The following is a 115,343-nucleotide window of genomic DNA, read 5'->3' as shown; positions in this document are numbered from 1 at the left end:
GATATTAAAATATACAATCAGTCTTTTTTTCAAAATGAATTAGATTATTTAGGTATACGGTCTTTAAAACTTATTTTTAAAAAAAATGCACTAGACAATATTGATAAGATCCTAAAATGGCTGGAAAATTCCAAAATACAATCAATTGTATTGTTTATGGAATATGAAAACAACATAGAAGAAAAATTAAATATTTTAAGAGCTGAACACGCAAGGTTAATGCAGGTTGTTTTTTATAATTGTAGTAAGAATTATGGTGCAGTTTATTCTCAGGAATCTTTCTATTTCTATGATATTTTACCACTTGATAAGATTTTTTATAAAGGAGTTCAAAAAATTGATGATTTTTTTATCAATATAAATAGCTATCTAGAAGCATTACACTATAATCTGAATTTTAATAGAACAATTTATATTGATCAGTATGGTAATGTAAAAAGGCACATTCTAGATGATAAGATGTTTGGCAATATTGGAGATAAAAAAATGGATGCTATTATTTTAGAGAACGAATCTATTTCCGAATTTTGGAAAATTTCAAAAGACAGGATTGCCGTATGCAAAGATTGTGAGTTTAGATACATCTGCACTGACGGGAGAGTCCCTGTTAAACTTGCATCTGAAGACTTTTTTTATACTCATTTGACAAAATGTAGTTATGATCCCTATAAGAACATTTGGAATGAATATGAAAACCTCAAAGAACCAGATATTCAGCTTATAACTTGATTCAAGAGCCCTAAAATAACAAAAGATGTTCTTTATCTTTTTTGATTATTAAGAGTTTAACTTGAAACGGAGAATAATAAAACTAAATTAAATGATTCTATTGTTGTTAAATGATTAGAAAATTCACCCATTACAAACAAGCCGATTACAAAGATTGTGGACCAACATGTTTAAAAATAATAGCAAAACATTATGGAAAAACAATCCATATACAACAGTTGAGAGATCGTAGCGAGACAACTCGCGAAGGAAGTAATTTGTTTTTTTTGAGCGATGCAGCCGAGAAAATAGGTTTTAGGACATTAGGTGTTAAATTAAGTGTAGATAGATTAGAAGAAGCACCATTACCATGTATTTTACATTGGAATAACGTACATTATGTAGTGATTTATAAAATTAAAAAAAATACCTACTATATATCCGATCCCGCTTTTGGATTGATAGAATACAATAAAGAGGATTTTATTAAATTTTGGATTGGAAATAATGCTAACGAATCAACAAAGGAAGGCATTGCATTATTAATTGAAGCTACTCCAAAATTCTTTCAGACTGATTTTGATAAAGAAGACGACAAAGGCTTGGGATTTGGACTTTTAGCTGGTTACGTCTTAAGATACAAATCATTTTTGATACAATTAAGCATAGGATTATTGGCCAGTAGTTTGTTACAGCTTATTTTTCCATTTTTAACCCAAAGTATTGTAGATGTTGGAATTCAAAATCAAAACATACATTTTGTATATTTAATTCTTTTTGCACAATTATTTCTTTTTGCAGGAAAAACTGGTTTAGAACTCATTCGCAGTTGGATATTACTTCATCTTTCTACCCGAATAAACATTTCGCTTATTTCAGATTTCTTTATAAAACTGATGAGTCTGCCCATTTCATTTTTTGATGTGCGAATGACAGGCGATATTATGCAGAGAATAAATGATCATCGCAGGATAGAGAAAATTCTAACCACATCATCACTTAATGTTCTGTTTTCGATTATAAATATGTTTGTTATGGGAGCTGTTTTAGCATACTATAACCTTCAGATATTTTTTGTGTTTTTTGCAGGAAGTCTTCTTTATTTTGGATGGATTACCTTATTCTTAAAAAGGCGAGAAGCCTTAGATTACAAACGTTTTGCTGAAATCTCTAATGAGCAAAGCAAGGTAATGGAACTTATAAACGGAATGCAGGAAATTAAACTCCATAACGCCGAAAAACAAAAACGCTGGGGGTGGGAATATGTGCAAGCAAGACTTTTTAGAGTTTCTATAAAAGGATTGGTTTTAGAACAGAGCCAAACCATCGGATCATCAGTAATAAACGAATTAAAAAATATACTCATTATTTTTCTTTCGGCTAAATTAGTTATAGACGGTTCGATTACATTAGGTATGATGCTGGCAATAAGCTCAATAGTTGGAAGTTTAAACGGACCAATAACGCAACTTATAGAATTTGTAAGAGAATTACAAGATGCTAAAATATCATTAGCAAGATTGTCAGAAATTCATCAAAAAGAAGATGAAACACAACAAGAAATACACCAGACAAACGAGATTCCTTACAACGCAGATCTAAATATAAAAAATCTTTCCTACCGTTATTTAGGATCTGATGTTCCTGTGTTAGACGATTTAAGCTTAGTAGTTCCGGCCAATAAAGTTACTGCAATAGTTGGTGTAAGCGGAAGCGGTAAAACCACGTTAATGAAATTATTGCTTAAATTTTATGAACCAAACGAAGGTGAAATTATTGTTGGAAATACAGCATTAAGAAATGTTTCGCAAAAAGCATGGCGCTCCAATATTGGAGCTGTAATGCAGGAAGGCTTTATTTTTAGCGACACGATTGCAAATAATATTGCTATCGGAGTTGATAAAATTGACAAAGAGCGACTAGTTTATGCTGCAGATGTTGCCAATATTAAAGAATATATTAGTGAATTACCACTTGGTTATAATACAAAAATTGGGGCTGAAGGAGTAGGAATGAGTACAGGCCAGAAACAGAGGTTATTAATTGCCAGGGCAGTTTATAAAAATCCTGAAATCTTGTTTTTTGACGAAGCAACCTCTGCATTAGATGCAAATAATGAAAAAGAAATCATGCGAAAATTAGATGTTTTCTTTAAAGATAAAACCGTTGTTGTTATCGCACATCGATTAAGTACTGTAATGAACGCAGATCAGATTGTAGTTTTAAGCAAAGGAAAAATCATAGAAATAGGAAGCCACTCTGCTCTAGTGGAACAAAAAGGAAATTATTTTGAATTGGTTCGAAATCAATTACAATTAGGAAATTAATCATGACTCAAGAGGATATTACATTCGAATTAAGAAGCGAAGAAGTTCAGGACATTCTTACCAAAGTACCACATTGGATGATTCGATGGGGCACAGTATTGATATTTGCCATAATTCTTATATTGTTTTTTATTTCCTGGTTTGTAAAATATCCAGACGTTGTCAACACCGAAATTGTAATTACGACCAATATTCCGCCAGAAAAAATAGTTTCAAAATCATCAGGTCGAATAGAGGCAATATTAGTTAGAGACAAAGCAATAATAGCAAAGAATGCAACACTGGCAATTATAGAAAATACAGCCAATTACAAAGACGTTTTTTTATTGAAAAATATCGTTGATGCTTATGATATCAATGCTTTGAAAAAAGATTTTCCGTTTGCAACCTTAAAAAATACGCAATTGGGGGAAATTGAGAGTGCTTATGCCATTTTCCAAAAGGATTATCAGACACAGGAACTAAATAAAGAACTCAAACCTTTTGCAGTAGAAAATAGTGCGAAGGTTTCAGAAAATATTCAAATCAAGGAAAGGTTGAATATTTTGCAGCAACAAAAAACAATAAACGAGAGTGAATTACAACTTCAAAAAAATGAGATGACTCGTTTTGAAACATTGTTCAATAAAGGAATTATTTCTGCTCAGGAAATAGAAGCTAAAAAGTTAAGTTATCTTCAGGCGCAAAAAAATTATAAGGGTTTATTGACTTCGATTTCTCAATTGAAATCTTCTTTGATAGATAATACCAAATCGGCAAAGAATTCTCAAATAAACGGTACCAAAGAAGAAGTTAACTTAGGACGCAACATGGCACAATCATTTTATCAACTAAAAAAAGCAATAAAAGATTGGGAACTTGCATATACATTAAAATCTTCTGTAAGCGGTGTAGTAACATTTCTTCAGGTTTGGACAGAAAATCAAACGATTAATGTCGGAGATAATGTTTTCTCAATTATTCCCGAGACTAGAAACGGATTTGTTGGAAAAGTAAAAGCACCCGCACTAAATTCAGGGAAAATAAAAGTAGGTCAGAAAGTACATATCAGGCTAGCTAATTTTCCAGACAGAGAATTTGGTGTTTTAAAAGGTAAAATTAAAAACATCTCTTTAGTGCCAGATAAAGACGGAAATCTACTTCTTGATGTTGCATTGCCAAATGGTTTAGAAACTTCTTATAAAAAGAAAATTGTTTTTCAGCAAGAAATGAAAGGAAGCGCCGAAATTGTAACCGAAGATTTGCGTTTAATAGAAAGAATCCTCTATCAATTCAAGAATATTTTTGAGCAGGTATAAAATATATAGGCTTTTGTATACTATTCTCTGTTTAATAGAATATGAACCCTCTATTTATCAGTAAATATTTTTAAAAATAAAAACAGATAAATTGTATCTTATTGATTTTCAATATATTGTTTTTATTGAAAAAGAATTCCTGAATTAAAAGTCGGAATTCCAGAATTTCCAGATGTAACATTTGGGAAATGTATCTTGTTTAATATAGTTTTGGTTTATGAAAATAAGATAATTTTTACAGTAAGACGTCACTGTAAAAATCTGATTATTTCTTAAATAGGTATTGGCCAATTACCGGGGATTGATTAAGCAGTAAAGTAACCCATTAAAAAACTAAGCTTATTTAGAATTGCAAAAATTCAATTAAAAGAACATTAACTATTAAATTTAAAAATCATGAAAGAATTAGAAGATTTCCAAATAGAGAAAACGGAAGTAAAATCAATTTATGGAGGATATGTTGCTGAACCAACCTATACTATCTCTAGAGATGGCAATGGCAATGAAGTTGGTTATAGTGACAGCCAGGATTAATAAATAAATGGAGGCTACATTTCCTCATCATGGGAAATTAGCCTCCTTTTAATTATTTTGTATTTTGCAATACATAAGATGCATCGTCAGTATCATTTATATGTGCCTTTATATATCCGCCAAGAATGATATAAAACTGATTGTGAATAGTATTTATTTCCAAATTTCTGATCGCTGACTGCAGCAAAATTCCGCAAAAATAATTTAAAGCTTTCCATTCTTATGAATTTTTAAAAACTTACAAACTGTCAGGGCGATTTGAATAGAACTTTTTTCTAAACCAAAATGCAAGATTTACCAAGGCTATAAGAGCAGGCACTTCTACCAGAGGACCTATAACACCTGCGAAGGCTTGTCCGCTGTTTATTCCAAAGACGCCGATTGCCACGGCAATGGCAAGTTCAAAATTATTCCCTGTTGCTGTAAATGCTATAGAGGTTGCCTTTGAGTAGTCTGCCCCAAAATATTTGCCGATAAAGAAACTGATGATAAACATCAAAGTAAAGTAAATCACAAGCGGTATTGCAATACGCACAACGTCCATAGGGATCTGAACAATAAGTTCCCCTTTCAGGCTGAACATTACAATGATTGTAAAGAGCAATGAAATAAGAGTAATAGGTGAGATGAATGGCACGTACTTATTCTCAAACCATTCAGAACCTTTTAAAGCTATCAAAGCATAACGGCTTATAATTCCAAGAGCAAAAGGAATTCCTAGATAGATGCCGACACTCTCGGCAATCTGAGCAATGCTGATATTAACTTCAAAGCCGTCATATCCAAAATAGGGAGGGAGGATGGTTATAAAAATGTAAGCGTATACACTGTAAAGCAGCACTTGAAAAATGCTGTTAAGGGCAATAAGACCTGCCGCATATTCACGGTTTCCGTCTGCCAGATCGTTCCATACCACAACCATTGCGATACATCTTGCCAGACCGATCAGGATTACCCCGATCATGTATTCAGGATATCCGTTCAAAAACAGCAATGCCAATAAAAACATCAAGACAGGGCCTACAATCCAGTTCAGGAATAAAGAAGCACCTAAGACTTTGGTATTTTTGAAAACCTGTCCCATCTGCTCATATTTTACTTTTGCCAGTGGCGGATACATCATGAGGATAAGACCTATTGCTAATGGAATATTTGTCGTTCCGCTGGAGAAAGAATTGATGAAATCTCCGCTTGAAGGAATAAAATAACCTATTGCCACTCCTATAGCCATGGCAAGGAAAATCCACAGGGTCAAGAACCGGTCAAGGAAGCCTAGTTTTTTGCGTCCGACGGCTGGCGCACAGTTATTTGGTGACATTTTATTTTTTTATTTGCGAGAATACGTAAAACATTTCAGTTCCTATCTGCAGGCTGCGCTCCAGATAAGTTTCCTTCTGCTGAGGCGTTCCGTCAGAAATTTTTGGATCTTCAAAAGTGATCGGGATTCTTTTCTCCGCACCTGCTATAAAAGGGCATCCGCCATCCGCTTGAGAGCAGGTCATTATTGCGGCGAATCCGCTTTCAGGATTGAAATCATCATCATAGGTTTTGGAAAAACCGATGACAGGTGGTTCATCAGCTGAATATTTTATGGAATAAACAGGGTTTGATCCCTCTGAAAGAGTTTTGATGTTGAATCCTGAATCCTTCAAAGTCTCCGCAGCCATCGGGAAAAGTGCAGTAGCCTCAGTTCCTCCTGAATAGCATGAAACATTTTTTACATCATAAAAGGCAGCCGCTGTCTGCGCCCATACCTGCGACAGATGGCTTCTTCTAGAATTGTGCGTGCAGATTAGGTTTAATCGAGTTTCCAGCTTACTGTCCACTTTAGTCTGAATGAAGTCGATTAATGGCTGTAAAACTGTTTTGCGATCTTCAGAAATCTGCTTAAAATCAAATGATTTAACGGTATTCTCAATTTGCGGATATAACATAGTTTTTTGGCTGTAAAGGTTTATTAATTATCTGTTTAATGATTAGCAACATCCTCCACCTGGAGTGCATGAATTAGCATTGTCAGTATTTAGCTGAGATAATTTTACTTTAGGTTTGTCAGATGGAATACCGCACTGTTCCTGAGCAAGGCAGGCTGTTTGTTTATTGAGTAGAGTGAAGTTTTTGCCATTAAAATCTAAATCATATTTACCGATTGTAGTATTCTGGTATTCTACTTCAATTTCATAATCTTCAATTCCCAGTACTTTTTCTGAAAGCTCAATGATGTGGATTAGTTTTTGAGGTTTAAGCCTGTGCTCGTAGTCGTTGGCATCCCAAAGCTGGAAATTTACAACCGTTTCTTTTCTTACTGTTCCTCCGCAGTCGATGAAGTTTTTGGTAACCAGACCTACTTCAGTTACATGAAAATATTCCGGTACAAATGTTCCGTTTGGCAATTCAAAATTTACAGCCTCAACTGTTTTAAGCACTTCTTTAATTTCTGAAAGTTTCATAATTTTTTATATTTAGTTAAACTATATTTTTTATTAATTAATAAGACTGCTTCTTCTTTCAAGAAGTGCAGTATCTCTCCAGATGCCATTTTGTTTTCCGATTTTTTCCCTTGTTCCAAGTATTCTGAATCCTGCTTTTTCATGAATGCGGAGGCTTGCCGTGTTCTCAGGAAAGATTCCTGCCTGAAGCGTCCAGATTCCTTCTGCTTCGCTCAGACGGACAAGTTCATTTAAAAGGATAAGTCCGATTCCCTTTCCTGAATGTGCAGGATCTACATATACGCTTACTTCTGCAACTCCAGCGTAGACACAGCGGGAAGAAACAGGGGTAAGGGCAGCCCATCCAATTACTTTGTTATTTTCTTCCATCACAATTCGGCAAGATGTAAGATGAGACTGATCCCAGTCTTCCCATGACGGGGCGCTGGTTTGGAATGTGGCGTTGCCAGTATCAATTCCTTTTTGATAGATTGATTTTACTTGATTCCAGTCTTCGACTAAAAGTTTTCTGATTTCCATACTTCTTAGATTAACAGCATTCGTTTTTCTTTTTTGCCAAATGATCAGATATGTGCTCAAAAAAGCCTTTTATCTTTTCAAGACCAGGCTCATTGATACAGTAGCAGATAGAATTTCCTTCGATGCTTCCTTTAATCAAACCTGCATTTTTCAATTCTTTCAAATGCTGTGAAACCGTAGGCTGTGAAAGGGGAAGTTCGTTTACAATATCCCCGCAGATACAGGTATCTACTTTTAATAAATATTCCATAATAGCAATACGCGCAGGATGGCCTAGTGCTTTGGCTAAAACAGCAAGCTCATTCTGGCTTTCTGTAAAGTGATCTGTTTTTGTTGCTCCCATCGTCTTATTTTTATATTGCAATATTACGATATAAAATTTAATAGACAATGATTTTATGTATTTGTTTTTAAGTTTTAGGTTTTTTTTAGAATTAATTTTATTTGAAGAGTCTCTTAAGATATTGTTAAAGCACTATTTCGATCTCTCTATTTATTTGATATGTGGTGGTTTGAGTCCTGAATAGCTAACTTGACAGGATTTGCAAATCAGCTATTTTTTTGAAGCTAGTTAAATAGCTATCAAAAAGCAAAAAAAACGCTAAAACCAAAGTTTTAACGTTTTTTAATAAGTGACGTTGAGTTCACAATTCACAAATCATTTCATGAATGATTTGAAGAAATTGGCTTATTTTCAATTGAATTTGTAAGATAATTATTTTAATTTTTTATAACGAAGCGGTTTGTATGTATCGTAAGGGTTAAATGTTAAAAAGCATTAAGACTGAATTTTTGATATTTATTAAAAGAAAAATTTAATCAATATTCATAATTGCTAAAAAAGAAATTATAGTCAATATTGATTTAAAGTTAAAGAATAATTTTAATATTATTCTTGTCAAAATTTGTTGACTAAAATTGATTGAGGATGAATGTAATTATAAAATTGACTTTTTAATTATTGCTTCTTTGCACGTAATTTGGAGTAACTATATATTTTGATGTTGCAGATTATAATATGCAACCACTTTTCTTGAGTTTGTAAAACATGGAGTTGTAAATTTATTCTTCAACATAAACTGTAAGTATAAAACGATAATTTAATCAAATCGTATCATGAAAAAGAAATCATTACAAATAGCCGTTTTATTTTTATTAGCAATAGGAATAGTAGCTTCTTGCAAAAAAAAATCCGAAGAGGAAACAGTTAAAACAGAAGAAGCAACACCGGTTGCAGGGACTTTAGAAATAAAAAATACAGAATCAGGTAGTGACTTTTCTCTTGTGCTTCCAAAAAGGGAGAAAATGAGTCCTGAATACGCACAAAAACTAGGAGAGTTTGCATACGTATGGGGATGGCCATTGGTAAATATGCTAAATCGAAGAACAGCAATAACACAAGCACCTAAACCAGCCTATTTAAATGGCGTTTTGCCAGTATCTCCTCAAGGTCAATTAGCTATGCTTAATGATTATATTACGCCAGACGAAACGTTTGTTACCTGTCCCAATCAGGACGTTGTTTATGGGCTTGGATTTTTCGATTTAGATTCACAGCCAGTAGTTATTCAGGTTCCAGATTTTGGAGATCGATTCTGGGTATATGCCATGTACGATCATAGAACAAATCAATTTGGACAATTGGGTAAACCTTACGGCACTAAACCAGGATTTTATTTGTTAACCGGCCCAAATTGGAAAGGTGAAACACCAAAAGGAATTACTGATATTGTCAAATGCCCAACGACATTGGCTAATATTATACCAAGAGTATTTCAAAATGACAATAAAGAAGACAAGCAAGCCATTCAGTCTGCCATCAATCAGATTGTTGCTTATCCTTTTACTGAGTTCGACGGTAAAATAAAAACCGTAGTATATAAAAACTTGCCTTCTTTAAAAGGACCAGCTTCTGATGGTAAAGAAACAAAATGGGTCGTTCCTGAAAAGTTTTTTGATGAAAACGAATTGGGTAAAGTACTGGAAATTTTGCCTCCGCTTAAAGGTGAGGAAGAATTATATGTACAGCTGAAAGAATTAATTGCAGCAGCCAAATCAGATCCTGCAATAAAAGAAGTCCTGATCAAAACAGCCCAAAAAACAGAAGAAAATACGATACACAGTTTCTTTCTTTGGAAAAATAACGGAGTAGCAGCAGGAAATGGATGGAATCGTTCCTATTATAGTGCAGACTGGGAAGGTTCAGGAAGTTATGATTACTATAACAGAGCAGCAACTGCCAAATCAAACATGTTTGATAACAGACCAAACGAAACACAATATTACTATACAGATTCGGCTTCAGATAAATCGCAGTTAGATGGCAAGAATAATTACACGGTAACTTTTGCAAAAGGGGAAGAGCCTCCAGTACAAGGATTTTGGTCACTGACTTTGTACAATGAACATCATTTATTCTCTAAAAACAAAATAAACCGATATTCATTGGGAACAAAAAATAAAGGTCTTAAAAAGAATGCAGATGGGTCTTTGACCATTTACGTAAGCGCTGTGTCTCCTGGAGCTGATAAAGAAAGTAATTGGCTTCCATCGCCTAATGGCACTTTTTCTTTATATATCCGAGCGTATTGGGGCAAAGAAGGGATTACCAAAGGTACATGGACGCCACCAGTTATTACAAAAGTATAACTTCTTAAGTTTTTTCAATATTTGATTAAGGATTACGAATGCTTTAAAATGAGTTGTTTAAGAATAAAGAACTAATAGTTAAAACGTAAATCATGAAAAACAAAATTGTAATTGCAGTAATATCCATAGCACTACTTGTAGCCTGCAAACAAAATAAAACAACAGAAACGCAAACAGTTTCATCAGATGGAAGTTCAAAATTTGATGATTTGGCCAATATGGCTTTTGAAGAAAATCGGCCAACAGACGAACAAGCCAAAACACTGGCAGATGAATTATTATTTCAACGAGCTTGCCAAACTTATCTTTGGGCTTTGCCTTTAATTAATACGCTTAGTATGAAAGAAGGCTCTGAAAAAACCTTTGGTGCGGGTTATAATGTTTTGCCTATCTGGAAAAAAAGATTGGATGCCAATACACTAGTAACAACACCAAATTCAGATGTTATTTATGCAATGAGTTATGTTGATCTGGGTAAAGATGGACCAATAGTTTTTGAAGCACCACCTATGTTGCAGGGAATTTTATTAGATTTTTGGCAGCGCCCAATTCCTGTAGATGGTGGTAAATATTTTGGAGACCTTGGTTTTTTTGGTCCTGATGCCGGGAAAGGAGGTAAATTTTTGATATTGCCTCCAAACTACAAAGGTAAAGTACCAAGCGGTTATTTTGTTTATCGTTCAGGAACAAATAATGTATTTATTTTTCTTCGTGCATTTTATCAGGATCCTTCAAACTTGGCTCCAGCTGTTTCCTTAATGGAAAATTCTAAAGTATATCCGCTGGGTAAAGAAGCTTCAGCGCTGCCAATGAAATATCCGGATGCTTCAGGTGTCGCTGCAGACATGCTGCCAGCAAGGAATTTTAGTGCTTTCGAACAATTGAAACGTCTGGTTGATACTGAAGAACCGGAAAATATTGGAAGTCCTGACTGGCTTGGTATGTTGGCATCAATTGGTATTGTTAAAGGTAAACCTTTCAACCCAGATGCTCATACAAAAGATATATTAGATAAAGCAGCAAAAGCTGCCTACAAAATGAGTCGAGTAATTGGTTTTAAACAGGAGGTAAGCGGACGCTCTTTTATCGTATATCCAAATCATCAATGGGTAAATCCTTTGGCTGGAGCAACTCCTGATAATATTGGAGGTCCTTTTGCAGATTTAGGATGGAAACGAAAAGATGGTGGTTTCACAGATATTGATCTTCGTACTTGGTTTTTTACTGATTATTATTCTATTAGTCCGGGAATGATTTCTCAAACTCCGGGAAAAGGAGCCAAATATGTAATTGCTTTCAGAGATAAAGAAGGTAAATATCTTGATCCTTCAGCAACATATAAAGTATCACTTCCTGCCAATGTACCGGCTGCTAATTTTTGGTCACTTACTTTGTATGAATCTGAAAATGCTTCCGGTTATGCTAACGGGCAACCGTTCCCATCTCTGGGTTCAAGAGATAAACCTGTTCAAAATGCTGATGGTTCAACGGATTTATATATAGGCCCAAAAGCTCCTGACGGGAAAACTGCAAACTGGTTGAAAACCATTCCGGGAAAAGGCTACTTCGCTATATTACGTTTATACGGACCTACAGAAAAAGCTATAGATAATTCCTGGATTCCAAGTGATTTTGAGAAGATAAATTAAATTTAAAATAATCTTATGAAAAAAATATTATTATGTACAGCGCTTGCATTGAGCATCAGTTTATCTTCCTGCAAGAAAAATGAGCCAAAACAAGATGAATCAAAAGACCAAATAGAAACCGATACAACGACTGCTGTCGTAGAGAAAAAAGTAGATACAGGAGTTGACAAAAATGGAGAAGCCTCAGCGGTAAATCCAGCATTTACTGATAAAGGCGGCGAGATTGTAACCTGGGATAATATTGTCAGAGCCGAAACTATTAAATACATGGCTGCGGAGCAAATAGAAAACGGAATAAATAAATTTCGTCATGAGCGCAATGGAATTGATTTGAAAAATCAAACCGTTATTCGTTCTAACTTTGATTTAATTTATTCTTATGCCGTTTACGATGTTTCTGGAGGATTAAAAATTACAGTACCTCCTTATGATCTGTACCAGATTGTGCAGGTTTTAGATGAGAATTCTGTAACCGTTGGAGTTTGCTATCCGGGACAGACGCTTAATATTGCTGCAAAAGATCTTAGTTACGGAACACACGCTTATTTGTTCATGCGTACTCAGCCAAAAAGTTATGATGAGAAAGGCATGGAAGAAATGCGCAAACGTCAAGATATTGTTACTGTTGAAGCTGGCTCAGCTAAACCGTTTGTACCTGAAGTAAAGTACGATGTTGCTTCTTTTAATAAATTAAGAGCTGAAATTATTAAAAGGGCGGTACATGAAGCCGTAATCGAAAAAGGTTTTATTGATAATATTAAGAATATTTCTAAGCCACAATATCAGATGATTAATTTGGCTGGTTGGGCAGGTTTACCAGCCAAACATGCTTACTATTTTGTTGTACTTCCGGGTGATGAAGGTTCGAAAAATGGAGAACATAGTTCTGTTACTTTTAAAAAACCAGATTTGCAGTATGCCAAAGCAGGTTATTGGTCGCTGACAATTTATGATGAAAAAGGTTGGGTAGTTACAGATCCGTTTCATCTCAACAGCAATTTGGTAAAACTTAATAAAGATGGTTCCATTACATTAAACTTTAACGGGGGAGCTGATGCAATCAATAATATCAAAGTCCCTAAAAATTGGAACGGTTTATTTAGATGTTACTTACCAACATCAGTACCATCCATAATAGCATATAAAGAAGATTTTACAAAGAATCATAAGGTTTTGAGTGTAAAACATTAAACATTATTTTATGAATGCTAAACAGGGTATCTTAGGTATTTTATTTTGTTGTATTTCACTTTCGGTTTTTGGTCAAACTGATGAACCCGAGAAAACCTCTATAGAAGAAATGAGCAAAAAAAGACAAGATCCCGTAAGCGGTTTACGAAGTGTTTTTCTTCAGGAAGTTTTGCTGCCCGTTGCAGATGGCACAGCAAGTTCTTTTTCGATACAGCCTGTTTATCCTTTTAAACTAGGAAGCAATCTAAAATTGATTACATATACTATTATTCCTTTTCAATCTGTACCGCCACTTACTCCCGGCGGTACACATGAAGGGGGAATGGGAAATATATTGTTCAACGGCTATTTTTCGAGTATTCAAAAAAAAGGAAAATTCAGTTGGGGTGTTGGGCCTGCAATGCAGATACCAACGCGAACAAATGCAGCTTTAGGAAGTAATCAATTAAGTATTGGACCAACTGCTTTATTGTATTTAGCCGGAGATAAATTTTCAGGCGGAATTGTAGCTCAAAATTATTGGTCGCTAGGAGGAGATGAAGTAAACAAAGTAAACTCCGGAAGCATTCAATACATTGCTTACTATAATTTTTCTAAAGGATGGTTTATTGAAAGTAATGCTACTGTCGAAGTCAATTGGTTGGCATCAAATGAAAATAAATGGTTGGTTCCCATTGGGGGAGGCCCAGGAAAAACATTTCAAATAGGAACAAAAAGTAAACTTTTTTATTCTGCGGGTGCTCAAGCTTTCTATAATATAGTTCGACCTGACTTGATTGGAAATTGGCAGGCAATCCTTCAGTTTCAGGTCATTTTTTAATTCCACAAAAAATAAATTTCTTTAGATTATACTATTAATTTCTGATTTAATGGTATTGATCTTTAGTTCATCATTAAAGATTTTTAAAGCTTTTTGAGGTGTGTTTTTTCCTTTGTATTTTTCTTGTTCGACTTCCATAATCTTAAATTATTGTTAATATAAAGATAACTGGAATCTTTTTAGGCTAATGTTTACGGTATTCTGTGAGTGGTTTGTATTCTGTAGAGTTAACTGTACAGGATTTAAAAACCATCCATATTTATAGGTTATAGTAGGTTAAATTGTATAAAAAAGGCATAAAAAAAACGCTAAAACCGATGTTTTAACGTTTTTTTAAGAGTGACCTCGACTGGATTCAAACCAGTAACCTTCTGAGCCGTAATCAGATGCGCTATTCAGTTGCGCCACGAGGCCTTTTTTGTTATCAATTAGCTAATTTTTTGTAGCTTTGTTGATTGCTTATTGCGGGTGCAAAGATAGACATAAAAGTGACATATACAAGCGAAAAATAACAGAAAATTAAAAAAAAATGATGATTGAAAATTATATACGTGATATTCAGGGTTTTCCAAAAGAAGGAATTTTGTTTAAAGATATCACACCTTTGCTAATTACCCCTGAAGCCCGAACAAATTGCTTAAGAATTTTGGTAAACTCTTTAGAAAACCAAAAAATAGATAAGGTTGTCGGTGCAGAATCACGCGGTTTTTTCTTCGGAATGTTATTGGCTCAAGAATTAAACGCTGGATTTGTTCCAGTAAGGAAACCAAAAAAGCTTCCCTTTGATACAATTTCAGCTTCTTATGAGTTAGAATATGGAACTGATAGCTTAGAAATGCACATAGATGCCATTAAAAAAGGAGATCGTGTTTTGATTCATGATGATGTATTGGCTACTGGAGGAACTGCAAAAGCAGTTTGCGAATTGGTAGAGAAATTAGGAGGCGAAATTGTACAATGTAACTTCTTAATGGAACTGACTTTCCTTAACGGAAGAGAAAAAATAAAGGAATACCCTGTTTTTGCGGCACTAACCTATTAGACTAAACAAAAACAATTTTATGCTTTATGGCATAAAGCACTAGTCCGATTCGAGTTTTTATTTCCAGTTTGTCAAAAAGCGATTCTCTGTAACCGTCAATGGTTTTGGGGCTTAAACACATTTCTGATGCGATTTCTTTATATGTCATTTCAGTGCAGGCATGTTTAATAAAAACAATCTCTTTTTCTTTTAGACATATCTTTTTGTTATCGCTGTTCACTTTATTAATCAACATTCCAGAAACAAGTTCAGTAAAATAAAAACCCTTTTCGATGACGCATTCAATAGCTTCTTTAAAAATCTCAGGAGAAGTATCTTTCAGCAGATAACCTTTTGCTCCGTTTGTAATCATCTTAATGATGATTTCTTCGTCGTCATTTACAGACAAAGCAATTACTTTTATATCAGATCTGTTGTCTTTGAGCCATTGCATGGTACTTAATCCGTCAAGAACAGGCATATTGACATCCAATAAAATAAGATCGATTTCAGTAGAATTATTTTCTTCCAGATAATCTATAAAAACTTTTCCGTTTTCAAAACGTTCTATAACTTCATAATCGCCAAAACTTTTAATCAGCAGTTCAAGAGACTGAGAAAAAAGCAAATGATCGTCAACAATTATTATTTTTCTTTTAGAGTTAGTCTTCATGGCTTTGGGTTAAAGGATATTCGATGGTTACACTGGTTCCGGTGCTGTCTGAATTTAGAATTAATTCAGCGCCAATAAGTTTGGCTCTTAATTTCATATTATTTAATCCGATTCCTGAATTTGACTTTTCGAGGTCATATCCAATTCCGAAGTCTTTTAGTTTCAATATAAAAAGAGAATCAGTGGTTTCGATATGTACGTCAAACAAATCGCTTCTGGAATGTTTTAAACTGTTGTGAAGCGCTTCTTGGAAAATTCTATAAATAATGAGTTCGTGCTCTTTATTTATTGTTGGAACTATTCCAATTTGGTTAAAATTAAATTTAATCTTTTTGAGTTTTTTAATCCTTTCTAAATCTTGCTGAATAGCTTCTAGAAAGTTGTTTTGAAGAAGATTGTCTTTGTTTATAATTCTCGAAAGAATTCTTAGTTCATCTAAAGATTTTGCTAGAAGTGTTTTTAAATCTTTAAGTTCATTCATTTGAACATCCTTGCTGCTAATACAGATATTAAGCTGCATAATAGCAACAGAAATAATTTGTCCAATATTGTCATGCAGTTCCTTACTGATTTCAGATAAAGTCTGGTCTTTTATTTCAATCCTTGTTTTGACCAATTCGGACTGGAAATACAAATCGGCTTCCATTTTTTCTACTAAAAATTTATTTTTCTTTTTTAGAAAATAGAAGAAAATAACAAGCAAAATAACGATCAAGGTAAAGAAAACAATACCCAAGGAAATAACTAATAATTGTATTTCTTTTCGCTCCATATAAATCCAATTATAAAACAGCTATGCGCCAGAAAATTTAGAATAAACACGACCAAACTAAAAACAGAATCGTCTTGTTTGATTAGGAACCAATTGATAGCTAGCATAAAAGGTGTAAAAGGAACATGAAAAACGAGTATGCCGAGTATATACCAGAAAAACACAGATTTCTTAAAATTCAGTATTTTTTCCGAATTAAAAATTTCAACCAAATACAGGCAAGATAATATTAAAACTAATAATACACCAATTGCAAAACTATAGGTATAAGAACGGTTTATGTCTTCTTTGAAATATAAAATATTTAAAAAAAAGGAAACAATAAACAGAATTAAAAAAAGAACAGCCGAAATTCTGTGATCTTTTTTAGTAAGTAGGGCTCTTAAAAGTAAAATATAGGCAGAGAGGCTGGCAAACATGTAGAAATTATAAACGTGAAAATTCAGCAAACCCGTCCATTGGGTAAAATAATAGCCTACAATTTCGATAACAATAGAAAACCAGATTAAAAGTACTAAAAATTTAGCTTTATTGCTAGGAAGTTTTGGCAGTGCAAACAAACCAATCGTTCCTGACAATAAAGCCATATAAATGATATAAGATCTTAAAAATTCGAACATAGTTTTTTTAGTATATTAAACTTGGCGGTCTTCCTATGTTTCCATAATTCATTGGCTCTAGACTTTCTATGTCTGAAGAAGCTTCTCTCATTAAAGCAAAACTTTGAGTTTGTGCATTGTTTTCAGCTTTTTTGCCTGTAGGAACTAGAAATAAGGTAGTCAACCCTGCTTTTTCTCCGTGCTTTTCATCATCTGGATAAACTCCAAAATAAAAACGGATTCCGTCAACATTGTAACCGTCTTTTGCGCCATTGGTTTTTATGTAATGAATGTAATTTTCTAATTCTTCTAGAGAATACCAAATAGCATTAGCATCTTCTTTTTCTTCTTTCCCAGCTCTAAGAGAAGCTTTTTTAGTATTGTAATTTACATTTAATTGTCTGGCAAATTCTTTTGAAATTAATTGACTTGGTTTTGCGGGTGGATTTTTCATAGTTTTTATTGTTAATTGGTTTAAATGTTTAGTTAACAGGTTTTTGAGTTATTTACAGGGCAAAATTATTCGAAACAGAAAATTCTGACAAGGGGAAATATACCCTTTTTTGTTTAGGTAAAATTATTTAAAAAAATGAGTTAAAATACTGTTGTGTAGTGTTTTATGAAAAAGTAATTTTATATCGCCAGTTTTAAGATAAAACAGGCATTCAAAAATATAGGTTATTTAATACTTGTTTTTTGAGATTGTATCGCACTATGCGTTTTTAAGTTTAGTTAGATTGTTTTGCAATTAATATCTAAATTCACGATCCTTATATTGTTCAGTTTTATTATGAACGAATAATAATACTCTTATTTTACGCTAAGTTAATTATTTTGAAAAAATGGTGTCTTTTATTTCTTCAAGCATCAATTATCACCAAAAACAAACATAATGAGAACTATTAAAGCAGGAACAAAATCTCCCGAAGTTTATTACTTAAACGAGCTTTTGTCTAAGTTAAAATACAGTATAATAGTTTCCGATTATTTCGGAAAAGAAACAGACAAAGCAATCAAAGATTTTCAGTTAAAAAATAATCTTGTGGTTGATGGAGTAGTGGGACTTAAAACATGGTCGACACTTTTAGAAAAAAGCAAAAATGGTTTGTCGACAAATAATAAATTATTGTCTGAACAGGATTTAATTGATTTTTCGAATCAGTTTAAATTAGAACTTGCTGTTGTAAAAGCGGTAAACGAAGTCGAAAGCAACGGAAAAGGTTTTTTAATTGATGGACGTCCGAAGATCTTGTTTGAAGGTCATATTTTTTGGAATGAATTGAAGAAAAGAAATATCGATCCGAAGACTTTAGTTAATGCAAATACAAAGGATATTTTGTTTGAAAATTATACGAAGAAATATTACGTTGGTGGAACAGCTGAATATGTACGCTTAGAAAAGGCAAAAAAGCTCGGCTCAGACAAAAAAATAGCCGACGCAGCAAGTTGTTCGGCTTCTTGGGGACTTTTTCAAATTATGGGCTTTAATGCGGTTTCTATAGGGTATAGCAGTATTGATGAATTTGTAGACAAAATGAATCAGAACGAAGGCGAACATCTTAAAGCTTTCGGACGATTTTTGGAGAAAAACAATTTAATCGGATTACTGCGAAATAAAAACTGGGCATCGTTTGCTTTAAAATACAACGGACCAGCGTATAAAACCAATAAATATGATGAAAAGTTAATGAGAGCGTATCAGAAATATGCTTAAAAATTAAAAATTGATTAATTATTGTTAAGAATAAAACCTTTGCGAATCTTTGCGGTACAACTATATTCAAAGTATATCAACTTGAAACTTGAAACCTGAAACAAAAAAGATACAAAAAAACAAACCCGGCAAATCTTAGACTTGTCGGGTTTTTTATTCTAAAATTAGAAAGATTTTATCTTAAACTTGCTCCAAGCTCAGTTTCAAATGTCTGCTGTAATTTAGACATGATTTTGTCGATTTGAGCGTCAGTTAAAGTTTTCGTATTGTCTTGAATAGTAAAACTCAAAGCATACGATTTTTTTCCTTCAGGCAATTTATCGCCTTCATAGACATCAAATAAATTAACGTCTTTTAAAAGCGTTTTTTCTGTTTGTTTAGCCAAATTGAAAATGCTTTCATAAGTTGTTTTCTCATCAATCAATAAAGCCAAATCTCTGCGAACTTCTGGATATTTAGGGATTTCAGTATATTTAATTTTTCCTGTAATGATTTTTAAAACTAAATCCCAGTTGAAATCTGCATAATAAACATCTTGCTTAATACCAAAATGCTTCAAAATAGGCTTCTTGATAACGCCCATTTCAACCAAAATGTCATTATTATAAATAATTGCAGTTCCTTCAGAATAAATATCTGATTGAACAGGCGCGTTTGAAATTTTTTCAATTCCTAAACGAGATAAAATCGCTTTTACATATCCTTTCAACAAGAAGAAATCTGTTGTTTTCTGTGGGTTTGTCCAACTTTCTTTGTTTCTGTTTCCAGAAACTAATAAAGAAAGATGTTTGTGCTCTTCGTATCCGTTTAAATACTTATGATAAGTTTTCCCAAATTCGAATAATTTTAAATCCGAATTTTTTCTATTAATATTGTATGAAACCGCTTCTAAGCCAGAAAACAATAAAGACTGGCGAAGTGTTGCTAAATCACTGCTCAACGGGTTCAACATTGAAACATTATGTTCTTCTTTCAATGAAGTCGATAATTTCGCGTAAGCTGCAGTTGTTAACGAATTGGCCATCATTTCGTGAAATCCTTGAGAATTTAGCTGAGAAGCAATTACGTTTTGCACTTTGTAATCTTCTGTTCTTGGTGAATTTGCGACAGTAGCATTGAACTTCTTAGAGAAATTGATGTTGTTATAGCCGTAAACTCTAAGGATTTCTTCGATTACATCAATTTCACGCTGAACGTCTACACGATATGCAGGAATTGTTAAACCTAAACCTGTATCAGAAACGCTGTTTACTTTAATGTCTAAAGAAACCAAGATTTTTTTGATAGTATCTTTCGAAATTTCTTGTCCGATGATTTTAGATACGTGGCTAAAATTCAATAAAACAGAGAAATCTTCTACTTTTTTAGGATATACCTCTACAACATCAGAAGTGATTTTTCCACCGGCAACTTCTTGAATTAAAAGTGCTGCACGTTTTAGAGCATATTCTGTAATTGTTGGGTCAATTCCTCTTTCAAATCTGAAAGAAGCATCTGTACTTAATTGATGTCTTTTTGCTGTTTTACGAATGCTTACTGGATCAAAATAAGCACTTTCTAAGAAAATTGAGGTTGTTCCTTCAGAAACTCCAGATTTTTTACCTCCAAAAACTCCAGCAATGCAAAGCGGACCTTTCTCGTCGCAAATCATTAAATCTTCTTTGTGAAGTGTTCTTTCAACATCGTCAAGAGTAACAAATTTAGTTCCCTCTTCAACTGTTTTTACAATAATTTTTCCGTTGATTTTGGCAGCATCAAAAGCATGTAATGGCTGTCCTAATTCATGAAGCACATAATTAGTAACGTCAACAATATTGTTTTTTGGAGTTAATCCAATAGCTTTTAAACGGTCTTGCAACCAACTTGGAGATTCATGAACAGAAATTCCAGAAATAGTAACACCGCAATATCTTGGAGCTAAATGAGAATCTTCAACATTTACATCAATTTTAAGCGTACGCATGTCCACTCTAAAATTGCTTACAGAAGGCGTAATCAATTCTACGTTAACACCACGTTGCAGCATTCCCGCTCTCAAATCACGAGCAGTTCCAAAATGGCTCATTGCATCAGCACGGTTTGGAGTCAATCCGATTTCGAAAACCTCGTCGTTTGCAATTTGGAAAACTTCAGATGCAGGAGTTCCAGGAACCAGATCTTCAGCTAAGACCATAATTCCGTCATGGCTAGTTCCTAAACCTAATTCATCTTCAGCACAGATCATTCCGTGACTTTCCTGTCCGCGAATTTTTCCTTTTTTAATGGTGAATTCTACACCTTCTTTATCGTATAAAACGGTTCCAATTGTAGCAACTGGCACTTTTTGCCCTGCCGCCACATTTGCAGCACCGCATACAATTTGTACAGGAGCTTCTAAACCAATATTAACTGTAGTAACTTTCAATCTATCAGCATCAGGATGTTTTTCGCAAGTTAGAACGTGTCCAACAACAACGCCCGCTAAACCTCCTTTTATTGATTCGTATTTTTCGACAACTTCAACCTCTAAACCTAAATCTGTTAGTAATTCAGAAGTCTGTTCAGATGTCCAATCTGTTTTAATAAATTGTTTTAACCAGTTGTAAGATATTTTCATTGTAGTTCTTTAATTCTTTGTATGAGGTTACAAATATAAGGATTGCGCGTTGGAGTAGGAAAAAATTGAGCAGTTTTTTCTACTTGTTTTTAATTGACCGAAAAATGCTGCTTGCTAATTATTTAGCAATTTATAGATTAAAATTTTGCTAAATGATTATTATAAAAGTCTAAAAAAATTGAATGTGTAATTTTTGTGCTACACGTTGAATGAAAAGTGCTATTCTTTTTCTTTTTATGAAACTAAATTTGGAGTAAATCAAAAAAAGAATATTATGAGTACCGCAGTAAAAAGACCTGAATTTAAGGCAAAATACGATAACTATATTGGTGGAAAATTTGTAGCACCAATTACAGGAGAATACTTTGATGTAGTTTCTCCTATTGATGGAAAAGTATTTACAAAAGCAGCACATTCTGGAAAAGAAGATCTAGAATTGGCTGTAGATACTGCTTATGAAGCATTTAAGACTTGGGGAAAAACTTCTGTAACCGAAAGGAGTATTTTATTAAATAAGATTGCACAAAAAATTGAAGATAATTTAGAATATATCGCAGCAGTAGAAACAGTAGACAACGGAAAACCAATCCGCGAAACGATTGCTGCTGATATTCCGTTGGCAATTGACCATTTTAGATATTTTGCAGGTGTAATTCGTGCAGAAGAAAGTGCAATTTCAGAACTAGATTCGCAAACAGTTTCTATCGCTTTAAGTGAGCCTCTTGGGGTTGTGGCACAGATTATTCCCTGGAATTTCCCGATTTTAATGGCAGTCTGGAAAATTGCTCCAGCTCTTGCAGCAGGAAATACAATTGTCTTAAAACCAGCTGAAAGCACACCAATTTCTATTATGGTTTTAATGGAATTGATTGGAGATATTCTTCCTCCTGGAGTTCTAAATATTGTAAACGGATTTGGAGCCGAATTGGGACGTCCGTTAGTAACCAATAAAAAAGTATCAAAAGCTGCATTTACAGGTTCTACTACTACAGGGCGTTTAGTAATGCAGTATGCAACAGAAAATATTATTCCGGTAACATTAGAATTGGGGGGTAAATCTCCAAATATTTTCTTCCCTTCTGTAGCAGATCACGATGATGATTTCTTTGACAAAGCTGTAGAAGGTGCTGTATTATTTGCTTTAAATCAAGGGGAAATCTGTACTTGTCCTTCCAGATTATTAATTCACGAAGATATTTACGACAAGTTCATCAAAAAAGTAATTGAAAGAACTGAAGCCATTATAGCTGGAAATCCATTAGATAAATCAACTATGATTGGTGCTCAGACTTCGATTGTTCAGAAAGAAAAAATCATGTCTTATATCAAATTGGGTAAAGAAGAAGGGGCAGAATTGCTGACTGGAGGTGATGAAAATAAACTTGGAGGCGAGCTAGAAGGCGGTTATTACATTAAACCAACATTGTTTAAAGGGCATAACAAAATGAGAATTTTCCAAGAAGAGATTTTCGGGCCTGTTTTAGCCGTTACGACTTTCAAAACTACAGAAGAAGCTATCGAAATTGCAAATGATACCATGTATGGCTTAGGCGCAGGAGTTTGGACACGTGATGCGCATGAAATTTATCAAGTTCCGAGAGCGATCCAATCAGGTCGTGTTTGGATTAATCAATACCATTCTTATCCTGCGGGTGCTCCGTTTGGAGGTTACAAACAATCTGGAATTGGTCGTGAAAACCATAAAATGATGTTGAGCCAATATCGTCAAACCAAAAACATGCTGATTTCTTATGATAAAAAGAAATTAGGATTCTTCTAAAGAGAATATAAACTTGAGAGTAGAAAGCTAAATAAGTTTTCTATTCTCTAAAAACCATAGAATTATGCTTCCAAAAACAATGAAAGCTGCGGTCGTTAGAGAATTTGGTTCTCTTCTGAAAATTGAAGAAGTCGAAGTAAAACGCCCAGGCAGAAATGAAATTCTTGTAAAAGTAATTGCAAGCGGAGTGTGCCACACCGATTTACATGCTGTAGAAGGTGATTGGCCTGTTAAACCTAAAATGCCTTTAATTCCAGGACACGAAGCTGTTGGCTATGTTGCAGCAGTAGGGCCAGATGTAAAAAACGTAAAAGAAGGAGATGCTGTTGGTGTGCCTTGGCTGTATAGCGCTTGCGGAGGCTGCGATCATTGCATTACAGGCTGGGAAACTTTATGCGAAAGCCAGCAGAATGGAGGTTACAGTGTAGATGGCGGATTTGCAGAATTTGTTATTGCAGATGCCAGATATGTTGGAATTTTACCTTCTAATGTAAATTTTATAGAAATGGCTCCAATTTTATGCGCTGGCGTTACGGTTTACAAAGGATTGAAAGAAACTGAGGTGAAACCTGGCGAATGGGTAGCAATTTCTGGTATTGGAGGTTTAGGGCACGTTGCTGTGCAATATGCAAAAGCTATGGGAATGAACGTGGCTGCAATTGATATTGGAGACGATAAATTGGAACTGGCAAAAAAATTAGGCGCCGATTTGGTCGTCAATGCTAAGAATCAAAATCCTGGAGAATTCTTAAAGAAAGAAGTCGGTGGAATGCATGGGGCATTGGTTACCGCAGTTTCTCCAATTGCTTTCAAACAAGGGCTTGAAACATTGAGAAGAAAAGGTACAATGGCATTAAACGGACTTCCTCCAGGCAATTTTGATTTGTCTATTTTCGATACCGTTTTAAATAGAATCACCATTAGAGGTTCTATTGTTGGAACGAGAAAAGATATGAAAGAAGCGATTGAATTTGCCGTTGACGGTAAAGTCAAAGCTACTGTAACACCTACAAAATTGGAAGACATCAACAATGTTTTTGACAAGATGAAAAAAGGTGAAATAGAAGGTAGAGTTGTGCTTGACATAGCGCAATCATAAATAGTTGGTTTATGTTGAAGCAGTAAATTCTTAATTGAATTTGCTGCTTTTTTTAATTTTGAAAGTGATGATTAAACGAATTGATGCCACAGAAAAAGCAGTTGAACTGATTAAAGTTCTAAAAGAAAAGCACGGTGATTTGATGTTTTATCAAGCAGGCGGATGTTGCGAAGGCACACAACCACAATGTTTTGAAAAAGGCGGTTATTACCAGCGAACAGGCGATGTTTGTATCGGTACGATTGAAGATACAGAATTTTGGGTAGACAAAGATTTATTCGAATACTGGAAACATGCGCATTTTACTTTAACTGTAATTGATGCATTTGGAGTAGGAGGCTTTTCATTAGAAACGCCCTTAAAAAAGACATTTCAAATCGAATACAGAATTTTCACACCAGAAGAAGAGTTGGATTTAGAACCAGTAACCTTTTTTTAGGTTCAAAGAGGCAAAGTTACAAAGGGGCAAAGATTTTAAAACTTTGAACCTATGTACCTCTGAACCTTTGTGCCTAATTTATAAAAAGTAACTGATACTGTTTCGGTGTAATTCCTTCATGTTTTTTAAATAGTCTGATAAAGTAATTGGCGTCTTCAAAACCAGCCAAATAACAGACTTCATTAATTTGAAGTGTTGGATTTTTCAAAAGATTTTTGGCACATTTTATTTTCTCATTCAAAATGTACTCGATCGGACTCATTCCGAGTTCGCGTTTAAAGAAACGGTAGAAAGAAGTGGTGCTCATACAGGCTTTTTCGCTTAGTGATTTTAAGCTCATATTCTCTTTCAAATTCTGTTTGATATATTCTGTGACTTCTTTTATGGGATTATTGGCATCTAGAAATTTTCCTTCGTCTATAGATTTAACTGTTTGCGTCTGAATAATTCTAATCAATAATTCTTTTAAAGTCAAATCTGCAAAAATATCTTTGGCCACAGAAGTACTCATGCATTCTTTTATGAGTTTATTGATTGTTGCCGCCATTTCTACATTATTGTAAAAGAAGTAGTTTTGGTAGTTCAACTGCCAATACATATTTGTTCCTTCTTTCGGATATTGTTCATTTAAGAAGTTTAATATTTCAACAATTTTATCCTGATCAATCGCTAATGCCAAACATTGTGTAGGATTGTTTTTTGAAGCTTCAGGAAAATCAATTTTCATTTCTACATTTGAAGGTACAATAACTGTTTCTCCTGGAAGGTAAACAAATTCAGGATCATCAAAAAGATGCATGATTTTCTTGCCTCTCAGCATACTGGTCACCACCAAGTCATTAAATTTTAACGGTACTTTTTGAGTCGATTCGTAAGTCTCAAATAGATTTAATTCACAATGATTCAAATTGTAAATAGTTCTGTTTTCTACAAGAGTTTTTAATGATTTTTCTTGCGATAATTGGAGCGGATTGACTAAAAATCGTTGATTGTTCATTAAATTTAATTTTTGGTGAAGACTTTAAATTTAATGAAAATAAAAATATAAACGGCAGATTTAACGTTTTATTAAATCAGTTCTTCAACGTGTTTTTTGATGTTTTCAGAGATTTTTCTCGTTGGAAGATCATTTTCATCATTTCCAAACGGATCTTCAATTTCTTCTGCAATAAGCTCTAAACTTGCCAAAACATAAAAGATAAAAACGACAACAGGCGCAACTAAATATCCTAAACTAACGGAATATCCAAACGGAAGCGTCATGGTATAAAAGAAGATGAATTTCTTTATAAAAGCACTGTAAGAATAGGGAATAGGTGTGTTTTTGATACGCTCGCATGCGCCGCATATGTCTGTAAAAGCAACTAATTCGTCATTTAGAATTATTAATTGTTCTCCAGTTATCTTTCCAGAATCATACAAATCATTGATTTTATGATACATTATTCTTTTTAATTGGTTCGGTTTGTGTTTGTGATGATCAATTTCTAAGTCAACATCTTCAAAAAGTTGTTTACTCGTTTCTTCATCTTTTAAATGGATATTCAGGATATCAGCATACATTGGAATGTATTTTCTAAAAAACTTTCTGTCATTTTCGTCTTTTAAAATTGCCGAAAGCTTTATTGCCAGATTACGACTGTTATTTACAAGTCCGCCCCAAAGTTTACGGCCTTCCCACCATCTATCATAAGCGGTATTAGTTCTAAAAACAAGTAAAAGTGAAATAACGAATCCAAGCATTCCGTGCATCATTGGAATGTTGTGGATATAATCGTTTTTGGTTACTTTAAAATATTGAAGCTCAAGATAACATACAATGGTAGCATATATTCCAATTGCGATCATAATCGTAAACAGTTTTCGAACGGTATCCGATTTATGAAAATGAAAAATAAAGGTGAACCAGTCTTTGGTGTTGTATGTGATCATTGAAGCTTGTTTTGAAACAAATTTAAATTAAAAAAATATTCTGCTGGGTGTAAAATAAAAAAATATTCGACGCCGAGAGATATAGATCTTTTGAGATTCTACAAACAGATTTTTTTCTTAAAAAACTATATATCCTTTACTTACATTAAAAAAAAATCTGCTAAATCTGCGGGAGAAAAATAGCTCGCAGATTTAGCAGATTCGACAGATAATATTTGATTTTTAAAAGGAAAATTAAAAATTAATATTTCCCGCTAATTCTTTTAAGGCAATTTCAGATAGTTTTGCTTCGTATTGCGCATTGCTATAGCGTACTTTTGCGTTTACATAATTTAGCTGAGCAGTTCTAAAATCGAGTGTTGTAATGGTTCCGATTTTAAATTTATCTAATGTAATTTCTAAATTCTGTCTTGCAATAGTTTCATTGTTTTCTTCTAAATCAATTAATTCTAGATTGGTTAAATACGTTTGAAAAGCGGTGCTTAACTGTGTATTTAAAACAGTGTTTTGCTGTTCTATAGCAATCTGAGAATTTTCGATCTGTAATTTGGCTACTTTTTCATTACGATGCTGATTGAAACCATCAAATATGTTCATTGAGGCATTAAAACCATAGTTTAAACCTCTATTCGAAGTTTCGCTTGTAAAACCTAAACTAGATTGGCTTTCAGAAAAATTATATCCAGAAGTTAATCTTAAAATAGGGTAACGGTCTGCTTTTACCTGTTTCAGTTGTAATTCGGCAATGCGTTTATTGATGATTTGCGCTTCTAAACCAGGATTTTGTTTTTGAGCTAAATCCATTAAATCAGCTAAAACTAATTTATTATCAACCTTTACTTCGTCCGTAACTTTGAAGTCAATTTTTGGGTCGCGTGCTAAATGTTGATTCAATAAAATTTTACCATTTGCATACGCTTCTTTTTGTCTCAATAAAGCCACTTGATCTGAATTCAAATCGACTTGTGCGTTTAAAACCTCCAATTTTGATGCTTTTCCAATGCTGAAACGATTTTTCGCTAAAGTTAAACGTTGGTTCGAAATTACAATTGTAGTGTCTAGTGCCGCTAATTGCTGCTGCATTTGTACTAGATCGTAATAAGCAGAATTTACTTGAGCAATTTTGACTAAAATAGTTCTTTTAAGTTCTGCGTCACCCAATTTCTGAAGTTCTTTCAGCTGATCCAGTTTTGCGAACATTTTCATTCCGTCAAAGACAGTCCACCCTAAACTTACGCCATAAGTTAAACTGTTGTTTTTTGCATTGTCTAATGAAGTCGATGTTCCATCCTGTCTTACTTGTGTAGAATTTGTAATGCTGTTGTTGTCGGTAACATTTGCCGTTGCTGTAGGCAGCATTCCCGCATTTCCAATTGTAACGTTTGTTTCGTTTATTTTGGAATTATTTTTAGCAATTTTAATTTCAAAATTATTCTCCAGAGCTATAGTCATAGCCTGTTCAATAGTAAGAACTTCCTGTGCCTTTGACTGGAAAGTGCAAAGGAAAAGAATAAGTGCTGTACAGTATATTTTTTTGATATTCATATTCGTTTTCTTTAACCAAAAATCGATTTTCGGTTTCTATTTAATGCTGTCTCTTTCGTATTCGTCAATATGGTCAAACTCAGGATAATGTTTTCTTGCTTTAGACCACATAAAATAAATGGCAGGAATTACAAAAAGCGTTAAAGCCAATGAAAAGATAGTTCCACCCACAATTACAACTCCCATACCAATTCTACTCGTAGATGCAGCTCCAAGTGACATCGCAATAGGAAGCGCTCCTAATGCAATGGCTAAGCTCGTCATTAAAATTGGACGTAAACGTGCTTCTGAAGCTTCTAAAATAGCTTCCATTTTCGGTTTGCCTTGTTCTCGTAATTGATTGGCAAATTCTACAATCAAAATACCGTTTTTAGTTACCAGACCAATTAGCATTACTGTACCAATTTGGCTGAAAATATTCCATGTTTGATTGAATAGCCACAATGAGAATAAAGCTCCAGCAACCGCCATTGGAACCGTTAAAATGATGATAAACGGATCAATAAAACTTTCAAACTGTGCAGCAAGAATTAAAAAGATTAATAATAAAGCCAATCCGAATGCGAAAGAAGTATTAGAACTACTCTCTACGAAATCTCGTGATTCACCAGCTAAATCTGTTGTAAAACTTTCATCTAAAACTTTTGCTTTAATTCTATCCATTTCCTGAATACCATCGCTGATACTTTTTCCTGGAGCTAAACCAGCAGAAACTGTTGCCGACATATAACGGTTGTTGTGGAATAATTGAGGAGGATTACTTTGCTCGTAAACTTTCACAACATTATCCATCTGAATCAATTCGCCTTTTCTGTTCTTTACAAACATAGAAGTCAAATCCAGAGGTTTAGATCTGTCTTTTTGGTCAAACTGTCCAATTACTTGATATTGCTTCCCATTTTTAATGAAATATCCAAAACGTTGTCCGCTTAAAGAAAGCTGTAAAGTTTGCGCAATATCTAAAATAGAAATTCCTAAACTTTCTGCTTTTTCACGGTCAATTGTAACATTGATTTCAGGTTTATTGAATTTCAAGTTTACATCTGTCGTAGAAAAAACATCACTTTTATTTACTTCATTCATAAAAACAGGAATTTTTTCTCTCAACTTATCAAAGTTTGGGGCCTGAATAATGTATTGTATAGGTAAACCTCCACGTCTGTTAACGGCAATTGTAGGTTGTTGAATTACAGCGGTTTTAGCGTCTGGATAGTTTTTTGTCCATTTTGTTAATTTATCAGCGATTTCTTTTTGAGAGACAGTTCTTTCATCCGGCTCTTTTAACGAAAGCCTTATAAAACCTGTATTGGTTGCCGAAGCTCCAAAACCAGGCGCTGTAATTACCAAACTTACTTTTTTCTCAGGAATTGAATCATCAACTAATTTTGAAATTTCTTGCATAAAACGGTCTGTATATTCGTATGAAGATCCTTCGGGAGTGGTCATACGCATTGTTACAGAACTTCTATCGTCATAAGGAGCTGTTTCTTTTGGAAGAATATTGAAAAACAAATAAATCAATCCGAAACAAGCAATAAGAATAGGGAAGCTGATCCATTTTCTTTCCATAAATTTTGAAAGTGCTTCAGCATAACTGCTGTTCATTTTTTCAAAAAATGGCTCTGTTTTAATATAGAATTTTGATTTTTTCTGTTCTCCGCCTTTCATTAAATAAGCGTTCAGCATTGGGGTTAAAGTCAACGAAACGAATGCTGAGATTAATACCGCGGCACCAATTACAACTCCAAATTCCCTAAATAATCGTCCAACGAAACCTTCAAGGAAGATTACTGGTAAAAATACCGCTGCCAATGTTACCGAAATCGAAATTACGGCATAAAATATCTCGTTAGAACCTTTAATAGCGGCTTCAATTGGCGACATTCCTTCTTCTACTTTTTTGAAGATATTTTCGGTTACAACAATACCATCATCTACTACAAGTCCTGTTGCCAGTACGATTGCTAATAAAGTTAATACGTTGATCGAGAATCCAAATAACCACATAATAAAGAATGTAGCAATTAAGGAAACAGGAATATCAATTAATGGTCTAAAAGCAATCGCCCAGTCTCTAAAGAATAAATAGATAATAATGATTACCAGTATTACCGAAATTCCTAATGTTTCAGCAACCTCTAATACCGATTTCTTTACGAAAATCGTATTGTCGAGCGCAATATTTAATTTAATATCTTTTGGAAGATCCTTTTTTAAAGCTTCATATTTTTTATAAAACTCTTTCGAAATATCCAGATAATTTGCTCCAGGCATTGGCACAATAGCCAAACCAATCATTGGTAACCCAGACTGACTTAATTTTGTTTCAATATTTTCTGGACCTAGTTCAGCGCCTCCGACATCACTCAAACGAACAATCTTATCTCCGTCTGTTCGAATGATAATGTTGTTGAACTCTTCTGCCTTAGAAAGGTTTCCGATAGTTTTTACAGTAAGTTCAGTATTGTTGCCTGTTAATTTTCCTGATGGAAGCTCAACATTTTGTGCATTTAACGCAGTACGAACATCAGAAACTGTACAGCCGTACGCCGTAAGTTTTACAGGATCTATCCATAAACGCATTGCGTAACGTTTCTGTCCCCAAATCTGCACGCCACTAACACCCGGAATAGTTTCTAGACGTTGAGAAATAACATTTTCTGCGTAATCGCTTAATTCTAAAGAGTTCCTAGTATCACTCTGAACAGTCATCGAAATAATAGCATCACTATCAGCATCTGCTTTTGATACCACTGGCGGTGCATCGATATCTTGAGGAAGATTTCTAATCGCTTGCGAAACTTTGTCACGAACGTCGTTTGCAGCTTCTTCAAGATCTTTATCCAGATTAAATTCTATGGTAATGTTGCTGCTTCCTTGATTACTAGATGATGTAATATTTCTAATTCCGTCAATTGCATTTACAGCTTTTTCAAGAGGTTCGGTGATTTGCGATTCAATAATATCAGCATTGGCACCAGTATAGTTGGTACGAATAGATACCTGTGCAGGGTCAATAGAAGGGAACTCCCTAACGCCTAAAAATGTATAACCAATAAAACCGAATAATATAATTAATAGATTCAGTACTATGGTTAAAACAGGTCTTCTAATACTTGTGGTTGATAAACTCATGTGTGATTTTAGATTTTAGATTGTCGATTTTAGATTTCAGATTTATTGCTAAATCTTGACTACTATCTTTAAATCTATATTCAAGTCTTTCGACTTTTAACTTTTGGCTTTAGAACTATTTTATTTTAACTTTAATAGGAGCTTCATCTTTTAAAGACATAACACCGCTTGTAATTAAAGTGTCTCCAGGTTTTAATCCTGCTAAAATTAAAATTGAAGAGTCTGTTCTTGTTGTTGCATCAACCATTACTTCTTTAGCTTGGCCATTATTTGCAACATATACTTTTTTACCATCTTGAATTGGTACAATAGCTTGAGAAGGAACAACTATAGCATCTTTAATAATATTTAAAGGCAATTTGATGTCTGCAAATGTTCCCGGGAAAAGTTTACCATCAATATTATCTGCAAGAGCACGAATCTGAAGTGTACGAGTTGCAACAGCAACTTCTGGTTCAATTGCATAAATTTTTGCATTATATGTTTTGTCTGATCCGGAAACTTTAAAATCGATTACAGATCCCGATTTTACCTCAGAAGCATATTTTTCTGGAATCGAAAAAGTGATTTTTAATTTACTTGTATTGACCAATTTTGCTACTAAAACAGTTGGTGTGATATAAGTTCCAGGAGAAATATTACGTAAACCAATTTTTCCTGAAAAAGGCGCTCTAACAGAAGTTTTTGAAATTTGCGCTCTAATTAATTGACTTTGAGCCTGAGCAGAAGCAAGGTCGGCTTTTGCTACATCTGCTTCTTCTTGGCTGATTGCTTCTTTCTGTAACAATAATTTAGCTCTTCTTGCATTCTCAGCAGCCAAATCTTCTCTGGTTACAGCTTGTCTTAATTGAGCTTTTAGTTCAATGTCATTTACTTTAAGAAGTACTTGTCCTTTTGTTACATTACTACCTTCATTAAAAAATATTCCTTCAACAATTCCAGAAACCTCACTATGAATTTCGACTTGTTCATTAGCTTCGATAGATCCAGATAATGCCAAATTATTGTCAAAAGTGGCCGTTTTTATTACAAGTCCGTTAACAGTTGTTGGAGATTTTTTGTCATTAAATTTTTTAGAGTCCTCGTTTTTACCCTTGTTAGAAATAATTCTGTAGGTAATAAAGCCTCCAATTGTAATAATTAAAAGGGTGTAAATGAGATGTTTTACTTTCATAAAATTGAGGTGAATATAGATTTTTGGTTTGTGTTTTTAGTATGCTTACAAATTTAACTTTTTGCTATGAAATCGGAAGCTGTTAGCTTTTATTTAACATTTGTATGTACAAAGGTTTGCATTTAGACTGTTGGCGGGCAAAAAGGTTTAATTAAAGATTAAATTTTTTGAAGAAAATAAATGAACTTCATCAAAAGTATGTTTTGTAAAATTCTACAAACGCAGGCTGTCTCTGCTTTGAAAGAAAATTTTATGCAATTTGTCTGATTTTTTTTGCACTTTATCGATTTTATTTGTAACATTGATATGTTAAACAAAATGAAAATTTTTTACACAAAAGCTAACGGTTGCGTTTGATTTTTGTGTTAAAATACGTATGTGGAAATTGTTTTTTTTGGTTTTTGATTATATATAATGAATAATTATATTAACAAGTGTTTATTGTTTGTTGTTAAATAATATAAAAAAAAATGATTTATGAAGAAAAAAATACTTCTAAGCTTATGGTTTACATTTTTGCTTCTTTCAATTGGTTATCTGTTTTGGCAGAATGAATTCCAGTACAGTCTTCCAACACCAATTCCTAAAAATTATCATGCGATTGCAATGGGTTCAAAAATAGAACTCGGTCCTTGCTGTGCATTTGATAATAAACCCATTTTTATACATTTTTTTAATCCCGAATGCCCTTGTTCGCGGTTTAATGTCCCACATGTTAGCGATTTAATCAAAAAGTACGGTGACAAAGTCAATTTTAAAATCGTAGTCTTAAACAAACAGAAAAGTTTTACTATTGACGAAATCCAGGAAAAGTTTCATGCTGAAATTCCTGTTTATTTTGATGAATCAATCGCTAAGAAATGTGGTGTTATCTCAACACCTCAGGCGGTTTTACTAGATCAATCGCATAATTTGTATTATCGAGGCAATTACAATAAAACAAGATATTGTACAGATGCCGCAAGCAATTATGCCCAAATGGCGATCGATTCTCTTCTTAGCAGAAAAGATAATCCGTCTTTTAATGCTTTAGCTCTTAGAGCTTACGGATGTTCATTACCAAAATGTACTAAATAACTATTTCCAAAACCCAAAAACTAAAACCTATGAGAACAAAAGCTAGCTTAAACGAACAAGATTATCTGCACAGTTTTATGTCTACTATGACACAAAAATCAGATACAATTATTAATTATGTACTTGCAGTATATTTCCTTTTGGGGATCGGACTGTCTTTTAAATATGATACTTTCGAAATTGGTGTAGGCGTCGGAACGTTAAATCTTTTGTTGTATTACTCGGCGAAATTTTTCATGAAAAACTCCAAATTTTATCAGTATGTCCTGTCGGTTGTTCTGGCTATTTTTATGGCACAGTATATTTATCAGATGCATGGTATGTTCGAAATGCACTTTACAGTATTTATTGCCAGTACAATTTTGATCATTTATCAGAACTGGAAACTTCAAATTCCACTTACTTTATTGGTTGTGCTTCATCACGCAGGATTGGCTTATCTGCAAAATTATATTTACAATGATGCTAACGGACTTCAGGTTTATTTTTCGCAAGTAAATTTTGATTTAGAAACCTTAATTATTCATACCGTTTTGGCTGCCGTAGTATTTTTCATGAACGGTTATTGGGCGTATTATTTTAAAGAGCATAGTGAAAATCATATCTCAAAAATTTCAGATGAATATGAATTAGAAAACATGAAATTGGCTTCTGCAAAATATAGCTCAATGTCGGCTACAAAAGATTACAATGATTTTATTCATAGAACAACTTTAGACTTGAAACTTCCTGTAAATTCAGTTTTAAAGCTTATTGATGTTTCAAAAGGACATACAGACAACGATAAACTGCTTAGTTACCTTGAAATGATGAGAGAAAGTGCCAAAAAAATTGATGATTTAGTTAATGATATTCATGTAAAGTCGACAACAAATAGGAACTAGCTTTTAAAACTAGAATTAAAACCCAAATCCAAAAAACAATATTAATATTTTTTAAACCAGTTGTATGTTTAAGCATGATTTACCAACTGCAGTACCTACGCTGCATAATCTTAAGAAAATAATTGAAGATTTTTTGAATGAAAGCATAACATTAGATTCGATTGAAAAAATGGGGATTCAATCTGATTTTGAAATAGAGGTAAAAGAAATTTTTAAAAATTACCGAACGAGTTCACATGTTTACGATCTTGATTTTCAATATAAAAAGCTAATTCAGATTATGAATGATATTCGACAGCTTAATCTTGCTGTTAATAATGAAATTCCAGAATGGCTTGAAAATGAATTAGAAACAGTTTTTCGTAAAATCAGAAACATTCTGCTTGTCTTGGAAATCGAGTCAAATTAAGGTTTAAGGATTCATTTTATACGAATTGAATTATAAATTAATTTAAATGTAAAAGTTATGGATACCAGATTACACCGTCCAACACCTTCGGATAGAGAAGTGGACTGGAATAAGAATAAAGTACTGCTAAGTAAAACTGATAAAAAAGGAACCATTTTATATGCCAACGAAGACTTTATAGATGTTTCTGGTTATGATGAATTTGAGCTTGTCGGCCAGCCTCACAATATAGTTCGCCATCCGGATATGCCTAAGGTTATTTTTAAATTTTTATGGGACAGTATTAAATCAAGTGAAAATATTCATGTTATTATAAAAAACATGGCTAAAACTGGACGTTACTACTGGGTTGTAACCGATTTTAAAATAGTCGCAGATACAGATGGTGAAATTGTAGGTTTCTTTGGCACGAGAAAGTCTGTTCCGAATGAGATTATTGTAAAATTTATTGAGCCTTTGTACAAGAAACTTTTGCAGATTGAAGAAACCAGCGGTATGCACGCTTCTGAAGAATATTTGGTTGGTTTTCTAGAAGAAAGAAAGAAAACGTACATGGAATATATCGATCATCTGATTGCAACGGGTAAAGACGATAAAAACAAAATTAGCAAAGGTTTATTCGGTGGCCTTTTTGAAAAAAAGAATGATGTGAAAAAGAAATAATTAACGATATACTTCATTGTGTCCGGCAAAATATTCATCCCCTTTAAATTTGTCCCCCAACAAAACTAAATCACCTGAATGATAAATAGGACGCAATGGAGTTTTTTTTAAGTTTCTAAGATGCTAAGCTACTAAGTTGCTAAGTTTTTAAAGCTCAAAGATTTTAAACTTAAAATCTTTGAGCTTTTTTAGTATTGGGCATAAGACACTAAGATATAAACCTTAGTATCTTAGCAACTTAGAAGCTTAGAATCTTAGTTAACTAATATAATTCCAGATATTCTTTTTCTTAGTCAGCTCTATGAAGATGTTTCTTAAAATGGCATGTTCTGGTTTTTGAAGAGCTGAATCTTCTTTTAAGATTTTCATGGCGTAATTTCTTGCTAGAGATAAAATCTCTCTATCTTTTACGATATCTGCAATCTGCAGGTTCAAAACACCGCTTTGCTGAGTTCCCATTAAATCGCCTGGACCGCGGAGCTTCAAATCTACTTCGGCAATTTCGAAACCATCGTTGGTTTGTACCATAGTTTCCATTCTGGTTTTGCTGTCGGAGCTTAATTTATGTCCCGTCATTAAGATGCAATAACTTTGTTCGGCGCCACGACCTACACGTCCACGAAGCTGATGCAATTGCGAAAGTCCAAATCTTTCGGCACTTTCTATAATCATTACGCTGGCGTTTGGTACGTTTACACCAACTTCAATTACAGTTGTGGCAACCATAATATTGGTTTTTCCTTCAGAGAAACGCTTCATTTCAGAATCTTTATCAGCTGGTTTCATTTTTCCGTGAAGAATTGAAATTGAATATTGAGGCAACGGAAAATCACGAGAAATACTTTCGTAACCATCCATCAAATCCTTATAATCCATTTTTTCAGATTCCTGAATCAGCGGATAAACTATGTAAATCTGTCTACCTTTTGCAATTTCGTCACGAAGAAATTTCCATACTTTCAAACGATTTGTATCATAACGATGTACAGTCTGAATTGGTTTTCTTCCTGGCGGTAATTCATCAATCACTGAAATATCCAAATCTCCATATAAACTCATTGCCAAAGTTCTCGGGATAGGAGTGGCGGTCATCACTAAAACGTGTGGCGGAATATCATTTTTCTTCCACAATTTAGATCTTTGCTCCACACCAAAACGATGTTGTTCATCAATTACCGCCAAACCTAAATTCTGAAACTGCACTTTATCTTCCAGCAAAGCATGAGTTCCAATTAAAATTTTAAGTTCTCCGCTTTCTAGTTCTTCATGAATAATTTTTCTTTCAGAAGTTTTGGTAGAACCTGTTAATATTCGAATATTGATATTTAATGTTTTAGCAAATTCAGATAAACCTAAAAAATGCTGATTGGCCAAGATTTCCGTCGGCGCCATCAAACAAGCTTGGAAGCCATTGTCGATTGCCAAAAGCATGCTCATAAAAGCCACAATCGTTTTTCCAGAACCCACATCACCTTGAAGCAAACGGTTCATTTGCGCATTGCTTCCCATATCGGTTCTGATTTCTTTAATTACTCTTTTTTGAGCATTCGTTAAATCAAAAGGAAGGTGATTTTTATAAAATTCATTAAAAAGTTCGCCAACTTTATCAAATGGATGTCCTTTTATTTTATGTTTTCGAATGAGATTTTTAGTAATTAATTGTAGCTGAATAAAGAACAATTCTTCAAATTTCAAACGGAATTGCGCTTTCGCTAAAATTTCGGCACTTTTCGGAAAATGAATATTAAATAAGGCTGCACGTTTGGGAATCAACTTTAATTCTTCAATTAAAAATGGCGGAAAAGTTTCAGTAAACAACGCTTGTGTTTCCAAAAAAAGCTGTTCCATTAATTTATTAATCGTTCGATTTGAAATGCCTTTATTAGCCAAAGCTTCTGTTGAAGGATAAACAGGTTGCATAGCTGAACGCAAACTTCTTTCGTGTTCGCTTAATAATTCGATTTCCGGATGCGCCATACTGAATTGGCTTCCATAAAGAGAACATTTTCCAAAAATGACTAAAGGTTCATTGATTTTTAAACTTTCACGGATCCATTTATGGCCTTGAAACCAATTTAAATCAATTTGTCCCGTGTCATCAACAAAAGAAGCCACAAGACGCTTTTTGTTTTTAGCAAATTCAACGGTTTTAATGTTAATTATTTTGCCTATAATCTGAACTTCAGAACCCGTATTCTGCAATTCGTTAATCTTATAATAACGCGTCCTGTCAATATATCGATTTGGAAAAAGATTGACTAAATCTCCATATTTATGAATGCCCAATTCCTTGCGAAGTAGTTGTCCACGGCTCGGACCAACACCTTTTAAGTATTCAATTGGAGTTTCAAAAAGATTATTAGACATTCGAAGATTAGATTTTGTAGAAGCAAGAATATAGAAGAAAGAGAAAAACATTGTCTTTTTTCTTTCTTCTATATTCTTTTCTCTTTGAAAAGCGAAGATAGATTTTAATTAGGAATTTTGAAAATGAATTATCGTTTTCAAGTGTTTGAATATTAATTTATCGTTAAGTTGTAAAGTTTAGACGCAACCATTTTAAGGAAGTAAAATCTTAATAATAATTAACCATCAAAAACTATAAAAATGAAGAAAATTGGACTTTTAATTGTATTGTTTATTTCGCTTGTTTCTTGCTCTAATGACGACAATGACAATAAACCAACCGAAAGTTATCACGGAAAGTGGATACTTACAGCAATGGGTAACAGTAATCCCGCAGTAAATTCGATTGATATTTTAGAATGGGAGGAATCGTATACTTTTAATTCTAACAATACATTCTCTAAAACAAGAAAGAAAGATGGTAAAATTACAACCATTTCAGGAACTTATTCTGTAGTAAAAACGACAGATCAAACTCAGTTTGAACTAAATTATACTGCAGAGAGTGATATAGTAGCATCTTGTACTTCCAAGTCAAAAGAAAATTTATATATCATTAATAGTTTCGGAAATTTGTATGGAACGTGGAGCATATGCGATGGTCCAAGACTAGTATATGAGAAAAAGAAATAATTGCTTACTAATTCAGATTATTTTAAGGCTCCGTTTCTAACGGAGTTTTTTATTTTACCGTCAGTATTATTTTATTAAATAAAGATAATTGTTAGATTTGTTTTACTGTTTAATATAAGCCTCGTTATGATTAAAGAAGAAAAAGTTCCTTTTGAAACAATGGTATTTTCTGGAATTACTTTTAAAGTAATTAACCGACATGAAGCGCATAATATCATTGGAGATCTTACAGATTTCAACAATCAGAAAATCTATAATGTTTTTGAAGACACTTGGCGTTTTCCTGATTACGAAGAAAATCCGATATTTCTGTTAGCAGAAAATGATGTCGAAATGGATTTGTTCGAGATGGATTTCAGTACCGAAGAACATCCTGATATTTTTATTTTAGGTTTTATTTTTAAAGGAAATCTAACGGTGACAAAACTTATCAGTTCTTATGATACCGATAATTCTCCCGCATTAATCGTTTTAGGAAAAACTACGACTGTTAATATTAATCTGTTCGGAAGTGTTCATTATTTAGGCGGTGGTCTGCAATGCGACACACTTGCTGGAGAATACAATCACGGTGAACTTTTTGTAAAAGAAGATCTTACCGCGTGGTTGATTTTCAGTGACGATATGCTGTTTCATTTTGAGCGCTTTACAGATGTTCAGGCAATTATCAGTGCCAATAGACCCGATATTTTGATTTGCAGTAATGTACAAGATACTGACGGATCTATTATTACTGTTGAAAATTATCTACCTTCAACGCATAAACTATCCGATATTGTAGAAGATTCTTTTTTAGAAAATTCAGAATATAACGAAGAAATATTAGGCAATAACTATCTGGAAATATTCAAAGAAGGACTTTCAATCTTAGATTACGATAAAAAAGATAGATATATGTATGCTGATTTCCGAAATCAGTTTATTAATATGGTCGAAGTTTTGTCTGAAACCGAAGAACAGAAAGAAAACGGAAAAATCGTTAGACATATTTCAGGAACAACTTATTTGTTTATCCCTTTTGATTATGAAGGGAAAAAATACAGTCAGATTTCAGAAGAAATTTCGAATGGGTTTAATATCAGAATGCGTGCTTTATGGTGCCATGAAGATCAAGAAATTATGATTATTCTGGAATATCTTAATGAAGAGGGAGATCCAAAATATCAGTGGATGAATGATGAAAATGCTCCAGGAATTGAATTTTTCTGCGTAAAAAATGCTGTAATGAAAACTTTTGAAATATTAACAGCAGAAGTTGTTGACGGTGATGAAGAAGAAAATGAAACAGAGTATTCAGATTATGGTAATAGATTTTCATTAGAAGAATATGCTTCTCAATTTTACGATTATATATTACCTGAAGATTTAGTAAAACTGTATGAATTTGAGCAGGAGCATGGAGTAGAAACTTATTCGGAATGTTTTGGACTAACTATAACAGAAGAGAAAACAGGAATAAAAACATGGTCTGAAGAGGAAGAATTTTATAATAGTTTTATCGAATTTGCTGGCGCAAATGGTTCAGGAAGCTCTTACGCATACTGGATTATCGATAAAGATTTGAACAATTGCCCAATTGTTGTTTTCGGAGACGAAGGCGGAGTTCACGTTGTAGCAGAAAATACTCAAAAATTAATTCAGCTTTTGACTTTGGACACCGAAATTTCTGTTGATTTTGATAAAGCTTATTTTTATCAAGACGAAGAATATTATGAAGAAAGCGAAAATAAGGAAGAATTTTGTGAATGGGTAAAAGAAGAATTTAGTCTCAATGCAATAGAAACCAACGAAGAAGCCGATGAAATTGTAGAAGAGGCGCAAAGAAAATATAAACAAAAGTTTAACGACTTTTTAGTAAAGTTTGGTATTGAAATCAGTGAAGAAGATGAATAGTGTTTTTTATCTTTGAAAAAAAATCAGAAAAAATGAAAACACATTTAGCGCTTTTACGCGGAATCAATGTTTCTGGGCATAATATGATGAAAATGGAAGCTTTGAAAGCAATGCTGGAGAATCTTGGTTTTCAAAATGTAAGAACGTATCTGCAATCTGGGAATGTTTTTGTGGATAGTGAAGAAGATGCTTCGAAAGTAGGTTTTATGATCAAACAGGAAATCTTTAGAGTTTTTGGCCACGAAGTTCCTGTCGTGATGATTACCAAAGAAAATTTGGAATCGTGTTTTGCTAATAATTCATTTTTGAAAGAAAAAGACATTGATATGAAAAAGCTATACGTTGCTTTTGTTTCAATGAATTTGAAAAAAGAGAACATAAACGATTTGAAAATAAGCCAATTCAAACCGGACGAAGCGAGCATTGACGAAAATAGAATTTTCATTAAATATGCGGTAGGTGCTGGAAAAACTCGTTTTGACCAAAAATATATCGAGAAAAAATTGAATGTAACAGCAACAATTCGAAACTGGAATACCGTTACGAACTTGCTAAAAATGTATGAAGAATAATGAAAAAGTTTTTCTTATTAGTTTTTGTTCTAACAATGACTTTAAATACTGCTTTTTTTGCTCAGAGCACAAAAACAGCTCCCGAAGATTTCAATACTTTTTTTAGTAAATTCAATGCTGATTCGAAATTTCAAGTGAGCAGAGTGATTTTTCCTCTAAAGTACAGGGCAAATAATGACGATCTTGAATTGGTAGATTATACGCAGACAAAAGAGAACTATAAAGTGCTTACTTTGAATAGAAAAGCAGACGAAAAATATTTAAAAAGAACTTTATCAATAAAGAAAAGCAAAGTCACTCTTGAAGAACGCGGGTTAGATAATGGAATTTATATAGATTATATCTTCGAGTTAAAAGACGGTAAGTGGTTCCTAAAAACTTGGGTTGATCAATCAACTTAATCTTAATCTCGAATCCATTTTTTGCATAGCTGGAAAAGACATTTTCTGTTCTTTTTCGGCTTTTTTGTTTTGAAGACACAATCCCTATGATTTTCTGATTTAAAACTGGAAACACCTATCAATTCGTTTTTAAAACAGTTTTCTTGATATAAATAGTATCTGCATTATGAAAAGCTCCTTTTTTCATTCCACCGCCGAAAGGTTGCATGTATTGAATTTTTTGTAAGTCGTAACCGTCTTTTTTTACAGGTTCGTTGACCATTAAAGTCGGCGCTTCAAAACCAAAAAAAGTAAATTGGCGGTATCTTTTTTCTTTTAATAAAAAATAACCGTTCGACTGGCTTAAAACTTCTCCAACTTGACAATTATCAATTGGTTTTTTGGTTTCTGAATCGTAAATATATCCTGCAATTTCTGGTCTTTTGCATCTGCTGACCAAACAACTTTGAAAGGACAATGAGATAAACAAGAGAAAGATGATTTTAAAGAAAAACTTCATTCTATTTTTTTATTAAATCACAATACCAAAAGCCAAAATCGAAAGCAGTTTCATCATTAGTATCGCAGGCTGTATTTGATGAATCTTGTTTTGCTGGCTTTTCATATTTTCTATAAACAATTTCTCCAATTTCAAAATCTATCGGTTTTGAGAATATTGGTCCATCAAAAGTAAAGGTGTGAAATTCACCATTTTCTCCACAGACATCAACATTTTCAGGTAAATCATTTATAAAATCCTGATCGATAATTCTACCAACAAAACTTTTGTTTAAATATTTTTCGTTGACGCAAACTACAATTGTTTTGAATCCCAATGAAATAAATTCCTGAATTAGATCTTGAGTTGGGATTTTCCAAATCGGAAAGACACTTGTTAATCCAATTTTTGCCAATTGATTTTCGCGGTATTGGCGTAAATCTTCCAGAAAAATATCTCCAAAAATAGAATGTGTTATGCCTTTTTGCTTTAGTTCCGATAAAGTTTCAGTCATCACTTTTTCATAAACTTCCATTGTTGGCATTTCGGGCACTTCCAGAATTTTTAGCAGAATTCCGATGCTTTCAGCTTGTTCTTGTAATAATTCAACACGGATTCCGTGCATAGAAATGCGCTGATATTGCTGGTTTACGCTAGTCAGCAAACATTCAATTTGAAGATCATTATTTTGTAATGTTTTATATAAGGCAAGAGCAGAATCTTTTCCGCTGCTCCAGTTAAATAAGGCTTTTTGAGTTGTAGACACGATTTGGTTGTTTTATATGGTAAACTTACAAAATTCGTTCTATTTGTAAAGAAAACCTTTGTAACTTTGGGAATTTACATGCCAATTGAGATGTTATTTAGAGATAAATTTAAAATTAATTCAAATAGATTGCAAAACTGGGATTATTCTAGTGAGGCTGTTTATTTTATTACTATCGTTACTAAAAATAGGCAACCAATTTTTGGTAGTATTGAAGAGGAAAAAATGATTTTAAATGAAAATGGAAAAATTATTGAAAGAGAGCTTTTAAAATCGATTAAGATTCGCAAAAATTGGTTTTTTCATAATTGGATTGTTATGCCAAATCATGTTCATTTGCTAATCGAAATTCAAGACATCCCGCATATCGTAGAGACGCACTGCAGTGCGTCTACGCCTAGCATATCCACAACAGAAAATAATATTACGGAAAAATCTTTGTCGACATACGGACGTGAGACGCACTGCAGTGCGCCTCTACAAAACCAATCGGAATCTAAATTTTCTAGAAAATCCAATTCTATTTCATCATTTGTTGCTACTTTTAAATCAATCACAACTAAACAGATAAATGGAGTCGAATCGATTTGGCAGGCGAACTACCACGATCATATTGTTAGAAATTACAAAACGTTCGAAAAGATTTATGATTACATAAAACATAATCCGATATCTTGGGAAACAGATTCTTTAAAATAAAATTTTCAATGAAATACATTTTTCTATTATTCACCACTTTTCTATTCGCACAGCAAATTCAATATGTTGATTTTAAATCTGTTTCCGGACAATTGTCATTAAACCCAAAAGAAAAAATGATTTCTGGAACTGTTGATTTTCAATTTGAGGTGTTGAAAGATATTGATACGATTTCGCTTGATGCTAAAAACATGGAATTTTCGAATGTAAAAATCAATGAAAATGAAATCATGTTTATCAATACTAACAAAGAATTAAAATTGGTTTTTCCTTTCCAAAAAGGACAGAATCATTTGACATTCAATTATACAGCAAAACCAAAACAGGCATTGTATTTTGTTGATATGGATAATGACGAAATACAAATTTGGACGCAAGGGCAGGGAAGATACACCAGCAATTGGTTTCCGAGTTTTGATGATGTAAATGAAAAATTGATTTTCAATTTAGGAATTTCTTATGATAGAGATTATCAGGTAGTTTCAAACGGAATCATAAAAGAAAAGACAATAAACGGAAATCTAAATCATTGGCAATATCAAATGGAAAAACCAATGAGTTCGTATTTATTAATGCTGGCTATTGGAAAATATGAAAAAAAAGAATTTAAATCTAAAACTAGAATACCTTTAGAATATTATTACGAACCTAAAGATGTAGACCGTTTTGAGCCAACATATCGTTACTCGAAACGCATTTTTGATTTCTTTGAAAAAGAGATAGGTGTAAAATATCCTTGGAAAATCAACAGACAGATTCCAGTAAGAGACTTTTTATACGCTGGAATGGAAAATACTACTTCGACTATTTTTGCGACCCGTTATGTAGTAGATTCAACTGGTTTTTGCGATCGAAATTATACCAATGTAGATGCGCATGAGTTAGCACATCATTGGTTTGGAGATCTTATTACCGCTGAAAGCAGTACACATCACTGGCTTCAGGAAGGATTTGCCACATACTTTGCCTTGCTTGCAGAAAAAGATATTTATGGAGAAGATTATTTTTACTCTAAATTATACGACACAGCACAACAAATTAAGTTTGCATCTCGAACTGACACGATTCCTGTTTTAAACGCAAAAGCGAGTTCGCTTACATTTTACGAAAAAGGAGCTTGGACATTGTTTGTTTTGCATGAATCGATTGGCGATAAAGCATTCAAAAAAGCAATAAAAAGTTATTTGAATAAATATGCTTATCAAACGGTAAATACACAAAACTTCTTTGATGAGATTAAAAAAGTTTCCGATTTTGATCTGGATAAGTTTCAGAAAACTTGGTTAGAATCGACTGCTTTTGATACGCCAACTGCAAATGCATTATTGAGCAAAAACAAAGCAATCCAAAAAAGACTGGAAATCGATAAATTGAAAAAAACACCTTTAATCGAAAAAGCAGATGTTTTAAAAAACACTTTGGAATCTAATGTATATCAATCGGTTAAGGAAACCATTGTTGATCAATTAGAAAATGAGAAATACGAAGACAAAAAAGCTCTTTTGCTTCTAGCGATGCAGACTAATAACATCAAAGTACGCCAAAATCTAGCTGGTTCTTTAACCCAAATTCCAGAAGATTTTAGAATAAATTACGAAACGCTTTTAAATGATAAATCTTATCAGACGCAAGAAATTGCCCTTTATTGGCTATGGAGAAATTTTCCGGATCATAGAACAGAATACTTGGATAAATCTAAAAGTTGGATTGGCTTCAATGATTATAATTTAAGGACTTTGTGGCTTTCTCTTGCCTTGTCAACATCAAACTACACTAATGAAAAAGATGCTCTTGTAAATGAACTGATTGCATTTTCATCTGCAAAATATGAAGCCACAACAAGGCAAAATGCTTTAGAAAAACTAATTGCGTTTAAGATTATTAACGATCAGGTTTTGAGTAATTTAGTTGGTGCTACGACACATCATATGTGGCAATTTTCGAAGTTTGGTAGAGATACAGTTAGATTTCTGTTAAAAAATCCTGAAATGCGTGCTTCTTTTAATAGAATTTTACCTAATTTGACACCCGATGAACAGTTTCAATTGAATCGTTTGTTGAAAGAGTAAATATTAGTGGATAGATAAAAGAAGCAAGAACCAAGAGTCAAAATCTCAGAATATTTTCCTTCTTGCTTCTTTCCTCTCTTATTAAGTCTCAAAAAAAATATCCCAAAAAATAAAAACCTACATTACAATTTATGAGAGCATTGGTTATTTCAGGTGGTGGCAGTAAAGGCGCATTTGCTGGCGGTGTTGCCCAATATTTGATAGAAGAAAAAAAACACGAATACGATTTGTTTTTAGGTACTTCTACAGGAAGTTTATTGATTCCGCATTTAGCTCTCGGTCATATTAAGAAAATCCATTCTGTTTATACCAATGTTACCATGTCGAGCATTTTTAATATTTGCCCATTTGTGGTGAAAAGTAAAGATGGAGTAGATATTGTGACCATTAATCACTTTAATGTACTACGCCAATTTTTTAAAGGAAAAAGAACTTTTGGTGAAAGTAAAGGTTTGAAGAAATACATTCAGAATAATTTTTCTCTCTCTGATTTTAATAAACTCAAAAAGCTAAAAACCGATGTTATCGTTACTGTGACGAATTTTACTAAAAACGAATCAGAGTATAAATCGGTAAAAGATTGTACGTACGAGGAATTTTGTGAATGGTCTTGGATATCGAGTAATTATGTTCCTTTTATGAGTCTAGTTGAAAAGAACAATTGTGAATATGGCGATGGTGGATTTTCAAGCTTGGTTCCAATTCGCGAAGCAATTAATAGAGGAGCAACAGAAATTGATGTAATCGTACTTGAAACAGAGGTGAATACAACGAAAACAGTAATTGGAAAAAATCCGTTTTCATTAATGATCGATTTGTTCCGAATTGCTTTAGATCAAGTAGAAAAACATGATATTGCTATAGGAAAACTTATGGCAAATAATAAGAATGTAAAATTAAATTTATATTACACTCCCATAAAATTAACCGATAATGCTTTGATTTTTAATAAAGAGGTAATGAAAGAATGGTGGAAGCAAGGTTATGAATATGCTCAGAATAAATCTGAGGTAATGAGTGATAATAAGATATTGATTTAATATTTGAAATTGCAGATTTTAGATTTTAGATTGGATTTTCTAAATCTAAAATCTGCAATATTATTTAATACCAAAGTTCTGCAACTTCACTTTTAATGAAACTCAAAGCAGCATTGCTTGGCGATTGTTTTTCTAATAAATCATTTAAGATTACTTCGCGAAGTTTGTCAGCATTTTCTACTTTGTCGCTCATAGCAGCTTTACGAATCATTTGGATTGTTGCATTTTTTGCAGTTGTAATGATTGTCCAACATTCTTCAGACATGTAAATCTGCTGAGTTAAATTATGTTCGAATTCCTGCTCAATTAAATCAATTAAGTAATTTTCGTAATCATTTTTGTTTTGCGAAATAGGAGCAATTCTAATTAACAATTTTGTCAAATTAATACGTTCTAGAAACAATGTCATACGCTCATATGCTTGTAAACGTACTGGGAGCGATTCTTTATGAGCTTGTTTGTTTAACAAAAAAGCACGTTTTCTGTCGTTGTTTTTAATGTGTAGCTCAAAGAAACGATACGCTACAACTCCTGTAACTAAGGCTGGTAAAGTATAACTCGCAAGTTCTATTATTTTATTGAAATCCATTGGAATAATTTTTAAGCAAAAATATACTTTTTGATTAAAAATCAACTTTAAATTTATGGCAATAAACAAAAAGGAAGATGTATTTTTGCAACTTGTTTTTTACTGATACCGAAATATCTTTTTAATGGATTCATACATAATACTTTTTCTTTGTTTGGCGGCTTTTGCTGCTGGTTTTATTGATGCAATTGTTGGCGGCGGCGGATTAATCCAAACTCCTATGGGATTGATTTTATTGCCAAATCTTCCCGTTTCTACAGTAGTTGGAACTTTAAAAATTCCTGCTTTTAGCGGAACTGCTTTTGCGGCATTTCAATATTTGAAGAAAGTTGTTATTCAGTGGAAATTGTTAATTATAATGATGTGTCTGGCTGTTCCTTCTGCATTTTTGGGATCTACAATTTTGACTCTGGTAAGCAATGATTTTATGAAACCGCTTTTGTTAGTGGTTTTATCTCTGCTGTTTGTATATACTTATGCCAAGAAAAATTTCGGACAGCATGTTGCCAAAGATCATTCGGCAGCGACACAAATTATGTATGCAGTAGTTATTAGTGTGATTGTAGGGTTTTATGATGGATTTATAGGCCCAGGAACCGGAAGTTTCTTTGTTGTTGCTTTTATTGCGCTGCTCGGCTTTGATTTTCTTCACGCTTCCGCGAATGCTAAAATGGTAAATCTGGCAACCAATTTCGGTTCGATTTGTTTATTTATGATAAAAGGAAAAATCATTTGGGCAATTGCAATTCCGATGGCAATCAGCAACGGATTGGGCGGATGGCTTGGCGCAAAATTAGCCATAAACAAAGGCAACGGATTTATTAGAATTTTCTTTTTAATCGTTGTTGTCGGAACTTTAATCCGATTTGCTTATGATGTGTTTTTTAAGTAAGGTTCTGAGTTGCTAAGATTCTAAGGTTCTAAGTTTTCTCTCTTTTGTCTGAGGAAAAACTTAGTATCTCACAACCTTAGTAGCTTAGCATCTCAAAAAAACTGTTTGTTTTCTAGCCCCGATTGAGGCGGTATCCTCGAAGCGGAGCGGAGAGATATAGCCGAAAGCGGGAAACCATGCCTGAAAAAAAGCCAATTGTTTGGCTTCAGAAAAAACTTAGAACCTTAGCGCCTCAGCATCTTAGGAACTTTCTTTTTTAATTCTTATTTTTGCCTAAAAGGAGAAAATTACATGCAGAAATATATTGACCAGCTCAACGAAGCGCAGAGAGCGCCTGTTTTACAAAAAGACGGGCCAATGATTATTATTGCTGGTGCAGGTTCGGGAAAAACCCGTGTTTTAACAATTAGAATTGCTTATTTGATGCATCAGGGAATTGATGCGTTTAATATTTTGTCGTTGACTTTTACCAATAAAGCGGCAAGAGAAATGAAACACAGGATTTCGGATATTGTGGGAGCATCTGAAGCTAAAAATCTTTGGATGGGAACTTTTCACTCGATATTTGCACGTATTCTTCGTGCGGAATCTGAACTTTTAGGATATCCTTCCAATTTTACTATTTACGATTCTCAGGATTCGGCGCGTTTAATTTCTTCGATTATTAAAGAAATGCAGCTGGATCGTGATATTTATAAACCAAAACAGGTTTTAGGACGTATATCTAGTTATAAGAACAGTTTGATTACGGTAAAAGCGTATTTTAACAATCCTGAATTGCAGGAAGCCGATGCGATGGCTAAAAAGCCTAGATTAGGTGAAATCTATCAGCAATATGTGGAGCGCTGTTTTAAAGCCGGAGCAATGGATTTTGATGATTTGTTGTTGAAAACCAACGAATTATTGACGCGTTTCCCAGAGGTTTTGGCAAAATACCAAAATCGTTTCCGCTACATTCTGGTTGATGAGTACCAAGATACGAACCATTCTCAGTATTTGATTGTTAGGGCTTTGTCTGATAAATTTCAGAATATTTGTGTGGTTGGAGATGATGCGCAGAGTATTTATGCTTTCCGTGGGGCGAATATCAATAATATCTTGAATTTCCAGAAGGATTATGAAGGAGTTGTGATGTATCGTTTAGAGCAGAATTACCGTTCGACGCGTAATATTGTAGAAGCGGCAAATACGGTTATGGAGCATAATAAAACCAAACTGGATAAAGTGGTTTGGACGGCCAATGACTTTGGTCCGAGAATAAAAGTGCACCGGAGTTTGACAGATGCCGAAGAAGGCCGTTTTGTAGCGAGTACAATTTTTGAACAGAAAATGCAAAATCAGCTTCATAATGGATCTTTTGCGATTTTATATAGGACCAATGCGCAATCGCGTGCGATGGAGGATGCGTTGAGAAAACGTGATATTCCGTATAGGATTTATGGCGGATTGTCATTCTATCAGCGTAAAGAAATTAAAGACGTTTTATGTTATTTGCGTTTGGTTCTGAATCCAAAAGATGAGGAAGCTTTGATTCGTGTAATCAATTATCCGGCTCGTGGAATTGGTGATACAACCGTTGAAAAATTAACTATTGCGGCAAATCATTACAAACGTTCGATTTGGGAAGTAATGGTGAATATTGATAAAATCGATTTGAAACTGAATGCTGGTACTAAAAATAAACTGAAAGATTTTGTAACGATGATTCAAAGTTTTCAGGTCATAGATCAGAATCAAGATGCTTTTTATTTAACCGATCACGTTGCAAAAAAAACAGGATTAGTTCAGGAATTGAAAAAAGATGCTACTCCTGAAGGAATGGCGAAAATTCAGAATATCGAAGAACTTTTAAACGGTATTAAAGATTTTACTGAAGGACAGCGAGAAATTGACGGAGCAAGAGGAGCACTTTCTGAATTTATGGAAGATGTGGCTTTGGCAACCGATTTGGATAAAGATACTAACGATGAAGATCGTGTTGCTTTGATGACTATTCACTTAGCAAAAGGATTAGAATTTCCTCATGTATTTGTGGTAGGTATGGAAGAAGATCTGTTTCCGAGCGCCATGAGTATGAGTACTAGAAGTGAACTAGAAGAAGAACGTCGATTGTTCTATGTAGCATTGACTCGTGCAGAACATCAAGCGTATTTGACATATGCTCAGTCTCGTTACCGTTGGGGAAAATTGACAGACAGTGAACCATCCCGTTTTATTGAAGAAATTGAGGATCAATATCTAGATTATTTAACACCTGCAGAAACCAATTATCGCTATAAATCTCCAATTGATGGTGATATTTTTGGAGACGTTGATAAGTCTAAGTTAAGATTAGCAAAACCAATAGGCGGAACTCCTCCAAAGCATATTACAGACAACAGTCCTAAGCCTGATTTAAATATTAGAAAATTAAAGCCGGTTTCTGGAAATGCCCCAAGCGGTGGAAATTCGAATTTGTTTGACAGTAAACTTACGGTTGGAAATGTGGTCATGCACGAGCGTTTCGGAAAAGGTGAAGTGATTAATCTTGAAGGTGTTGGAGCAGATCGAAAAGCAGAAATTAAATTTGAAGTAGGCGGAATTAAGAAATTGTTGCTAAGATTTGCTAAATTAGATGTTGTAGGATAGAAAGTGTTTCAAGTTTCGAAACATTTGTCACTCTGAGCGGAGGCGAAGAGCTTTTCAACTTATGACGGCTTCGACTCCGCTCAGCCTGACAAAATTGAAACCTGAAACAAACAAAACTTTAAACAAAAACATAATGGCAGAATTTATAAAAATATACCCAGACAAACCTAGTGAAGCTGCAATTGCTAAAGTTGTAAAAGTGCTTCAGAATGGAGGTTTGGTAATTTATCCGACTGATACTGTTTATGGTTTAGGTTGTGATATTACCAATTCTAGAGCTTTAGAAAAGATTGCTAAAATAAAAGGAGTAAAATTAGATAAAGCTAAATTTTCATTTATTTGTCACGACTTGAGTAATTTATCAGATTATGTACGTCAGATAGATACTTCAACTTTTAAAATATTAAAAAGAGCGCTTCCTGGACCTTATACATTTATTTTACCAGGAAATAATAATTTACCAAAAGAGTTTAAAAAGAAAACAACTGTTGGTATTCGTGTGCCAGATAATAATATTATTTTGGAGATTGTTCGCCAGTTAGGAAATCCTGTTGTTTCAACTTCTATTCGTGATGAAGACGATGTAATAGAATATACCACAGATCCAGAATTGATTTTTGAAAAATGGCAGCATCTTGTTGATATGGTAATCGATGGTGGCTACGGAGATAATGTTGGGTCGACAATTATAGATCTTTCTGAGCATGAGCCAGTTATAGTCAGAGAAGGTAAGGGTGATATTGATATTTTGTAAAAAAATACACTAAAAGTTTAAAAGTATAAAAAATATGAGTAACTTTATTATGTTAAAATTTAGTTAGTTACTTAAAAATAATGCTATTCTTAATTATATTTAATTGGTTATTAAAAAAAGATTAAGGATACATAAAAGCAGGTCGATTGACCTGCTTTTTCTGTTTTTATAGTATGTGAAAACAAGGATTATTTTGCTTGTTTTTTCATTTCTTTTTCAATCATATCATAGAATTGATCGATTTTTGGCATAACTACGATACGAGTTCTTCTGTTGCGAGCTTTGTTCTCAGCAGAATCGTTAGCAACTAATGGTACGTAAGAGCTTCTACCGGCAGCAATTAATTTAGCTGGGTTAACTCCAAGATCGTTTGTTAATACACGTACGATAGAAGTAGAACGTTTAACACTTAAATCCCAGTTGTCTAAGATAATTCCGTTGCTTTTGTAAGGAACGTCATCTGTGTGTCCTTCAACCATACACTCAAAATCAGGTTTATCATTTACAACTTTAGCAACTTTAGCTAAAACAGATTTAGCTTTATCACTTACGTCATAGCTACCGCTTTTGAATAATAATTTATCAGCGATAGAGATAAATACAACTCCTTTTTCAACATTGATTTCGATGTCTGGATCGTTGATTCCAACAGCGCCTTTCAAGCTTGTAACTAACGCTAAAGTTACACTGTCTTTTTTAGTTAAAGCGTCTTGAAGTCTAGAAATTTTCAAATCTTTTTCTTTTAAACTTTCAAGAGATTTTTCAAGGTTTTCAGCACCTTTAGTTGTTAAGATAGTTAAATCCTTAGAACTATTGATTAAATCTTGATTATGTTGTTTGTAGCTTTCAGCTGTAGCAGCTAATCCAGCTTTTTCTTCTAAGCACGTATTTAATTTTACAGTACATGAGTTTAACAAATCTTGAGTCTCTTTGTTTTTAGCTTCCAACTCAGCATATTTCTTTTTAGAAACACATGATGTTAGGGCCATTAATACTGATAGTGCGATAACTATTTTTCTCATAAATTTAATTTTAATTAGACTTGATTACAAATTTAGTTTTTAATATTTTGAATACTGTTAAAGATTTCTTTAAATAAGGTCAATTTTCGTATATAGTAAAGGAAAACGACGCTTTTCACCATATAGTATTGCTGAATCTGGAAATCTTTTCGTTTTCTGAGATATTTTAAAGATAAGCAATAAAATGAAAAATGTGCCTTTATAATGGCAAAAGTGTGTTCAATTTTACCTTGTGTAAGAAAACGGATACCGGCAACACCATCTAGAACCATGCGGAAGAAAATCACAAAAAACAATCCTCTTTTTGGTAGATTTTTGATCATCATTAATAGTGAATTTCTAAAATTCAAATAGGTTTTCTTAGGGTTTCCTTGCTGTAATGTTGCGCCGCCAACATGGTAAACAACGGATTGGGAATTGTATTTTATAATATGTCCTTCGTTCGCAGCTCTCCAGCATAAATCAATTTCTTCTTGATGTGCAAAGAAGCTTTCGTCAAATCCGTTTAACTCGTGATAAACATTTTTTCTTATAAAGAAGCAAGCGCCCGAAGCCCAAAACAATTCAATGTTATCATCATATTGTCCATTATCTTTTTCAATGGTATCAAATATTCTTCCTCGACAGAAAGGAAAACCGTATTTGTCAATAAAACCACCAGCTGCACCAGCATATTCAAAATATTCCTTATTCTTAAAATCAAGAATTTTAGGTTGAATAATAGCGGTATGTTTTTCTTTATCGAAAGTGTCAAGAATTGGTCTGAGCCAGTTTTCTGAAACTTCTATATCTGAATTTACTAAGGCATAAATTTCTGCATCAATATGCTGTAAGGCATCATTATAGCCTTTTGCAAAACCATGATTGCCTGAGTTTTTTACAATTTTTACAGTAGGGAAGTTCTCTGTAACAAATGCAACAGAATTGTCTGTAGAGTCATTGTCAGCTATATATATTGTTGCGCCTTCTGAAAACTGAATGACAGATGGTAAAAATTGCTCTAGCAATTTTACACCGTTCCAATTTAAAATGACAACTGCTATCTTATCCAAAAGTATTCTAGTTATTTATTTGTTTAATGGTTTTCTTTATAATCAGGCAGATTTCTTAAAAATTCATATTTCTCGTTTTCAAAATCCATTTGACAATAAAAGTGGTTTAGTCCGTTTGTGACGTTCAAAAACCGTGCCTGCATTGTCATATTGTAACGAGCAATTTGATCAAAAGTTGCTTGAGATATTTTAACTTCTGGTGCTTTACACTCTACTAATATATGTATAGAACCATCTGGATTAAATACAACAATATCGTATCGTTTTCGTAATCCGTTGACAGTTAAAACTTTCTCTACATTGATAAGTGATTTGGGGTATTTTTTTTCATGCATCAGAAAATGAACAACGTGCTGGCGAACCCATTCTTCTGGTGTGAGAATTATAAATTTTTTCCTGATTTCATCAAAAATAGACACTTTATTTTCGCTATTTTTGAATCGGAAAGTGTAAGCTGGGAAATTAAGTTTAAGCATAAAGCAAAAATATAAAATAGTTTCAGGTTTCAAGTTTAAAGTTTCAAGTTTTGAAACAGAGCTTGAAACTTTAAACTTGAAACTTGAAACAAAAGATTGAATGGACGAAGTAGTAAAAATTGTTAACGATATAAAAGCTGGAGATATTAAACCGATTTATTTTTTAATGGGTGAAGAACCTTATTATATAGATAAGTTATCGGAATATATCGAAGAAAATGTTTTGGCTGAAGAAGAAAAAGGCTTTAATCAGACAGTTTTGTACGGAAGAGATGTATCAGTCGAAGATATTGTTGCAACGGCCAAGCGCTATCCTATGATGGCTGAACGTCAAGTTGTTATAGTTAAAGAGGCTCAAGATTTGTCTAGAAATATTGATAAATTAGAAGCGTATGCCAATAATCCAATGGAAACGACAGTTTTGGTTTTTTGCTACAAATACAAAACTTTAGACAAACGTAAAAAAGTTACTAAAGTATTGGCGCAAAATGGTCTAGTTTATGAAAGTAAAAAGCTTTATGAAAATCAGGTTGGAGATTGGATTAAGCGTGTTTTGGCCGGCAAAAAATATACTATTGACCCTAAAGCCAATGCTATGCTTGTAGAATTTTTGGGTACAGATTTGAGTAAAATCAATAATGAACTTGAAAAACTGCAGATTATTTTGCCAAAAGGAACCATGATCACAGCAGAGCATATTGAAGAGAATATTGGTTTTAGTAAAGATTATAATGTTTTTGAACTAAGGAAAGCAATTGGAGAACGTAATCAGTTGAAAGCATATAAGATTGCAGAGAATTTTGCTCATAATCCTAAGGAATATCCTCTAGTAATGACTACTGGTTTAGTATTCGGATTTTTTGTTCAGCTTCTAAAATATCATGGATTAAAAGACAAAAGCGCTAAAAATGTGGCAACAGCGCTTGGTGTTAACCCATATTTCTTAAAAGAATATGATTTGGCAGTAAAAAATTATCCAATGCGAAAAGTAAGTCAGATTGTTGGAGCTTTACGAGATATTGATATTAAGAGTAAAGGTGTGGGGGCTAATGCTTTACCGCAATCTGACCTGCTAAAAGAAATGCTGTATAAAATTTTTAATTAAGCCGTTAAAATTCACGATATTTGCCTTTCTAAAATTTTGCATTAAATATTTATAAAACTATGGGAATGAATAAAAATACCATTTTAGGATGGGCTACTTTAATAATGGTACTTATGGGATTGTTACTTATAGGTCTTGGAATCTTTAGGTACAGTGATGTTTCAGGCTGGGGATTTGCTGCTGTTGGAGTTGGTTTTTTTGCAAATGCCTGGGTGTTCAATGCGTTGAAAGGCAGGGTTTAATATTTCATTGTAAAGTGAAATATCAATCTCAAATCTAATTAAATAATTAAAATAAAATATAAAAAATGTCAGACGATAAGAAAGTAATTTTCTCAATGCAGAAATTGAGTAAGACCTATCAAGGAGCAGACAAACCAGTACTTAAAAATATTTATTTGAGTTTCTTTTACGGAGCAAAAATTGGTATTTTAGGACTTAACGGTTCTGGAAAATCTTCACTTTTAAAAATTATTGCAGGGGTTGATAAAAATTATCAGGGAGATGTAGTTTTTCAGCCAGGTTATACAGTGGGATACTTGGAGCAAGAACCAATTCTTGATGATTCTAAAACAGTTATCGAAATTGTTCGTGAAGGAGCAGCTGAGACTATGGCGGTTTTAGAAGAGTACAATCAAATCAATGATTTGTTTGGTCTTCCAGAATACTATGAAGATCAGGACAAAATGGATAAATTGATGGACCGTCAGGCAGCATTGCAAGATAAAATTGATGCGCTTGGTGCTTGGGAAATTGATACAAAATTAGAAATTGCAATGGATGCATTGCGTACTCCAGAAGGAGACACACCTATTAAAAACCTTTCAGGAGGAGAGCGTCGTCGTGTAGCTTTATGTCGTTTGTTATTACAACAGCCAGATGTATTGTTATTAGATGAGCCTACCAACCACCTTGATGCCGAGTCAGTTTTATGGTTGGAACAGCACTTAGCACAATATTCTGGAACTGTAATTGCTGTAACGCACGACCGTTATTTTCTTGATAATGTGGCTGGATGGATTTTAGAGTTGGATAGAGGAGAAGGTATTCCATGGAAAGGGAACTATTCTTCTTGGTTAGATCAAAAATCAAACCGTTTGGCTCAAGAAGAAAAAGTGGCTTCTAAACGTAGAAAAACTTTAGAGCGTGAGTTGGAGTGGGTTCGTCAAGGTGCAAAAGGTCGTCAAACAAAACAGAAAGCGCGTTTACAGAACTACGACAAATTATTGAATGAAGATCAAAAACAACTAGACGAAAAACTAGAAATCTATATTCCGAATGGTCCTCGTTTAGGAACAAATGTTATTGAAGCTAAAAATGTTGCAAAAGCATTTGGTGATAAATTATTGTATGATAATTTGAATTTTACTTTGCCACAAGCTGGTATTGTTGGAATTATCGGACCGAATGGTGCTGGTAAATCGACTATTTTCAAAATGATTATGGGAGAGCAAGCTACTGATAGTGGAGAATTTTCTGTTGGAGACACAGTGAAAATTGCTTATGTAGATCAGTCGCACTCTAATATCGATCCGAACAAATCAATCTGGGAAAACTTTGCTGATGGTCAGGAATTGATTATGATGGGAGGAAAGCAAGTTAACTCAAGAGCATATTTATCTCGTTTTAACTTTGGTGGTGGCGAGCAGAACAAGAAAGTCTCAATGCTTTCTGGTGGAGAACGTAACCGTCTACACTTGGCTATGACTTTGAAAGAAGAAGGAAATGTACTTTTACTAGATGAGCCGACAAACGACCTTGACGTAAATACACTTCGAGCACTTGAAGAAGGTTTGGAGAATTTTGCTGGTTGTGCTGTAATTATTTCTCACGACAGATGGTTCTTAGATAGAATTTGTACTCACATTCTAGCTTTTGAAGGAGATTCTGAAGTTTATTTCTTCGAAGGAAGTTTCTCTGATTATGAAGAAAACAAAAAGAAACGTCTTGGTGGTGACTTAACTCCGAAACGTTTGAAATACAGAAAATTGATCAGATAAGAATCTGAAAATTTCTATAAAAAAATCCCAAATTCCAATTATTGTGAATTTGGGATTTTTGCTTTTATTTGGGCTATTCCGCTTAGTTTTGTCATTTCGAGGAACGAGAAATCTTCGCGTGAAGCTCGACAAAGTTTTTCCAATTGGAGTATAGTTACTTGCGAAGATTTCTCGTTCCTCGAAATGACAATATTGTGGAAAATTGGAAATTAGAGTTTAAAGAAACTTCGCTTTCAATTCCGGAGTTGGAATCATACAGCTTTCTTTCTTACCATACCAATTGTATCTGTTTTTTGCAACATAATCATAAATTTTGTCACTTATGAAAATAGGTACAATTCTAAAAACAGGAGTTAGCTTCCAAATGCCTCCAAAATTTTTAGCAATTTCAATAATCGCTGAAGATTTATAAAAATAAGCCGTTTTTGGATCGTATAAAATAATGCTATCCATTTTAGAAAAACTGATTCCTAAATGTTTACAAATCGAAATTCCTAGATCAGATTGTAATGCAACAAATCTAAAAATGTCTTTTCGGTCATGTTTTATAATAAACTGGACAGCAGAACTGCAGAGATTACAAACTCCATCAAAAAGAACTATTTTTTTATTTTCTGGAAGACTTTCCATTCTTTATGTTTGTTTCAAGTTTTATATATAAATCGTATAAAACGTGGATTTTACTATTATTTATTTTATCTATTAAAAAAATGAAATTAATAAATTTTACAAATTAAAAATGACCTTCATAAATTGTTTTAAATGGATTTTTTTAAATTATAAATCTACTTTTGTCTAAAATTAAAAATCGTCGTTTAAATCGCTTTATTTTTATTTTGTAAGTTTTTAGTGATGTTTCAATACTAAAAACTTATTTTTTTACAGCTTCTACCAATTCCAATTCATCTAAACTTACTTTCGAAGTAAAAATACCATAATTTACTGTCGCTTTATTTTTTTCGATTAAGTCTATACTTCCAACAGATCTTCCATCAAGCATTCTTACTCGATCACCAACTTTTAAAATTGGTTTTGGTTTTTCAACAACTGGTTTAAGTTTTTTCTCTTTTTTCTCTTGACGAATTTCTTCAACTTTTACCTGAACTTCGGCAATAATTTCTTTTTGTTTTTCAACTTTTGCTTTTACTTCTTTTGGAGTTGCTTTTTTTCGTTTAGAATTTTCAATCTCAACAATTTTCAAAAATTCACCAATCAGTTCTTTTTTGTTTTTGTTGTTAAAATACTTCTCTGCAATATCATCAATTTTTTGTCCTATGTAAATTATCTTTTGATTACTATCATATAATTCCTGATAACTTTCTAATTTTTGCTGAATTCTGGTATTGATGTTTTCCATCTTTTTACTTTCTTCACGGGCACGAGTTTCTTCTTCTTTTAAATTCAAAGAAGTCTTTTCCAACTTCGAACGCTCTTTTTGAAGAGTAGCAATTGTTTTGTCAAAACGAACTTTTCCAACTTCAATTTTCTTTTTCGCACGATTGATCAATCCAAACGGAATTCCATTTTTCTGAGCTACTTCAAAAGTAAACGAACTTCCTGCTTGTCCCAAAGCTAATTTGTACATTGGTTCAAGAGATTTTTCGTCGAACATCATATTCGCATTTGTGGCATATGGTAATTCGTTTGCCAAAATTTTTAAATTGGAATAATGTGTTGTGATAATTCCGAAAGCTTCACGATGATAAAATTCTTCCAAGAAAATTTCAGCCAAAGCTCCTCCTAATTCAGGATCAGAACCTGTACCAAATTCGTCAATTAAAAACATAGTTTTTCTATTACATTTCTTTAAAAAGTAATTCATGTTTTTTAAACGATATGAATAGGTACTTAAGTGATTTTCAATAGATTGATTATCTCCTATGTCAGTTAGAATTCTATCAAACAAGAAAGTTTCACTCCTTTCGTGAACCGGAATCAAAATTCCAGATTGTAACATTAGCTGTAATAATCCAACCGTTTTTAAGGAAATCGTTTTTCCTCCAGCATTTGGTCCCGAAATTACAATAATACGATTTTCTTGTTTTAGCTCAATTGTTTGCGGATGCGTGACTTCTTTTTTCTGTTTATTGTTTAAATACAAAATTGGATGATACGCTTCTCTAAAGAATAATCTTCTTTCTTCTGTAATTGTGGGAAGAATTCCGTTAATTCGATTTGCGTATTTAGCTTTACCCGCAACAACATCAATATCACTTAAAAAGTCTTGGTATTCAATTAATAAAGGAAGATATGGACGAATTACATTCGATAAATTTTTTAAAATTCTTGTAATTTCTTCTTTTTCTTCATATTCTAAATTGGCTAATTCTCGTGAATATTTCAAAGTAGCTTCAGGTTCGATGTAAGCAATGCTTCCAGTTTTAGAACTTCCTAAAATAGAACCTTTTACTTTACGACGATACATTGCTAAAACCGCTAAAACTCTACGGTTTTGTACGAAACTTTCTTTAATATCGTCCAAATAACCTAGACTGTTATACTGAGTCAAAGCTACACCAAAACTTTGGTTTACTTTTCCGCGAACCAGGTTCATATTTTGTCTGATTCCGGCTAAAGCAGGAGAGGCATTGTCCTTAATTTCTCCATATTTATCTACGATAGCATCAATTGCCGAGATAATATCTTTAGTTAATTCTACTCTTGAAGCCCTAGCATTTAAGTTTGGATAATAGTCGTCAAACTTTTTAAGGAAATTCAATAAGACATTTGTTGTAGCAGAAAGATTCGCGATTTTTCTAAAACTCCCTACTTCAAGAAAACTGTCTTCAATGGCTAGAAACTTAATTTCATGCGTTATGGCGTCAAATCCGTGATTCGGAATGGCGTTGTTATTTTGGAAAGAAGATACATACTCTGATGTCTGCATCAAAGCTTGCATTAATTCTTCTTTATCTCTAAAGGGTTTTATTTGTAAAGCCTTTTCTTTTCCAATATCAGTATTGCAACCATCAGAAATGGTTTCGAGTACGGTTGGAAATTGTAAGTCTTGTAATGTTTTTTCGGTAATACTGATCATTTAATTTCTTTATGAAAGCAAAGACAAAAGTACGAAAACATTATGATTGAAATCGAAATTTATATTCGCATAAATATGATTTGTAGTATTAATTTCTGAAATTCGCATAAAAAAAATTATGGACGTAAAAATGCATTCTTCTTGGAAGCCTGTTTTGAATGAAGAATTCGAAAAACCATATTTCAACGATTTAATAGAATTTGTAAAAACTGAATACGCGACAAAAGTTTGTTATCCAAAAGGAAATCAGATTTTTTCTGCATTTGATCATTGTCATTTTGATGAAGTAAAAGTTGTTATAATTGGACAAGATCCTTATCATGGACCTAATCAGGCAAATGGTTTGTGTTTTTCTGTAAATGACGGAATTACATTTCCGCCATCACTTCAAAATATATTTAAAGAAATTCAAGATGATTTTAATATTCCGATTCCAAATACAGGTAATTTAGAACGTTGGGCAGATCAAGGTGTTTTTCTTTTAAATGCTACTTTAACTGTAAGACAATCCGAAGCTGGAAGCCATCAGGGAAAAGGTTGGGAAAAGTTTACGGATGCAGTTATAAAACAGATTTCTGCTGAAAAAGAGAATGTTGTTTTTTTACTTTGGGGAGGATTTGCTCAAAAGAAAGCGGCTTTGATTGATGCGTCAAAACATCATATTTTAAAATCAGGACATCCTTCGCCCTTGAGTGCAAATAGAGGATTTTGGTTTGGAAATAAACATTTTAGTCAAACAAATAAATTCTTGAAGTCTAAAGGATTGAAAGAAATCGAATGGTGATTTTTTTAAGTTACAAAGTTACAAAGAGACAAAGAATAAAATGTGAGAAATATTGCTCGTTCCTCGAAATAACAAAAAAACCTTTGAATCTGTTAGAAACAAAGGTTTTTTTGTGTTATTTTTTTATGATTTCTTCTAAAACAGCTTTGTTTTCGTAATTAACCACTTTTAGAATAATTTCCTGATTCTTTACTGTTTTCCCTTCAATAATATAAAGTTTTCCTTTATTAAAAGGGACATTGCTTTGGTCAAAATCTACATCTCCGTAAGTTAAGGTGTTTTTGACATCTGCAGTGTCAACCCATTTTTCACTTAAAGTCTGAACTGCTTTTGGAGAATATTGGAATGGCTTTGTTCTAAGATTGTTTAAAACTCGAGCATTTGGAAAATAATTGCAACGAGTGTCTTTTCCAATAAAAAATCCTGATACAATAAAACATCCCATTACGAGACCAATCAAATAATATGCAAAGCGGTATGCGAACTTCATGAAATAATTTTTTTTGCAAAGGTACACTAAAGTTCCCTTAAAATACAAGTAAATTAATGTCGTTATCTGGAAGATCAAACCAGTCGCCAATAGCTTTATTGGTTAGAATTCCGTGATAAAGATAAATGCCATTTTTAAGGCCTTTGTTGCACCGAATTGCGCTTTCAATACCACCATCTTCGGCTATCTGATGTAGGTAAGGTGTTAAGATGTTACTGATTGATAATGAGGCAGTTTTGGAATAACGTGATGGGATATTAGGTACGCAATAGTGTAAAACGTTATTTTTTATGAATGTTGGCTTTTCGTGAGTTGTTACTTCAGATGTTTCAAAACAACCTCCAGTATCAATACTAACGTCAACAATTACAGCGCCTTTTTTCATATGTTCAACCATTGTTTCGTTAACTACAATCGGGCAACGTTCTTTACCGCGCATCGCACCAATTGCAACATCACAACGTCTTAAAGCTTTTAATAAACCTTTTTGCTGTATGGTTGAAGTGAAAATTCTTTGATTTAAATTGTTCTGTAAACGACGTAGTTTAGTAATAGAATTATCGAAAACTTTTACGTTTGCTCCTAATCCAATTGCTGTTTTTGCGGCAAATTCGCCCACAGTTCCAGCGCCCAGAATTACAACTTCAGTAGGAGGAACGCCTGTTATGTTTCCAAACAAAAGTCCTTTTCCGAATTCGTTAGTAATCATTAATTCCGCTGCAATTAAGATTGAAGCAGTTCCTGCAATTTCGCTTAAAGATTTTACTGCTGGATACGAACCGTCTTCATCTTTTATGTATTCAAAAGCTAAGGCAGTGATTTTCTTTTTTGCTAAGGCTTCGAAGTATTCTTTCTTTTTAGTTTTAAGCTGAATAGCCGAAATGATAACCGTTTCAGGATTAATCATTTCTATTTCAGTTAAAGTTGGCGGTTCTACTTTTAATAGAAACGGACAGCCAAAAACTCTCTTAGTATCTTTTGTAATTTCTGCACCAGCATCGGCGTATTCCTTGTCTGTATAACTCGAACTTTCTCCAGCGCCAGATTCTATCATAACGCGATGCCCTTCATAAGTTAAGGAAGCGACTGCATCAGGCGTAAGACAGATACGACGTTCTTGATAACTTGTTTCTTTAGGGATTCCTATAAAAAGTTCTCTTTTAAAACGACCAACCTCAAGTTTTTCTTCCTGCGGTATTAATTGTTGTTTTGTAAATGGAGTTAACGTGATTGACATGGATAGTGCAAAAAATTAAGAGTACAAATTACGTAAAAAGTTTTAAAATTAGTGTAAAAATTCTGCTAATACTCAAAGCGAAAAGTTAAGAAATATAATAACTCTCAATAATAAGTATTGATTGAATGTTTTAAACCAATTCTAATTCTCTTTTTCCGTCTGAAAGTAATTTGATGTTTATTGTAGAATGTTCTTCAGGAATTAAACTTGCAATTTTTTCAGACCATTCAATAAAACACCAGTTTCCAGAGTATAGATAATCGTCAACTCCCATATCTAGCGCTTCGGTTTCTTGTTTTATTCTGTAAAAGTCAAAATGATAGACTTTTTTTCCGTTTGGAATTTGATATTCGTTTACTAAAGAAAAAGTAGGGCTACTAGTTGCATCAGTAATTCCAAGACTTTTGCATAGTTGTTTGATAAAAGTAGTTTTTCCAACTCCCATTTCTCCATTAAAAAGGATAATTTTATTAGGATTTGAAGCTATAATCTGCTCTGCAACTTCTTGAATTTGATCTAATGAAAAAACGATGTTCATTGTTATTTAATTTTTGCCACGAATTTCGCAAATTTTCGCGAATTATTTTTTAATGCCACAGATTAAAAGATTAAAAAGGATTTTTTAATCAGTGATAATCTGTGAAATCTGTGGCAAAAATTATTTTTATTTAATTGTATTCACTGCTGAAAACTGAAAACCGCGACTGAAAACTTTTTTACTTCGGGTTAAATACCAAGAACGGAATAATCATTTCTTCTAATGAAATTCCCCCGTGCTGATACGTGTTTTTGTAATAACTTACATAATGATTATAATTGTTTACATAAGCCAAAAAGAAATCATTTTTGGCAAAAATAAACGAACTACTCATATTTATAGCTGGCAAACCAATTGTTTTGGGCTCTTTAACTACATAAACGTCTTTTTGTTCGTATGTTAAACTACGGCCAGTTTTGTAGCGCAAATTTAGGCTTGTGTTTTTATCTCCCACAACTTTCGACGGATTTTTCACATTAATTGTTCCGTGGTCTGTAGTTAAAATCAATTTGAAACCTAAAAGTTGGGCTTGCTGAATAATTTCTAATAAGGGAGAATTTTTAAACCAGCTTAGCGTTAAAGAACGGTATGCTTTATCGTCTGAAGCCAATTCTTTTACCACTTCCATTTCTGTTTTTGCGTGGGAAAGCATATCAACAAAGTTATAAACCACAGTTACTAAATCATTTCCTTTTAAAGCTTTAAAGTTTTCTGCTAACTTTTTTCCGCCTGAGTAGTTGGTGATTTTAAAATAATCTTCTTTAATATTCAAGCCTAAACGTTTTAGTTGAGCCGATAAAAATTCTGCTTCATAAAGGTTTTTTCCCCCGTCTTCTACATCATTTTTCCAATATTCGGGAAATTGCTTTTCCATTTCTAAAGGCATTAAACCAGAGAAAATCGAATTTCTAGCATATTGTGTAGCAGTTGGAAGAATAGAGTAGTAAGGAACTTCTTTTTCAAGTTTATAATAATTTGATATGACGCTTTCAAAAGATTTCCATTGGTCGTAACGAAGATTATCAATTACAACAAAAAGAATCGGTTTGTCTTTCTTTTTTATTTCTGGGACAACTAATTCCTTAAATAAAGTATTAGATTGTATAGGTTTATCTGCTTTTGGAGCAAACCAGTCTTCGTAATTTCTTTCGATAAATTTTCCGAATTGTGAGTTGGCTTCCACTTTTTGAGATTCTAGAATTTCAATCATCGCTGTGTCGTTGATGTCTTCCAGTTTTAGTTCCCAAAAAAGCAACTTTTTATACAATTCAATCCAATCTTCGTACGAATTAACCATTGCTAATTCCATCGAAATTTTTCTGAATTCTTTTTGATAATCTAAAGTTGTTTTTTCTGTGATTAATCTCGAATCATCCAGATTTTTCTTCAAACTCAACAGAATCTGATTCGGATTTACAGGTTTAATCAAATAATCAGCGATTTTAGAACCAATGGCTTCTTCCATAATATATTCTTCTTCGCTTTTTGTGATCATAATCATTGGGATGGCAGATTTTTTCTCTTTCATTTCAGAAAGTGTTTCTAATCCGCTCATTCCTGGCATGTTTTCGTCTAAAAAAACAATATCAAAATTATCTTCTTCAAATAACGCGATTGCATCGAGTCCGTTATTACAAGTTGTAACTTCATAATTCTTTTTTTCTAGAAATAATATGTGAGGCTTTAGAAGATCGATTTCATCATCGACCCAAAGTATTTTTATCTTATCCATAAATCAATTTAATTTTACTGCAATTTAAAGTTATAGAACTTAAAAAGTATTAAAAATAGTATAAAATTACCAAAGATGAAGCGTGATTTTATTTTTAAATTTAACATTTTTTAATGTATTTTATTGATAATCATTACAATTTCAATTGTGATTTTTAAATAAAAAACACCAAGCTCTTTATACTTATTTACTTATATTTGTTGACCTAAAAAATGACCACACTGTGACTCAGATCAATAAATTAAAAATATTCAACGATCCTATATATGGCTTCATTACGATTCCGAATGAGCTAGTTTACGACTTAATTCAGCATCCTTATTTTCAGCGTTTACGCCGTATTTCACAGATGGGGCTGTCATATTTGGTATATCCAGGAGCCAATCATACGCGTTTTCATCATGCATTAGGATGTATGCATTTGATGAAGAAGGCTATTGATACGCTTCGTTTTAAAGATGTTGTTATTTCTGAAGAAGAAGAAAATGCGCTATTGATAGCAATTTTACTTCATGATATAGGACACGGGCCGTTTTCGCATGCAATGGAAAAAAGTATTGTTGAAGATGTGCATCACGAAGCTATTTCGTTACTGTTTATGAATCAGTTGAATGAAGAATTTGATGGAAGATTAAGTTTGGCAATTCAGGTTTTTAAAGGAGAATATCATAGAAAATTCATGCTACAATTGATATCTAGTCAGTTGGATATGGATCGAATGGATTATTTAAAACGAGATAGTTTTTATACGGGTGTTGCAGAAGGAAACGTAAATTCTGAACGATTGATTCAGATGATGAACGTAGAAAACGATGTTTTGGTAATTGAAGAAAAAGGAATTTATTCAGTAGAAAAATTTCTGCTTTCTAGAAGATTGATGTACTGGCAAGCCTATTTGCATAAAACAAGTTTAGTAGCCGAATTAATTTTAATGAAGGTGCTGAAGAGAGCAAAAGAATTGACTTTAAAAGGAGTTAAATTGCCTTGCAGTGAACCTCTGATGTATTTCATGCAAAATAAGATTACGCTGGAAGATTTTGACGCGGAGAAATTGGATTTATTCTCTCAGTTAGACGATTTTGATATTATAAGTGCTCTAAAAGCTTGGCAGAAACATAATGATTTTATACTTTCTACTTTAAGCAAAATGATCATCAACAGAGATTTGTTGAAAATTAAGCTTAGTGCAGAAAAAATTCCGATGGAAGAATCTCAGTCTTTAAAAGAAGAGTTTGCTGAAGCACATCAAATTTCGGCTGTAGATGCTGGATACTTTATTTTTAGAGGTAAAATAAAAAATCAGGCATATAGTAAGGAAGCAGAACCTATTCGTATTTTGAAAAAAGATAAGACAATTGAAGATGTTGTTGAGGCTTCTGACCAGCTGAATTTGAAATCGTTATCTAAATTGGTAACAAAATATTATATCTGTTTTCCAAAACAACTTATATAAAATTAACATTTAAAATCTATTTTTTATATTTTTGTCGCGATGAAATTTACAGCAGAACAAATAGCAGGAATTTTAGAAGGAGAAGTTGTTGGGAATCCCAATGCAGAAGTTTCTAAGCTTTCTAAAATCGAAGAAGGAGAGGAAGGATCTCTTACTTTTTTGGCTAACCCAAAGTATATCAATTATATATATACCACAAAAGCGACAGTAACAATTGTTAATGATAGCTTTGTTCCAGAACAGGAAATTAGTACTACACTTATAAAGGTGGAAGATGCTTATGCGGCATTTTCTAAACTTTTACATTTTTATAATCAGGTAAAATTAAACAAAAACGGTATCGAGCCTCAGTCATTTATGTCTGAAGGAACTAAACATGGAGAGAATCTATATTTAGGCAGTTTTAGTTATGTTGGCCAAAATGTAGTTTTAGGTAATAATGTAAAAATTTATCCGAATAGTTTTATTGGCGATAATGTTGTTATTGGCGATAACGTGTTCATTTTTGCTGGTGCTAAAATTTATTCTGAAACTATAATTGGTAATAATTGCACGGTTCATTCTGGCGTGATTATAGGTGCAGATGGTTTTGGTTTTGCTCCAAATGAAAATGGAGAATATAGTAAAGTTCCTCAGATCGGAAATGTTATTATTGAAGATAATGTAGATATTGGTGCTAATACTACAATTGACAGAGCAACTCTAGGTTCTACGATAATTAGAAAAGGAGTTAAATTAGACAATCAAATTCAGATTGCCCATAATGTAGAAATAGGAAAAAATACAGTAATAGCGGCTCAAAGCGGTGTTGCGGGTTCTACAAAAATTGGCGAAAACTGTATGATTGGTGGACAGGTAGGTATTGCAGGTCATTTAATAATAGGAAATAATGTTAGGCTTCAAGCTCAATCGGGTGTAGCCAGAAACATTAAAGATGATGAAGTTTTGCAAGGGACACCATCACTTGGATATACGGATTTTAATAAATCATATGTTCATTTTAAGAATCTACCCAAAATTGTGGCCGAAGTTGAAGAATTAAAGAAACAAATAATAAACCCAAAAAATGGAAATAATGGTTAAACAGAAGACCATCAAAAATGAAATTTCGCTAACAGGAGTTGGTTTACACACTGGAAAAGAAGTTACAATGACTTTTAAACCTGCACCCGTTAATAATGGTTTCACTTTTGTAAGAGTAGATTTGCAAGGTCAACCAGTCATTGAGGCTGATGCTAATTATGTTGTTAATACTCAAAGAGGAACAAATCTTGAGAAACTTGGTGTTAAAATTCAGACACCAGAGCACGTATTGGCTGCAGTAGTTGGATGCGATTTGGATAATATTATTATTGAATTGAATGCCTCTGAACTTCCAATTATGGATGGTTCATCAAAATATTTTGTTGAAGCTATTGAAAAAGCTGGCATCGAAGAGCAAGACGCGCAACGTAATGTTTACGTAGTAAAAGAAGTAATTTCTTTTACAGATGAAGCAACAGGAAGCGAAATTCTTGTTATGCCAAGCGATGAGTATCAGGTCACAACAATGGTAGATTTTGGTACTAAAGTTTTAGGTACTCAAAATGCTACTCTTAAAAGTTTAGCAGATTTTAAATCTGAAATTGCAAGTTCTAGAACTTTTAGTTTCTTACACGAATTAGAGTCATTGTTAGAGCACGGACTTATTAAAGGTGGGGATTTAAACAATGCAATTGTTTATGTGGATAAAGAAATCTCTGAATCTACAATGGAGAATTTAAAGAAAGCATTTGGTAAAGACGAGATTTCTGTAAAACCAAACGGAGTTTTAGATAACCTTACTTTACATTATCCAAACGAAGCAGCAAGACACAAACTGCTTGATGTAATTGGAGATTTATCTTTAATTGGAGTTCGTATTCAAGGAAAAATTATTGCTAATAAACCAGGACACTTTGTAAATACTCAATTTGCAAAGAAATTGGCAAAAATCATCAAAATAGAGCAAAGAAATCATGTTCCTACATATGATTTACATCAAGAACCATTGATGGATATTCATAAGATCATGTCTATGCTGCCTCACAGACCACCATTCTTGTTGATTGACAGAATTATTGAAATGTCTGATCGTCATGTAGTAGGATTGAAAAATGTTACTATGAATGAGAATTTCTTTGTTGGTCACTTCCCAGAGGCTCCAGTTATGCCAGGTGTATTAATTGTAGAGGCAATGGCACAAACAGGAGGGATTTTAGTATTAAGCACTGTTCCAGATCCTGAAAATTATTTGACATATTTCATGAAAATTGATAATGTTAAATTTAAACACAAAGTATTGCCGGGTGATACTTTAATCTTTAAATGTGAGTTAATATCTCCTATCAGAAGAGGAATTTGTCATATGCAGGCAAACGCTTATGCAAATGGTAAATTAGTAACTGAAGCAGAATTGATGGCACAAATAGCAAGAAAACAATAATAAATTATCAAATTTATTGTTTAGGTTTGTTGCTTCAAATTAGAATATTTTAATTAAAAATATAAAACATACAGATGAATCAACCATTAGCATATGTTCATCCAGGCGCGAAAATCGCTAAAAACGTTGTAATAGAGCCATTTACAACAATTCACAATAATGTTGTTATTGGTGATGGTACTTGGATTGGTTCAAACGTGACCATTATGGAAGGTGCTCGAATTGGAAAAAATTGTAATATTTTTCCGGGAGCTGTAATTTCTGCAGTGCCACAAGATTTAAAATTTGGAGGTGAAGATTCTCTTGCGATTATTGGTGATAATTGTACAATTAGAGAATGTGTAACTATAAATAGAGGAACAATTGCTTCTGGTCAGACTGTAATTGGTAACAATTGTTTAGTAATGGCTTATGCACATATTGCACACGACTGTGAGATCGGAAACAATGCAATTATTGTAAACGGCGTTGCTTTAGCAGGTCACGTAGTAGTTGGTAATCATGCTGTTATTGGAGGCTTAGCTGCGATTCACCAATTTATCCATATTGGAGATCATGCTATGATTTCTGGAGGTTCTTTGGTTAGAAAAGACGTTCCTCCATTTACAAAAGCGGCAAAAGAACCTTTGTCTTATGTTGGAATTAATTCTGTAGGTTTAAGAAGAAGAGGATTTACAACTGAAAAAATTAGAGAAATTCAGGAAATTTATAGGATTTTATACCAAAAGAATTATAACACAACTCAAGCCTTAAGTATTATTGAGGCTGAAATGGAAGCGACTCCAGAAAGGGATGAAATTCTAGATTTTATTAGAAATTCTTCTCGAGGAATTATGAAAGGTTACTCAGGAAATTATTAAAAAATAAAGTTTAATTGTTTATTTGTTTAATCGTTAGTCGAAAAAAACAGTTAAACGATTAAACGGTTAAACAAAAAATAAAACAAATACAAATGGCATCTACATCAGATATTAGAAACGGATTGTGTATTAAATTTAATCACGATATCTATAAAATCATCGAATTTCTTCACGTAAAACCTGGAAAAGGCCCAGCTTTCGTGAGAACAAAATTGAAAAGTTTAACTTCTGGTAAAGTATTAGACAATACTTTTTCAGCAGGTCACAAGATTGACGTTATTCGTGTTGAAACACATACATTTCAATATTTATATCCAGAAGGTGATGAGTTTCACTTTATGAATGCTGAAACGTTTGAGCAAATTTCTTTGAATAAAAACATTTTGGACGCTCCAGATTTGTTAAAAGAAGGAACGAACGTAATGGTACAGATCAATACAGAAACAGATTTGCCATTATCAGTAGATATGCCAGCATCTGTAATTCTTGAAGTTACTTACGCTGAACCAGGTGTAAAAGGAAATACAGCTACAAACGCTACTAAAAATGCAACAGTAGAAACTGGTGCAAATATCAACGTTCCTTTGTTTATCAACGAAGGCGATAAAATTAAAATTGATACAGCTTCAGGATCTTACATGGAGCGTGTAAAAGAGTAGTTTTTTTAATTAAGATAATTTGACAATGAGTCAATTAGATGCTAAGTGAGTCGACATAATTTTGTATATTCACATTCTAATTGACTCATTTTCTAATTGACAGATTTTCTAATTATACTATATGAAATTTCCAAAGAGTCATTCTTTACAAGAAATTGCCAATTTGCTTAACTGCAAATTTATTGGAGACAAAGACTTTCAAGTCTTAGGTATGAACGAGATACACGTTGTGGAGCCTGGAGATATTGTTTTTGTTGACCACCCAAAATACTATGATAAAGCTTTACAATCGGCGGCGACCATTGTTTTGATAAACAAAGAAGTAGAATGCCCAGAGGGTAAAGCGCTTTTAATCTCAGACGACCCTTTTAGAGATTTTAATATTCTTACCAAACATTTTAAACCGTTTCAATTGGCAAATGTTGCTATCGCACCATCTGCAGAGATAGGAGAGGGAACTGTTATTCAGCCAAATACTTTTGTAGGTAATCATGTTAAAATTGGTAAAAACTGCCTAATTCATTCAAATGTTTCTATTTACGATCATACCATAATTGGAGATAACGTAATTATTCATGCAGGAACTATTTTAGGAGCCGATGCTTTTTACTATAAAAAACGTCCTGAAGGTTTTGATCAATTGGTTTCTGGAGGAAGAGTAGTTATTGAAGATAATGTTGGTATTGGTGCTTTGTGCACGATAGACAAAGGTGTTACTGGAGATACTACAATTGGAGCGGGAACAAAACTGGATAATCAAGTGCATGTAGGGCATGATACCGTAATAGGTAAGAAATGTTTAATTGCTTCTCAAACTGGTATTGCAGGTTGTGTGATTATCGAAGATGAAGTTACGATGTGGGGTCAAGTAGGAACTACAAGTGGCATTACAATTGGGGCAAAAGCAGTTGTAATGGGACAAACAGGCGTTACTAAATCAGTTGAGGGAGGAAAATCATATTTTGGTACTCCAATTGAAGAATCTAGAGAAAAATTGAAACAATTAGCCAATATCAAGAAGATTCCTGAAATTTTAAGTAAATTGAAGTAATATGTCTATTAAAGAATTTGTTCAGAAATTTTATAAGTCAGATGCATTAATTGATAGCGAAATTCTAAAAACATATCTGCATCCAGATGTTATGCTTGAATGGAACAGTAGCAAAGGTTTTATTCAAATGGATTATGATTCGATAATTGAAATGGCCAATGACCTTAGCCGTGCCTATGTGCGCTCTAAGGTTAGAATTAGCCATATTATTAGCGAAGATGATTTAGTATCAGTGCGTTATTCTCATTTTGTAAAAACAATAGAAAATCCGAGAGAAGAAATGCTTTTAGCACATTTTGCAACCATTTGGCAGATAAAAGATGATAAACTTTATAGAGGTTATCAAATGAGTCAATTTTCTTAATATTTTTTTGACAATAAAAGAGGCAAAATACATTACAAAACCTTATTTTTGCAACACAAATTTAAAAACTACATAAAATATATATCATGAGTGTTTTAGTTAATAAAGATTCCAAAATAATTGTTCAGGGATTTACAGGAAGCGAAGGTACTTTCCATGCTTCTCAAATGATTGAGTACGGTACTAATGTTGTTGGAGGTGTTACTCCAGGAAAAGGTGGTACTAGCCATTTAGATCGTCCAGTTTTTAACACAGTAAAAGACGCTGTTGATCAAGCTGGTGCTGATACTTCTATCATTTTTGTTCCGCCAGCTTTTGCTGCTGATGCAATTATGGAAGCTGCTGATGCTGGAATTAAAGTAATTATTGCTATTACAGAAGGAATTCCTGTAGCAGATATGATTAAAGCAAATAATTATGTTAAAGAAAGAAATTCTAGATTAATTGGACCAAACTGTCCAGGTGTAATTACTCCAGGTGAAGCTAAAGTTGGTATTATGCCAGGTTTCGTTTTCAAAAAAGGAACAGTTGGTATCGTTTCTAAATCTGGAACTTTAACTTACGAAGCTGCTGATCAAGTTGTAAAACAAGGTTTAGGCATCACAACTGCAATTGGTATTGGTGGAGATCCAATTATTGGAACTACAACTAAAGAAGCTGTTGAATTATTAATGAACGATCCAGAAACTGAAGCTATCATCATGATTGGTGAAATCGGTGGTCAACTTGAAGCAGACGCTGCAAGATGGGTAAAAGCTGATGGAAACCGTAAACCAGTTATTGGATTTATCGCTGGAGAAACTGCTCCTGCTGGTAGAACAATGGGTCACGCAGGTGCAATTGTTGGTGGTTCTGATGATACAGCTGCTGCTAAAAAACAAATCATGAGAGATAACGGAATTCACGTTGTTGATTCACCAGCTGAAATTGGTAAAAAAGTAAAAGAAGTACTTGGATAATCTTCAAGTCTCAAAATAATAAATTCCAAAAAAGTCTCAATTATCCTGTTGAGACTTTTTTACATTTTAAAGGCTGAGGCGTAAATGAAAAAAACTTAGCATCTCAGAACCTCAGTATCTTAGAAGCTTAAAAAGAAAATATGTATAAAGAATTAGAAAAATTTAAAGCAACAAACAGTTTTACTTTTACTGTAAATGATAGTTTAGAAGAAGCTTGCAACGCGCCAGAAGGAAGCGCTGGAATCTTTGTTGTGTATGCTGTTGAAGATGATGCAAAAGAACTAATTATGGTTGGTTCTACAGGAACTGTTCAAAATGACGGAACTTTAAAAAGTAAAAATGGTGGGCTTTACGACAAAATTGTAAACGGGCATCAATTTGCTAAAACAGGAAGAAAATATTCTTGGCCAGCACAAATGAAACTTGAGAACATTGAAGCATTAGAAGTAGTTTGGTACGAAACTTTTGCTGGAGATATAAAAGCAATTCCGACAGCTGTTGAAGGGCAGGTTTTACAAAATTTCTTAGATGAAAATGGTAAATTGCCAAGATGGAATGTTGCTTTTTAAGTAAAAAAAATCTAAAATATAAAAGCCTTACTGATAAAACAGTGAGGCTTTTTTGTTTTTAGATAATGAAAAACATCATCAAAAAAAGCTTTGATTTTGTTTAAGAAAAAAAATAACTTCTTAATATTTGAGAAATGAAATAGTTTAGTCTAATTCTGTTAATTAAAATTTAAATTATAGTAAATTTTAGGTTTAATCAAAAAAACGGTATAAATACTGATAAATTTGAAAAAAAAAGTAAATTTTAGCGAATTATTGGGTTTTAATCTTTTGCTTTTATATATTTATCACACAAAAACAAAAAATAATGTTAAAATTTGAGTTTTTTTAAAGATAAAAAGAGTTCTGTAAAATGTAAAATACTTGTTTAATTTTTGTTAAATTATAGTTTATTGCAGATCAAATATAATCTTAAAAAAAGAATCAAATTTTAAAAGCAATATTAACCCTTTGCAATTAATCCTCCTTTTACGATTGATTTAGATTGATTCGATTTTTTGCGCCCCAAAGTATTTTTGTATGAGCCAAATTTTAAAGAACAAGGTTTTAGACGATTTTATTCTATGGAACAATTTGAAAAATGGTAATGAGAAATCCTTCTCTTTGCTTTTTGAAAAGTATTATGGAGACTTAATTAGTTATGGCAATTCACTTTGTCCGTATGCTGAAAAAGTGCAAGATTGTATTCAAGATGTTTTTGCAGATATTTGGCTTTATCGAGACTCTTTGCAAGATAATGTTATAGTAAAAGCGTATTTGCTTTCTAGTGTCAGAAAAAGAATTGCCCGACTGCATGAAAGAGATCATGTCTTTAGAAAAACAACTACAACAGATGTTTTAGAATTCCTTTTTGACTTTTCCATAGAAAATGATTTAGTAGAAGATGAAGTTACTGCCGAACGAGTTCTGCTTTTGAATAAATTATTAAATGATTTGCCTGAACGCCAGAAAGAGGCATTGTATTTACGCTATCACCAAGGTTTAAGTGTAGATCAAATAGCAGATTTGTTAGATGTAAATTATCAGTCTGCGAGTAATCTTCTTCATCGAGGTTTGTTGAGTCTTCGTAAGGAATGGAAGGGGAGTATTCCGCTTTTAGTCCTTATATCTTCAGGGGTTTTTTAAATATTTAAGAAAAAATCAAAAAAAAATCTTAAATCGGTGAGTATATAATAAAAAAACTGTCCTCTATGTTTTTGTAACCTTTATAGTAAGATGCAAAAACGTAACAATTATACCGAAATAGAAGACTTTTTGGCTGATGAATCTTTTCAATTATGGATTTTATCTAAAATTGATGAACAAGGCTGGGAAGAATGGACTTTAGAAAATCTTCAAAGAGCCAAACTTGTCGAAGATGCTAGACTTGTGTTACTGGCAATGAGAGTTCCAAAATCTAATTTATCTTCTAACGAAATTCATGAAGCCTTACAGCAAACTTGGCGTAAAATTGAACATAGAGAAGAACTTTCTCAAGAAACTTCAAAACTTCAAAAATTAAAAATACAGAGATATTGGATTAGCGGTATTGCTGCAGCTATTCTAGTTAGTATTTTTTCTGTATGGTTATTTAGAAACGAATTAACTGCAAATGATAGTGTAGTTACTTATAACGAACTGGTTCAGGATAATGATGAAGGTTTGGTAGAACAAACCAACAATTCTGAAAAATCACAGATCATTACTTTATCTGATGGAAGTTCGGTCTTATTACAGCCCAATAGTAAATTAAGTTACCCTAAAATCTTTACCGGGAACGAAAGAAAGGTGTATTTATCCGGCGAAGGTTTCTTTGAAATTAGTAAAAATCCTAAAAAGCCTTTTTTTGTTTACGCTAACGAAATTGTCACTCGCGTTGTAGGTACAAGCTTTAGAATAAAGGCTTATCCAGATCAGCAGAATGTTGAAGTTCTTGTTCGCACCGGTAAAGTTAAGGTAAAATCTAATGATTTGGTTCGCATCGCAGAAAAAGAGGAAATTGTTTTGCTTCCTAATCAAGCGTTGCGTTTTGCTCGTAAGGAATTAGTTTTTAATAAAATAACTAATATTACTCAAGACCCTATTTTAGTAAGCAGTGTTAGGAATATTGAGCAACTAAGCTTTGAATTTACAGATATACCTGTAGCACAAATTCTTGAAACTATCGAACAGGCTTATTTGGTAGATATAGATTTTCCTCACGACAAATTAAAAGATTGCAGATTAACTACTTCATTAAGCGATCAGCCGCTGGCGGAAAAGCTGAAAATAATTTGTAAAAGTATTGGGAATGATACGAATTACGAAATGAATGGAAATCAGATTGTAATTACGACTTCTGGCTGTAACTAGAATTCTTAATTCAATTAAAATAACCGAAGAAAAATCCGAAATTAAACTAATTAATAAACTGAAAAAATAATTTATAACTGCCTATGTAAAAATGAATACATAAAAAAAGTGCCGAGAATGCTGTAACATTAACGACACTTAAATCTGAATAAATCACTCTCTGTAAAGGGTAATTTATGATGTTTCTTAAAATACACTCGAATAGTATTAATCAAAACAAACCAAAATTATGAAAAAACCTGTTGTCAAGCAACGATTACTTCACCAAATCATGAAAATAACGCTGTTTCAGTTTGTGTTAGCGCTTGTGTTTTCAAGCGTTACTCTCGCAAATAATGTAAATGGGCAGAAAAAATTAGATACTAAAGTAACTATTACAGTTGATAACCTAACTTTAGATAATGCTTTATCGAAAATCGAGAAGTCTGCTCATGTAAAATTTTCCTATAACTCAAGACTTCCTCAGCTTGGAGAGAAAGTTAGTATAGAAGCAAATCAAGAAACGCTGTCTAGTATTTTAAGCAGAATATTGGTTCCTTTTAATATTACTTTTTCAGAAGTTAGCAATCAAATTATACTGCAAAAGAATTCTGCAAATTCGTTTTCTTATGCAAATAATCATGATTCTTTATTTGAAATTTTAACTTTTGGACCAATTATTAAAGGAAAGGTTACAGATCAAAGCGGATCTCCTCTTCCTGGTGCTACTGTAATGGCAAAAGGAACAAAAACTGCTGTACTCACAGATTTCGATGGAAACTTTTCGATTGAAATGCCTGCTAATGTCAACCGTTTGGTTATTTCTTATGTTGGTATGGAAACAAAAGAAATTGGTATTGAAAACACTTCTCCCACTATTGTTTTAACAGAAGCAGGTCAGAATCTTAAAGAAGTTGTAGTTACAACGGGTTACGAAAAAACTTCAAAAAGAACATTTACTGGGGCAATTAGTAAAATTTCTGGTACTGAATTAAAAGTTGATGGAGTAGTTGACGTAAGCCGAATGATTGAAGGAAAAGCAGCAGGGGTTACAGTGCAAAACGTTACAGGAACTTTTGGTACAGCACCTAAAATCACAGTTCGTGGTTCTTCTTCAATTTTTGGAGACACAAAGCCATTATGGGTTATTGATGGTGTTGTTCAGGAGGATATAATTAATATGTCATTTGCAGATTTAGCGTCTGGAAATTCTGAGACTTTATTAAGTTCATCTGTAGCTGGTTTAAACGCTAACGATATTCAAAGCATTGAAATTCTTAAAGATGCATCTGCTACTTCAATTTATGGTTCAAGATCATTAAACGGAGTTGTGGTTGTAACAACCAAACAAGGACGTAGAGATTCGCCATTAAAAATTAGTTACGGATTAGAGCAAACTGTTAGAACGGTTCCAAATTATAGCCAATACGACATCTTGAATTCTCAAGAATCTATGAGTATTTTTAAAGAAATGGAAGCTAAAGGTTATTTAGATTTACCTTCTACAGTAAATGGCAGATACGGTGGAGCATACAATATTTTAGGAAGAGCAATAAATACATATAATCCTGAAACAGGAACTTATTTAGTTAATAATGACCCAGTAAGCCGTAACAATTTCTTGAAAAAGTACGAGCAGGCAAATACAGATTGGTTTAATGTATTGTTTAGGCCTTCAATTACACAAAATCACTCTTTAAGTTTTTCTGGAGGAGGAAAAAATAATACGTTTTATGCTTCATTAGGTTATTATACAGATCCAGGATGGACTATTGCTGACGATGTAAAACAGATTTCTAGTAACATAAAAGGGACTTTTTATGTAAATGATAAATTAAATATTACATTATCTACATTGGCATCTATCAGGGATCAAGGTGCACCAGGAAGTTATGAAAGCGAAAAAGATGTTGTTTTTGGTAAAGTAACACGTGATTTTGATATCAATCCGTTTAATTATGTATTAAATACAAGTAGAACTTTACGTCCTTATGATGAAAATGGCAATTTAGAATACTACAGAAATAACTGGGCTAAAATGAATATTGTAAACGAATTGGCTAACAATTTCATGGAAATTGAGGTGAAAGATATTCGTTTTCAATTGGATTTAGATTATAAAATTAACCCACATTTGACTTATAATTTAACGGGTTCTGCTCGTTATGCAAACACAAGTCGTGAGCATAAAATCTTAGAAGGTTCAAATGTTGTTGGTGCTTATAGAGCAGGAACAGCAATTGGTGAAGATGGAGTAAATACTCTTGTAAGAGATCAAAACATCTTTTTATATCAAGATCCTAATGATTTAACTGCTCCAAAAGAATCTGTATTGCCAAACGGAGGATTTTTGAGAAAGTTTACAAACGACATGACATCTTACAATTTAAGAAATAGTGTTAGCTATAGAAATATTTTCAGCGATAAACACGAAGTAGAAGGTTTATTTGGAACTGAAATGAGAGTTGTAGACAGAACTAGTGATCAATTTACTGCAGCTGGTCTACAATACGACAGAGGTTTAACTGCTTTTACAGATCCAAGAATTATTGAAAAAATAATTAATGCGGGTGACTCATATTATGGCTTTAATGAAGAAAAAGAAAGAACGGTAGGTTTCTTTGGTAAAGTAGGTTATACTTATGATCGTCGTTATACAGCTTCTGTTACAGGACGTTATGACGGGTCTAACAGACAAGGAGACAGTGATTCTTCTCGATGGTTGCCAACTTACACTTTTAGTGGAAAATGGAATGTGGCTGAGGAAAGCTTCATGAAAGATGTACAGTCAATTAACACTTTGGCATTAAGAGCATCGTACGGTTTAACAGCTACTGCGGGTCCAGCTACAAACTCTTTGGCAATTTACAAAAGTGCTATTACAGACCGTTTTGGACTTGATGACAGAGAGTCTGCTATTAGAATTGAAGAACTTCAAAACGGAAACCTAACTTGGGAAAAACAGTTTGAAACTAACATTGGACTTGATTTAGGAATGTTTAATAATAGAGTTCAATTTACAACAGATGTTTACCGTCGTAAAGCTTTTGATTTGGTGGATTATGTAATTACATCTGGAATTGGAGGTCAAAGAATCAGACAGGGTAACAATGCTGATATGGAGACTAAAGGTTTGGAGGTTGCAATAACAACTAAAAATATTAATTCTAAAGATTTTAAATGGTCTACGAATCTTAATTTTTCTATTTATAATCAAGAAATTACAAAACTACAAAATACGCCAACAGCATTTGATTTAATTGATGCAAACGGAGGTAATGCAGTGGGACATCCTAGAAACTCATTGTATTCTTACCAGTTCACAGGTTTAAATAATCAAGGTCTTCCAACATTCCTCTTGCAGGATGGAGCTGAAAATAACATTACTGATGCCAATTTTCAGGATAATTTAAATGTTACAAAATATTTGAAGTATGAAGGATCAATTGAACCAAATAAATCAATTGGTTTGGCCAATACATTTACATACAAAAATTGGTCTTTATATGTATTCTTTGTGGGTTCAGGAGGAAATAAGGTTCGTTTAAACCCTGTTTATGACAGTACTTACGACGACTTAACAGTATTTACAAAAGATTTTACAAACCGTTGGATTAATCCAGGAGATGAAAACTATACAAATGTACCTGTGATTGCAGATAAACGTATGAATGCTAACTATGGCGGCGAGCGTACTTTGGCAAGAGCTTACAATACATATAACTATTCAGATGTTCGTATTGCTGATGGAGATTTTATCAGATTGAAAAATATATCATTGAGCTGGGAATTTCCTAGTGATTTCAAGAAAAAAATAGGAGTGAGCACTTTTACATTAAAAGGTTCAGCAGTAAATCCTTGGCTAATTTATTCTGATAAAAGATTAAACGGACAAGATCCTGAGTTTCGTAATTCTGGAGGAGTTGCTTTACCGGTAACATCTCAATACACTTTTACTTTAAACCTTTCATTATAATAGTCTAGATCATGAAAAACTTAAAAATAGCATTGTCCCTATTAATACTTATTTGTATTACTAGCTGTGATGATTTCTTATCGGAGAAACCAGATAATAGAACAGAAATTGATACCCCAGAAAAAATAAAAGAATTATTAGTTGAAGCATATCCTCAAATGAGTTATTTCGAGATTGCAGAAACTATGTCTGATAATGTTTTTGATAGTGGATTGGCTACAACATTAGTTAGAAACGAACAAAACTACAATTGGGAAATTAATACAGAAGCAACTGATATTGATACTCAAGCTTATTATTGGGATGCTTGTTATAAAGCAATCGCGCACGCAAACAAAGCACTAGAAGCAATTGAAGAGTTAGGTAGTCCTGCGAGTTTAAATCCGCAAAGAGGAGAAGCATTGATTGCTAGAGCTTATTCTCACTATATGTTAGTTTCATTGTGGTCAAAGCGTTATAATCCAGCAACTGCTGCTACTGATTTAGGAGTTCCGTACGTGACAAAACCAGAAACCGAACTAATAACAAAATATAAAAGAAATACAGTTGCTGAAGTTTTCGATTTTATCGAAAAAGACATTGTAGAAGGTTTGAAATATGTAACAAACGATTATAAAGAACCAAGATTCCACTTTAATGTATCGGCTTCAAAAGCTTTTGCTAGCAGATTTTATTTAGTAAAAGGAAACTGGGATAAAGTAATTGAGCTGTCTAATGATTTAGGATCAAGACCAATAGGAAAATTAAGAGATTTTTCTACTTACGAATCTATTGGTGTAGAAGACCAACAATTAAAATACGGAGCAAGTGATGTTGAGACCAATTTATTAATCGTTTCAGCAAACACTATTGTAGGAAGATTATATTCTTTAAACCGATTTAATTTATCAGGTTTACGCCGTCCAGAAATTTTTGGAGGTACAACAAATCTTTTTAACAAAGCTTACTATTATAACTTCTATTCTTCAAACGGTAGTATTACATTGTTTCTTCCTAAGTTTTATGAATACTTTAAATATTCTAACGTAACAGCTGGAATTGGAGATCCTTATGTTGCTGAAGTTTTACTAAGTAACGATGAATTTTTCTTAAACAGAATCGAGGCTCACGTTATGAAAGGAGAAATAGATACAGCTACTGAGGAATTAGAATATTTCTTGGCAACAAGAACTCCAACATATAATCCGACAACAGATAAATTGACAGAAGCAAGAGTAGTAGCTAAATTCCCTGTAATTGCAGATGAATATACTCCATTCTACAGCATGACACCTGTACAGACGTCTTATATAAAAGCGATTGCAGAAACAAGAAGAAGAGATTTTATACATGAAGGACTTAGATGGTTTGATATTAAACGTTTCAATATTGTAGTAAAACACGAAACATCAAACAAGCCAGCCAATATACTAGAAAAAGACGACAACAGAAGAGCTTTACAGATTCCGTTGCACGCTTCAAGTACAGGTTTAGAATTAAATCCTAGATAATCTTAAAAATGAAAATTATGAAATTATTAAAATATAATAAAATTGCGGTTTTAGCACTCGTTTCGATAACTCTATTTTCATGTGGCAGTGATGATCTTCCTGGAGAAAGCCAGTTAGATTTTACACAGCCTGAAAAAACAAGCTTAGACACCTGGATTGATGGTACGTATCTAAATCCATACAATATTAATGTACAATATAAATGGAATCAAAACACTGTAGATAATAGCCGTTTTTTATTTCCGCCAGCAGTCGATAAAGTAAAACCGGCACTTGAAATTGTAGAAACAATATGGCTAAAAAGTTATGCAGCAATTGGAGGCCCTGACTTTGTAAAGAAAATTGCCCCAAGAGAGATTGTTTTGGTTGGAGGAGTTAATTTAAATAGTGTAGGAACAAGGACTTTAGGTTTGGCCGAAGGCGGACAGAGAGTTACTTTGTTTGAAACAGATTATATTGATAAAACAGATCGTGCAAATGTATCAGAGTTTATACATACAATTCAGCACGAGTACATCCATATTCTAAATCAGAATAAACCTTTTGACGAAAAAACTTGGAAAACATTAACGCCAGGAGGTTATACTGCAGATTGGTATAATTATGAAATTCCAGAATCGAATGAACTTGGGTTTATTACAAGTTATGCAAGATCAAATATTAATGAAGATTTTGCCGAAACAGCTTCAATGATCCTAATTTATTCAAAAGATGAATATGCGGCGTTTTTAGCAGGTATTCAAAGCCCATTTGCTCTTCAGGCTTTAAAAGCAAAAGAAGCGATTGTGGTAAAATATTTCAAAGAAGCATTTAACATGGATTTTTATGCTTTAAGAGATGAAGCAGAAAAAAATACAACATCTGTACTAAATTAAAATTAGCATTATGAAAATGAAACAACTATATAAGTATTTATTTGCAGCTGTTTTAATACTGCAATTAATCGCCTGTAATAACAATACAGATGCGGAACAACTTTTTGAAGATACGCCAACAGCACGTTTAAATAAACAAAAATCTGAGTTAAACGATGTGCTACTTTCGTCACAGTACGGATGGAAAGCAGTTTATTTTACAGATAATACAGTTTTAGGAGGATACACGCACTTATTTAAATTCGCAGATGATGGAACTGTACAAATGGCTTCAGATTTTGACGCTGATACAAAGACCTATAAAAGTGAATATGCAATTCAAGTAGGAAGTACAGTAAGTTTAACTTTTACAACAAAGAACAGAATTCACCTTTTGTCAGATTCAAATAATTATCCAATTCCAGCTTTAAGAGCAAAAGGATATTTAGGAGATTTTCAATTTTTGTACTACGGACAAGAAAACGGAGAGATTATTTTTAAAACCAATAGAAATAATCAAGAACTACGTTTTGTAAAAGCAACTGCAGACGATTGGATAGACTTGCCAAAAAATCTAGAAATGGAGCAAAATGTTATTGGAGGAGAAGAAAGACCACTTTTTAGATTGCTAGAAACTAATGATGGTACAACCACTCATAAATTTGATTTTTCATTTACGCCTGCTACCCGTTTTGCTAACTCAAATTCTATTGAAAGCGGATACTCAGTTAGCTATGATATGGGAGTTGGTTACACTCCAACGGGAATCATTGTAAGTCCAGCAGTTGAAGTAGGTGGACAAAAATTATCAAATTTCACATATAACGATACGGACGGAAGTTTTACAGCAACGGGAACAGGCGGTGTTTCTGCTGTAATCAAATATACAACTAAGCCTTTGGTTCTTACAGATGATTATAAATTTTTGCTTCCTGGAAAACCATTGTCGTGGTTTGGATTCTTTGTAGATGATTATACTATAGATTCTCCTGCAAACTCTTCATTGTTTTATGCCGAGTTAGAAAAAGTTAATGCAGCGTTACCGTCAGGACAACGTATTGCCTCAATAGAGATATATGCAAATCATTCTCTTGGAACTTTTATTTATTACACTTTTGCAGGAAGAGGTGCTTTATTCCATTACGTGACAGTTGAAGAAGACGCAGTAGGTAAAAAAGCAATCTTAAAACACAAGTCATGGAATGGAAATACTACGGTTGCAACACCTCCTTTCTTGGCAAGTATTGATAAATATTTCATGGATCCTCAAGGAATTTATGTAAAAGCAGAAAGTTTTAGATTATTCTATTCTGATCCGGTTTACACCTTTACAAGTGCCACAAGTCCGTTTAGAATGACAACTTGGAAGCTTCAATAGTATAAAAAAAGCAGCTCAATTTTTGAGCTGCCTTTTATGAAACATAATTTCTGAGTCAAAATTAATAACTCCTTAATATATAGTTTTATGATAAAAAAAGTCTTAACACCAGCTTTTATTGCAATTTTCTTTTGGGGTATAGGGCTTTTGATAATTAACGAATGCTATTATGAATATTTAAGACCTTATCTATATCTGTCTATAATAATTGCGATTGGATCTATAGTCTTAGATAAGATTAAGGAAGATAAAGAAGAATAGTCCAAAGAAATGCATTTTTAAGAATGTCAAGTGAGCATTCTTATTAACGAAACAAAATCATATTTAAACTTTTTTAGTTTTGTTTTTTTATTTTGGGGGAAAACAGCTCATTTAATGAGCTGTTTTTTTTGTTTTAACAGCATTCAAAATTCTTAAGGCAATTTTTGGATTACAAATTTCATTAAATGCTCAAATAATCTATATTTGTAATTCAAAAAATAAAACGAATACCTTAATATGAAATTACTAGAAGGAAAAGTTGCAATTATTACTGGTGCAAGCCGTGGAATTGGAAAAGGAATTGCTGAAGTTTTTGCTAAACATGGAGCAAACGTTGCTTTTACATACAGCTCATCTGCAGCATCTGCAGAAGCTTTAGAAGCAGAATTAAATAGTTTAGGAGTAAAAGCGAAAGGATACCAATCTAACGCAGCAGATTTTAACGAAGCTCAAACCTTTGTTGACGCTGTTTTAGCAGATTTTGGAACTGTAGATATCTTAATCAATAATGCTGGAATTACAAAAGACAACCTATTAATGCGTATGTCTGAAGCAGATTTTGACCAAGTAATTGATGTAAACTTGAAATCGGTTTTCAATATGACAAAAGCGATTCAGAAAACTTTCTTGAAACAAAGAGCAGGATCTATCATCAACATTAGCTCTGTTGTTGGAGTTTCTGGAAACGCAGGTCAGACAAACTACGCAGCTTCTAAAGCTGGAGCTATCGGATTTACTAAATCTGTAGCGCTTGAATTAGGTTCTCGTAACATTCGTTGCAATGCAATCGCTCCAGGTTTCATCGAAACTGAAATGACTGCAAAATTATCAGAAGATGTAGTAAAAGGATGGAGAGAAGGTATTCCGTTGAAACGCGGAGGAACTCCAGAAGACGTTGCAAATGCTTGTCTTTTCCTTGCTTCAGATATGAGCGGCTACATTACAGGACAAGTTCTTAATGTTTGCGGAGGAATGCTAACATAAGGTACTGAGGTGCTAAGTTGCAAAGGTTCAAAGGTTTTGAAATCTTTGAATTATTAATCTTCCAATTACGAAATAAATTATGACGACAAACACGATTCTTTTATTATTGCTTTCTTTAGTAATCGCTGGTGGTTTATCGTACTTTCAATATTTTTTCAAAGCCAAAAGTAAATCCAATGTGATTGTACTTTTGGCTTTTTTACGTTTTTTGGCCATTTTCGGATTGTTGGTTTTATTGATTAATCCGATAATTTCTAAAAATTCTTTGGAGATTACCAAAACGCCTTTGGCAATTGTAGTCGATAATTCAAGTTCTATTGTAGCTTTAAAATCAGATAAAAAAGCAATTGAATTATATCAAAAACTAGTTTCAAACCCAGCTTTAAAGGAAAAGTTTGAAATTCAGTCTTATCAGTTTGACAACGATTTTAAAATTTCAGATAAATTTGATTTTAAAGGGAATCAAACTAATTTGGATGAAGCGGCAAAGAATTTAAAAAGCATCAACAAAAATCTGATTTTCCCAACCGTAATTATTACAGACGGAAATCAAACTACAGGAAACGACTATGTCTATAGATTCGATCCTGTCAATAAAGTTTATCCTTTGGTTGTGGGAGATACAACCACTTTTTTCGATTTAAAAATCAATCAGCTCAACGTAAACAAATACGCTTTTCATAAAAATAAATTCCCTGTCGAAGTTTTTCTGCAATATGCTGGTACCAAAACTGCCAATGCAGAATTTACCATTTCGGAAGGAAATACAGTCGTAGCAAAAGAAAAACTTTCGTTTTCGCCTTCTAAAAAAACAGCTTCTTTGAATTTGCTTCTTCCTGCAGATAAAGTAGGATTGCAGATTTATAAAGCTAGCATCCAATCTTCGGCCAAAGAAAAAAACAGCTATAATAACATCAAAAATTTCGCAGTTGAAATTATTGACCAGAAGTCGACAATTGCTATTGTTTCTGCAATAAATCATCCAGATATTGCTTCTTTAAAACGTTCGATAGAAGTTAATGCACAGCGTAAAGTGATATTGGCTAAGCCAAATCAAATTAACGACTTACAAGATGTTTCTGTTTTAGTTTTATATCAGCCAACAACAGCTTTCAAACCAATATTTGACAACAATAAATTAAAAGGAACAAATACCTTTATTATAACAGGAAACAATACCGATTTCAATTTTTTAAATCAGCAGCAAAACAATCTGATTTTTAAAATGAGCAATCAGCGAGAAGATTTCCTTAACGAATTCCATTCCGATTTTAATCTTTTTGCTATTGATGATATCGGTTTTGAAAATTTCCCGCCTTTGCAAAATCCGTTCGGAAATATCAGCACAAACGGAAATGTTTCTATTTTACTTTCGTCAAAAATTAGGAACGTTTCTACAAACGCTCCATTATTGGCTTTCGCCGAAAATCAAGGAAAAAGAACCGCTTTTCTTCTTGGAGAAAACAGTTGGAAATGGCGTTTGCAAAGTCATGTCGACAATCAGTCTTTTGAAAAGTATGACGTTTTTGTTGATAAAATAGTTCAATATTTAGCAACATCAGCCTCAAAAAAATCTTTGGTAGTAACTCACGAAAGCTTCTATAATTCTGGAGAAGAAATTATCATCAATGCGCAATATTTCAACAAAAATTATGAGTTTGATGAAAAAGCTAGACTTACAATCAGTGTTGCAAATGCAGCAACTAAGCAAACCAAAAATTACGATTTACTAAAAGGAAGTAATTCTTTCTCGGCTAATTTGGAAGGACTTCCTGCTGGAAAATATAACTTTACAGTAAAAGAATTAAATTCAAATACGTCATACGCAAGCCATTTTGAAATTTTAGATTTCGATATCGAAAAGCAATTCGTAAATCCAGATGTCACAAAATTACAGCAGTTAGCGCAGCAAACAGGAGGCAGAGCATTTTTTGAAGATCAAGCCGATCAATTGATTAACACACTTTTGGAGAACAAAGAATACAAATCAATTGAGAAAAATATTTCAAGTAAAACTCCAATTATTGATTGGGTTTGGTTGTTGATTTTAATTGTTGCTTTACTGACTACAGAATGGTTTGTTAGGAAGTATAATGGATTACTTTAAAAGGCACAAAGGTTCAGAGGGGCAAAGGTTCAAAGTTTTTGCATAACTTGAAACTTTAAACACGAAACAAAACAAATAATAGTTATGGACTTCAGGCTAAAAGTTTTCTACACTGTTGCACTCCGCCTTAATTTTACTAAAGCGGCAACAGAATTGTATATTACGCAGCCGGCAGTTTCTAAACATATTCAGGAATTAGAAGAAACTTATAAAACCAAACTTTTTGAACGAAACGGTTCTAAAATTGCTTTAACTCCGGCAGGAAAAATTCTTCTAAAATATACTAAAAGTATTTTTGATATATACCGTGAAATAGACTTTGAAATGAGTTCGTTTAATGCAGAACGTCAAGGTTTGTTGAGATTAGGAGCAAGTACAACTATTTCACAATATATTATTTCTCCAGTTTTGGCTAGTTTTCATCAGAAACAAAAAGACATAAAAGTCAATTTGCTGAATGGAAATACAGAACAGATCGAAAATGCCTTAATCAATAAAGAAATCGAGATCGGAATTGTAGAAGGGCATTCTAAAAATCAATCCATAAAATATATTCCGTTTTTAAAAGACGAATTGGTTTTGGTTTGCAATAGCAATAATCCTTTTGTTAAACAAAATGAAATTTCGGTAAGCGATTTAAAATCAATGAAATTTATAACCCGAGAACGCGGATCTGGAACACTTGAAGTTATAGAATTTGCCTTGAAAAAAGCTGGTTTAAAATTCTCAGATTTACAAATCGAAATGCAGTTGGGAAGTACAGAAAGTATAAAATCATATTTATTGAATTCAGATTGTTTTGCATTTATGTCTATTCATGCCGTAAGTAAAGAGCTGAAAAATAAAGAATTGATTGTTTTAGATGTGGAGAAATTGTCAATTGAGCGATATTTTTATATTGCCACTTTACAGGGAAAATCAGATTCTTTATCAGAACTATTCATTCAAAATTTAGCATTTCATTATAACTTGAAGTTATAGCCAATCGCAATTTACGATTGGTGTTTTCAATATAAACGGCGGAACTTTGCAACATAATATCAATACCCATTTATTTTGAAAACAAAAGAACAAAGCACAGCACAATTATTTGAAATTAATCAATCCTTACAGCAAGTACTCTTTCTTGCTGTAATCCTTTTATGTTTATTTTCGATCATTTCACCTCCAATTGCACTTTTATTGGGCGTTTTAATTGTGAATCTTTTCGGAAATCCATTTGTAGAATTCAATCATAAAGCCATTACATTTTTATTGCAGTTTTCGGTTGTTGGTTTGGGATTTGGAATGAACGCCAACAGCGCAGTTTCAGCAGGAAAAGAAGGATTTGTTTTGACTGTTTTCTCAATCTTTAGCACTTTACTTTTTGGATTATTGTTAGGGAAATGGCTTAAAACTGAAAGAAAAACTTCTCATTTAATTTCTTGCGGAACAGCAATTTGTGGAGGAAGCGCCATTGCGGCCATTTCTCCCGTAATCAAATCAAATGAAAATCAGACTTCAATCGCTTTAGGAGTTATTTTTATACTTAATTCGATAGCTTTATTTGTATTTCCGTTTATCGGGCATCAATTAGATTTATCCCAAAAAGATTTTGGTTTATGGTGTGCTATTGCAATTCATGATACCAGTTCTGTAGTTGGTGCGGCAAATAAATATGGTGCAGAAGCATTGCAAGTTGCTACAACAGTAAAACTGGCGAGAGCATTATGGATTATTCCAATTTCAATCTTAACTGCTTTTCTTTTTAAAAGCAAGAACTCAAAAATCAAAATTCCTTACTTTATTGGTTTATTTGTTTTAGCAATGTTGGTAAATACCTATGTACCTTCTACAGCCATTTTTACCGGACATCTTGTTGGTATTGCAAAAATCGGTTTAACCATAACTTTGTTTTTGATTGGAGCAACTTTAAATTTTGCAACTTTAAAAACAGTAGGAGTAAAGCCTTTATTACAAGGTGTTTTTCTTTGGATTTTTATTGCCGTTTTAGCTTTAGTGTCAATTCTTTATTTGGGCTAGTTTTTTTTAACCGCAAAGAGCGCAAAGAATTACGCAAAGTTCGCAAAGTTTTTGTACAAAGCTTTGCGAACTTTGCGTTTTATTCAAAATTTAAGGTAAAAAAACTTTGCGCTCTTTGCGGTAAAACTATACTCAAAGTTTTTTAACTATTACTTTACATTAGAGAATTTTACAATTGGTTTGTCAATCATTTTGTAAAACTTTCCTTTGAAAGCAAAACGTCGTTCAATTTCAAAATTGAATGACTTTTTTGTTTTGGCCATTGCCGCAATTTCTTCAGGAACATTAGTTTCAAATTCATCTTGAGCTTTTAATGCTTTATTGAAAACCCCCTTTGTTTTGATGATAATATCTCTAAAATGCTTTTTTGTATTATCATTTACAACGGTGTAAGTTCCAGACCATTCTATGCTTTGAACATTGGTAAGCTGATAATCGTTCACTTCCATTATAGGCTGATATTTTCCATCAAAACCAGCAACTAAATACAGCCATCCCTCAAAAGGACCGCCTGCGCCGCCGTTAACATGCAATAATGTAAATGCAAACTGATCTTCTCCAATTTCGACCAATTTTGGAGTTGGGCATTGTGCAAAAGAACCGAAAGCAGCAACTGCAGGCTGGAAAGATCGCATATCCCAAGAATTGCCATTCTTTGCAAATTTTGCCAAACCAAGCAATCCTCCAGAAAAACGTCCTGTCTGTAATCCGTCTTCATCATGAACGGAATGATTAAAAGCTAGTATTTTGAATTGATTTCCTTTTGAATCTGAATAGTCAATGTTTGCTAGAAGTCTCGTTGCAACACCTTCTGTATATGGAAATAACTGATCTCCTTCAACGCCGTTTACATCGGTATAAGGTGAAGGTGTACAAGTTTTACAGATCCAACTAATGAAACCGCTTCCGTCGCGTTTGCCATATTCTGTGCCAGGAAAAAGCGCCCACATTACCTTTTTTGCTTTAAAAGGTTCGGCTATTTTTAAAGTTCTCTTCGGATTTAGAACGGTGTCTTTTATATTCCCTGGTCTTAATTCAATTTCTTGAGCAAAGCAAATGCTAGATAATAAACTAGCAGCAATAAGAAAAGTATGGCGCATATGTAAGATTTAATACTGAAACAAACTTACAAAGAAAAATATTGTTAATATAAACTTCTGTTGCTTTTAGAGCGTAAAATCTCAAAAATCTAAATTTAGTAAATCTTAATTACAGTATTTTTTGCGTATTCTTTAATTAAAACTAAATTTGCTCCCTCTAATAAAAAAACAAATGAAGAAAATCCAAATGAGACCAAAACTAATCGCTTTCGGGGCTTTAGTTATTGGGTTTATTATGCTGTCATGGGGAAATGTAGGCCATGAGCGCATTAACAAAGCAGCTGTAATGGCTTTACCAAAACAATTACAGATCTTTTTTTACAATCACATTGATTTTATTACACAAGAAGCATCGGTTCCAGATATCCGTAAGTATGCTTTAAATTATAAGGAAGAAGGCCCAAGGCATTATTTTGACATGGAAAACTTTGGAGCCGCTGACACTTATCCACAAACATTAGAAGAGGCAAAACAAAAATATGATGCTAAATTTTTAAGCGATAATGGAATTTTGCCTTGGTATATCGAAGATATGATGGCAAAATTGACTAAAGCTTTTAAAGAAAAAAATAGAGCTGAAATCTTATTTCTTGCCGCAGACTTAGGTCATTATATTGGTGATGCACACATGCCTTTGCATACTTCAAAAAATCATGACGGACAATTAACTGACCAAAAAGGTATTCACTCTTTATGGGAAAGCAGATTGCCAGAGTTATTTGTTAAAAATTATAAATTAAATGTTCCTGAAGCACAGTATTATGCAGATGTTCACAAAGCAATTTGGGATATGATTAATGATACTCACACGCTAGCACAACCTTTATTAGATATTGACAAAAAGTTAAGAGTAGCAACTCCAGAGAATAAAGTTTTTGAAATGGACGCAGAAGGTAAAATTGCAAAAACGAAATACAATACTTCTAAGTTTTCTGATGAATATGCTACAAAATTGCATGCAGAATTAAACGGAATGGTTGAAAGCCAAATGAGAAAAGCAATTACTGCTACGGCAAGTTTTTGGTATACTGCTTGGGTAAATGCCGGAAAACCTGATTTAAGCGATTTAGATGCGCCAGCTGTTACTCAAAGAAACTACCAGTTCTTGCAAGATGATTTAAAATTATACCAGAAAGGAAATTTATTCGGAATGAAAAATCAAAATGATTAATTTTTGTTTCAACTTGAAGTAAAATCTAAAAAGCCTCAAATTAAAGAATTTGAGGCTTTTTTAATTGATAATATTAACGAACGTTGGCGTATAATTTTTTATTCTTATCAGCCAGATCTTTAAACTGATATTCTTTCTCTTTCAAAACATAAGACGCTGATTGATAATACGAAATTGTTTCATCAACTAAGTTTTTATTCTCAGATTTCAATGGAATTTCATCATAATGAATTTGAAATTCTGGAGAGATTCCTGTTTTTTCATTAAGTTTTAGCTGAAACTGTTTTATCTGTTGTTTTGGAGACAAAATTGTCAAAACATTGTCTTTTATTAAACCTAAATCCTGATAAGTGGCTATAAAAGCTCGGGGCTGATAATCTGGTTTAAATACATCTTGTCCAAAGAATTTACTTTCGTAGTCAAAATTTAAAAGTCCAAATAATGTTGGCATAATATCTATCTGTGACATTAACTTGTTGTATTTTTCAGGCTTCATTTCTGGCGTATAAATCAAAGCTGGAATTCTATATTTATCTAACGGAAGTTCTGTTTTTCCTGCACTCGAAGCACAATGATCAGCTACAATTACAAATACTGTATTCTTAAACCAAGGTTGTTTCGATGCTTGATTAAAGAACTGTCTAAGCGCATAATCGGTATATTTTACACCACCATCACGAGATTTGATGTTTCCAGGGATATCAATTTTATTGTTAGGATACGTAAAAGGTCTATGATTGCTCACCGTCATAATATGATTAAAGAAAGGCTTGTTTTGTTTAGCCTCAGCATTCATAACTTTGATTGCTTTTTTATACATGTCTTCATCACAAACTCCCCAAACGTTAGAAAAAGTAACTTCATTTTCAGCAAAACTCGATTTATCAATAATCTGATAACCGTTTCCTGAATAAAAGTCCTGCATGTTGTCAAAAAAAGCATCTCCGCCATACATAAATTTCACATTATAACCTTTTTTAAGAAAAACCGATCCTGTAGAGAATTTGTTTTTATTGTCTTCTCTCTTTACAACACTTTCACCTGCTGTTGGAGGAAGACATAAAGTTACGGCTTCAAGTCCGCGAACTGTGCGGTTTCCTGCCGCGTAAACATTCGTAAAGAGCAAGCTTTTTTGTGCAAGACTATCTAGGAACGGCGTAATATTCTGTTCGTTGCCATACATTTTCATGAAGTCGGCACTTAAACTTTCAATTGTAATTAACACCACGTTTTTGCGCTGTTCCAGAGAATCTTCTTTTATTTCGCGCAATGTGTTTTTACCTGAAATAGAAGGCAAATCTTGTTTTAGCAAAGCAAATGCTTTTTCGTTTGGAATTGTTTTGTAGAACTTGAAATAATCCAATTTATTATTCTGGAAAGCCAGATAGAATTTATAGATTCCGTTCGATTGCAGTTCGTTAACAAAGACGTTTTTAGAATTTTCTGTTTTGGCTAATCCTGGAACAGCCAACAATGACGCAACAAATAAAACTGCATAAAGAGCTGTAATTTTCAATTTTTCATTAAAACTTGGAATTTCATCAATATAATTTCTAGAATTTTTAATAATGAAATAAGTAATGGTTCCTGTAACGATAAATAAAGCAGAAAATATAGGAATTACTGGATAAGACTGCATAATATTTCCTATGACTTCATTAGTGTATATCAGATAATTAACTGCGATGAAATTATATTTTACTCCAAATTCATTCCAGAAGAAGAATTCGCTTATCGCATTTTGAAGAATCAATAAAACGTACAAAAAGATCACAAAAGCAAAAAGCCAAAACCTGATTTTATCTCTATGTTTTGGAAGGAAAAGGAAAAGCGCAAACAAAAGTGTTTTTAAGGAAACAAAAATCAAAACGATTCTGGGTAAAGCACCGCCGTATTCGTCAAAAATGCTTTTTCCTGATGCGATATAAAGCAAAAGCGCTACAAAACCTGCTAGAATAATATACCCGTAAGGCTTGTTGTATTTTGAATTGGAAATAAAAATAAGGTAAAGCAACAAAAAGCCCGAAGCTAATGCAAATACGAAAGTGTCTGACAATAAGCCAAGTGAGAATATTTTTAAGCTCTCTGTAAAAGTAAACGAACTTTGAGTAATGGGATGGAAAAGCAATACTATTCTAAGTGTAAAACTCACAATAAAATACAGTAAAGCAAGATTGTAAAAAGTCGAAAGTTTTTTGTAAAAATTCATCAGTCTTATTTTTTTACAAAATTAATTTCGAATGATTAATGCCAGATTAAGTTCAACTTTTACCTTACTTAACGTTAACTTAAAGTTTGCTTAAGATACTGATTTTCTTTATTTCTTGGCGTGTTGGACTATTTCTGAGAGGTAAATTATCTATCTTTGAATTGAAAAAATGAAATTCAAATTTAATCAGATACGATAAATGCATATTTTAATAGTTGAAGACGAAGTAGGAATTGTTCAATTTCTAAAACAAGGTTTGCAAGAAGAAGGCTATCAAATTACAACTGCAGCCGACGGTTCCAAAGGTTTTGAACTGGTTCAGGAGCAAAAATTTGACTTAATTCTTTTAGATTGGATGTTGCCAAAGATTAATGGTCTTGATTTGTGTAAAGCTATTCGAATTAAAGATCACGAGACTCCGATCATTTTTTTGACGGCAAAAGATACGGTTCAGGAAACTATTGAAGGGCTGAAAGCCGGAGCAAACGATTATATCAAAAAGCCTTTTAGTTTTGAAGAATTGGTGGAGCGAATTAAAGTCCACTTTAGAAATAAAAAACAAACCGAAAGCTTGACTCTTGGTAATATTACGATGGACTTGTCCAGACATATCGTATTGAAAGGAGACGAAGAAATTTCGCTAACTCAACGAGAATTTGAATTATTGGCTTATTTAATTCAGCATAAAGGAAAAGTCTGCACAAGAAATCAGATTTTAAGAGACGTTTGGGAAATTAATTTTGAATATGATACAGGCGTTATAGATGTTTTTATGAATGCAATTCGAAAAAAACTCAACCTTAAAATTGAAGAAGATTATATCAAAACCATCCGAGGCATTGGATATATTGCCAATGATTAACAAATGACATTATTATCTTTTAAAAACAGAATAGCATTAAATTATATTGTAGGAACAGGACTGTTGGTTTTAGCGGTCTTTTCTGCTATTTATTTTATTGTAAAGCTCACGGTTTATAACCATATTGATGAGAACTTGAATATAGAAATTCAGGATCATTTAAAAGAGTTAAAAACAGAAAAAGGTGTTGTAATCTTTATGGATGCCGAAGAATGGGAGGAAAGAGAACATAACTCTGTCGACGTGAATCCTATTTTTGTACAGTTTTTAGATTTAAACAAACAAATAATCGAAAAATCTCCTAATTTGAAGAATGAAAAACTTGTCTTTCATCAAAGTAAAGAGCACTTTCATCCTTTTGATACTAAATTATTAGGAAATAAGATTCGTCAGATTCAGGTTCCGCTTCATGTAGAATCTAAGAAAGTTGGCTATCTGATTATTGCAATGTCACTTTCTGATTCTTCAAAAGTTTTAGATAATCTGATGGATACTCTATTGATAACTTTCCCCATCATTTTGCTGATTCTGTTTTTCCTAGCTAGATTTTATGCAGGAAGAAGTATCAAGCCAATAAATAATATCATTCAGACCTCGAAAGTTATTACTAAAGATAATCTTAAAGCGCGAATTCCGTTGCCAAAAACAAGAGACGAATTGTTTACGCTTTCTAAAACTATTAATAATTTATTGAATCGAATTGAAGATGCAATAGAGCGTGAAAAACAGTTTACATCTGATGCTTCACATGAGCTAAGAACGCCTCTTACAGTTATTAAAGGGACACTTGAAGTGCTTATACGTAAACCTAGAGATAACAAGGAGTACGAAGAAAAAATAAACTATTGCATTAACGAAGTCGACCACTTAAATTCTCTAGTAGATCAGTTGCTTATGATGGCTCGTTTTGAGAATCAAAAACAGAACATTCTTAAAGAAAATGTCTACTTAAATGCTGTAATTTTAGATGTACTGAAATTGAATACAGAGAAAATTAAATCAGGCAAAATAAATGTAATTTTAGATGCACCAGAAGAATTTTATATTTATTCAGATAATTATTTAACAGTAACAATTCTTCGAAATATCATTTCAAATGCAGTGAAATATTCAAAACCGGACAGTGAAGTTAGAATTTCATTATCAAGAGAAAATCAGAAAATCATTTGCAATATTTTAGATCACGGAATAGGAATTGCCAAAAAAGATCTTGAGTCAATTTTGAATCCTTTTTTCAGATCAGATTCACTCAATCATTCAGAAATTAAAGGAACTGGTCTTGGATTGTTTATTGTAAAACGAATGACAGATCTGCTTAAAATTAAGTTTAAAATTGAAAGTGAAATTGGGGTAGGCACCAAAGTTTTATTGGTTTTTGATGAATATGACAATTCGTTAAAGTAATTTTAAAATTATTAGTCATATTGCGGTCTACAACGTTTTTTAACAATAAACTGTCGTTAAGTTAAAATAAAAATTGCTTTTTAATTATTTTATCTAGTATATTTGCAACCGAATCAAAGAAGTAAAAAACAAAACAAATCATGATTTCAACTCAATTACATCATCATCATTTACATTATTGCTCTCAAGCGATGTGTTAATGGTATGCGTGTAAATCATCATATTTTAAAACCCGTTTGAGTACATCAAACGGGTTTTTTATTTCAAGCTCTCTTTGTACTCAAACTATTAATCCAACAAACAACTAAAAAAAATGAGTACTTTAAAAATTGCAATTCAAAAATCTGGACGTTTAAACGAAGACAGCATTCAAATTCTAAAAGACTGCGGTATTTCAATCAACAACGGAATCGATCAGTTAAAAGCCGAAGCTTCAAATTTTCCTCTTGAAGTTTTATACCTAAGAAATTCAGATATTCCACAATATCTAATCGATGGAGTGGTAGACTTAGCTATCGTTGGCGATAATCTTTTAGTGGAAAAAGGAAAAGGAATCGAAGTAGTTCAAAAATTAGGTTTTTCAAAATGCAAAGTTTCTGTTGCTGTTCCTAAAACATTCGAGTACAATTCAGTACAAGATCTAGCGAATCTTCGAATTGCTACCTCTTATCCAAATACAGTGACAGAATATTTTAATAAATTTGGTCTAACTGTAGATATTCACCAAATCTCTGGTTCTGTGGAAATTGCGCCAAATATTGGTCTTGCTGACGCAATTGTTGATATTGTTTCAAGCGGAAGCACTTTATTCAAAAACAACTTAAAAGAAGTTGAAGTTATTTTGAAAAGTGAGGCAGTTTTAGCAGTTTCTCCAAAAGTTTCTCCAGAAATTCAAAAACACATTGATACTTTAAAATTCAGAATTCAAGCTGTTTTAAGAGCTAGAAATTCAAAATATATCCTAATGAACGTTCCAAATGACAAAATTGAAGCAGTTGGAAAAATTCTTCCAGTTTTAAGAAGTTTAACAGTTCTTCCGTTAGCTCAAGAAGGTTGGAGTAGTGTTCACTCAGTAATCGATAAAGATACTTTTTGGGATGTAATAGACCAGCTAAAAGAAGTAGGAGCAGAAGGAATTTTAGTTTGCCCAATTGAGAAAATGGTTCTATAGGGCTGAGCCTGCTTTAGGCAGTAAGCTTTAAGCTTTAGGCTTTTGAAAAGCTTGCTCCTTATGCAAAAAATAAACACAACGTTAATAAAGCCTAAAGCCTACAGCTTAAAGCTTAAAGCTAAAAAAAAGAATGAATAAAATAGATAGTCCAAAACCAGAAATCTGGTCAGAAATATTAAAAAGACCAACCAAAACGGTTGACGATATTGAAGTTACGGTAAAAGAAATTTTTAAAGAAGTTCAAAGAAAAGGAGATGAAGCTGTTGCTAAATATACTTCGATTTTTGACGGAATTTCTCAAGACAACTATGAAGTTTCTAAAGCGGAAATTGAAGAAGCAATTGGTTTGATTCCAAACGAACTGAAAGAAGCTGTTGAATTGGCTAAAGACAATATTTATAAATTTCACAACGCTCAAAAAACAGATCGCGTTTCTGTTGAGACTATTGAAGGGGTAAATTGTTGGCAGGAGAAAAGACCGATTCAGAAAATCGGTTTATACATTCCAGGCGGAACAGCACCTTTGTTTTCGACTGTTTTGATGCTGGCTGTTCCGGCTGAGATTGCGGGTTGTAAAGAAATTGTACTGTGTTCGCCACCAGACAAAAAAGGAAAAATTAATCCAGCGATTTTATATGCAGCAAATTTATGCGGTGTAACTAAAATTCTAAAAGTTGGCGGAATCCAAGCGATTGCGGGAATGACATTTGGAACACAATCAATTCCGAAAGTATATAAGATTTTTGGACCAGGAAACCAGTTTGTAACAGTAGCAAAACAATTGGCAACTCAGTTTGGCGTTGCAATCGATATGCCTGCTGGGCCTTCAGAATTATTAATTGTAGCTGATGATACTGCAGTTCCAGCGTTTGTAGCTTCAGATTTATTATCTCAGGCAGAACATGGAACAGACAGTCAGGTAATTTTAGTTTCGACTTCAAGAAAGCTTATTGATGAAGTAGAAAAAGAAATTCAATCGCAGTTAGAAGTGCTTCCTAGAAAAGTGATAGCAGAAAAAGCAATTGAAAATTCAAAATTGATTTATGTCGAAAATGATCAGATTGCTTTGGACTTAATCAATGAATATGGTCCTGAACACTTTATAATTTGTTCAGAATATGATGATTTCTATTGCAACGGAATTGTAAATGCAGGTTCTGTCTTTATTGGAAATTATACTCCAGAAAGCGCTGGAGATTATGCTTCAGGAACCAATCATACTTTGCCAACAAACGGTTACGCTAAAAATTATAGCGGTGTAAATCTGGATAGTTTTATGAAATCAATGACGTTTCAAAAAATCTCAGAAAAAGGAATTCAAAACATTGGAAAAGCTATAGAATTGATGGCTGAAGCCGAAGGATTACAGGCGCATAAGAATGCTGTAACGCTGAGATTAAAGAGTTTGCAATAAATTAAAGAGAACAGAATATAGAACAAAGAATATAGAAATTTTACGGATCTGATGAGAAGTCTATTCTCTTTATTCTATCCTCTATATTCTAAAAATTAAGATAATGAAATTTGATATAAATACAGTAACAAGAGAAAACGTAAAAGTCTTAAAGCCCTATTCTTCAGCGAGAGATGAGTTTGAAGATTTTGATACGGCCGAAATGATTTTTTTGGATGCCAATGAAAATCCGTATCAAAACGGTGTAAATCGTTACCCAGACCCACAGCAGAATTCTGTAAAAGCCATTTTAGCTAAGAATAATTTAGTAAAACAAAGTCAGATTTTATTAGGAAACGGAAGTGACGAAGTTTTAGACTTGCTTTTCAGAGCTTTCTGCGAACCTAATAAAGACAATATTATTTCGCTTCCTCCCACATACGGAATGTATGGTGTTTTGGCGAATATCAATGCCGTTGAAAATAGAGAAGTGCTTCTAACTACAGATTTTCAGCCACAAGTTGAAAAGATTTTAGAAGCTGTTGACGAAAACACGAAAATCATCTTTTTATGTTCGCCAAACAACCCAACAGGAAATTCATTTTCTGACGAAAGCGTGGTGAAATTGCTTCAAAACTTTAAAGGTTTGGTTGTGATTGATGAAGCGTATATTGATTTCTCGGATAAAGAAAGCTGGTTAACAGAAATCGATGAATATCCGAATTTAGTTATTACGCAGACACTTTCAAAAGCGTATGGTTTGGCCGGAATTCGTTTAGGAATTTGCTATGCTTCAGAAGAAGTAATTTCGGTCTTAAATAAAATCAAACCGCCTTATAATGTAAACGAACTTACGCAGCAAAGAGCTAAAGAACGTTTAAAAGATTCTGATAAAATAAAACAAGAAATAGCTTCTATAATTGAGCAAAGAGAAGAATTGCTTAAAGTGTTACTTGAAGTAAGTTTTGTAGAGAAAGTGTATCCAACAGAGGCTAATTTTATATTAGCAAAAGTAGATGACGCTAACAAAAGATACGATCAATTAATTGAAAAAGGAATTGTAATTCGAAATAGAACCACACAACCTTTATGCGAAAATTGTCTTCGTTTTACAATTGGAACAAAAGAAGAAAATGCGGTTGTAATTAGAGAATTAAAACTATTAAGCTAAAAAAATATATAGCCACAGATTATACAGATTAAAAAGATTTTTTATTCTGTTTGCGTTTAATTTTTTGCCACGAATTTACACGAATTGAATTAGTGAAAATTAGTGACCCAAGCGAAAGCGAATAGGCGAAGCAAATTCGTGGCAAAAGAAAATCTATTTAATCTGTGAAATCTGTGGCAAAACCAAAAAATATGAAAAAAGTACTTTTTATCGATCGTGACGGAACGATTGTTTTAGAACCTGAAAATTATCAATTAGACAGCTTAGATAAACTAGAATTTTATCCAAAAGCATTTCAATATTTAGCTAAAATTGCTAATGAATTGGATTACGAGTTAGCAATGGTAACCAATCAGGACGGACTTGGAACGGATAGTTTTCCTGAAGATACGTTTTGGCCAACACAGAATTTCATTTTAAAAGCATTTGAAAACGAAGGAGTTGTTTTTGATGAAATCTTCGTAGACAGAACTTTTCCAGAAGAAAATGCGCCAACGCGTAAACCAAGAACTGGAATGTTGACCAAATATTTGAACAATTCGGAATATGATCTTGAAAATTCTTTTGTTTTAGGGGATCGCTTGACAGATGTAGAACTGGCTAAAAACCTTGGCGCAAAAGCCATTTTCATGAACGATACAGACGGAATTGGAAGCAATGAAATTTCATCAAAACGTGAAGAATTAAACGAAACAATCGTTTTACAGACAATGGATTGGAAGAAAATCTATGAGTTTTTGAAACTAGAAGCGCGTTCGGCATCAATCACAAGAAAAACCAACGAAACGGATATTTACATCAATCTAAATCTTGATGGAACAGGAAAAAGCAAAATCGACACCGGAATTGCATTTTTCGACCACATGTTAGATCAAATCTCTCGTCATGGGCAAATGGACTTAGAAATAACTGTTAAAGGCGATTTAGAAGTTGATGAACACCATACTATCGAAGATACAGCAATTGCTTTGGGAGAAGTTTTCGCGAAAGCGTTAGGAAATAAATTAGGAATCGAGCGTTACGGATTCTGCCTTCCAATGGACGATTGTTTAGCTCAAGCAGCAATTGATTTTGGCGGAAGAAACTGGCTAATCTGGGAAACTGAATTCAAACGTGAAATGGTTGGTAAAATGCCGACTGAAATGTTTTATCATTTCTTCAAATCATTCACAGATGGAGCAAAAGCAAACTTAAATATCAAAGCAGAAGGAATTAACGAACATCATAAAATCGAAGCCATCTTTAAAGCTTTCGCGAAAGCGATAAAAGTAGCCGTAAAAAGAGATACCGAAAAAATGATTCTGCCAAGTACTAAAGGAATGCTTTAAAAGTTGTTTCAAGTTTAAAGTTTCAGGTTTCACGTTTTGTTGAGCAACTTGAAACATGAAACCTGAAACAAAACAAACAAAAAACAAATGAAAATAGTAATTATAAATTACGGAGCAGGTAATATTCAGAGCATTATGTTTGCTATTGAAAGATTAGGTTTTAAAGCTGTTCTGAGTAATAATCCAGAAGAAATAAAATCGGCAGATAAAGTGATTTTCCCTGGTGTGGGAGAGGCGAGTTCGGCTATGAGCAAACTTCGCGAAAGTGGTTTAGACAGCTTAATTCCTCAATTGAAACAGCCTGTTTTAGGAATTTGCCTAGGAATGCAGTTAATGTGCAATAAAACAGAAGAAGGAAATACTGACGGTTTAGGAATCTTTAATGTTGATGTTTTGAAATTCTCAAACAACGTAAAAGTGCCACAAATGGGATGGAATCAGATTTATCATCTAAAATCAGATTTGTTCAAGGGTATTTCAGAAAATGAATTTATGTATTTGGTTCATAGTTTTTACGCTCTAAATTGTGCAGAATCTATCGCCACAACAAATTACGATGTTGAATACGCATCGGCATTACAAAAAGATAATTTCTACGGAACACAATTTCACCCAGAAAAAAGCGGTGATGTTGGAGAAAAGATTCTAGGTAATTTTTTAAAAATTCCAATTTCTTAAATCCCAAATTCCAATTTGAAATATCAAAAATCAATAACAATCAAAATATCATCTCGATAACTATCGGGACTAAAATCTAAAATCGTTAATCTACAATCTAAAATCAAATGAGAATAATACCAGCCATAGATATCATTGAAGGAAAATGTGTTCGTTTGTCCAAAGGTGATTATGATACCAAAATAATTTACAATGAAAATCCGCTTGAAGTAGCGAAATCATTTGAAGCGCACGGAATTGAATATTTGCATTTAGTGGATTTAGACGGTGCAAAATCAAGTAAAATTGTGAATTATAAGATATTAGAACAAATCGCAACGCAAACAAGTCTAAAAATTGATTTTGGAGGCGGATTAAAATCGGATGATGATTTGAGAATTGCTTTTGAAAGTGGTGCAAATCAAATCACTGGCGGAAGTATTGCAGTAAAAAACAGAGCAATTTTTGAAAAATGGATTTCGCAATACGGTTCTGATAAAATTATTCTTGGAGCTGATGCAAAAGATGAAAAAATTGCAGTTTCTGGTTGGTTAGAAGAATCAAATGAAGATTTAGTTCCGTTTATCCAAGATTATCAGTCAAAAGGAATTCAGTACGTTATTTGTACAGATATTGCGAAAGATGGAATGCTCCAAGGCCCAAGTTTTGATTTATATAGCAAAATTTTAGCGGAAGCAAAAGGAGTAAAACTAATTGCTTCAGGTGGAATTTCAACTTTCGACGAATTGCCAAAACTAGCAGAATTAGGCTGTGAAGGAACTATTATCGGAAAAGCAATTTACGAGGGAAGAATTACTTTGAAACAACTTGAGAACTACATAATTAGATAATGAGTTAATTAGAAAATTAGATAATGGTTTAGAAATGCAGAAAATTATCTAATTGACTAATTCTCAAATTGACACATTAAAAACATGTTAGCAAAAAGAATCATACCTTGCTTAGATATAAAAAACGGAAGAACCGTAAAAGGTGTTAATTTCGTTGACCTGCGCGATGCAGGTGATCCTGTAGAATTGGCAGAAATATATTCTGCTGAAGGTGCAGACGAATTAGTTTTCTTGGATATTTCAGCAACAGAAGAAAGACGTAAAACACTTGTAAATATGGTGCGAAGCGTTGCGGAAAAAATTAATATTCCATTCACAGTTGGCGGCGGAATTTCATCTGTTGAAGATGTTGATATTCTGTTGAATAACGGAGCAGATAAAGTTTCGATCAATTCATCAGCAGTTAAAAATCCGCAATTAATTAATGATTTGGCTCAGAAATTTGGAAGCCAATGTGTTGTTGTTGCAATAGATGCGAAGCAAATCGACGGAAAATGGATTGTGCATTTAGTTGGCGGAAAAGTACCGACAGAACTAAATCTTTTCGATTGGGCTGTAGAAGTCGCAGAACGCGGTGCAGGAGAAATTCTATTCACTTCCATGGATAATGATGGAACCAAAAATGGATTTGCAAATGAGGCTTTGGCTAAACTTTCAGAATTAGTAAATATTCCGATTATTGCTTCTGGAGGAGCTGGAAATATTCAGCATTTTGTTGATTCTTTTCAAAAAGGAAAAGCAGATGCAGCGTTGGCAGCGAGTGTTTTTCACTTTAAAGAAATCGAAATCAAAGCGTTGAAACAAGAATTAAGAAATAATAATATAGAAGTAAGGTTATAAAATTCCAATTTTTGAAGTGCCAAATTCCAATCAATAGCAATATCAAAAAATCAAAAAAATAAATTTTCAGTTTTTAGAGTCTAAAATCTAAAATCTGAAATCTAAAATCTAAAATAGACATGGACATCGATATCAAAAGCGCACACGGATTAATTCCGGCTATAATTCAGGATTCAGAAACAAAAAATGTTTTGATGTTGGGTTATATGAACGAAGAATCGCTTCAAAAAACAATAGAAACGCAAAAAGTAACATTTTTTAGCCGTTCAAAACAAAGACTTTGGACAAAAGGCGAGGAGAGTGGTAATTTTTTGAATTTAGTAAGTATTAAAAATGACTGTGACGGAGATACACTTTTAATTCAGGCAAAACCTGTCGGACCAACTTGTCATACAGGTGCAGATACTTGTTGGCAAGAACCAAATGATGCTAATTATGGTTTTATTTCGCAATTAGAAAATACAATCAAAACGCGCAAAGAAAATGCTGATTCTGAAAAAAGTTATGTCGCTTCTTTATTCGAAAAAGGAATAAATAAAATAGCTCAGAAAGTTGGAGAAGAAGCAGTAGAAGTGGTTATTGAAGCAAAAGATGATAACGATGACTTATTTCTTAGCGAAAGCGCTGATTTGCTATTTCACTATTTAATTCTGCTTCAAGCAAAAGGATATCAGCTAAATGATGTTGTTGAAGTTTTAAAGAAACGCCAGAAATAGATTTTTTTGTTTCAAGTTTCAAGTTTCAAGTTTCATGTTCTGTGAGCAACTTGAAACTTGAAACTTGAAACTTGAAACTTGAAACTTGAAACAAAGTTATTACTCCACAAACTCAAAAACAGCAAATTCTTGCGGCTGATGAAATCCAAAAATTGAACTTTTATAAGGCTGTAAAGCAAGGTATTCGGTTGTGTTACCGTAATCAATTCTAAAAGTGTTTCCTCTCCATTTTGTTCCAATTTTTGGCTTTTTAAATCCGCCATTTTCAATTTTTTTGAGGCTAGAAAAAGGAATTTTAATTTCTACAATATATCCTTCAGGAGTTATTTTACTCGCAGCTTCTAAGCCTTTAATATCAAAGTACATTGCCGTATTCCATCCTCCGCATTCTGGTGAAATGCATTTTAAAAGTAAATCGTAATTTGTAGAAAATGCATTTACGCCAATTTCGATATAATTTTCACTATCACCATCTGGATCTATAAAAACTTCAACCAAATCATCGGTATTGTATATCTGAGAGTCTCTTTTTTGTGATGTTCCAATAATTTGAGAATCATTGCATTTATAGGCTAAGAATAAGTTTTCATCATTCCACGACAGTGAAACAAAAGTGTTTTGTAATGCTTTTTCTCCAGAATTATGAATTACAAATGGCCCCAGAAATGGATGATCCCAATCAGATAAGTTTCCGTCAATTATTATTTGCTTATTTGTTTTATGAACAGGAATGGTTTGTGCATTGGCAACTGTCGAAAACACTATAATTAGATAGAAAACAAGTGTAGTTAATCTCATATTATGAAATCTAAAATTTTGAAAGTACTAAAATAGAGAAGAATAATGAATTTGAATATTGTTTATTTGTATTGAAATGATAATTTTTAAAAAAACTTGATTCGAATGTTTACATTTGTTGAAGATTAAGCTGGTTTAATTACCTAATTATTTCAAATTTATAAATAATGAAAAAATACTTTGGTGGGGCATTTATTGCCTTTTTAGTTGGTTTTACTGCCAATGCTCAGGGACTTTTAAATAAGTCTGAAACCGTTTTTACACATCAAGATACTTTACGCGGAAGCATTACAAAAGAAAGAGCTTGGTGGGATTTAAAATACTATCATTTGAATGTAAAAGTAAATCCTTCTGAAAAATCAATTTCAGGTTCTAATACAGTTCGTTATACTGTTTTAACAGAAAACAATCGTATGCAGATCGATTTACAACAACCAATGAACATTACCAAAGTAACGCAGAACGGAAAAGAATTAAAGTTTGAGAGAGACGGAAATGCTTTTTTTATTACTTTGAATGAAAAACAAAAAGTTGGTGATACGAAAGAGATTGTAGTTTCTTTTAGCGGAAAGCCTAAAGAAGCAGTTAGAGCGCCATGGGATGGAGGTTTTTCTTGGAAAAAAGACAAAAATGGAAAAGATTTTATTGCTACATCTTGTCAAGGTTTAGGTGCAAGCGTTTGGTGGCCATGTAAAGACCATATGTACGATGAAGTAGAAAATATGCTGATTAGCGTGAATGTTCCTGGAGATTTAACAGAGGTTTCTAACGGAAGATTGCAAAGTGTTAAAAAAGAAAAAGACGGAACAAAAACTTTCAATTGGTACGTTTCAAATCCGATTAATAACTACGGTGTAAACATCAATATTGGGGATTATGTGAATTTTTCAGAGGTTTTTAAAGGCGAAAAAGGAAATTTAGACTGTAATTATTATGTATTAAAAGATAATTTGGCTTTAGCTAAAGTGCAGTTTAAAGATGCTCCAAAAATGTTAAAAGCTTTTGAAAACTGGTTTGGGCCTTATCCGTTCTACGAAGACAGTTATAAATTGGTTGAAGTTCCGTATTTAGGAATGGAACACCAGAGTTCTGTAACTTACGGAAATCAATACAAAAACGGTTATTTAGGACGTGATTTAAGCGGTACTGGCTGGGGATTAAAGTTTGATTTTATTATCATTCATGAATCTGGCCACGAATGGTTTGCAAATAATATCACGTATAAAGATATTGCAGATATGTGGATTCACGAAAGTTTTACAAACTATTCTGAAAGCCTTTTTGTGGAATATTACTACGGAAAAGAAGCTGGTGCTGAATATGTTATTGGCTGCAGAAAAAACATTCATAATGATACTCCGATTATTGGGCATTACGACGTAAACAATGAAGGATCTGGAGATATGTATCCAAAAGGTGCGAATATGTTGCACACAATGCGTCAGATAATCAATGATGATACTAAATGGAAATCTATATTAAGAGGTTTAAATAAGACTTTCTATCATCAAACCGTTACTTCAAAACAAATTCAAGATTACATCAATGAACAATCTGGAATTAATTTCAACAGAGTTTTTGCTCAATATTTAACAACTACACAAATTCCAGTTTTTGAGTACATGTTTAAAAATGGAACTTTAGGCTATCACTGGACAAACTGTGTTTCTAAATTTGATATGCCGGTTAAAGTCAAAATTAATGGTGTAGAAACTTGGTTAAAACCAACAACAGAATGGCAATCTGTAAAAACGGAAAATGAAGACAGAAAATTAGAAGTAGATAAAAACTTCTATGTAACGACTTCGAATATTGTAGAATAACGATTTATAAATTCCAATAAAAAAATCCCAAATTCCAATTTTAAACGGAGTTTGGGATTTTTTGTTTTATTTAAATCCGTCAGGTTTTACAGATCTGTCGGTTTTTTTTGCGCAAAAGGTTTGGAATTTGGAATTTCGAAAAATTGGAATTTATCTAACGATTATTCAATTTCGCTTTCTCTTTAATTATGTCAGCAATTTTTCTGTTTTCAATTTTACTTTCCAGCCACGAAATAATATCTAAGTACAAGAAAGCTCTTTTTTCGTAAGTATTCTTTTCAAGTTCTACGAAACGGGTATGCATTTTCTTGAATTCCTTTTTAATATCGGCAGGATAGAAATTATTTAAGTTTCTTAAAAACTTGATGATTTCCTTTTGAACTTCGTGCAAATCATTCATTTTCAATAAAAACTTATACGTGCTCTTTAAATGATTCTCTAAGTAATAATCTTTTCCAAGCTCATAATGCGCGATTAGAGACAATAATCTGGCAAAACACATTAAATCTTCACGCATGGTCAAGTTTTTGTTGTTGATGATTTTGTCTAAATAATTAATGCACTCATTGTATTTTTCGTTACCAAAATAAATAGAAGCAATTTTGTAGAAAAACAACATTTCGTGATGTTCATCAAGATGTTCGCTATGTAATTTAAGCTTGTTTAAAATCTCCGGAATCAAATATTCGCTTTCGGCAAAAGTTCCTTCGAGAATATGTAAATTCAGTTTGTTATTATATATGTAAAGAAACGATAACGATGCGATATTGTCATTTACAGGAAATTTTGGATCTTGGATTGTTTCTTCTAAAAGATTCAGGTATTTTTTGAAATTCGATGTATATTTCAGCATATATAAGGACTCCAAGAAATAATGATTCCCTTTTAAGAAAAATACAGGATTCAGATAAATCATATTTGGGTTGTCATAAAAGAGCTGAACCCATTTATAGGCAAATTTATAACTGGCTAAGAAGTCTTGAACCAAAAAGCTTCGCCATAAGTTGGCATTATAAAACCAATACTTTTCTCGGAAACCAAATTTACTTTCGTCTAGCTTCGCAATATGTCTGTTAAAATAGTCATCTATATATTTATACTCTTCATCGCTTTTAACATAACCAGTTTTCAACATGATTCCGTACAGTTGAAGCGATAAATTAGATAATTTGCTTGAAATTGTATTTCTGTAATTCAATTCTTTGGCCTGAATAACCAATTCGTCGGCGCGTCCTTGAATACTTCGGGTGATATATTGCGATTCTATTAATTTTTCAAACTCCACAATTTCATAGGCCATATATTTTTCGTCATTCTCTAAAGCCTGCTGTTTTGTTTTGTCTAATATTTTCAAACTCTGCTTATATAATCCTTTATTATAAAGAATAACAGCAAAGTCCATTTGTTCGCGAAGCTGATAGCGAATGTTCTGGCTAGGAATATTTAATCTTATACTAACTAGAATTTGCTTGTATAAGTATGATTTTAAGTTAGATAACTGTACTTTTTGGATAACACCGCTTTTCAGAATAAGTTTTTCATCGTAAACTTCAGATTTATCTAGAATATTGAATAATTCGATAAATTTTGTATTTGAACTGGTTTCTAATCGGCTTGCAAAAATTTTAAATTGCCTCTTTTCTGATTTCGAAAGTGATTTGATTAGAACAAATAAGAAATCTTTTTGATGGTTAGCCATTGTAAAAAATAATAATATAACTTATTGGTTATAAGTTAGTTAATATGGGATAAAACGTTTTATAAACAGTATAATTTCATTAAAATGAATTTCATACTGTAATAGTACAATATATATTTGTTATCAAGATGTGAAATTACATTAAATTAATGAATATGAATAGAGAGAAAGTTCAAATTTTTGACACCACTTTGCGAGATGGTGAACAAGTTCCAGGATGCAAGTTAGATACTAAACAAAAATTAGTTATCGCAGAACGACTAGACAAAATGGGAGTTGACATTATCGAAGCAGGCTTTCCAGTGTCAAGTCCAGGCGATTTTTTATCGGTCTCTGAGATTTGTAAAATTGTAGAAAATGCAACCGTCTGCGGACTAACAAGAGCCGTAAAAAACGACATTGATGTTGCTGCAGCTGCTTTAAAGCATGCTAAGAAACCTAGAATCCATACTGGAATCGGAACTTCGGAATCTCATATACTCCACAAATTACAAACTACGCCTGAAGATATTATTGCAAGAGCAAAATTTGCTGTATCACACGCTAAATCTTATGTAGAAGATGTTGAATTCTACGCTGAGGACGCTGGTAGAACAGACAATGCTTTCCTTGCAAAAGTTTGTGAAGAGGTTATTAAATCTGGAGCAACTGTATTGAACATTCCTGATACTACAGGATACTGCCTTCCTGAAGAATATGGAGCAAAAATCAAATACTTAAAAGAGAACGTAAAAGGAATCGAAAACGTAATCCTTTCATGCCACTGTCATAATGATTTAGGAATGGCAACTGCAAACTCAATCGCAGGAGCTATAAATGGAGCAAGACAAATTGAATGTACTATTAATGGTATTGGTGAAAGAGCTGGAAATACTGCCCTTGAAGAAGTGGTAATGATTTTCAAACAACATCCTTACCTAAACTTAGATACAAACATCAATACAAGAGAATTGAACGAAATGAGTCGTTTGGTTTCTGAAAGTATGGGAATGATCGTTCAGCCAAACAAAGCGATTGTTGGAGCAAATGCATTTGCACACAGTTCTGGAATTCACCAAGACGGTGTTATCAAAAACAGAGCAACTTACGAGATCATGGATCCGTTAGATGTTGGGGTGAATGAATCTTCAATCATTTTAACAGCAAGAAGCGGAAGAGCTGCTTTGGCTTACCGTGCTAAAAAAGTAGGTTACGAATTAACAAAAGTACAGTTGGATATCGTTTACATCGAATTCTTGAAATTCGCTGATATTAAAAAAGAAGTTGTAGACGCAGATATTCACCAAATTATTGAAGCTTCTAAAATAGAAGTTAATATTTAAAAAAAGAAACTAGGAACAATAAGGATTTAAAGACATAAAGAGCGAGAGATTATGAATTTAAAAATTGCAGTTTTACCAGGAGATGGAATTGGGCCTGAAGTAATTTTACAAGCTAAGAAAGCTTTGTACGCCATTGGCGAAGTGTATAATCATGAATTTGTTTTTGAAGAAGCGCTGATGGGAGCGGTTGCTATTGATAAAACAGGAAATCCTTTACCGGAGCAGACTTTAAACCTGTGTTTGAATACTGATGCAGTTTTGCTTGGTGCAATTGGAGATCCTAAATACGATAATAACCCAAGTGCAAAAGTTCGTCCAGAACAAGGATTGCTGAAACTGCGAAAAGAATTAGGATTATTTGCTAATATTCGTCCTATAAAACCTTATAAAGCATTAATTGAAGCTTCTCCTTTAAAAAGAGAAATCATTGAAGGAGCTGATTTTACCATTTTTAGAGAATTAACTGGTGGGGCTTATTTTGGAACCAAAACACTTAATGAAGAAGGAACACATGCTTCAGATTTATGTGAATATTCAGAAGAAGAAATCACTAGAATAGCACATTTAGCTTTTAAATCGGCACAAAAAAGACGCAAAAAACTAACATTGGTGGATAAAGCTAATGTTTTGGAAACTTCTAGATTGTGGAGAAAAGTAGTTCAGAAAGTGAGCGAAGAGTATTCAGATGTTAAACTTGATTTCTTATTTGTGGATAATGCAGCAATGCAGTTAATCTTAAATCCAAAGCAGTTTGATGTGATTTTGACTGAAAACTTGTTTGGAGATATCTTATCTGATGAAGCTAGCGTAATTACAGGATCGATAGGTTTATTGCCATCAGTATCTTTAGGAGAAAAAAGTGCCTTGTTTGAGCCAATTCACGGGTCATATCCGCAGGCAAAAGGAAAAAACATTGCCAATCCGATTGCTTCTATTTTAGCAGCTGCGCTTTTATTAGAGCATTTTGGATTAACTAAAGAAGCTCATGTAATCTATAAAGCGGTAGAAAAAGCAATTGAATACAAAGTAGTTACAGTTGATTTAAAACCAGACTCAAAATTCGGAACAAACGAAGTAGGAGAGTTCGTTTCTAATTTTATTTTCAGCAAAGATGATTTGCTGTATTTTAATAATGACAATGTAAGTATTGGGCAATCTACAATTGTTTAATATTTTTTGTTAAAATGTGAAGATAATCACAAGAAGTGTTGTGAATGTTGAGATTTTATTTTTTTACTTCCAGAAGTTTATTTACTTTTGTAACACTAAAAAATAAATGATGCAAATCTCAATTATTATTACTTCTGTCGTTGTTGTCAATGTGATTCACACATCTGCATCGGGAATGTTATAAATATAATTGAAAGACTATATTACAAACCTTCCAAATACTGGAAGGTTTTTTTTTGAATAAAAAATTAAAAAAAAAAATAAAACTATAATGGAATTAAATAAGTACAGCAAGACCATCACACAAGATCAAACACAGCCTGCGGCACAAGCTATGTTGTACGGAATTGGTTTAACTGAAGAAGATTTAAAAAAAGCACAAGTTGGTATTGTGAGCATGGGTTACGATGGTAACACTTGTAACATGCACCTTAATGATTTAGCACAAGATGTTAAAAAAGGTGTCTGGGATGCAGATCTTGTCGGACTTATTTTTAATACCATTGGTGTCAGTGACGGTATTTCTAACGGAACTGAAGGAATGCGTTACTCGCTGGTTTCTAGAGATGTAATTGCAGATTCTATTGAAACAGTTGCTGGAGCACAATGGTACGATAGTATTATTGCTATTCCTGGTTGCGATAAAAATATGCCTGGAGCATTAATTGCAATGGGAAGATTGAACCGTCCGTCAATGATGATTTATGGTGGTTCTATTCACTCTGGAAAATGGAAAGGAGAATCTTTAAACATTGTTTCTGCTTTTGAAGCTTTAGGAAAAAAAGTAAAAGGAGAAATTACTCCAGAAGATTTTAAAGGTGTTATTCAGAATGCTTGTCCTGGAGCTGGTGCTTGCGGTGGTATGTATACTGCAAATACAATGTCTTCTGCAATTGAAGCATTAGGAATGAGCTTACCTTATAGTTCTTCAAACCCTGCTTTAAGTCAGGAAAAAAGAGACGAATGTCTTGAAGCTGGAAAAGCAATCAAAATATTATTAGAAAAAGATATTAAGCCAAGAGATATCATGACTCGTAAGGCTTTCGAAAATGCTATTACAATTGTAGCTGTTTTAGGTGGTTCTACAAATGCTGTTATGCACTTAATCGCAATGGCTCACTCAGTTGGAATCACAATTACTTTAGATGATTTCCAAGCTATTAACGACAGAACTCCAGTATTGGCAGACATGAAGCCAAGTGGTAAGTATATGATGGAAGATATTCATGAAGTAGGAGGTATTCCTGCAGTAATGAAATACTTGCTTAAAGTTGGACTTATTCACGGAGATTGTTTAACTGTAACAGGAAAAACAGTGGCTGAAAACTTAGCTTCAACTCCAGATTTACAAGACGGACAAGAAGTAATTCATGAAATTCAAAAAGCATTAAAACCAACAGGAAATATTCAGGTTTTATACGGAAATCTTGCTTCTGAAGGTGCTGTAGCAAAAATCAGCGGTAAAGAAGGAGAATATTTCGAAGGGCCAGCTGTTGTATTTGAAGGTGAATTTGAAGTAATTCCAGGTCTTCAAGCCGGAAAAATTAAACCAGGTAATGTAGTCGTCATCAGGGGTTGTGGGCCAAAAGGTGGTCCGGGAATGCCTGAAATGCTGAAGCCTACATCTGCGATTATTGGAGCTGGATTAGGAAGCAGTTGTGCACTAATCACAGACGGTAGATTCTCGGGCGGTTCGCACGGTTTCGTGGTAGGACACGTTACACCAGAAGCATATGATGGTGGTGGTATTGCACTAGTAAAAGATGGAGATTTGATCGCTATTGACGCTGTGAAAAATACAATCGACCTGAAGATATCTGACGAAGAATTTGCAGCAAGAAAAGCAGCTTGGGTTAAGCCAGCTTTAAAAGTTGACAGAGGGGTTTTACTTAAATACGCTAAGTCGGTTTCAAGTGCATCTACAGGATGTGTTACCGATAATTAATTATAAAAAATCAAAAATCAATTTCAGCAAAATTGAAATTGATAAAAACAATATACTATGAAAATATCAGGGGCAGAAGCCGTTATAAGATGTTTATTAGCAGAAGGAGTAGATTTAATTTATGGTTACCCAGGTGGAGCTATAATGCCAGTTTACGACGAATTATATAAATTTCAAGATCAATTGCATCACGTTTTAGTACGTCACGAACAAGGTGCAACACATGCAGCTCAAGGTTATGCAAGAGCTACAGGAAAAGTAGGGGTGGCAATTGCTACTTCTGGACCAGGAGCTACAAATTTGGTAACTGGTATTGCAGATGCTCAAATCGATTCAACGCCTTTAGTATGTATTACAGGACAAGTTGGACGACATTTATTAGGATCTGATGCATTTCAGGAAACGGATATTATCGGAATTTCAACTCCGGTTACAAAATGGAATTTTCAGGTAACTGAAGCTTCTCAAATTCCTGAAATTATTGCAAAAGCATTTTATATTGCTCGTTCTGGGCGTCCAGGGCCTGTATTGGTTGATATTACTAAAAACGCTCAGTTTGATGAGTTTGATTTTAGCTATGAAAAATGTACAGGAATCAGAAGTTATGTTCCTGTTCCAAAATTAAATTTAGACAAAGTTGCTGAAGCTGCAGCTTTAATCAATAGTGCAAAAAAACCGCTTATTGTTTTTGGTCAAGGAATTATTCTTGGTCAAGCCGAAGCAGAATTTAAAGCGGTAGTTGAAAAAGCTGGAATTCCAGCTGCATGGACAATCTTAGGTTTATCAGCTCTTCCAACAGATCATCCTCTAAATGTTGGTATGCTTGGAATGCATGGAAATTATGCGCCAAATTTGCTAACAAACGAATGTGATGTTTTAATTGCTTTCGGAATGCGTTTTGACGACCGTGTTACAGGTAAATTAAGCACTTATGCAAAACAGGCAAAAGTAGTTCACTTCGAAATTGATCCTGCTGAGATTGATAAAAACGTTAAAACAGAAATTGCTGTTTTAGGAGATGTAAAAGAATCTTTAGCGGCTTTATTACCGCTTTTAGATGCTAAATCTCACGATGCTTGGCACAACGAATTTAAAGAATTAAGTAAAGTTGAATTTGATACAGTTATAAAAGAAGAATTAAATCCAACAAATGGTAAAGGAATTTCGATGGGAGAAACTATCGAAATGATTAACAAACACTCAAACGGAGATGCTATCATCGTTTCAGATGTTGGTCAGCACCAAATGTTTGCATGCCGTTATGCTAAATTCAATTCAACAAAAAGTAATATTACTTCTGGAGGTTTAGGTACTATGGGATTTGCATTGCCAGCGGCGATTGGTGCAAAAATGGGTAAACCAGAACGTGAAGTAGTGGCAATTATTGGTGATGGTGGTTTCCAGATGACAATTCAGGAGCTTGGAACTATTTTCCAAACAGAAGTTCCAGTAAAAATTGTGGTTTTAAACAATGAATTCTTAGGAATGGTTCGCCAATGGCAAGAATTATTCTTTGATAACCGATATGCTTCAACAAGAATGATTAATCCAAATTTCATTGCAATTGCTGAAGGATATCATATCAAATCTAAAAAAGTTACACAACGCGAAGATTTAGATGCAGCTGTCGCTGAGATGCTAGCTTCAAAAGATTCATACTTCTTAGAAGTTGTAGTCGAAAAAGAAAACAATGTTTTCCCAATGATTCCAACAGGAGCTTGTGTGTCAGAAATTAGATTAAGTTAAGAAAAAAGTTTCAGGTTTCAAGTTCCAAGTTTCACGTTCTCAACAGAACTTGAAACCTGAAACTTGAAACAAAATAAACTAAAAAAACATCATGGAAGATAAAACATTTACCATATCGGTATATTCAGAAAATAATGTAGGATTGTTGAATAGAATTTCTGGAATATTCTTAAAGCGTCACATTAATATATTAAGTCTAAATGTTTCAGAATCAGAAATAGAGAATGTTTCAAGATTTATAATCGTAGTTAATACGACAGAAAAATGGGTTCAGAATATTGTTGGACAAATCGAGAAACAAATTGAAGTTATAAAAGCATTTTATCATACAGATGAGGAGACTATTTTCTTAGAAAATGCTTTGTTTAAAATCGCTTCAAGTTTGTTGTTTGACGAGAAACAAATTCAGAATATCATCAAAGAAAGCCAGTCTACAATTGTAACGGTTTCTCGTGATTTCTTTGTGATTTCAAAATCAGGAAGACGTTCTGAAATTGAAGAATTATACCAAAAGTTCAAACCATACGGAATTATGCAGTTTGTACGTTCGGGAAGAATATCAGTTTCTAAACAAAAAATGGAGATTTCTACTTTATTAGAATCCTTTAAATAATAAAATCTTAGTTATATATAATCAATATTAAATTTCATTTCATTAAATATTAAAACAAAAATGGCAAATTATTTCAATACATTACCACTTAGATTACAATTAGAACAATTAGGAGTTTGCGAATTTATGGAGCAATCAGAATTTGCAGACGGAATTGCAGCATTGGCTGGAAAAAAAGTTGTAATTGTTGGTTGTGGTGCACAAGGTTTGAATCAAGGTTTAAACATGAGAGATTCTGGTTTAGACATTTCTTATGCATTGCGTGCAGATGCAATTGCAGAAAAAAGAGCTTCTTATAAAAATGCAACTGAAAACGGTTTCAAAGTAGGAACTTACGAAGAATTGATTCCAACTGCAGATTTAGTTTGTAACCTTACACCAGACAAACAGCACACTGCTGTGGTAACTGCTATTATGCCATTAATGAAACAAGGTTCTACTTTGTCTTATTCTCACGGATTCAACATTGTAGAAGAAGGAATGCAGATTCGTAAAGACATCACTGTTATTATGTGTGCTCCTAAATGTCCGGGTTCTGAGGTACGTGAAGAATACAAAAGAGGATTTGGAGTTCCAACTCTTATTGCAGTTCACCCAGAAAACGATCCAAACGGATTTGGTTTAGATCAAGCAAAAGCTTACGC

100 protein-coding genes and 1 tRNA gene (2 of these 101 only partly in view) are annotated in these 115,343 nt (G+C 33.1%); 68 read left to right on the top strand and 33 right to left on the bottom strand.

Annotated elements, in window-relative coordinates:
• The 4 genes from gwsS to ABXT06_RS05095 form a co-directional block, all read left to right on the top strand.
• On the top strand, positions 1–729 hold the 3' portion of the coding sequence (gene gwsS, locus ABXT06_RS05110) for a grasp-with-spasm system SPASM domain peptide maturase (protein WP_354589768.1). The gene continues 321 nt to the left of window position 1, outside the view; the window shows 729 of its 1,050 coding nt (coding positions 322–1,050); its start codon lies off the left edge, out of view; it ends in the stop codon at positions 727–729.
• Between the two features lie 113 nt (positions 730–842).
• The gene (locus tag ABXT06_RS05105; RefSeq protein WP_354589891.1) at positions 843–3,035 is read left to right on the top strand and encodes a peptidase domain-containing ABC transporter; all 2,193 of its coding nucleotides are present in this window, start codon (positions 843–845) and stop codon (positions 3,033–3,035) included.
• 2 nt (positions 3,036–3,037) lie between these two features.
• Positions 3,038–4,333 carry an HlyD family secretion protein gene (locus tag ABXT06_RS05100; protein WP_354589767.1) on the top strand — a complete coding sequence of 432 codons (1,296 nt, stop codon included), beginning with the start codon at positions 3,038–3,040 and terminating at the stop codon, positions 4,331–4,333.
• 396 nt (positions 4,334–4,729) lie between these two features.
• Complete coding sequence (locus tag ABXT06_RS05095; protein ID WP_354589766.1) at positions 4,730–4,867, top strand: hypothetical protein; 138 nt, start codon at positions 4,730–4,732, stop codon at positions 4,865–4,867.
• 238 nt (positions 4,868–5,105) lie between these two features.
• Here ABXT06_RS05095 and arsB read toward each other — a convergent pair whose 3' ends face one another.
• From arsB to ABXT06_RS05070, 5 genes are read right to left on the bottom strand one after another with little or no spacing between them, the layout of a single operon-like run.
• The gene (gene arsB / locus ABXT06_RS05090; protein ID WP_354589765.1) at positions 5,106–6,185 is read right to left on the bottom strand and encodes an ACR3 family arsenite efflux transporter; all 1,080 of its coding nucleotides are present in this window, start codon (positions 6,183–6,185) and stop codon (positions 5,106–5,108) included.
• A gap of 1 nt (position 6,186) precedes the next feature.
• Positions 6,187–6,801 (bottom strand): arsenate-mycothiol transferase ArsC, encoded by a 615-nt coding sequence (locus tag ABXT06_RS05085; RefSeq protein ID WP_354589764.1) that lies wholly within the window; start codon positions 6,799–6,801, stop codon positions 6,187–6,189.
• A gap of 42 nt (positions 6,802–6,843) precedes the next feature.
• Positions 6,844–7,317: a DUF6428 family protein gene (locus tag ABXT06_RS05080; RefSeq protein WP_354589763.1), complete on the bottom strand. Its 474-nt coding sequence runs from the start codon at positions 7,315–7,317 to the stop codon at positions 6,844–6,846.
• A 33-nt stretch (positions 7,318–7,350) separates the two neighbouring features.
• The gene (locus tag ABXT06_RS05075; RefSeq protein ID WP_354589762.1) at positions 7,351–7,836 is read right to left on the bottom strand and encodes a GNAT family N-acetyltransferase; all 486 of its coding nucleotides are present in this window, start codon (positions 7,834–7,836) and stop codon (positions 7,351–7,353) included.
• 10 nt (positions 7,837–7,846) lie between these two features.
• The gene (locus tag ABXT06_RS05070; protein ID WP_354589761.1) at positions 7,847–8,179 is read right to left on the bottom strand and encodes an ArsR/SmtB family transcription factor; all 333 of its coding nucleotides are present in this window, start codon (positions 8,177–8,179) and stop codon (positions 7,847–7,849) included.
• Positions 8,180–8,952: 773 nt separating this feature from the next.
• Between ABXT06_RS05070 and ABXT06_RS05065 the strand changes: the two genes are divergently transcribed.
• The 4 genes from ABXT06_RS05065 (at position 8,953) to ABXT06_RS05050 (ending at position 14,145) form a co-directional block, all read left to right on the top strand.
• Positions 8,953–10,485 (top strand): DUF1254 domain-containing protein, encoded by a 1,533-nt coding sequence (locus ABXT06_RS05065; protein WP_354589760.1) that lies wholly within the window; start codon positions 8,953–8,955, stop codon positions 10,483–10,485.
• 92 nt (positions 10,486–10,577) lie between these two features.
• Positions 10,578–12,134 (top strand): DUF1254 domain-containing protein, encoded by a 1,557-nt coding sequence (locus ABXT06_RS05060; RefSeq protein ID WP_354589759.1) that lies wholly within the window; start codon positions 10,578–10,580, stop codon positions 12,132–12,134.
• A 15-nt stretch (positions 12,135–12,149) separates the two neighbouring features.
• The gene (locus tag ABXT06_RS05055) at positions 12,150–13,325 is read left to right on the top strand and encodes a DUF1254 domain-containing protein (protein WP_354589758.1); all 1,176 of its coding nucleotides are present in this window, start codon (positions 12,150–12,152) and stop codon (positions 13,323–13,325) included.
• 10 nt (positions 13,326–13,335) lie between these two features.
• Positions 13,336–14,145, top strand: coding sequence for a transporter family protein (locus ABXT06_RS05050; protein ID WP_354589757.1), 810 nt, complete (start codon positions 13,336–13,338; stop codon positions 14,143–14,145).
• Between the two features lie 340 nt (positions 14,146–14,485).
• Here the strand turns inward: ABXT06_RS05050 and ABXT06_RS05045 are convergent.
• A tRNA-Arg gene (locus tag ABXT06_RS05045) sits at positions 14,486–14,559 on the bottom strand.
• Positions 14,560–14,674: 115 nt separating this feature from the next.
• On the opposite strand from ABXT06_RS05045, the gene ABXT06_RS05040 reads away from it, so the two are divergent.
• Positions 14,675–15,187, top strand: a complete 513-nt coding sequence (locus ABXT06_RS05040; protein WP_354589756.1) for an adenine phosphoribosyltransferase — start codon at positions 14,675–14,677, stop codon at positions 15,185–15,187.
• 1 nt (position 15,188) lies between these two features.
• Here the strand turns inward: ABXT06_RS05040 and ABXT06_RS05035 are convergent, their stop codons facing one another.
• The 4 genes from ABXT06_RS05035 to ABXT06_RS05020 are packed head-to-tail and all read right to left on the bottom strand — an operon-like array spanning position 15,189 to position 17,664.
• Positions 15,189–15,839 (bottom strand): response regulator transcription factor, encoded by a 651-nt coding sequence (locus ABXT06_RS05035; protein WP_354589755.1) that lies wholly within the window; start codon positions 15,837–15,839, stop codon positions 15,189–15,191.
• Entirely contained in the window at positions 15,829–16,611 is a 783-nt protein-coding gene (locus ABXT06_RS05030) for a sensor histidine kinase (RefSeq protein ID WP_354589754.1), read from the bottom strand. Before ABXT06_RS05030 ends, ABXT06_RS05035 begins: the two co-directional genes overlap by 11 nt.
• Positions 16,584–17,231, bottom strand: coding sequence for a hypothetical protein (locus ABXT06_RS05025; protein ID WP_354589753.1), 648 nt, complete (start codon positions 17,229–17,231; stop codon positions 16,584–16,586). The genes ABXT06_RS05030 and ABXT06_RS05025 overlap by 28 nt, the downstream gene beginning before the upstream one ends.
• Before the next feature lie 7 nt (positions 17,232–17,238).
• Positions 17,239–17,664, bottom strand: coding sequence for a hypothetical protein (locus ABXT06_RS05020; RefSeq protein ID WP_354589752.1), 426 nt, complete (start codon positions 17,662–17,664; stop codon positions 17,239–17,241).
• A 438-nt stretch (positions 17,665–18,102) separates the two neighbouring features.
• Between ABXT06_RS05020 and ABXT06_RS05015 the strand changes: the two genes are divergently transcribed.
• Positions 18,103–18,924: an N-acetylmuramidase domain-containing protein gene (locus ABXT06_RS05015; protein WP_354589751.1), complete on the top strand. Its 822-nt coding sequence runs from the start codon at positions 18,103–18,105 to the stop codon at positions 18,922–18,924.
• A 175-nt stretch (positions 18,925–19,099) separates the two neighbouring features.
• On the opposite strand, the gene pheT is transcribed toward ABXT06_RS05015, so the two are convergent.
• Positions 19,100–21,520, bottom strand: coding sequence for a phenylalanine--tRNA ligase subunit beta (gene pheT, locus ABXT06_RS05010; protein ID WP_354589750.1), 2,421 nt, complete (start codon positions 21,518–21,520; stop codon positions 19,100–19,102).
• Positions 21,521–21,794: 274 nt separating this feature from the next.
• Here pheT and ABXT06_RS05005 point away from each other — a divergent pair, with 274 nt between their 5' ends.
• The 3 genes from ABXT06_RS05005 to ABXT06_RS04995 all read left to right on the top strand — a co-directional run bounded on the left by ABXT06_RS05005 (position 21,795) and on the right by ABXT06_RS04995 (position 24,838).
• Positions 21,795–23,300 (top strand): aldehyde dehydrogenase family protein, encoded by a 1,506-nt coding sequence (locus ABXT06_RS05005; RefSeq protein ID WP_354589749.1) that lies wholly within the window; start codon positions 21,795–21,797, stop codon positions 23,298–23,300.
• Between the two features lie 64 nt (positions 23,301–23,364).
• Entirely contained in the window at positions 23,365–24,399 is a 1,035-nt protein-coding gene (gene adhP / locus ABXT06_RS05000; RefSeq protein WP_343706419.1) for an alcohol dehydrogenase AdhP, read from the top strand.
• Between the two features lie 67 nt (positions 24,400–24,466).
• Positions 24,467–24,838 (top strand): DUF779 domain-containing protein, encoded by a 372-nt coding sequence (locus ABXT06_RS04995; protein ID WP_354589748.1) that lies wholly within the window; start codon positions 24,467–24,469, stop codon positions 24,836–24,838.
• A gap of 73 nt (positions 24,839–24,911) precedes the next feature.
• Here the strand turns inward: ABXT06_RS04995 and ABXT06_RS04990 are convergent, their stop codons facing one another.
• From ABXT06_RS04990 to ABXT06_RS04970, 5 genes are all read right to left on the bottom strand, one after another.
• Positions 24,912–25,835 (bottom strand): AraC family transcriptional regulator, encoded by a 924-nt coding sequence (locus ABXT06_RS04990; protein WP_354589747.1) that lies wholly within the window; start codon positions 25,833–25,835, stop codon positions 24,912–24,914.
• A gap of 71 nt (positions 25,836–25,906) precedes the next feature.
• Positions 25,907–26,770, bottom strand: coding sequence for a bestrophin family protein (locus ABXT06_RS04985; protein WP_354589746.1), 864 nt, complete (start codon positions 26,768–26,770; stop codon positions 25,907–25,909).
• A gap of 234 nt (positions 26,771–27,004) precedes the next feature.
• Entirely contained in the window at positions 27,005–28,315 is a 1,311-nt protein-coding gene (locus ABXT06_RS04980) for a TolC family protein (protein WP_354589745.1), read from the bottom strand.
• 36 nt (positions 28,316–28,351) lie between these two features.
• Positions 28,352–31,450, bottom strand: coding sequence for an efflux RND transporter permease subunit (locus tag ABXT06_RS04975; RefSeq protein WP_354589744.1), 3,099 nt, complete (start codon positions 31,448–31,450; stop codon positions 28,352–28,354).
• A gap of 115 nt (positions 31,451–31,565) precedes the next feature.
• Positions 31,566–32,624: an efflux RND transporter periplasmic adaptor subunit gene (locus ABXT06_RS04970; protein ID WP_354589743.1), complete on the bottom strand. Its 1,059-nt coding sequence runs from the start codon at positions 32,622–32,624 to the stop codon at positions 31,566–31,568.
• A 477-nt stretch (positions 32,625–33,101) separates the two neighbouring features.
• On the opposite strand from ABXT06_RS04970, the gene ABXT06_RS04965 reads away from it, so the two are divergent.
• The 4 genes from ABXT06_RS04965 (at position 33,102) to ABXT06_RS04950 (ending at position 35,657) form a co-directional block, all read left to right on the top strand.
• Positions 33,102–33,701 (top strand): DUF6436 domain-containing protein, encoded by a 600-nt coding sequence (locus tag ABXT06_RS04965; RefSeq protein WP_354589742.1) that lies wholly within the window; start codon positions 33,102–33,104, stop codon positions 33,699–33,701.
• A 29-nt stretch (positions 33,702–33,730) separates the two neighbouring features.
• Positions 33,731–34,585, top strand: a complete 855-nt coding sequence (locus tag ABXT06_RS04960) for a histidine kinase (RefSeq protein ID WP_354589741.1) — start codon at positions 33,731–33,733, stop codon at positions 34,583–34,585.
• Between the two features lie 64 nt (positions 34,586–34,649).
• Positions 34,650–34,994 carry a hypothetical protein gene (locus ABXT06_RS04955; protein WP_354589740.1) on the top strand — a complete coding sequence of 115 codons (345 nt, stop codon included), beginning with the start codon at positions 34,650–34,652 and terminating at the stop codon, positions 34,992–34,994.
• A 57-nt stretch (positions 34,995–35,051) separates the two neighbouring features.
• Positions 35,052–35,657 (top strand): PAS domain-containing protein, encoded by a 606-nt coding sequence (locus ABXT06_RS04950; protein WP_354589739.1) that lies wholly within the window; start codon positions 35,052–35,054, stop codon positions 35,655–35,657.
• A 258-nt stretch (positions 35,658–35,915) separates the two neighbouring features.
• Here the strand turns inward: ABXT06_RS04950 and recG are convergent, their stop codons facing one another.
• Positions 35,916–38,024: an ATP-dependent DNA helicase RecG gene (gene recG, locus ABXT06_RS04945; protein WP_354589738.1), complete on the bottom strand. Its 2,109-nt coding sequence runs from the start codon at positions 38,022–38,024 to the stop codon at positions 35,916–35,918.
• A 240-nt stretch (positions 38,025–38,264) separates the two neighbouring features.
• On the opposite strand from recG, the gene ABXT06_RS04940 reads away from it, so the two are divergent.
• The 4 genes from ABXT06_RS04940 (at position 38,265) to ABXT06_RS04925 (ending at position 41,562) form a co-directional block, all read left to right on the top strand.
• Positions 38,265–38,696 carry a hypothetical protein gene (locus ABXT06_RS04940; RefSeq protein ID WP_354589737.1) on the top strand — a complete coding sequence of 144 codons (432 nt, stop codon included), beginning with the start codon at positions 38,265–38,267 and terminating at the stop codon, positions 38,694–38,696.
• A gap of 126 nt (positions 38,697–38,822) precedes the next feature.
• On the top strand, positions 38,823–40,589 hold the full coding sequence (locus ABXT06_RS04935; RefSeq protein WP_354589736.1) for a hypothetical protein: 1,767 nt from the start codon (positions 38,823–38,825) through the stop codon (positions 40,587–40,589).
• A 32-nt stretch (positions 40,590–40,621) separates the two neighbouring features.
• Positions 40,622–41,161: a DUF1697 domain-containing protein gene (locus ABXT06_RS04930; protein ID WP_354589735.1), complete on the top strand. Its 540-nt coding sequence runs from the start codon at positions 40,622–40,624 to the stop codon at positions 41,159–41,161.
• Complete coding sequence (locus tag ABXT06_RS04925; protein ID WP_354589734.1) at positions 41,161–41,562, top strand: DUF4348 domain-containing protein; 402 nt, start codon at positions 41,161–41,163, stop codon at positions 41,560–41,562. Before ABXT06_RS04930 ends, ABXT06_RS04925 begins: the two co-directional genes overlap by 1 nt.
• Positions 41,563–41,680: 118 nt before the next feature.
• Here ABXT06_RS04925 and ABXT06_RS04920 read toward each other — a convergent pair whose 3' ends face one another.
• Positions 41,681–42,061, bottom strand: coding sequence for a hypothetical protein (locus ABXT06_RS04920; RefSeq protein WP_354589733.1), 381 nt, complete (start codon positions 42,059–42,061; stop codon positions 41,681–41,683).
• A 1-nt stretch (position 42,062) separates the two neighbouring features.
• Entirely contained in the window at positions 42,063–42,806 is a 744-nt protein-coding gene (locus tag ABXT06_RS04915) for a Dph6-related ATP pyrophosphatase (RefSeq protein ID WP_354589732.1), read from the bottom strand.
• Here ABXT06_RS04915 and ABXT06_RS04910 point away from each other — a divergent pair.
• From ABXT06_RS04910 to ABXT06_RS04900, 3 genes are all read left to right on the top strand, one after another.
• Positions 42,792–43,505, top strand: coding sequence for a transposase (locus ABXT06_RS04910; RefSeq protein WP_354589731.1), 714 nt, complete (start codon positions 42,792–42,794; stop codon positions 43,503–43,505). The two genes, ABXT06_RS04915 and ABXT06_RS04910, sit on opposite strands and share 15 nt — an antisense overlap.
• Before the next feature lie 8 nt (positions 43,506–43,513).
• Positions 43,514–45,574 carry a M1 family metallopeptidase gene (locus ABXT06_RS04905; RefSeq protein WP_354589730.1) on the top strand — a complete coding sequence of 687 codons (2,061 nt, stop codon included), beginning with the start codon at positions 43,514–43,516 and terminating at the stop codon, positions 45,572–45,574.
• Between the two features lie 131 nt (positions 45,575–45,705).
• On the top strand, positions 45,706–46,614 hold the full coding sequence (locus tag ABXT06_RS04900) for a patatin-like phospholipase family protein (protein WP_111425041.1): 909 nt from the start codon (positions 45,706–45,708) through the stop codon (positions 46,612–46,614).
• Between the two features lie 64 nt (positions 46,615–46,678).
• Here the strand turns inward: ABXT06_RS04900 and ABXT06_RS04895 are convergent, their stop codons facing one another.
• Positions 46,679–47,203, bottom strand: a complete 525-nt coding sequence (locus tag ABXT06_RS04895; RefSeq protein ID WP_111378093.1) for a DUF7935 family protein — start codon at positions 47,201–47,203, stop codon at positions 46,679–46,681.
• Between the two features lie 124 nt (positions 47,204–47,327).
• On the opposite strand from ABXT06_RS04895, the gene ABXT06_RS04890 reads away from it, so the two are divergent.
• From ABXT06_RS04890 to ABXT06_RS04880, 3 genes are all read left to right on the top strand, one after another.
• On the top strand, positions 47,328–48,095 hold the full coding sequence (locus ABXT06_RS04890) for a sulfite exporter TauE/SafE family protein (protein ID WP_354589729.1): 768 nt from the start codon (positions 47,328–47,330) through the stop codon (positions 48,093–48,095).
• Between the two features lie 291 nt (positions 48,096–48,386).
• Positions 48,387–50,723, top strand: coding sequence for an ATP-dependent helicase (locus ABXT06_RS04885; RefSeq protein WP_354589728.1), 2,337 nt, complete (start codon positions 48,387–48,389; stop codon positions 50,721–50,723).
• A 133-nt stretch (positions 50,724–50,856) separates the two neighbouring features.
• Positions 50,857–51,477 carry an L-threonylcarbamoyladenylate synthase gene (locus ABXT06_RS04880; protein ID WP_111378213.1) on the top strand — a complete coding sequence of 207 codons (621 nt, stop codon included), beginning with the start codon at positions 50,857–50,859 and terminating at the stop codon, positions 51,475–51,477.
• A gap of 188 nt (positions 51,478–51,665) precedes the next feature.
• On the opposite strand, the gene ABXT06_RS04875 is transcribed toward ABXT06_RS04880, so the two are convergent.
• Genes ABXT06_RS04875 through ABXT06_RS04865 form a run of 3 tightly spaced genes read right to left on the bottom strand, consistent with a single transcriptional unit; the run spans position 51,666 to position 54,027 of the window.
• Positions 51,666–52,499: an OmpA/MotB family protein gene (locus tag ABXT06_RS04875; RefSeq protein WP_111424856.1), complete on the bottom strand. Its 834-nt coding sequence runs from the start codon at positions 52,497–52,499 to the stop codon at positions 51,666–51,668.
• Positions 52,500–52,531: 32 nt separating this feature from the next.
• On the bottom strand, positions 52,532–53,551 hold the full coding sequence (locus ABXT06_RS04870; protein ID WP_354589727.1) for a glycosyltransferase: 1,020 nt from the start codon (positions 53,549–53,551) through the stop codon (positions 52,532–52,534).
• Positions 53,552–53,574: 23 nt separating this feature from the next.
• Entirely contained in the window at positions 53,575–54,027 is a 453-nt protein-coding gene (locus ABXT06_RS04865; protein WP_354589726.1) for a type I restriction enzyme HsdR N-terminal domain-containing protein, read from the bottom strand.
• Positions 54,028–54,127: 100 nt separating this feature from the next.
• Here ABXT06_RS04865 and holA point away from each other — a divergent pair, with 100 nt between their 5' ends.
• The 3 genes from holA to ettA all read left to right on the top strand — a co-directional run bounded on the left by holA (position 54,128) and on the right by ettA (position 57,131).
• Entirely contained in the window at positions 54,128–55,132 is a 1,005-nt protein-coding gene (gene holA, locus ABXT06_RS04860; RefSeq protein ID WP_354589725.1) for a DNA polymerase III subunit delta, read from the top strand.
• Positions 55,133–55,191: 59 nt separating this feature from the next.
• Positions 55,192–55,374 carry a CAL67264 family membrane protein gene (locus tag ABXT06_RS04855; protein WP_035643908.1) on the top strand — a complete coding sequence of 61 codons (183 nt, stop codon included), beginning with the start codon at positions 55,192–55,194 and terminating at the stop codon, positions 55,372–55,374.
• Between the two features lie 65 nt (positions 55,375–55,439).
• Complete coding sequence (ettA, locus tag ABXT06_RS04850) at positions 55,440–57,131, top strand: energy-dependent translational throttle protein EttA (RefSeq protein ID WP_198855721.1); 1,692 nt, start codon at positions 55,440–55,442, stop codon at positions 57,129–57,131.
• Between the two features lie 216 nt (positions 57,132–57,347).
• Here ettA and ABXT06_RS04845 read toward each other — a convergent pair whose 3' ends face one another.
• Together ABXT06_RS04845 and ABXT06_RS04840 are read right to left on the bottom strand one after the other, a co-directional pair.
• Positions 57,348–57,761, bottom strand: a complete 414-nt coding sequence (locus ABXT06_RS04845) for a thiol-disulfide oxidoreductase DCC family protein (RefSeq protein ID WP_354589724.1) — start codon at positions 57,759–57,761, stop codon at positions 57,348–57,350.
• A gap of 241 nt (positions 57,762–58,002) precedes the next feature.
• Positions 58,003–60,168 (bottom strand): endonuclease MutS2, encoded by a 2,166-nt coding sequence (locus tag ABXT06_RS04840; protein ID WP_354589723.1) that lies wholly within the window; start codon positions 60,166–60,168, stop codon positions 58,003–58,005.
• Positions 60,169–60,286: 118 nt separating this feature from the next.
• Here ABXT06_RS04840 and ABXT06_RS04835 point away from each other — a divergent pair, with 118 nt between their 5' ends.
• On the top strand, positions 60,287–60,952 hold the full coding sequence (locus ABXT06_RS04835) for a uracil-DNA glycosylase (protein WP_354589722.1): 666 nt from the start codon (positions 60,287–60,289) through the stop codon (positions 60,950–60,952).
• 115 nt (positions 60,953–61,067) lie between these two features.
• Here ABXT06_RS04835 and ABXT06_RS04830 read toward each other — a convergent pair whose 3' ends face one another.
• The 4 genes from ABXT06_RS04830 to porX all read right to left on the bottom strand — a co-directional run bounded on the left by ABXT06_RS04830 (position 61,068) and on the right by porX (position 64,949).
• Complete coding sequence (locus tag ABXT06_RS04830; RefSeq protein WP_354589721.1) at positions 61,068–61,442, bottom strand: DUF4258 domain-containing protein; 375 nt, start codon at positions 61,440–61,442, stop codon at positions 61,068–61,070.
• 37 nt (positions 61,443–61,479) lie between these two features.
• Positions 61,480–62,679, bottom strand: coding sequence for an alanine dehydrogenase (locus ABXT06_RS04825; RefSeq protein ID WP_008464031.1), 1,200 nt, complete (start codon positions 62,677–62,679; stop codon positions 61,480–61,482).
• 130 nt (positions 62,680–62,809) lie between these two features.
• Entirely contained in the window at positions 62,810–63,217 is a 408-nt protein-coding gene (gene tsaE, locus ABXT06_RS04820) for a tRNA (adenosine(37)-N6)-threonylcarbamoyltransferase complex ATPase subunit type 1 TsaE (RefSeq protein WP_354589720.1), read from the bottom strand.
• Positions 63,218–63,395: 178 nt separating this feature from the next.
• Positions 63,396–64,949, bottom strand: a complete 1,554-nt coding sequence (porX, locus tag ABXT06_RS04815) for a T9SS response regulator signal transducer PorX (RefSeq protein WP_354589719.1) — start codon at positions 64,947–64,949, stop codon at positions 63,396–63,398.
• Between the two features lie 223 nt (positions 64,950–65,172).
• On the opposite strand from porX, the gene ABXT06_RS04810 reads away from it, so the two are divergent.
• From ABXT06_RS04810 to ABXT06_RS04720, 19 genes are all read left to right on the top strand, one after another.
• Complete coding sequence (locus ABXT06_RS04810; RefSeq protein ID WP_354589718.1) at positions 65,173–66,402, top strand: HD domain-containing protein; 1,230 nt, start codon at positions 65,173–65,175, stop codon at positions 66,400–66,402.
• A 39-nt stretch (positions 66,403–66,441) separates the two neighbouring features.
• Positions 66,442–67,485, top strand: a complete 1,044-nt coding sequence (gene lpxD / locus ABXT06_RS04805; RefSeq protein WP_354589717.1) for a UDP-3-O-(3-hydroxymyristoyl)glucosamine N-acyltransferase — start codon at positions 66,442–66,444, stop codon at positions 67,483–67,485.
• The gene (locus ABXT06_RS04800; RefSeq protein WP_111378211.1) at positions 67,478–68,866 is read left to right on the top strand and encodes a bifunctional UDP-3-O-[3-hydroxymyristoyl] N-acetylglucosamine deacetylase/3-hydroxyacyl-ACP dehydratase; all 1,389 of its coding nucleotides are present in this window, start codon (positions 67,478–67,480) and stop codon (positions 68,864–68,866) included. Before lpxD ends, ABXT06_RS04800 begins: the two co-directional genes overlap by 8 nt.
• A 74-nt stretch (positions 68,867–68,940) precedes the next feature.
• Positions 68,941–69,726: an acyl-ACP--UDP-N-acetylglucosamine O-acyltransferase gene (gene lpxA / locus ABXT06_RS04795; protein ID WP_091497682.1), complete on the top strand. Its 786-nt coding sequence runs from the start codon at positions 68,941–68,943 to the stop codon at positions 69,724–69,726.
• 92 nt (positions 69,727–69,818) lie between these two features.
• Positions 69,819–70,385, top strand: a complete 567-nt coding sequence (gene efp / locus ABXT06_RS04790) for an elongation factor P (RefSeq protein ID WP_095929274.1) — start codon at positions 69,819–69,821, stop codon at positions 70,383–70,385.
• Positions 70,386–70,506: 121 nt separating this feature from the next.
• Positions 70,507–71,436: a UDP-3-O-(3-hydroxymyristoyl)glucosamine N-acyltransferase gene (locus tag ABXT06_RS04785; RefSeq protein ID WP_354589716.1), complete on the top strand. Its 930-nt coding sequence runs from the start codon at positions 70,507–70,509 to the stop codon at positions 71,434–71,436.
• A 1-nt stretch (position 71,437) separates the two neighbouring features.
• Positions 71,438–71,800: a nuclear transport factor 2 family protein gene (locus ABXT06_RS04780; protein WP_354589715.1), complete on the top strand. Its 363-nt coding sequence runs from the start codon at positions 71,438–71,440 to the stop codon at positions 71,798–71,800.
• 86 nt (positions 71,801–71,886) lie between these two features.
• Complete coding sequence (gene sucD / locus ABXT06_RS04775; protein WP_057118027.1) at positions 71,887–72,759, top strand: succinate--CoA ligase subunit alpha; 873 nt, start codon at positions 71,887–71,889, stop codon at positions 72,757–72,759.
• A 140-nt stretch (positions 72,760–72,899) separates the two neighbouring features.
• Positions 72,900–73,328: a hypothetical protein gene (locus ABXT06_RS04770; protein WP_354589714.1), complete on the top strand. Its 429-nt coding sequence runs from the start codon at positions 72,900–72,902 to the stop codon at positions 73,326–73,328.
• Between the two features lie 519 nt (positions 73,329–73,847).
• A complete protein-coding gene (locus ABXT06_RS04765) occupies positions 73,848–74,453 on the top strand; it encodes an RNA polymerase sigma factor (RefSeq protein WP_354589713.1) in 606 nt (201 codons plus the stop codon).
• 90 nt (positions 74,454–74,543) lie between these two features.
• Positions 74,544–75,659: a FecR family protein gene (locus ABXT06_RS04760; RefSeq protein ID WP_354589712.1), complete on the top strand. Its 1,116-nt coding sequence runs from the start codon at positions 74,544–74,546 to the stop codon at positions 75,657–75,659.
• 229 nt (positions 75,660–75,888) lie between these two features.
• Complete coding sequence (locus ABXT06_RS04755; protein WP_354589711.1) at positions 75,889–79,614, top strand: SusC/RagA family TonB-linked outer membrane protein; 3,726 nt, start codon at positions 75,889–75,891, stop codon at positions 79,612–79,614.
• Between the two features lie 11 nt (positions 79,615–79,625).
• Entirely contained in the window at positions 79,626–81,104 is a 1,479-nt protein-coding gene (locus tag ABXT06_RS04750) for a RagB/SusD family nutrient uptake outer membrane protein (protein WP_354589710.1), read from the top strand.
• Between the two features lie 17 nt (positions 81,105–81,121).
• Entirely contained in the window at positions 81,122–81,979 is an 858-nt protein-coding gene (locus ABXT06_RS04745) for a zinc-binding metallopeptidase (protein ID WP_354589709.1), read from the top strand.
• 16 nt (positions 81,980–81,995) lie between these two features.
• The gene (locus ABXT06_RS04740) at positions 81,996–83,336 is read left to right on the top strand and encodes a DUF4302 domain-containing protein (protein WP_354589708.1); all 1,341 of its coding nucleotides are present in this window, start codon (positions 81,996–81,998) and stop codon (positions 83,334–83,336) included.
• Between the two features lie 498 nt (positions 83,337–83,834).
• Positions 83,835–84,581 (top strand): 3-oxoacyl-[acyl-carrier-protein] reductase, encoded by a 747-nt coding sequence (fabG, locus tag ABXT06_RS04735; protein ID WP_111369193.1) that lies wholly within the window; start codon positions 83,835–83,837, stop codon positions 84,579–84,581.
• A 79-nt stretch (positions 84,582–84,660) separates the two neighbouring features.
• Positions 84,661–86,688 (top strand): hypothetical protein, encoded by a 2,028-nt coding sequence (locus ABXT06_RS04730; RefSeq protein WP_354589707.1) that lies wholly within the window; start codon positions 84,661–84,663, stop codon positions 86,686–86,688.
• A gap of 84 nt (positions 86,689–86,772) precedes the next feature.
• Positions 86,773–87,669 carry a LysR family transcriptional regulator gene (locus tag ABXT06_RS04725; protein WP_354589706.1) on the top strand — a complete coding sequence of 299 codons (897 nt, stop codon included), beginning with the start codon at positions 86,773–86,775 and terminating at the stop codon, positions 87,667–87,669.
• A gap of 75 nt (positions 87,670–87,744) precedes the next feature.
• The gene (locus ABXT06_RS04720; RefSeq protein WP_354589705.1) at positions 87,745–88,710 is read left to right on the top strand and encodes a YeiH family protein; all 966 of its coding nucleotides are present in this window, start codon (positions 87,745–87,747) and stop codon (positions 88,708–88,710) included.
• A 149-nt stretch (positions 88,711–88,859) separates the two neighbouring features.
• Here the strand turns inward: ABXT06_RS04720 and ABXT06_RS04715 are convergent, their stop codons facing one another.
• Positions 88,860–89,810: a hypothetical protein gene (locus tag ABXT06_RS04715; protein ID WP_354589704.1), complete on the bottom strand. Its 951-nt coding sequence runs from the start codon at positions 89,808–89,810 to the stop codon at positions 88,860–88,862.
• Positions 89,811–89,982: 172 nt separating this feature from the next.
• Here ABXT06_RS04715 and ABXT06_RS04710 point away from each other — a divergent pair, with 172 nt between their 5' ends.
• Positions 89,983–90,981: a zinc dependent phospholipase C family protein gene (locus ABXT06_RS04710; RefSeq protein ID WP_354589703.1), complete on the top strand. Its 999-nt coding sequence runs from the start codon at positions 89,983–89,985 to the stop codon at positions 90,979–90,981.
• A gap of 73 nt (positions 90,982–91,054) precedes the next feature.
• On the opposite strand, the gene ABXT06_RS04705 is transcribed toward ABXT06_RS04710, so the two are convergent.
• Positions 91,055–93,190, bottom strand: a complete 2,136-nt coding sequence (locus ABXT06_RS04705) for an LTA synthase family protein (RefSeq protein ID WP_354589702.1) — start codon at positions 93,188–93,190, stop codon at positions 91,055–91,057.
• Positions 93,191–93,389: 199 nt separating this feature from the next.
• Here ABXT06_RS04705 and ABXT06_RS04700 point away from each other — a divergent pair, with 199 nt between their 5' ends.
• From ABXT06_RS04700 to hisIE, 10 genes are all read left to right on the top strand, one after another.
• Positions 93,390–94,052 carry a response regulator transcription factor gene (locus ABXT06_RS04700; protein ID WP_202002650.1) on the top strand — a complete coding sequence of 221 codons (663 nt, stop codon included), beginning with the start codon at positions 93,390–93,392 and terminating at the stop codon, positions 94,050–94,052.
• A 3-nt stretch (positions 94,053–94,055) separates the two neighbouring features.
• Positions 94,056–95,456, top strand: coding sequence for a sensor histidine kinase (locus ABXT06_RS04695; protein WP_354589701.1), 1,401 nt, complete (start codon positions 94,056–94,058; stop codon positions 95,454–95,456).
• Between the two features lie 313 nt (positions 95,457–95,769).
• Positions 95,770–96,627, top strand: coding sequence for an ATP phosphoribosyltransferase (hisG, locus tag ABXT06_RS04690; RefSeq protein ID WP_008464079.1), 858 nt, complete (start codon positions 95,770–95,772; stop codon positions 96,625–96,627).
• Between the two features lie 130 nt (positions 96,628–96,757).
• Entirely contained in the window at positions 96,758–98,041 is a 1,284-nt protein-coding gene (gene hisD, locus ABXT06_RS04685) for a histidinol dehydrogenase (protein ID WP_354589700.1), read from the top strand.
• A 103-nt stretch (positions 98,042–98,144) separates the two neighbouring features.
• Complete coding sequence (gene hisC, locus ABXT06_RS04680; RefSeq protein WP_354589699.1) at positions 98,145–99,191, top strand: histidinol-phosphate transaminase; 1,047 nt, start codon at positions 98,145–98,147, stop codon at positions 99,189–99,191.
• Positions 99,192–99,382: 191 nt separating this feature from the next.
• Complete coding sequence (hisB, locus tag ABXT06_RS04675) at positions 99,383–100,519, top strand: bifunctional histidinol-phosphatase/imidazoleglycerol-phosphate dehydratase HisB (RefSeq protein ID WP_354589698.1); 1,137 nt, start codon at positions 99,383–99,385, stop codon at positions 100,517–100,519.
• Between the two features lie 87 nt (positions 100,520–100,606).
• On the top strand, positions 100,607–101,197 hold the full coding sequence (hisH, locus tag ABXT06_RS04670; RefSeq protein ID WP_354589697.1) for an imidazole glycerol phosphate synthase subunit HisH: 591 nt from the start codon (positions 100,607–100,609) through the stop codon (positions 101,195–101,197).
• A 107-nt stretch (positions 101,198–101,304) separates the two neighbouring features.
• Positions 101,305–102,027, top strand: coding sequence for a 1-(5-phosphoribosyl)-5-[(5-phosphoribosylamino)methylideneamino]imidazole-4-carboxamide isomerase (gene hisA / locus ABXT06_RS04665; protein WP_354589696.1), 723 nt, complete (start codon positions 101,305–101,307; stop codon positions 102,025–102,027).
• Between the two features lie 84 nt (positions 102,028–102,111).
• Positions 102,112–102,867, top strand: coding sequence for an imidazole glycerol phosphate synthase subunit HisF (hisF, locus tag ABXT06_RS04660; protein ID WP_354589695.1), 756 nt, complete (start codon positions 102,112–102,114; stop codon positions 102,865–102,867).
• 113 nt (positions 102,868–102,980) lie between these two features.
• Positions 102,981–103,583, top strand: a complete 603-nt coding sequence (gene hisIE / locus ABXT06_RS04655) for a bifunctional phosphoribosyl-AMP cyclohydrolase/phosphoribosyl-ATP diphosphatase HisIE (RefSeq protein WP_354589890.1) — start codon at positions 102,981–102,983, stop codon at positions 103,581–103,583.
• Between the two features lie 99 nt (positions 103,584–103,682).
• Here hisIE and ABXT06_RS04650 read toward each other — a convergent pair whose 3' ends face one another.
• A complete protein-coding gene (locus tag ABXT06_RS04650; RefSeq protein ID WP_354589694.1) occupies positions 103,683–104,381 on the bottom strand; it encodes a carbohydrate-binding family 9-like protein in 699 nt (232 codons plus the stop codon).
• 167 nt (positions 104,382–104,548) lie between these two features.
• Here ABXT06_RS04650 and ABXT06_RS04645 point away from each other — a divergent pair, with 167 nt between their 5' ends.
• Positions 104,549–106,204, top strand: a complete 1,656-nt coding sequence (locus tag ABXT06_RS04645) for a M1 family metallopeptidase (RefSeq protein WP_354589693.1) — start codon at positions 104,549–104,551, stop codon at positions 106,202–106,204.
• Positions 106,205–106,358: 154 nt separating this feature from the next.
• On the opposite strand, the gene ABXT06_RS04640 is transcribed toward ABXT06_RS04645, so the two are convergent.
• Positions 106,359–107,903, bottom strand: a complete 1,545-nt coding sequence (locus ABXT06_RS04640; protein WP_354589692.1) for a hypothetical protein — start codon at positions 107,901–107,903, stop codon at positions 106,359–106,361.
• A gap of 155 nt (positions 107,904–108,058) precedes the next feature.
• Between ABXT06_RS04640 and ABXT06_RS04635 the strand changes: the two genes are divergently transcribed.
• The 6 genes from ABXT06_RS04635 to ilvC all read left to right on the top strand — a co-directional run.
• On the top strand, positions 108,059–109,225 hold the full coding sequence (locus ABXT06_RS04635; RefSeq protein WP_111378209.1) for a 2-isopropylmalate synthase: 1,167 nt from the start codon (positions 108,059–108,061) through the stop codon (positions 109,223–109,225).
• 51 nt (positions 109,226–109,276) lie between these two features.
• Positions 109,277–110,395 carry a 3-isopropylmalate dehydrogenase gene (leuB, locus tag ABXT06_RS04630; protein WP_354589691.1) on the top strand — a complete coding sequence of 373 codons (1,119 nt, stop codon included), beginning with the start codon at positions 109,277–109,279 and terminating at the stop codon, positions 110,393–110,395.
• A gap of 271 nt (positions 110,396–110,666) precedes the next feature.
• A complete protein-coding gene (ilvD, locus tag ABXT06_RS04625) occupies positions 110,667–112,340 on the top strand; it encodes a dihydroxy-acid dehydratase (RefSeq protein WP_354589690.1) in 1,674 nt (557 codons plus the stop codon).
• 57 nt (positions 112,341–112,397) lie between these two features.
• Complete coding sequence (gene ilvB / locus ABXT06_RS04620) at positions 112,398–114,086, top strand: biosynthetic-type acetolactate synthase large subunit (RefSeq protein WP_354589689.1); 1,689 nt, start codon at positions 112,398–112,400, stop codon at positions 114,084–114,086.
• 91 nt (positions 114,087–114,177) lie between these two features.
• Positions 114,178–114,699, top strand: a complete 522-nt coding sequence (gene ilvN / locus ABXT06_RS04615) for an acetolactate synthase small subunit (RefSeq protein WP_095929307.1) — start codon at positions 114,178–114,180, stop codon at positions 114,697–114,699.
• Between the two features lie 60 nt (positions 114,700–114,759).
• Positions 114,760–115,343, top strand: the start of a protein-coding gene (gene ilvC, locus ABXT06_RS04610) for a ketol-acid reductoisomerase (protein WP_111291079.1). The gene runs 886 nt beyond the window's last position; only the first 584 of its 1,470 coding nucleotides appear in the window; its start codon is at positions 114,760–114,762; its stop codon lies off the right edge, out of view.

It is taken from the genome of Flavobacterium sp. UW10123 (assembly GCF_040538975.1).
Classification (GTDB): domain Bacteria; phylum Bacteroidota; class Bacteroidia; order Flavobacteriales; family Flavobacteriaceae; genus Flavobacterium.
This window is presented reverse-complemented; position numbering and strand designations above follow the sequence as displayed.

Excerpts from the sequence above, each read along its gene's own strand:
- ABXT06_RS05100 (WP_354589767.1), top strand. The coding sequence starts at position 3,038 with ATGACTCAAGAGGATATTACATTCGAATTAAGAAGCGAAGAAGTTCAG.
- ABXT06_RS05095 (WP_354589766.1), top strand. The coding sequence starts at position 4,730 with ATGAAAGAATTAGAAGATTTCCAAATAGAGAAAACGGAAGTAAAATCA.
- arsB (WP_354589765.1), bottom strand. The coding sequence starts at position 6,185 with ATGTCACCAAATAACTGTGCGCCAGCCGTCGGACGCAAAAAACTAGGC.
- ABXT06_RS05085 (WP_354589764.1), bottom strand. The coding sequence starts at position 6,801 with ATGTTATATCCGCAAATTGAGAATACCGTTAAATCATTTGATTTTAAG.
- ABXT06_RS05080 (WP_354589763.1), bottom strand. The coding sequence starts at position 7,317 with ATGAAACTTTCAGAAATTAAAGAAGTGCTTAAAACAGTTGAGGCTGTA.
- ABXT06_RS05075 (WP_354589762.1), bottom strand. The coding sequence starts at position 7,836 with ATGGAAATCAGAAAACTTTTAGTCGAAGACTGGAATCAAGTAAAATCA.
- ABXT06_RS05070 (WP_354589761.1), bottom strand. The coding sequence starts at position 8,179 with ATGGGAGCAACAAAAACAGATCACTTTACAGAAAGCCAGAATGAGCTT.
- ABXT06_RS05065 (WP_354589760.1), top strand. The coding sequence starts at position 8,953 with ATGAAAAAGAAATCATTACAAATAGCCGTTTTATTTTTATTAGCAATA.
- ABXT06_RS05060 (WP_354589759.1), top strand. The coding sequence starts at position 10,578 with ATGAAAAACAAAATTGTAATTGCAGTAATATCCATAGCACTACTTGTA.
- ABXT06_RS05055 (WP_354589758.1), top strand. The coding sequence starts at position 12,150 with ATGAAAAAAATATTATTATGTACAGCGCTTGCATTGAGCATCAGTTTA.
- ABXT06_RS05050 (WP_354589757.1), top strand. The coding sequence starts at position 13,336 with ATGAATGCTAAACAGGGTATCTTAGGTATTTTATTTTGTTGTATTTCA.
- ABXT06_RS05040 (WP_354589756.1), top strand. The coding sequence starts at position 14,675 with ATGATGATTGAAAATTATATACGTGATATTCAGGGTTTTCCAAAAGAA.
- ABXT06_RS05035 (WP_354589755.1), bottom strand. The coding sequence starts at position 15,839 with ATGAAGACTAACTCTAAAAGAAAAATAATAATTGTTGACGATCATTTG.
- ABXT06_RS05030 (WP_354589754.1), bottom strand. The coding sequence starts at position 16,611 with ATGGAGCGAAAAGAAATACAATTATTAGTTATTTCCTTGGGTATTGTT.
- ABXT06_RS05025 (WP_354589753.1), bottom strand. The coding sequence starts at position 17,231 with ATGTTCGAATTTTTAAGATCTTATATCATTTATATGGCTTTATTGTCA.
- ABXT06_RS05020 (WP_354589752.1), bottom strand. The coding sequence starts at position 17,664 with ATGAAAAATCCACCCGCAAAACCAAGTCAATTAATTTCAAAAGAATTT.
- ABXT06_RS05015 (WP_354589751.1), top strand. The coding sequence starts at position 18,103 with ATGAGAACTATTAAAGCAGGAACAAAATCTCCCGAAGTTTATTACTTA.
- pheT (WP_354589750.1), bottom strand. The coding sequence starts at position 21,520 with ATGAAAATATCTTACAACTGGTTAAAACAATTTATTAAAACAGATTGG.
- ABXT06_RS05005 (WP_354589749.1), top strand. The coding sequence starts at position 21,795 with ATGAGTACCGCAGTAAAAAGACCTGAATTTAAGGCAAAATACGATAAC.
- adhP (WP_343706419.1), top strand. The coding sequence starts at position 23,365 with ATGCTTCCAAAAACAATGAAAGCTGCGGTCGTTAGAGAATTTGGTTCT.
- ABXT06_RS04995 (WP_354589748.1), top strand. The coding sequence starts at position 24,467 with ATGATTAAACGAATTGATGCCACAGAAAAAGCAGTTGAACTGATTAAA.
- ABXT06_RS04990 (WP_354589747.1), bottom strand. The coding sequence starts at position 25,835 with ATGAACAATCAACGATTTTTAGTCAATCCGCTCCAATTATCGCAAGAA.
- ABXT06_RS04985 (WP_354589746.1), bottom strand. The coding sequence starts at position 26,770 with ATGATCACATACAACACCAAAGACTGGTTCACCTTTATTTTTCATTTT.
- ABXT06_RS04980 (WP_354589745.1), bottom strand. The coding sequence starts at position 28,315 with ATGAATATCAAAAAAATATACTGTACAGCACTTATTCTTTTCCTTTGC.
- ABXT06_RS04975 (WP_354589744.1), bottom strand. The coding sequence starts at position 31,450 with ATGAGTTTATCAACCACAAGTATTAGAAGACCTGTTTTAACCATAGTA.
- ABXT06_RS04970 (WP_354589743.1), bottom strand. The coding sequence starts at position 32,624 with ATGAAAGTAAAACATCTCATTTACACCCTTTTAATTATTACAATTGGA.
- ABXT06_RS04965 (WP_354589742.1), top strand. The coding sequence starts at position 33,102 with ATGAAGAAAAAAATACTTCTAAGCTTATGGTTTACATTTTTGCTTCTT.
- ABXT06_RS04960 (WP_354589741.1), top strand. The coding sequence starts at position 33,731 with ATGAGAACAAAAGCTAGCTTAAACGAACAAGATTATCTGCACAGTTTT.
- ABXT06_RS04955 (WP_354589740.1), top strand. The coding sequence starts at position 34,650 with ATGTTTAAGCATGATTTACCAACTGCAGTACCTACGCTGCATAATCTT.
- ABXT06_RS04950 (WP_354589739.1), top strand. The coding sequence starts at position 35,052 with ATGGATACCAGATTACACCGTCCAACACCTTCGGATAGAGAAGTGGAC.
- recG (WP_354589738.1), bottom strand. The coding sequence starts at position 38,024 with ATGTCTAATAATCTTTTTGAAACTCCAATTGAATACTTAAAAGGTGTT.
- ABXT06_RS04940 (WP_354589737.1), top strand. The coding sequence starts at position 38,265 with ATGAAGAAAATTGGACTTTTAATTGTATTGTTTATTTCGCTTGTTTCT.
- ABXT06_RS04935 (WP_354589736.1), top strand. The coding sequence starts at position 38,823 with ATGATTAAAGAAGAAAAAGTTCCTTTTGAAACAATGGTATTTTCTGGA.
- ABXT06_RS04930 (WP_354589735.1), top strand. The coding sequence starts at position 40,622 with ATGAAAACACATTTAGCGCTTTTACGCGGAATCAATGTTTCTGGGCAT.
- ABXT06_RS04925 (WP_354589734.1), top strand. The coding sequence starts at position 41,161 with ATGAAAAAGTTTTTCTTATTAGTTTTTGTTCTAACAATGACTTTAAAT.
- ABXT06_RS04920 (WP_354589733.1), bottom strand. The coding sequence starts at position 42,061 with ATGAAGTTTTTCTTTAAAATCATCTTTCTCTTGTTTATCTCATTGTCC.
- ABXT06_RS04905 (WP_354589730.1), top strand. The coding sequence starts at position 43,514 with ATGAAATACATTTTTCTATTATTCACCACTTTTCTATTCGCACAGCAA.
- ABXT06_RS04900 (WP_111425041.1), top strand. The coding sequence starts at position 45,706 with ATGAGAGCATTGGTTATTTCAGGTGGTGGCAGTAAAGGCGCATTTGCT.
- ABXT06_RS04895 (WP_111378093.1), bottom strand. The coding sequence starts at position 47,203 with ATGGATTTCAATAAAATAATAGAACTTGCGAGTTATACTTTACCAGCC.
- ABXT06_RS04890 (WP_354589729.1), top strand. The coding sequence starts at position 47,328 with ATGGATTCATACATAATACTTTTTCTTTGTTTGGCGGCTTTTGCTGCT.
- ABXT06_RS04885 (WP_354589728.1), top strand. The coding sequence starts at position 48,387 with ATGCAGAAATATATTGACCAGCTCAACGAAGCGCAGAGAGCGCCTGTT.
- ABXT06_RS04880 (WP_111378213.1), top strand. The coding sequence starts at position 50,857 with ATGGCAGAATTTATAAAAATATACCCAGACAAACCTAGTGAAGCTGCA.
- ABXT06_RS04875 (WP_111424856.1), bottom strand. The coding sequence starts at position 52,499 with ATGAGAAAAATAGTTATCGCACTATCAGTATTAATGGCCCTAACATCA.
- ABXT06_RS04865 (WP_354589726.1), bottom strand. The coding sequence starts at position 54,027 with ATGCTTAAACTTAATTTCCCAGCTTACACTTTCCGATTCAAAAATAGC.
- holA (WP_354589725.1), top strand. The coding sequence starts at position 54,128 with ATGGACGAAGTAGTAAAAATTGTTAACGATATAAAAGCTGGAGATATT.
- ABXT06_RS04855 (WP_035643908.1), top strand. The coding sequence starts at position 55,192 with ATGGGAATGAATAAAAATACCATTTTAGGATGGGCTACTTTAATAATG.
- ettA (WP_198855721.1), top strand. The coding sequence starts at position 55,440 with ATGTCAGACGATAAGAAAGTAATTTTCTCAATGCAGAAATTGAGTAAG.
- ABXT06_RS04845 (WP_354589724.1), bottom strand. The coding sequence starts at position 57,761 with ATGGAAAGTCTTCCAGAAAATAAAAAAATAGTTCTTTTTGATGGAGTT.
- ABXT06_RS04840 (WP_354589723.1), bottom strand. The coding sequence starts at position 60,168 with ATGATCAGTATTACCGAAAAAACATTACAAGACTTACAATTTCCAACC.
- ABXT06_RS04835 (WP_354589722.1), top strand. The coding sequence starts at position 60,287 with ATGGACGTAAAAATGCATTCTTCTTGGAAGCCTGTTTTGAATGAAGAA.
- ABXT06_RS04830 (WP_354589721.1), bottom strand. The coding sequence starts at position 61,442 with ATGAAGTTCGCATACCGCTTTGCATATTATTTGATTGGTCTCGTAATG.
- ABXT06_RS04825 (WP_008464031.1), bottom strand. The coding sequence starts at position 62,679 with ATGTCAATCACGTTAACTCCATTTACAAAACAACAATTAATACCGCAG.
- tsaE (WP_354589720.1), bottom strand. The coding sequence starts at position 63,217 with ATGAACATCGTTTTTTCATTAGATCAAATTCAAGAAGTTGCAGAGCAG.
- porX (WP_354589719.1), bottom strand. The coding sequence starts at position 64,949 with ATGGATAAGATAAAAATACTTTGGGTCGATGATGAAATCGATCTTCTA.
- lpxD (WP_354589717.1), top strand. The coding sequence starts at position 66,442 with ATGAAATTTACAGCAGAACAAATAGCAGGAATTTTAGAAGGAGAAGTT.
- ABXT06_RS04800 (WP_111378211.1), top strand. The coding sequence starts at position 67,478 with ATGGTTAAACAGAAGACCATCAAAAATGAAATTTCGCTAACAGGAGTT.
- lpxA (WP_091497682.1), top strand. The coding sequence starts at position 68,941 with ATGAATCAACCATTAGCATATGTTCATCCAGGCGCGAAAATCGCTAAA.
- efp (WP_095929274.1), top strand. The coding sequence starts at position 69,819 with ATGGCATCTACATCAGATATTAGAAACGGATTGTGTATTAAATTTAAT.
- ABXT06_RS04785 (WP_354589716.1), top strand. The coding sequence starts at position 70,507 with ATGAAATTTCCAAAGAGTCATTCTTTACAAGAAATTGCCAATTTGCTT.
- ABXT06_RS04780 (WP_354589715.1), top strand. The coding sequence starts at position 71,438 with ATGTCTATTAAAGAATTTGTTCAGAAATTTTATAAGTCAGATGCATTA.
- sucD (WP_057118027.1), top strand. The coding sequence starts at position 71,887 with ATGAGTGTTTTAGTTAATAAAGATTCCAAAATAATTGTTCAGGGATTT.
- ABXT06_RS04770 (WP_354589714.1), top strand. The coding sequence starts at position 72,900 with ATGTATAAAGAATTAGAAAAATTTAAAGCAACAAACAGTTTTACTTTT.
- ABXT06_RS04765 (WP_354589713.1), top strand. The coding sequence starts at position 73,848 with ATGAGCCAAATTTTAAAGAACAAGGTTTTAGACGATTTTATTCTATGG.
- ABXT06_RS04760 (WP_354589712.1), top strand. The coding sequence starts at position 74,544 with ATGCAAAAACGTAACAATTATACCGAAATAGAAGACTTTTTGGCTGAT.
- ABXT06_RS04755 (WP_354589711.1), top strand. The coding sequence starts at position 75,889 with ATGAAAAAACCTGTTGTCAAGCAACGATTACTTCACCAAATCATGAAA.
- ABXT06_RS04750 (WP_354589710.1), top strand. The coding sequence starts at position 79,626 with ATGAAAAACTTAAAAATAGCATTGTCCCTATTAATACTTATTTGTATT.
- ABXT06_RS04745 (WP_354589709.1), top strand. The coding sequence starts at position 81,122 with ATGAAATTATTAAAATATAATAAAATTGCGGTTTTAGCACTCGTTTCG.
- ABXT06_RS04740 (WP_354589708.1), top strand. The coding sequence starts at position 81,996 with ATGAAACAACTATATAAGTATTTATTTGCAGCTGTTTTAATACTGCAA.
- fabG (WP_111369193.1), top strand. The coding sequence starts at position 83,835 with ATGAAATTACTAGAAGGAAAAGTTGCAATTATTACTGGTGCAAGCCGT.
- ABXT06_RS04730 (WP_354589707.1), top strand. The coding sequence starts at position 84,661 with ATGACGACAAACACGATTCTTTTATTATTGCTTTCTTTAGTAATCGCT.
- ABXT06_RS04725 (WP_354589706.1), top strand. The coding sequence starts at position 86,773 with ATGGACTTCAGGCTAAAAGTTTTCTACACTGTTGCACTCCGCCTTAAT.
- ABXT06_RS04715 (WP_354589704.1), bottom strand. The coding sequence starts at position 89,810 with ATGCGCCATACTTTTCTTATTGCTGCTAGTTTATTATCTAGCATTTGC.
- ABXT06_RS04710 (WP_354589703.1), top strand. The coding sequence starts at position 89,983 with ATGAAGAAAATCCAAATGAGACCAAAACTAATCGCTTTCGGGGCTTTA.
- ABXT06_RS04705 (WP_354589702.1), bottom strand. The coding sequence starts at position 93,190 with ATGAATTTTTACAAAAAACTTTCGACTTTTTACAATCTTGCTTTACTG.
- ABXT06_RS04700 (WP_202002650.1), top strand. The coding sequence starts at position 93,390 with ATGCATATTTTAATAGTTGAAGACGAAGTAGGAATTGTTCAATTTCTA.
- ABXT06_RS04695 (WP_354589701.1), top strand. The coding sequence starts at position 94,056 with ATGACATTATTATCTTTTAAAAACAGAATAGCATTAAATTATATTGTA.
- hisG (WP_008464079.1), top strand. The coding sequence starts at position 95,770 with ATGAGTACTTTAAAAATTGCAATTCAAAAATCTGGACGTTTAAACGAA.
- hisD (WP_354589700.1), top strand. The coding sequence starts at position 96,758 with ATGAATAAAATAGATAGTCCAAAACCAGAAATCTGGTCAGAAATATTA.
- hisC (WP_354589699.1), top strand. The coding sequence starts at position 98,145 with ATGAAATTTGATATAAATACAGTAACAAGAGAAAACGTAAAAGTCTTA.
- hisB (WP_354589698.1), top strand. The coding sequence starts at position 99,383 with ATGAAAAAAGTACTTTTTATCGATCGTGACGGAACGATTGTTTTAGAA.
- hisH (WP_354589697.1), top strand. The coding sequence starts at position 100,607 with ATGAAAATAGTAATTATAAATTACGGAGCAGGTAATATTCAGAGCATT.
- hisA (WP_354589696.1), top strand. The coding sequence starts at position 101,305 with ATGAGAATAATACCAGCCATAGATATCATTGAAGGAAAATGTGTTCGT.
- hisF (WP_354589695.1), top strand. The coding sequence starts at position 102,112 with ATGTTAGCAAAAAGAATCATACCTTGCTTAGATATAAAAAACGGAAGA.
- ABXT06_RS04650 (WP_354589694.1), bottom strand. The coding sequence starts at position 104,381 with ATGAGATTAACTACACTTGTTTTCTATCTAATTATAGTGTTTTCGACA.
- ABXT06_RS04645 (WP_354589693.1), top strand. The coding sequence starts at position 104,549 with ATGAAAAAATACTTTGGTGGGGCATTTATTGCCTTTTTAGTTGGTTTT.
- ABXT06_RS04640 (WP_354589692.1), bottom strand. The coding sequence starts at position 107,903 with ATGGCTAACCATCAAAAAGATTTCTTATTTGTTCTAATCAAATCACTT.
- ABXT06_RS04635 (WP_111378209.1), top strand. The coding sequence starts at position 108,059 with ATGAATAGAGAGAAAGTTCAAATTTTTGACACCACTTTGCGAGATGGT.
- leuB (WP_354589691.1), top strand. The coding sequence starts at position 109,277 with ATGAATTTAAAAATTGCAGTTTTACCAGGAGATGGAATTGGGCCTGAA.
- ilvD (WP_354589690.1), top strand. The coding sequence starts at position 110,667 with ATGGAATTAAATAAGTACAGCAAGACCATCACACAAGATCAAACACAG.
- ilvB (WP_354589689.1), top strand. The coding sequence starts at position 112,398 with ATGAAAATATCAGGGGCAGAAGCCGTTATAAGATGTTTATTAGCAGAA.
- ilvN (WP_095929307.1), top strand. The coding sequence starts at position 114,178 with ATGGAAGATAAAACATTTACCATATCGGTATATTCAGAAAATAATGTA.